Origin of the sequence: Streptomyces sp. NPDC101110 (assembly GCF_044759525.1) — a bacterium.
GTDB lineage: Bacteria > Actinomycetota > Actinomycetes > Streptomycetales > Streptomycetaceae > Streptomyces.
Genome location: NZ_JBIVZM010000010.1, coordinates 1 through 113,016, shown reverse-complemented (window position 1 = coordinate 113,016; position 113,016 = coordinate 1). Strand labels below are relative to the sequence as shown.

106 protein-coding genes, 2 pseudogenes and 1 riboswitch (1 of these 109 only partly in view) are annotated in these 113,016 nt (G+C 71.8%); of the genes and pseudogenes, 51 read left to right on the top strand and 57 right to left on the bottom strand.

The window, feature by feature from the left end; all coding sequences use genetic code 11:
* From ACIQU3_RS23565 to ACIQU3_RS23515, 11 genes and pseudogenes are all read left to right on the top strand, one after another.
* On the top strand, positions 1 to 384 hold the 3' end of the coding sequence (locus ACIQU3_RS23565; RefSeq protein WP_403730194.1) for a carbohydrate ABC transporter permease. It extends 552 nt beyond the left edge of the window; only the last 384 of its 936 coding nucleotides appear in the window; its start codon lies beyond the left edge, outside the window; the stop codon is at positions 382 to 384.
* Positions 381 to 1,277 carry a carbohydrate ABC transporter permease gene (locus ACIQU3_RS23560; protein ID WP_403730197.1) on the top strand — a complete coding sequence of 299 codons (897 nt, stop codon included), beginning with the start codon at positions 381 to 383 and terminating at the stop codon, positions 1,275 to 1,277. The genes ACIQU3_RS23565 and ACIQU3_RS23560 overlap by 4 nt, the downstream gene beginning before the upstream one ends.
* A complete protein-coding gene (locus ACIQU3_RS23555) occupies positions 1,274 to 1,969 on the top strand; it encodes a hypothetical protein (protein ID WP_403730200.1) in 696 nt (231 codons plus the stop codon). The genes ACIQU3_RS23560 and ACIQU3_RS23555 overlap by 4 nt, the downstream gene beginning before the upstream one ends.
* 20 nt (positions 1,970 to 1,989) lie before the next feature.
* Complete coding sequence (locus ACIQU3_RS23550) at positions 1,990 to 3,153, top strand: Gfo/Idh/MocA family protein (RefSeq protein WP_403730504.1); 1,164 nt, start codon at positions 1,990 to 1,992, stop codon at positions 3,151 to 3,153.
* A complete protein-coding gene (locus ACIQU3_RS23545; protein ID WP_403730203.1) occupies positions 3,150 to 3,995 on the top strand; it encodes a PmoA family protein in 846 nt (281 codons plus the stop codon). The genes ACIQU3_RS23550 and ACIQU3_RS23545 overlap by 4 nt, the downstream gene beginning before the upstream one ends.
* Positions 3,992 to 5,509 carry a glycoside hydrolase 43 family protein gene (locus tag ACIQU3_RS23540; RefSeq protein ID WP_403730206.1) on the top strand — a complete coding sequence of 506 codons (1,518 nt, stop codon included), beginning with the start codon at positions 3,992 to 3,994 and terminating at the stop codon, positions 5,507 to 5,509. The genes ACIQU3_RS23545 and ACIQU3_RS23540 overlap by 4 nt, the downstream gene beginning before the upstream one ends.
* 42 nt (positions 5,510 to 5,551) lie before the next feature.
* Positions 5,552 to 7,537: a pectinesterase family protein gene (locus ACIQU3_RS23535; protein ID WP_403927577.1), complete on the top strand. Its 1,986-nt coding sequence runs from the start codon at positions 5,552 to 5,554 to the stop codon at positions 7,535 to 7,537.
* Positions 7,538 to 7,586: 49 nt separating this feature from the next.
* A complete protein-coding gene (locus ACIQU3_RS23530; protein WP_403730213.1) occupies positions 7,587 to 8,948 on the top strand; it encodes an ABC transporter substrate-binding protein in 1,362 nt (453 codons plus the stop codon).
* A 118-nt stretch (positions 8,949 to 9,066) separates the two neighbouring features.
* Positions 9,067 to 9,864: a rhamnogalacturonan acetylesterase gene (locus ACIQU3_RS23525; protein ID WP_403730216.1), complete on the top strand. Its 798-nt coding sequence runs from the start codon at positions 9,067 to 9,069 to the stop codon at positions 9,862 to 9,864.
* Positions 9,865 to 9,896: 32 nt separating this feature from the next.
* Complete coding sequence (locus ACIQU3_RS23520; RefSeq protein ID WP_403730219.1) at positions 9,897 to 11,207, top strand: polysaccharide lyase family 1 protein; 1,311 nt, start codon at positions 9,897 to 9,899, stop codon at positions 11,205 to 11,207.
* A 105-nt stretch (positions 11,208 to 11,312) separates the two neighbouring features.
* Positions 11,313 to 11,669: pseudogene (locus tag ACIQU3_RS23515) on the top strand (twin-arginine translocation signal domain-containing protein); the annotation flags it as partial.
* A 67-nt stretch (positions 11,670 to 11,736) separates the two neighbouring features.
* On the opposite strand, the gene ACIQU3_RS23510 reads toward ACIQU3_RS23515, so the two are convergent.
* The 4 genes from ACIQU3_RS23510 to ACIQU3_RS23495 form a co-directional block, all read right to left on the bottom strand.
* Entirely contained in the window at positions 11,737 to 13,953 is a 2,217-nt protein-coding gene (locus ACIQU3_RS23510) for a family 43 glycosylhydrolase (protein WP_403730222.1), read from the bottom strand.
* A 395-nt stretch (positions 13,954 to 14,348) separates the two neighbouring features.
* On the bottom strand, positions 14,349 to 15,182 hold the full coding sequence (locus ACIQU3_RS23505; protein WP_403730225.1) for a pectate lyase: 834 nt from the start codon (positions 15,180 to 15,182) through the stop codon (positions 14,349 to 14,351).
* An 84-nt stretch (positions 15,183 to 15,266) separates the two neighbouring features.
* Positions 15,267 to 16,121 (bottom strand): hypothetical protein, encoded by an 855-nt coding sequence (locus ACIQU3_RS23500; protein ID WP_403730228.1) that lies wholly within the window; start codon positions 16,119 to 16,121, stop codon positions 15,267 to 15,269.
* The gene (locus ACIQU3_RS23495; RefSeq protein WP_403730231.1) at positions 16,118 to 16,717 is read right to left on the bottom strand and encodes a SigE family RNA polymerase sigma factor; all 600 of its coding nucleotides are present in this window, start codon (positions 16,715 to 16,717) and stop codon (positions 16,118 to 16,120) included. The genes ACIQU3_RS23500 and ACIQU3_RS23495 overlap by 4 nt, the downstream gene beginning before the upstream one ends.
* Before the next feature lie 269 nt (positions 16,718 to 16,986).
* On the opposite strand from ACIQU3_RS23495, the gene ACIQU3_RS23490 reads away from it, so the two are divergent.
* Complete coding sequence (locus ACIQU3_RS23490; RefSeq protein WP_403927574.1) at positions 16,987 to 18,444, top strand: NCS2 family permease; 1,458 nt, start codon at positions 16,987 to 16,989, stop codon at positions 18,442 to 18,444.
* Positions 18,445 to 18,537: 93 nt separating this feature from the next.
* Here the strand turns inward: ACIQU3_RS23490 and ACIQU3_RS23485 are convergent, their stop codons facing one another.
* From ACIQU3_RS23485 to ACIQU3_RS23460, 6 genes are all read right to left on the bottom strand, one after another.
* Positions 18,538 to 19,992: a peptidoglycan D,D-transpeptidase FtsI family protein gene (locus ACIQU3_RS23485; RefSeq protein ID WP_403730507.1), complete on the bottom strand. Its 1,455-nt coding sequence runs from the start codon at positions 19,990 to 19,992 to the stop codon at positions 18,538 to 18,540.
* Between the two features lie 76 nt (positions 19,993 to 20,068).
* Positions 20,069 to 20,731, bottom strand: a complete 663-nt coding sequence (locus ACIQU3_RS23480; protein ID WP_403730237.1) for a response regulator — start codon at positions 20,729 to 20,731, stop codon at positions 20,069 to 20,071.
* 222 nt (positions 20,732 to 20,953) lie between these two features.
* A complete protein-coding gene (locus ACIQU3_RS23475; protein WP_403730240.1) occupies positions 20,954 to 22,207 on the bottom strand; it encodes a sensor histidine kinase in 1,254 nt (417 codons plus the stop codon).
* Entirely contained in the window at positions 22,204 to 23,205 is a 1,002-nt protein-coding gene (locus tag ACIQU3_RS23470) for a hypothetical protein (protein WP_403927571.1), read from the bottom strand. The genes ACIQU3_RS23475 and ACIQU3_RS23470 overlap by 4 nt, the downstream gene beginning before the upstream one ends.
* 88 nt (positions 23,206 to 23,293) lie before the next feature.
* A complete protein-coding gene (locus ACIQU3_RS23465; protein ID WP_403730246.1) occupies positions 23,294 to 23,767 on the bottom strand; it encodes a GNAT family N-acetyltransferase in 474 nt (157 codons plus the stop codon).
* 3 nt (positions 23,768 to 23,770) lie between these two features.
* Positions 23,771 to 24,544 carry an IclR family transcriptional regulator gene (locus ACIQU3_RS23460; RefSeq protein ID WP_031109054.1) on the bottom strand — a complete coding sequence of 258 codons (774 nt, stop codon included), beginning with the start codon at positions 24,542 to 24,544 and terminating at the stop codon, positions 23,771 to 23,773.
* A gap of 132 nt (positions 24,545 to 24,676) precedes the next feature.
* Between ACIQU3_RS23460 and ACIQU3_RS23455 the strand changes: the two genes are divergently transcribed.
* The 5 genes from ACIQU3_RS23455 to ACIQU3_RS23435 all read left to right on the top strand — a co-directional run bounded on the left by ACIQU3_RS23455 (position 24,677) and on the right by ACIQU3_RS23435 (position 29,424).
* Positions 24,677 to 26,206 carry an aldehyde dehydrogenase (NADP(+)) gene (locus ACIQU3_RS23455; RefSeq protein WP_403730258.1) on the top strand — a complete coding sequence of 510 codons (1,530 nt, stop codon included), beginning with the start codon at positions 24,677 to 24,679 and terminating at the stop codon, positions 26,204 to 26,206.
* 130 nt (positions 26,207 to 26,336) lie between these two features.
* Positions 26,337 to 26,945, top strand: a complete 609-nt coding sequence (locus tag ACIQU3_RS23450; RefSeq protein WP_403927568.1) for a DUF1349 domain-containing protein — start codon at positions 26,337 to 26,339, stop codon at positions 26,943 to 26,945.
* A gap of 45 nt (positions 26,946 to 26,990) precedes the next feature.
* Positions 26,991 to 27,485 carry a GNAT family N-acetyltransferase gene (locus ACIQU3_RS23445; RefSeq protein WP_403730264.1) on the top strand — a complete coding sequence of 165 codons (495 nt, stop codon included), beginning with the start codon at positions 26,991 to 26,993 and terminating at the stop codon, positions 27,483 to 27,485.
* Between the two features lie 73 nt (positions 27,486 to 27,558).
* Positions 27,559 to 28,275, top strand: coding sequence for a DsbA family oxidoreductase (locus ACIQU3_RS23440; RefSeq protein WP_403927565.1), 717 nt, complete (start codon positions 27,559 to 27,561; stop codon positions 28,273 to 28,275).
* Positions 28,276 to 28,371: 96 nt separating this feature from the next.
* The gene (locus tag ACIQU3_RS23435; protein WP_403730294.1) at positions 28,372 to 29,424 is read left to right on the top strand and encodes an aminotransferase class V-fold PLP-dependent enzyme; all 1,053 of its coding nucleotides are present in this window, start codon (positions 28,372 to 28,374) and stop codon (positions 29,422 to 29,424) included.
* A 197-nt stretch (positions 29,425 to 29,621) separates the two neighbouring features.
* Here ACIQU3_RS23435 and thpD read toward each other — a convergent pair whose 3' ends face one another.
* From thpD to ACIQU3_RS23405, 6 genes are all read right to left on the bottom strand, one after another.
* Positions 29,622 to 30,536, bottom strand: a complete 915-nt coding sequence (thpD, locus tag ACIQU3_RS23430; RefSeq protein ID WP_385661021.1) for an ectoine hydroxylase — start codon at positions 30,534 to 30,536, stop codon at positions 29,622 to 29,624.
* Positions 30,537 to 30,543: 7 nt separating this feature from the next.
* Positions 30,544 to 30,942 (bottom strand): ectoine synthase, encoded by a 399-nt coding sequence (locus ACIQU3_RS23425; protein ID WP_003989364.1) that lies wholly within the window; start codon positions 30,940 to 30,942, stop codon positions 30,544 to 30,546.
* Positions 30,943 to 30,985: 43 nt separating this feature from the next.
* A complete protein-coding gene (gene ectB, locus ACIQU3_RS23420) occupies positions 30,986 to 32,257 on the bottom strand; it encodes a diaminobutyrate--2-oxoglutarate transaminase (RefSeq protein WP_351641494.1) in 1,272 nt (423 codons plus the stop codon).
* Positions 32,258 to 32,321: 64 nt separating this feature from the next.
* A complete protein-coding gene (ectA, locus tag ACIQU3_RS23415; protein WP_234849538.1) occupies positions 32,322 to 32,828 on the bottom strand; it encodes a diaminobutyrate acetyltransferase in 507 nt (168 codons plus the stop codon).
* A gap of 340 nt (positions 32,829 to 33,168) precedes the next feature.
* Positions 33,169 to 33,708 (bottom strand): DinB family protein, encoded by a 540-nt coding sequence (locus ACIQU3_RS23410; protein WP_403730299.1) that lies wholly within the window; start codon positions 33,706 to 33,708, stop codon positions 33,169 to 33,171.
* 57 nt (positions 33,709 to 33,765) lie between these two features.
* Positions 33,766 to 34,866, bottom strand: a complete 1,101-nt coding sequence (locus tag ACIQU3_RS23405; RefSeq protein WP_403730303.1) for a pyridoxal-phosphate-dependent aminotransferase family protein — start codon at positions 34,864 to 34,866, stop codon at positions 33,766 to 33,768.
* A 134-nt stretch (positions 34,867 to 35,000) separates the two neighbouring features.
* Between ACIQU3_RS23405 and ACIQU3_RS23400 the strand changes: the two genes are divergently transcribed.
* On the top strand, positions 35,001 to 36,092 hold the full coding sequence (locus tag ACIQU3_RS23400) for an amidohydrolase family protein (RefSeq protein ID WP_403730306.1): 1,092 nt from the start codon (positions 35,001 to 35,003) through the stop codon (positions 36,090 to 36,092).
* Between the two features lie 157 nt (positions 36,093 to 36,249).
* Entirely contained in the window at positions 36,250 to 37,209 is a 960-nt protein-coding gene (locus tag ACIQU3_RS23395) for an SCO1860 family LAETG-anchored protein (RefSeq protein ID WP_403927563.1), read from the top strand.
* A 142-nt stretch (positions 37,210 to 37,351) separates the two neighbouring features.
* On the opposite strand, the gene cobC is transcribed toward ACIQU3_RS23395, so the two are convergent.
* The 15 genes from cobC to ACIQU3_RS23320 all read right to left on the bottom strand — a co-directional run bounded on the left by cobC (position 37,352) and on the right by ACIQU3_RS23320 (position 56,500).
* Positions 37,352 to 38,407, bottom strand: coding sequence for an Rv2231c family pyridoxal phosphate-dependent protein CobC (gene cobC / locus ACIQU3_RS23390; RefSeq protein WP_403730312.1), 1,056 nt, complete (start codon positions 38,405 to 38,407; stop codon positions 37,352 to 37,354).
* Complete coding sequence (locus tag ACIQU3_RS23385) at positions 38,397 to 39,320, bottom strand: sirohydrochlorin chelatase (RefSeq protein ID WP_403730317.1); 924 nt, start codon at positions 39,318 to 39,320, stop codon at positions 38,397 to 38,399. The genes cobC and ACIQU3_RS23385 overlap by 11 nt, the downstream gene beginning before the upstream one ends.
* Positions 39,317 to 39,904 carry a precorrin-8X methylmutase gene (locus tag ACIQU3_RS23380; protein ID WP_403730323.1) on the bottom strand — a complete coding sequence of 196 codons (588 nt, stop codon included), beginning with the start codon at positions 39,902 to 39,904 and terminating at the stop codon, positions 39,317 to 39,319. The genes ACIQU3_RS23385 and ACIQU3_RS23380 overlap by 4 nt, the downstream gene beginning before the upstream one ends.
* Positions 39,901 to 41,592 (bottom strand): precorrin-3B C(17)-methyltransferase, encoded by a 1,692-nt coding sequence (gene cobJ, locus ACIQU3_RS23375; protein ID WP_403730326.1) that lies wholly within the window; start codon positions 41,590 to 41,592, stop codon positions 39,901 to 39,903. The genes ACIQU3_RS23380 and cobJ overlap by 4 nt, the downstream gene beginning before the upstream one ends.
* Positions 41,589 to 42,827, bottom strand: coding sequence for a precorrin-6y C5,15-methyltransferase (decarboxylating) subunit CbiE (cbiE, locus tag ACIQU3_RS23370; RefSeq protein ID WP_403730329.1), 1,239 nt, complete (start codon positions 42,825 to 42,827; stop codon positions 41,589 to 41,591). The genes cobJ and cbiE overlap by 4 nt, the downstream gene beginning before the upstream one ends.
* Positions 42,824 to 43,642 carry a precorrin-4 C(11)-methyltransferase gene (cobM, locus tag ACIQU3_RS23365; protein WP_403730332.1) on the bottom strand — a complete coding sequence of 273 codons (819 nt, stop codon included), beginning with the start codon at positions 43,640 to 43,642 and terminating at the stop codon, positions 42,824 to 42,826. The genes cbiE and cobM overlap by 4 nt, the downstream gene beginning before the upstream one ends.
* Positions 43,643 to 43,701: 59 nt before the next feature.
* Positions 43,702 to 44,433, bottom strand: a complete 732-nt coding sequence (cobI, locus tag ACIQU3_RS23360) for a precorrin-2 C(20)-methyltransferase (protein WP_403730335.1) — start codon at positions 44,431 to 44,433, stop codon at positions 43,702 to 43,704.
* A complete protein-coding gene (locus tag ACIQU3_RS23355) occupies positions 44,430 to 45,845 on the bottom strand; it encodes a cobyrinate a,c-diamide synthase (RefSeq protein WP_403730338.1) in 1,416 nt (471 codons plus the stop codon). Before ACIQU3_RS23355 ends, cobI begins: the two co-directional genes overlap by 4 nt.
* Positions 45,842 to 46,441, bottom strand: coding sequence for a cob(I)yrinic acid a,c-diamide adenosyltransferase (gene cobO / locus ACIQU3_RS23350; protein ID WP_079308227.1), 600 nt, complete (start codon positions 46,439 to 46,441; stop codon positions 45,842 to 45,844). Before cobO ends, ACIQU3_RS23355 begins: the two co-directional genes overlap by 4 nt.
* Positions 46,441 to 48,441 carry a putative cobaltochelatase gene (locus ACIQU3_RS23345; protein ID WP_403730342.1) on the bottom strand — a complete coding sequence of 667 codons (2,001 nt, stop codon included), beginning with the start codon at positions 48,439 to 48,441 and terminating at the stop codon, positions 46,441 to 46,443. The genes cobO and ACIQU3_RS23345 overlap by 1 nt, the downstream gene beginning before the upstream one ends.
* Entirely contained in the window at positions 48,438 to 52,103 is a 3,666-nt protein-coding gene (gene cobN, locus ACIQU3_RS23340) for a cobaltochelatase subunit CobN (protein ID WP_403730345.1), read from the bottom strand. The genes ACIQU3_RS23345 and cobN overlap by 4 nt, the downstream gene beginning before the upstream one ends.
* Positions 52,100 to 53,608, bottom strand: a complete 1,509-nt coding sequence (locus ACIQU3_RS23335; protein WP_403927560.1) for a cobyric acid synthase — start codon at positions 53,606 to 53,608, stop codon at positions 52,100 to 52,102. Before ACIQU3_RS23335 ends, cobN begins: the two co-directional genes overlap by 4 nt.
* A 1-nt stretch (position 53,609) precedes the next feature.
* Complete coding sequence (locus ACIQU3_RS23330; RefSeq protein WP_403927557.1) at positions 53,610 to 54,617, bottom strand: cobalamin biosynthesis protein; 1,008 nt, start codon at positions 54,615 to 54,617, stop codon at positions 53,610 to 53,612.
* Between the two features lie 100 nt (positions 54,618 to 54,717).
* Positions 54,718 to 54,851, bottom strand: a riboswitch (cobalamin riboswitch).
* A gap of 139 nt (positions 54,852 to 54,990) precedes the next feature.
* Positions 54,991 to 55,212, bottom strand: a complete 222-nt coding sequence (locus ACIQU3_RS23325) for a hypothetical protein (RefSeq protein ID WP_175431774.1) — start codon at positions 55,210 to 55,212, stop codon at positions 54,991 to 54,993.
* A gap of 28 nt (positions 55,213 to 55,240) precedes the next feature.
* Positions 55,241 to 56,500, bottom strand: coding sequence for an anion permease (locus ACIQU3_RS23320; protein ID WP_403927555.1), 1,260 nt, complete (start codon positions 56,498 to 56,500; stop codon positions 55,241 to 55,243).
* Between the two features lie 297 nt (positions 56,501 to 56,797).
* On the opposite strand from ACIQU3_RS23320, the gene ACIQU3_RS23315 reads away from it, so the two are divergent.
* The 3 genes from ACIQU3_RS23315 to ACIQU3_RS23305 all read left to right on the top strand — a co-directional run bounded on the left by ACIQU3_RS23315 (position 56,798) and on the right by ACIQU3_RS23305 (position 60,393).
* The gene (locus tag ACIQU3_RS23315; RefSeq protein WP_403927553.1) at positions 56,798 to 57,529 is read left to right on the top strand and encodes a class II aldolase/adducin family protein; all 732 of its coding nucleotides are present in this window, start codon (positions 56,798 to 56,800) and stop codon (positions 57,527 to 57,529) included.
* 80 nt (positions 57,530 to 57,609) lie between these two features.
* Positions 57,610 to 58,737, top strand: a complete 1,128-nt coding sequence (locus ACIQU3_RS23310; protein ID WP_403730362.1) for an alpha/beta hydrolase family protein — start codon at positions 57,610 to 57,612, stop codon at positions 58,735 to 58,737.
* 255 nt (positions 58,738 to 58,992) lie between these two features.
* A complete protein-coding gene (locus ACIQU3_RS23305; RefSeq protein WP_403730365.1) occupies positions 58,993 to 60,393 on the top strand; it encodes a hypothetical protein in 1,401 nt (466 codons plus the stop codon).
* Positions 60,394 to 60,434: 41 nt separating this feature from the next.
* On the opposite strand, the gene ACIQU3_RS23300 is transcribed toward ACIQU3_RS23305, so the two are convergent.
* On the bottom strand, positions 60,435 to 60,848 hold the full coding sequence (locus ACIQU3_RS23300; RefSeq protein WP_403730368.1) for a VOC family protein: 414 nt from the start codon (positions 60,846 to 60,848) through the stop codon (positions 60,435 to 60,437).
* 239 nt (positions 60,849 to 61,087) lie between these two features.
* Between ACIQU3_RS23300 and ACIQU3_RS23295 the strand changes: the two genes are divergently transcribed.
* From ACIQU3_RS23295 to ACIQU3_RS23285, 3 genes are all read left to right on the top strand, one after another.
* Positions 61,088 to 62,686 (top strand): ABC-F family ATP-binding cassette domain-containing protein, encoded by a 1,599-nt coding sequence (locus ACIQU3_RS23295; protein WP_403730370.1) that lies wholly within the window; start codon positions 61,088 to 61,090, stop codon positions 62,684 to 62,686.
* A 352-nt stretch (positions 62,687 to 63,038) separates the two neighbouring features.
* Positions 63,039 to 63,257: a helix-turn-helix domain-containing protein gene (locus ACIQU3_RS23290; protein ID WP_010037790.1), complete on the top strand. Its 219-nt coding sequence runs from the start codon at positions 63,039 to 63,041 to the stop codon at positions 63,255 to 63,257.
* A gap of 147 nt (positions 63,258 to 63,404) precedes the next feature.
* Positions 63,405 to 64,208, top strand: a complete 804-nt coding sequence (locus ACIQU3_RS23285) for an enoyl-CoA hydratase/isomerase family protein (protein WP_403730377.1) — start codon at positions 63,405 to 63,407, stop codon at positions 64,206 to 64,208.
* A gap of 29 nt (positions 64,209 to 64,237) precedes the next feature.
* Here ACIQU3_RS23285 and ACIQU3_RS23280 read toward each other — a convergent pair whose 3' ends face one another.
* Positions 64,238 to 64,960, bottom strand: a complete 723-nt coding sequence (locus ACIQU3_RS23280; protein ID WP_403730382.1) for a nucleopolyhedrovirus P10 family protein — start codon at positions 64,958 to 64,960, stop codon at positions 64,238 to 64,240.
* Between the two features lie 87 nt (positions 64,961 to 65,047).
* On the opposite strand from ACIQU3_RS23280, the gene ACIQU3_RS23275 reads away from it, so the two are divergent.
* The 5 genes from ACIQU3_RS23275 to amaP are packed head-to-tail and all read left to right on the top strand — an operon-like array spanning position 65,048 to position 67,410.
* Positions 65,048 to 65,521 (top strand): Asp23/Gls24 family envelope stress response protein, encoded by a 474-nt coding sequence (locus ACIQU3_RS23275; protein WP_234848226.1) that lies wholly within the window; start codon positions 65,048 to 65,050, stop codon positions 65,519 to 65,521.
* A gap of 46 nt (positions 65,522 to 65,567) precedes the next feature.
* Positions 65,568 to 65,750, top strand: coding sequence for a hypothetical protein (locus ACIQU3_RS23270; RefSeq protein WP_033310926.1), 183 nt, complete (start codon positions 65,568 to 65,570; stop codon positions 65,748 to 65,750).
* A complete protein-coding gene (locus ACIQU3_RS23265; RefSeq protein ID WP_403730386.1) occupies positions 65,747 to 66,130 on the top strand; it encodes a hypothetical protein in 384 nt (127 codons plus the stop codon). Before ACIQU3_RS23270 ends, ACIQU3_RS23265 begins: the two co-directional genes overlap by 4 nt.
* Complete coding sequence (locus tag ACIQU3_RS23260; RefSeq protein WP_403730389.1) at positions 66,127 to 66,825, top strand: DUF6286 domain-containing protein; 699 nt, start codon at positions 66,127 to 66,129, stop codon at positions 66,823 to 66,825. The genes ACIQU3_RS23265 and ACIQU3_RS23260 overlap by 4 nt, the downstream gene beginning before the upstream one ends.
* 6 nt (positions 66,826 to 66,831) lie before the next feature.
* Positions 66,832 to 67,410, top strand: coding sequence for an alkaline shock response membrane anchor protein AmaP (amaP, locus tag ACIQU3_RS23255; RefSeq protein ID WP_403730392.1), 579 nt, complete (start codon positions 66,832 to 66,834; stop codon positions 67,408 to 67,410).
* Between the two features lie 104 nt (positions 67,411 to 67,514).
* Here amaP and ACIQU3_RS23250 read toward each other — a convergent pair whose 3' ends face one another.
* The 5 genes from ACIQU3_RS23250 to ACIQU3_RS23230 form a co-directional block, all read right to left on the bottom strand.
* Complete coding sequence (locus ACIQU3_RS23250) at positions 67,515 to 68,270, bottom strand: SDR family oxidoreductase (RefSeq protein ID WP_403730398.1); 756 nt, start codon at positions 68,268 to 68,270, stop codon at positions 67,515 to 67,517.
* A gap of 5 nt (positions 68,271 to 68,275) precedes the next feature.
* Positions 68,276 to 70,060: a glycoside hydrolase family 15 protein gene (locus ACIQU3_RS23245; RefSeq protein ID WP_403730401.1), complete on the bottom strand. Its 1,785-nt coding sequence runs from the start codon at positions 70,058 to 70,060 to the stop codon at positions 68,276 to 68,278.
* Positions 70,061 to 70,223: 163 nt separating this feature from the next.
* Positions 70,224 to 71,021, bottom strand: a complete 798-nt coding sequence (locus ACIQU3_RS23240; RefSeq protein ID WP_403730404.1) for an SURF1 family protein — start codon at positions 71,019 to 71,021, stop codon at positions 70,224 to 70,226.
* Positions 71,022 to 71,070: 49 nt separating this feature from the next.
* On the bottom strand, positions 71,071 to 71,304 hold the full coding sequence (locus tag ACIQU3_RS23235; RefSeq protein ID WP_078615365.1) for a hypothetical protein: 234 nt from the start codon (positions 71,302 to 71,304) through the stop codon (positions 71,071 to 71,073).
* A gap of 258 nt (positions 71,305 to 71,562) precedes the next feature.
* On the bottom strand, positions 71,563 to 72,564 hold the full coding sequence (locus ACIQU3_RS23230; RefSeq protein WP_366709370.1) for a DEDDh family exonuclease: 1,002 nt from the start codon (positions 72,562 to 72,564) through the stop codon (positions 71,563 to 71,565).
* A 277-nt stretch (positions 72,565 to 72,841) separates the two neighbouring features.
* Here ACIQU3_RS23230 and ACIQU3_RS23225 point away from each other — a divergent pair.
* Together ACIQU3_RS23225 and ACIQU3_RS23220 are read left to right on the top strand one after the other, a co-directional pair.
* A pseudogene (locus tag ACIQU3_RS23225) lies at positions 72,842 to 73,723 on the top strand (sterol desaturase family protein); the annotation flags it as partial.
* 269 nt (positions 73,724 to 73,992) lie between these two features.
* Entirely contained in the window at positions 73,993 to 74,673 is a 681-nt protein-coding gene (locus ACIQU3_RS23220) for a lysoplasmalogenase (protein ID WP_403730411.1), read from the top strand.
* Between the two features lie 13 nt (positions 74,674 to 74,686).
* On the opposite strand, the gene ACIQU3_RS23215 is transcribed toward ACIQU3_RS23220, so the two are convergent.
* The 4 genes from ACIQU3_RS23215 to ACIQU3_RS23200 form a co-directional block, all read right to left on the bottom strand.
* Positions 74,687 to 75,751 (bottom strand): CopD family protein, encoded by a 1,065-nt coding sequence (locus ACIQU3_RS23215; protein ID WP_403927550.1) that lies wholly within the window; start codon positions 75,749 to 75,751, stop codon positions 74,687 to 74,689.
* A gap of 70 nt (positions 75,752 to 75,821) precedes the next feature.
* On the bottom strand, positions 75,822 to 76,352 hold the full coding sequence (locus ACIQU3_RS23210) for a hypothetical protein (protein WP_403730417.1): 531 nt from the start codon (positions 76,350 to 76,352) through the stop codon (positions 75,822 to 75,824).
* Positions 76,353 to 76,428: 76 nt separating this feature from the next.
* Positions 76,429 to 77,955, bottom strand: a complete 1,527-nt coding sequence (locus ACIQU3_RS23205) for a S8 family peptidase (protein WP_403730420.1) — start codon at positions 77,953 to 77,955, stop codon at positions 76,429 to 76,431.
* Positions 77,956 to 78,017: 62 nt separating this feature from the next.
* Entirely contained in the window at positions 78,018 to 79,547 is a 1,530-nt protein-coding gene (locus ACIQU3_RS23200) for a S8 family peptidase (protein WP_403730423.1), read from the bottom strand.
* 254 nt (positions 79,548 to 79,801) lie between these two features.
* Between ACIQU3_RS23200 and ACIQU3_RS23195 the strand changes: the two genes are divergently transcribed.
* The 3 genes from ACIQU3_RS23195 to moaA all read left to right on the top strand — a co-directional run bounded on the left by ACIQU3_RS23195 (position 79,802) and on the right by moaA (position 82,941).
* Entirely contained in the window at positions 79,802 to 80,158 is a 357-nt protein-coding gene (locus ACIQU3_RS23195) for a DUF485 domain-containing protein (RefSeq protein WP_031104157.1), read from the top strand.
* Positions 80,155 to 81,780, top strand: a complete 1,626-nt coding sequence (locus ACIQU3_RS23190; protein ID WP_403730429.1) for a cation acetate symporter — start codon at positions 80,155 to 80,157, stop codon at positions 81,778 to 81,780. Before ACIQU3_RS23195 ends, ACIQU3_RS23190 begins: the two co-directional genes overlap by 4 nt.
* 171 nt (positions 81,781 to 81,951) lie before the next feature.
* Positions 81,952 to 82,941, top strand: a complete 990-nt coding sequence (gene moaA / locus ACIQU3_RS23185; RefSeq protein WP_403730435.1) for a GTP 3',8-cyclase MoaA — start codon at positions 81,952 to 81,954, stop codon at positions 82,939 to 82,941.
* A gap of 23 nt (positions 82,942 to 82,964) precedes the next feature.
* On the opposite strand, the gene ACIQU3_RS23180 is transcribed toward moaA, so the two are convergent.
* Complete coding sequence (locus tag ACIQU3_RS23180) at positions 82,965 to 83,180, bottom strand: hypothetical protein (protein WP_403730438.1); 216 nt, start codon at positions 83,178 to 83,180, stop codon at positions 82,965 to 82,967.
* A 238-nt stretch (positions 83,181 to 83,418) separates the two neighbouring features.
* Complete coding sequence (locus ACIQU3_RS23175) at positions 83,419 to 83,814, bottom strand: DUF3099 domain-containing protein (protein WP_403730444.1); 396 nt, start codon at positions 83,812 to 83,814, stop codon at positions 83,419 to 83,421.
* 245 nt (positions 83,815 to 84,059) lie between these two features.
* Between ACIQU3_RS23175 and ACIQU3_RS23170 the strand changes: the two genes are divergently transcribed.
* Positions 84,060 to 84,335 carry a GlsB/YeaQ/YmgE family stress response membrane protein gene (locus ACIQU3_RS23170; RefSeq protein WP_366709359.1) on the top strand — a complete coding sequence of 92 codons (276 nt, stop codon included), beginning with the start codon at positions 84,060 to 84,062 and terminating at the stop codon, positions 84,333 to 84,335.
* A 113-nt stretch (positions 84,336 to 84,448) separates the two neighbouring features.
* Here the strand turns inward: ACIQU3_RS23170 and tyrS are convergent, their stop codons facing one another.
* From tyrS to ACIQU3_RS23155, 3 genes are read right to left on the bottom strand one after another with little or no spacing between them, the layout of a single operon-like run.
* Complete coding sequence (gene tyrS / locus ACIQU3_RS23165; protein ID WP_403730447.1) at positions 84,449 to 85,717, bottom strand: tyrosine--tRNA ligase; 1,269 nt, start codon at positions 85,715 to 85,717, stop codon at positions 84,449 to 84,451.
* Positions 85,718 to 85,774: 57 nt separating this feature from the next.
* On the bottom strand, positions 85,775 to 87,169 hold the full coding sequence (locus ACIQU3_RS23160) for a metallopeptidase TldD-related protein (protein WP_403730450.1): 1,395 nt from the start codon (positions 87,167 to 87,169) through the stop codon (positions 85,775 to 85,777).
* On the bottom strand, positions 87,166 to 88,689 hold the full coding sequence (locus ACIQU3_RS23155) for a TldD/PmbA family protein (protein WP_403730452.1): 1,524 nt from the start codon (positions 88,687 to 88,689) through the stop codon (positions 87,166 to 87,168). The genes ACIQU3_RS23160 and ACIQU3_RS23155 overlap by 4 nt, the downstream gene beginning before the upstream one ends.
* A gap of 270 nt (positions 88,690 to 88,959) precedes the next feature.
* Here ACIQU3_RS23155 and fabG point away from each other — a divergent pair, with 270 nt between their 5' ends.
* The 3 genes from fabG (at position 88,960) to ACIQU3_RS23140 (ending at position 90,988) form a co-directional block, all read left to right on the top strand.
* Complete coding sequence (gene fabG, locus ACIQU3_RS23150; protein ID WP_234848247.1) at positions 88,960 to 89,679, top strand: 3-oxoacyl-[acyl-carrier-protein] reductase; 720 nt, start codon at positions 88,960 to 88,962, stop codon at positions 89,677 to 89,679.
* Between the two features lie 5 nt (positions 89,680 to 89,684).
* Positions 89,685 to 90,452, top strand: coding sequence for an enoyl-ACP reductase FabI (gene fabI, locus ACIQU3_RS23145; protein ID WP_366709355.1), 768 nt, complete (start codon positions 89,685 to 89,687; stop codon positions 90,450 to 90,452).
* Between the two features lie 182 nt (positions 90,453 to 90,634).
* Positions 90,635 to 90,988 (top strand): hypothetical protein, encoded by a 354-nt coding sequence (locus ACIQU3_RS23140; RefSeq protein ID WP_403927547.1) that lies wholly within the window; start codon positions 90,635 to 90,637, stop codon positions 90,986 to 90,988.
* Between the two features lie 99 nt (positions 90,989 to 91,087).
* Here ACIQU3_RS23140 and ACIQU3_RS23135 read toward each other — a convergent pair whose 3' ends face one another.
* Positions 91,088 to 91,780 (bottom strand): FadR/GntR family transcriptional regulator, encoded by a 693-nt coding sequence (locus ACIQU3_RS23135; protein WP_403730462.1) that lies wholly within the window; start codon positions 91,778 to 91,780, stop codon positions 91,088 to 91,090.
* A gap of 73 nt (positions 91,781 to 91,853) precedes the next feature.
* Here ACIQU3_RS23135 and ACIQU3_RS23130 point away from each other — a divergent pair, with 73 nt between their 5' ends.
* The 4 genes from ACIQU3_RS23130 to ACIQU3_RS23115 all read left to right on the top strand — a co-directional run bounded on the left by ACIQU3_RS23130 (position 91,854) and on the right by ACIQU3_RS23115 (position 94,435).
* The gene (locus tag ACIQU3_RS23130) at positions 91,854 to 93,215 is read left to right on the top strand and encodes a CynX/NimT family MFS transporter (RefSeq protein WP_403927545.1); all 1,362 of its coding nucleotides are present in this window, start codon (positions 91,854 to 91,856) and stop codon (positions 93,213 to 93,215) included.
* Positions 93,216 to 93,362: 147 nt separating this feature from the next.
* Complete coding sequence (locus tag ACIQU3_RS23125) at positions 93,363 to 93,479, top strand: SGM_5486 family transporter-associated protein (RefSeq protein WP_097215821.1); 117 nt, start codon at positions 93,363 to 93,365, stop codon at positions 93,477 to 93,479.
* Positions 93,480 to 93,644: 165 nt separating this feature from the next.
* A complete protein-coding gene (locus tag ACIQU3_RS23120) occupies positions 93,645 to 93,851 on the top strand; it encodes a hypothetical protein (protein ID WP_385664311.1) in 207 nt (68 codons plus the stop codon).
* A gap of 65 nt (positions 93,852 to 93,916) precedes the next feature.
* Entirely contained in the window at positions 93,917 to 94,435 is a 519-nt protein-coding gene (locus ACIQU3_RS23115; RefSeq protein ID WP_403744387.1) for a SixA phosphatase family protein, read from the top strand.
* Between the two features lie 68 nt (positions 94,436 to 94,503).
* Here ACIQU3_RS23115 and serB read toward each other — a convergent pair whose 3' ends face one another.
* Both serB and ACIQU3_RS23105 read right to left on the bottom strand, forming a co-directional pair.
* Positions 94,504 to 95,730, bottom strand: a complete 1,227-nt coding sequence (gene serB / locus ACIQU3_RS23110; RefSeq protein ID WP_403927542.1) for a phosphoserine phosphatase SerB — start codon at positions 95,728 to 95,730, stop codon at positions 94,504 to 94,506.
* A 151-nt stretch (positions 95,731 to 95,881) separates the two neighbouring features.
* Positions 95,882 to 97,834 carry a streptophobe family protein gene (locus ACIQU3_RS23105; protein ID WP_403744393.1) on the bottom strand — a complete coding sequence of 651 codons (1,953 nt, stop codon included), beginning with the start codon at positions 97,832 to 97,834 and terminating at the stop codon, positions 95,882 to 95,884.
* Between the two features lie 242 nt (positions 97,835 to 98,076).
* Between ACIQU3_RS23105 and ACIQU3_RS23100 the strand changes: the two genes are divergently transcribed.
* Entirely contained in the window at positions 98,077 to 100,602 is a 2,526-nt protein-coding gene (locus ACIQU3_RS23100) for an FHA domain-containing protein (protein WP_403744395.1), read from the top strand.
* A gap of 93 nt (positions 100,603 to 100,695) precedes the next feature.
* Here the strand turns inward: ACIQU3_RS23100 and ACIQU3_RS23095 are convergent, their stop codons facing one another.
* The 3 genes from ACIQU3_RS23095 to ACIQU3_RS23085 all read right to left on the bottom strand — a co-directional run bounded on the left by ACIQU3_RS23095 (position 100,696) and on the right by ACIQU3_RS23085 (position 103,509).
* Positions 100,696 to 101,427, bottom strand: coding sequence for a transglycosylase SLT domain-containing protein (locus tag ACIQU3_RS23095; protein WP_361115738.1), 732 nt, complete (start codon positions 101,425 to 101,427; stop codon positions 100,696 to 100,698).
* 343 nt (positions 101,428 to 101,770) lie between these two features.
* Positions 101,771 to 102,814 (bottom strand): S-adenosylmethionine:tRNA ribosyltransferase-isomerase, encoded by a 1,044-nt coding sequence (locus tag ACIQU3_RS23090; protein WP_403927540.1) that lies wholly within the window; start codon positions 102,812 to 102,814, stop codon positions 101,771 to 101,773.
* Complete coding sequence (locus tag ACIQU3_RS23085) at positions 102,811 to 103,509, bottom strand: SDR family NAD(P)-dependent oxidoreductase (RefSeq protein WP_403927537.1); 699 nt, start codon at positions 103,507 to 103,509, stop codon at positions 102,811 to 102,813. Before ACIQU3_RS23085 ends, ACIQU3_RS23090 begins: the two co-directional genes overlap by 4 nt.
* Positions 103,510 to 103,840: 331 nt before the next feature.
* Between ACIQU3_RS23085 and ACIQU3_RS23080 the strand changes: the two genes are divergently transcribed.
* The 3 genes from ACIQU3_RS23080 to ACIQU3_RS23070 all read left to right on the top strand — a co-directional run bounded on the left by ACIQU3_RS23080 (position 103,841) and on the right by ACIQU3_RS23070 (position 106,018).
* Complete coding sequence (locus tag ACIQU3_RS23080) at positions 103,841 to 104,986, top strand: GAF domain-containing sensor histidine kinase (RefSeq protein WP_403744402.1); 1,146 nt, start codon at positions 103,841 to 103,843, stop codon at positions 104,984 to 104,986.
* Positions 104,979 to 105,620, top strand: a complete 642-nt coding sequence (locus tag ACIQU3_RS23075; protein ID WP_403744404.1) for a response regulator — start codon at positions 104,979 to 104,981, stop codon at positions 105,618 to 105,620. The genes ACIQU3_RS23080 and ACIQU3_RS23075 overlap by 8 nt, the downstream gene beginning before the upstream one ends.
* Before the next feature lie 155 nt (positions 105,621 to 105,775).
* Positions 105,776 to 106,018, top strand: a complete 243-nt coding sequence (locus tag ACIQU3_RS23070; RefSeq protein ID WP_366709342.1) for a chaplin — start codon at positions 105,776 to 105,778, stop codon at positions 106,016 to 106,018.
* Positions 106,019 to 106,290: 272 nt separating this feature from the next.
* Here ACIQU3_RS23070 and ACIQU3_RS23065 read toward each other — a convergent pair whose 3' ends face one another.
* Positions 106,291 to 107,025 carry a hypothetical protein gene (locus tag ACIQU3_RS23065; protein WP_403927534.1) on the bottom strand — a complete coding sequence of 245 codons (735 nt, stop codon included), beginning with the start codon at positions 107,023 to 107,025 and terminating at the stop codon, positions 106,291 to 106,293.
* Between the two features lie 212 nt (positions 107,026 to 107,237).
* Between ACIQU3_RS23065 and ACIQU3_RS23060 the strand changes: the two genes are divergently transcribed.
* The 3 genes from ACIQU3_RS23060 to ACIQU3_RS23050 all read left to right on the top strand — a co-directional run bounded on the left by ACIQU3_RS23060 (position 107,238) and on the right by ACIQU3_RS23050 (position 109,655).
* Entirely contained in the window at positions 107,238 to 108,035 is a 798-nt protein-coding gene (locus tag ACIQU3_RS23060; protein WP_403744408.1) for an ABC transporter ATP-binding protein, read from the top strand.
* A 95-nt stretch (positions 108,036 to 108,130) separates the two neighbouring features.
* Positions 108,131 to 108,562, top strand: a complete 432-nt coding sequence (locus ACIQU3_RS23055) for an NfeD family protein (protein WP_403927531.1) — start codon at positions 108,131 to 108,133, stop codon at positions 108,560 to 108,562.
* 133 nt (positions 108,563 to 108,695) lie between these two features.
* Entirely contained in the window at positions 108,696 to 109,655 is a 960-nt protein-coding gene (locus ACIQU3_RS23050; RefSeq protein WP_234850251.1) for an SPFH domain-containing protein, read from the top strand.
* A 113-nt stretch (positions 109,656 to 109,768) separates the two neighbouring features.
* Here ACIQU3_RS23050 and ACIQU3_RS23045 read toward each other — a convergent pair whose 3' ends face one another.
* The 3 genes from ACIQU3_RS23045 to ACIQU3_RS23035 form a co-directional block, all read right to left on the bottom strand.
* Positions 109,769 to 110,275, bottom strand: coding sequence for an HNH endonuclease (locus ACIQU3_RS23045; RefSeq protein WP_403744414.1), 507 nt, complete (start codon positions 110,273 to 110,275; stop codon positions 109,769 to 109,771).
* 207 nt (positions 110,276 to 110,482) lie between these two features.
* Entirely contained in the window at positions 110,483 to 111,022 is a 540-nt protein-coding gene (locus tag ACIQU3_RS23040) for a YbhB/YbcL family Raf kinase inhibitor-like protein (RefSeq protein ID WP_403744417.1), read from the bottom strand.
* Positions 111,023 to 111,062: 40 nt separating this feature from the next.
* Entirely contained in the window at positions 111,063 to 111,845 is a 783-nt protein-coding gene (locus ACIQU3_RS23035) for a sporulation protein (protein WP_403744419.1), read from the bottom strand.
* A gap of 144 nt (positions 111,846 to 111,989) precedes the next feature.
* Between ACIQU3_RS23035 and ACIQU3_RS23030 the strand changes: the two genes are divergently transcribed.
* On the top strand, positions 111,990 to 112,631 hold the full coding sequence (locus ACIQU3_RS23030) for a DNA-3-methyladenine glycosylase (protein WP_403744421.1): 642 nt from the start codon (positions 111,990 to 111,992) through the stop codon (positions 112,629 to 112,631).
* The last annotated feature ends 385 nt before the right edge of the window (positions 112,632 to 113,016 follow it).

Below are 113,016 nucleotides of genomic sequence, written 5' to 3'. Positions count from 1 at the left end.
CGCGGGGTGCCGTTCTTCGCGATCCTCATCCTCGCCGACCTCCAGTCCGTCTCGAAGGACCTCTACGAGGCCGCCGAGGTCGACGGCGCCAGCCGCATCAAGCAGTTCTGGCACATCACGCTGCCGCACCTGAAGGACGCCATCATCCTGTCCACGCTGCTGCGCGCGGTGTGGGAGTTCAACAACGTCGACCTGCTCTACACCCTGACCGGCGGCGGACCCGCGGGCGAGACGACCACGCTGCCGCTGTACATCGCCAACACATCCGTCGACGCCCACAACTTCGGCTACGCGTCGGCCCTGACCACGGTGGCGTTCGTGATCCTGCTCTTCTGCTCGATGGTCTACCTGCGGCTGAGCAAGTTCGGAGGCGGGAGCAAGTGAGCGTCAAGGAAGCCACCAAGGCCGCGCCCGCACCCGTGAGCGCCACCCCCGAACCGACCCGGCCCGTGCAGAAGAACCGCGCCTGGGACGAGGCCCCCCGCTGGCAGATCTACCTGCCCCTGGGCATCTACCTCCTCTTCACGCTCATCCCGTTCTACTGGATCCTGCTCTTCTCGCTGCGCCCGGCCGGGTCGACCTCGCTCGTCCCCTGGCCGATCACCTTCGAGCACTTCGAGAAGGTCTGGACGGAGCGCAGCTTCGGCACCTACTTCACCAACAGCGTCCTCGTCGGTGTCGCCACCCTGCTCATGACGACGCTCGTCGCGCTGGCCGGCGGCTACGCCCTCGCCCGGTTCGACTTCAAGGTCAAGCGGGCGTTCATGCTGGCCCTGCTGTGCTCCCAGTTCGTGCCGGGCGCGCTGCTGCTGGTGCCGCTGTTCGAGATCTTCGCCGAACTGCGGATGATCAACTCGCTGGGCAGCGTCATCCTCGCCGAGACGGTCTTCCAGCTGCCGCTGTCGATGATCCTGATCAGCAACTTCATCAAGAACGTGCCCTACTCCCTGGAGGAGGCGGCCTGGGTCGACGGCTGCAACCGCATGACGGCCTTCCGGATCGTGGTGCTGCCGCTGCTGCGCCCCGGTCTGATCGCCGTCGGCTCGTTCGCCTTCGTCCACTCCTGGAACCACTTCCTGTTCGCCCTGATGTTCCTCAACAACCAGGACAAGCAGACGATCCCCGTCGGCCTCAACTCCCTGATGAGCGCCGACAGCGTCGACCTGGGCGCGCTCGCCGCCGGCGGCATCATCGCGGCCGTGCCGGTCGTGATCGTGTTCGCCTTCATCCAGAAGTGGCTGATCACCGGCTTCAGCGCGGGGGCGGTGAAGGGATGAGATCGCTTCAGGTGGCCCTGGCGGGCCTGCTGGGGGCCCTGAGCATCCCCGCCCAGGCCGGGACCCGCGACCTCGGCCGCGACACCCTCCCGGCGGACGACGGCTGGGCCGCGTACGGCTCCGGCACCACCGCAGGCGCCGACGCCGACGCGGAACACGTCTGCACCGTCACCGACCCCGCCGGGCTCGTCCGCGCCCTCGACGGCGGCAGCGACACCCCGAAGATCATCAGGATCGCCGGGACGGTCGACGCCGACACCGACGACGGCGACCGGCTGGACTGCGTCGACTACGCCACCGGCGGCTACGCCCTGAAGCAGTACCTCGCCGCCTACGACCCCCGCACCTGGGGCTCCGCCAAGCCCGGCGGCCCGCAGGAGGCCCCCCAGGCGTCCGCCGCGCGCGAGGCCGAGCGGATCGTGCTGCCCGTCGGCTCGACCACCCTCATCGGCCTCGGCGACTCGGCCGTCCTCGAGGGCGCGAGCCGCCAGGTGAAGAACGCGGACAACCTGATCATCCGCAACCTCGACGTGCGCGACGATTACGACTCCGGCAGCGAGTATGACTCCGGCAGCGAGCGCGACCTGACGGCCGACGTCGGCTGGACGCCCGTGCCGCACGGGCGGATCGATAGTGCCCGGGAGGCCGACCGGGCCGTGGCCCGCGGCGCGGGTGCGGGGAGGCTCCCGTGACCGGCCGCATCATCGACGCCATGAGCACCCCCTCGATCACCCCGCTGCCCCTCGTCCTCGCCGGTGCCCGCGGCCACGGCCGCTGGCACGTCGAGAACATCCGCCGGCTCCAGAGGCAGGGCCTCGTACGGCTCGTCGGCGTCTGCGAACTGACGCCGCTGACCGAGGAGGAACTCGGCGACCTGGGCACGCCCGAGCAGTCCGCCGACTTCGGAGCCCTGCTGGACACCACCGGCGCGCGGATCGCCGTGATCTGCACCCCCATCCCGACCCACACCGACCTCGCGCTCACGGCGGCCCGACGCGGAGTGCACGTCCTCCTGGAGAAGCCGCCCGCCCCCTCCTACGCCGAGTTCCGCCGGATGGCCGACGGGGTGGCCGCCGCTGGAGTCGTCTGCCAGATCGGCTTCCAGTCGCTGGGGTCGCACGCCCTGACAGCCGTCCGCGAGCTGATCGAGAAGGGTGCGATCGGACGGCTCGTCGGCCTCGGCGGGGCCGGTGCCTGGGTGCGCGACGAGGACTACTTCAAGCGGGCCCCCTGGGCGGGCAAGCGGCGGCTGAACGGTGTCGACGTGATCGACGGGGCGCTGACCAACCCCCTCGCCCACGCCGTCGCCACCGCCCTCGCCCTGGGCGGCAGCACCCGCGCCGAGGACGTCACCGGCATCGAGGCCGAACTGCTGCGCGCCAACGCCATCGAGTCCGACGACACCTCCTGCGTCCGGATCACCACCGCGCAGGGCCACCCGGTCACCGTCGCCGCGACCCTGTGCGCCGAGGAAGCCGACGAGCCGTACGTCCTGGTGCACGGCAGCAGCGGCCGGATCACCTTCTGGTACAAGCAGGACCGCGTGCTGCTCCAGCGCGCGGGACACGGCCCGGAGGAGTCCGAGCACGGCCGCACCGACCTGCTGGAGAACCTCGTCGACCACCTCACCACCGGCGCGGACCTGCTCGTCCCGCCGGAGGAGACCGGCGCCTTCATGAAGGTCGTCGAGGCCATCCGCACCGCCCCCGACCCGGCGCCCCTGCCGGACACCGCCTGGCACCGCGTCCCCGGCGAGAACCGCCGGGTCGTCCCCGGCATCGACGGGCTCGTCGCGGCAGCCGCCGACACCCTCTCCCTCTACTCCGAGCTCGGCGCCCCCTGGACGCACCCGTCGAACGAGGTGAGCACCCCATGACCAGCAACGGCACCACGGTCCTGCGCGTCGCGGGCCGGCCGGTCGGACGCTACGTCACCCGGCCCGAGCTGCTGGCCCGGCTCTCCCCGCGCCCCTACCTGCACCCCGTCACCACCCTGGCCGGCACGGCGGTCACCGAACTGAGCCCCGCCGACCACCCACACCACCTCGGCGTCGGTGTCGCCGTTCCCGACGTCGAGGGGTTCAACTTCTGGGGCGGACGCACCTATGTCCGCGACCAGGGCCCGACCGAACTCGGCAACCACGGCGCGCAGCGGCACATCGCCTTCCAGTTGCGCGACCCGGACGGCTTCGTCGAGGAGCTGCGCTGGGTGGCCGCGGGCGGCGAACTGCTGCGTGAACGCCGTACCGTCGCGGCCACCGAACTCACCGACCGGGCCTGGGCCCTGGACCTCACGTTCTCCCTCACCAACGTCACCGGGAGCCCGCTGTCGATCGGCAGCCCCGCGACCAACGGCCGCCCGGGCGCGGCCTATGGCGGGTTCTTTTGGCGGGCCCGCAAGGAGCCCTCCGCGCCGGAGGTCTTCACGGCCGGGGCCGACGGCGAGGAGAGGGTCCACGGCCGCCCCGCCGACTGGCTCGCCCTGCGCGGCGGCACCTGGACGCTGGTCTTCGCCGGAGCCACCGAACAGACCCGGCGCGACCCGTGGTTCGTGCGCACCGGCGAGTACCCGGGCGTCGGCTCCTCCCTGGCCCACGACGAGCGCGTGCCGCTTCCGCCGGGCGACACCGCGGTGCGCCGGGTGGTCACCGTCGTCGCCGACGGCCGTCTCGACCGGGACGCCGCCGCGGCCCTCGTCCGCAAGGCGGTGAACCCGTGATCCCCGAGTCCTCCGGGACCTACCGCAACCCGGTCCTCGACGCGGACTGGTCCGACCCGGACGTCGTCCGCGTCGGCGACGACTTCTACCTGACCGCCTCCAGCTTCGGCCGTGTCCCCGGCCTGCCGCTGCTGCACTCCCGGGACCTGGTCAACTGGACCCTGGTCGGCCACGCCCTCGAACGCCTCGAACCCGCCGAGGAGTTCGCGGCCCCGCGTCACGACTGCGGTGTCTGGGCCCCCTCCCTGCGCCACCACGACGAACGCTTCTGGATCTTCTGGGGCGACCCCGACCAGGGCCTCTTCCAGATCAACGCCCCGCAGATCAGGGGCCCCTGGACCCGCCCGCACCTGCTGAAGGAGGGCAAGGGCCTCATCGACCCCTGCCCCCTGTGGGACGACGAGACCGGCGAGGCCTATCTGGTCCACGCCTGGGCCAGGTCCCGCTCCGGAGTCAAGAACCGCCTCACCGGCCACCGGATGCGGCCCGACGGCACCGGCCTCCTGGACGAGGGCAAGGTCATCGTCGACGGCGACCGCATACCCGGCTGGTTCACCCTCGAGGGCCCCAAGCTCTACCGGCACGACGGCTGGTTCTGGATCCTCGCCCCGGCCGGCGGCGTGGAGTCCGGCTGGCAGGGCGCCTTCCGATCACGCGGCTTCTTCGGGCCGTACGAGGAGCGCATCGTCCTGGAGCAGAAGGACACCGACGTCAATGGCCCCCACCAGGGCGGCTGGGTGCGCACCCCGTCCGGCGAGGACTGGTTCCTGCACTTCCAGCAGCGCGGCGCGTACGGCAGGGTCGTGCATCTCCAGCCGATGCGCTGGGGCGCGGACGGCTGGCCCGTGCTCGGGGATCACGGCGCCCCCGTCGCCGTGCACCAGCGGCCGGATCTGCCGCCGCAGCCGCCGGCGGCACCCGCCACCGACGACGACTTCCCCGGCGGGCGGTTCGGACGCCAGTGGCAGTGGACGGCCAACCCCCGTGACGGCTGGGCCACTCAGCACTCCGGGGACGGACTCCGGCTGACCTGCGTCCGTTCGACGGACACCCATGACCTTCGGAAACTCCCGAACCTCCTGACTCAGCGGCTGCCCGGCACCCCGTCCGCCGCCGAGGTGGAGCTGCGCCTGCACAGTGAGGAGCCGGGAGCGCGCGCCGGACTCGCGGTGCTGGGGGACGCGTTCGGCTGGATCGGCCTCCGGCGCGGGGCCGACGGCACGGTCCACCTCGTGCACCGGTTCGCCCAGGGGGTCGCCGAGCGGGAGCGCGACGCGGCCGACCCGTGCCTCGCTCCCGAGGGGCGCGTCAGGCTCCGCATCGAGATCGGCACCGGAGCCCGCTGCCGCTTCTCCTACGACCTCGGCGACGGCCCGGTCCCTTCGGGACCCGTGTTCGCGGCCACCCCCTGGCGGTGGGTCGGCGCCCTGCTCGGCCTCTTCGCCCTCGCGCCCGTCGGGACGGGACACGCGGGCGCCGCGACGTTCACGCACTTCCGGATCACCGACCTGTAAGCCACCGCATCCGCACGCCCATCACGCCTGTTGGGAGCCGCAATGACGCACTTCCGTAGCAAGCGCTTGCCCAGACCGGGTGCCGCCCTGGCCGCCGTGGTGAGCCTGGTCGCCGCCCTGGGGCCGGGCGCGACCGGTGAGGCGAGGGCCGCCGGACCCGCCCCGGTCGCCACGTCCGCACCGGCGGCCGCCCGCTGGGCCGACCAGGCCCATGGCTTCGCCTCGCTGGCGGGGGGCACCACGGGCGGGGCGGGCGGCAAGGTCGTCACGGTCACCGACCAGGCCGCGCTGGCGAAGTACGCGGCCGCCAAGGAGCCGTACGTCATCCGGGTGGCGGGGTCGGTCGCCGTCGCGCCCTTCGGCTCGGACGTCGTCGTCGCCTCGAACAAGACGATCATCGGCGTCGGCGACACCGCTGAGATCGTCCACGGCGAGCTGCACCTCAACCCCGGCACGCACAACGTCATCATCCGCAACCTGACGATCCGCGACTCCTACGTCGAGGGCGACTGGGACGGCAAGACCACCGACTTCGACGCCATCCAGATGGACGCCGTCCACCACGTCTGGATCGACCACAACCGCTTCACCCGCATGGGCGACGGCCTGCTCGACATCCGCAAGGACAGCCGGTACGTCACCGTCTCCTACAACCGGTTCAGCGACCACAACAAGGCGTTCGGGATCGGCTGGACGTCCGATGTCCGGACGCAGATCACCATCGACCACAACTGGTTCACCGGCACGAAGCAGCGCAATCCCTCGGCGGACAACTGCGCCTACGCGCACCTCTACAACAACTACGTCTCGGCCCAGGTGGCCGACGGCGACCCCGTGTGGACGTACGGGAACTGGTCCCGGGGCCGCACCAGGATGGTCATCGAGAACAGCTACTACGACCGGGTTCAGCACCCCTACCAGGCCGACGCCACCGCGGAGCTGGTGGAGCGGGGGTCGATCCTGAGGAGGACCACCGGGCGGACCGACGAGTGGGGCGCCGCCTTCGACCCGCGCGACTTCTACGACTACCGGCTGGACCCCGCCCGGGCCGTCCCCGCTCTGGTGAAGAAGTTCTCCGGGCCCCAGCGGCGGATCGGTGTGACCCTCGACGTCCCGCGCGCCTACCCGACCGTGCAGGCCGCCGTCGACGCCGTCCCCGACGGCAACGACGTGCCGGTGACGATCGCGGTCGCACCGGGCACCTACCGGGAGAAGGTGTTCATCCCGGCGACCAGGCCGAAGGTCCTGCTCCGGGGGACCGGCCGTGACCGCTCCGACACGGTCATCGTCCACAACACGCCTGCCGAGTACGGGGGTTCGAGCGGCAGCGCCACCGTGCGGATCGCCGCGAGCGACGTCACCGCCCGCAACCTCACCTTCAGCAACGACTTCGACGAGGCCTCGGTGGAGCTGAAGGGCGAGCAGGCCCTCGCGATGAAGACCACCGGCGACCGGATCGTCTTCGAGGACACCGCCTTCCTGGGCAACCAGGACACCCTGATGACCGACAGCCCAAAGCTGGACGTGATCAGCCGGGTGTATGTCCGTGACTCGTACATCGAAGGGGACGTCGACTTCATCTACGGGCGCGCCACGACCGTGATCGAACGGTCCGTGATCAAGGCGCTCAGCCGCGGGTCGACGACCAACAACGGGTACATCACCGCCGCTTCGACCTGGAAGGGCAACCCGTACGGGTTCCTGATCACCCGCTCCAGGATCGTGAGCGACGCGCCGGACGGCAGCTTCCACCTCGGCAGGCCCTGGCACCCGGGCGGCGAGCCGGACGCGGTGGCCCAGGTGCTGATCCGCGACACCCGGCTGCCCGCCGCGATCAAGTCCGCGCCCTGGACGGACATGAGCGGTTTCTCGTGGAAGGACGCCCGCTTCACGGAGTACCAGAACTACGGTCCCGGGGCCGCCGAGAACCCGGACCGCCCCCGGATGAGCGACGAGGACGCGAGGAGGCACACCGTCACCGCCTACCTGGCGGGTGCCGACGGCTGGGCGCCGCACGTCCGTCACTGACCCTTCACGCCCACAAGTTCCGCTGGATCCAGAAGAAGAGAGCCGACCAATGAAGATCAGCAATCGCACCGGCAGCAGAGGCGGACGCCGGACCCCGGCCGCTGTCGCCCTGGGGGCCGTACTCGCGCTGACCGCGACCGCCTGCGGCGACGACGGCAGCGGGGCGGGCGGTGACAAGGGCGCCGACGGCAGCGGCAAGGGGAAGATCGTCTTCTGGGACAACAACGGCGGTGTCCGCACCGAGATCTGGAAGGAGATCATCGCCGACTTCGAGAAGGCCAACCCGGACATCAAGGTCCAGTACGTCGGGATCGCCGCCACCGAGTACCAGTCCAAGGTCGACACCGCCCTCCAGGGCGGCGGGCTGCCGGACGTCGGCGGCGTGGGTGCGGCGATGCTCGCGGGGTTCGCGGCCCAGGGCGCGCTGGAGCCGCTCGACGAGCGGCTCGGCTCGTCCTCGCTGAACGGCAAGCTCAACAAGGACATGGTCGAGTCGCTGAAGGCCGCCGGCGGCGGGGACGACAAGCTGTACTCCATCCCGACCTCCGCGAACAACGGTGTGCTGTACTACCGCACCGACCTGTTCAAGAGGGCGGGTCTGCAGGAGCCGACGACGTGGGACCGGTTCTACGAGGCCGCGAAGAAGCTGACGAACCCGGGCAAGAACGAGTTCGGCTACACCATTCGCGGCGGTGCGGGTTCCATCGCCCAGGCGCTGGACGCCATGTACGGGCAGTCCGGCATCACGTCGTTCTGGGATGCCGGCGGAGAGAAGACCACGGTCAACGATCCGAAGAACGTGGCCGCGCTGGAGAAGTACGCGGCGCTGTACAAGAAGGTCACCCCCGCCGCCGACCTCAACAACGACTTCACGAAGATGGTCGCGCAGTGGGACTCCGGCACGATCGGGATGCTGAACCACAACCTCGGGTCGTACCAGGACCATGTGAAGGCGCTCGGCGTCGAGAAGTTCCGGGGCGTTCCGCAGCCGATCGGCGCCGGCGGCAAGCGGGTGCAGGTGTCCAACCCGGTGGACGGACTCGGCCTGTTCAAGAGCGGCAAGAACAAGGACGCGGCCTGGAAGTTCATCGAGTTCGCCATGTCCAAGGCGGAGAACTCGAAGTTCAACGAGGCGGCGGGGCAGGTGCCGTCGAACACGGACGCGGCGAAGGACGCGTGGATCACGAAGGCCGAGCCGACGAAGCTGGCCGCTGACGCGCTGTCCGACGGGTCGACGACGATCGTGCAGCTGCCGTACTACCTGCCGGACTGGAACACCATCTCCAAGGCGGACAACGAGCCGAATTTCCAGAAGGTGCTGCTCGGGAAGATGAGCGCGAAGGAGTTCCTCGACACGATGGCCGATCAGCTGAACGCGGCCCAGGAGGAGTGGAACCAGCAGCACGGCTAGTTCTGCATGTCGCCGCGGGGCGGCCCGTGGATTGCAGGCCGCGGGCCGTCCGTGGCGGTTCGCGCAGTTCCCCGCGCCCCTGAGGTGGGACAGCCGTCCCCGTTGAAAGGAACTCTGCGTGTCTCTCAGTCGTCGACAGGTCGCCGTTGGGGCGGCCGCCGTGCCGTTGGCCCTCTCCATGTCCGGCACCGCTCATGCCGGCGTCCGTCGTGTCCCCACCCTCCACATCGCCGGTGATTCCACCGCCGCGCAGAAGTACAAGGACGCCGCGCCCGAGACCGGGTGGGGAATGGCCGTCCCCTTCTTTCTGCAGTCCTCCCGGATCGCCGTCTCCAATCACGCCGTGAACGGGCGGAGCTCGAAGAGCTTCGTCGACGAGGGGCGGTTGAAGGCGGTTCTCTCCGCCGTCCGGCCCGGGGATCTCCTCCTCGTCCAGTTCGCACACAACGACGAGAAGGCGGAGGACCCCACCCGGTACACCGAGCCGTGGTCGACGTATCAGCAGTACCTGCGGATGTACCTCGACGGTGCCCGGGCCCGTGGGGCGCGGCCGGTTCTGGCGACCTCCGTGGAGCGGCGGCGGTTCGACGCCGCCGGGAAGGCCCTCCCGACGCACGGGGAGTACCCGGCGGCCATGCGGGCGCTCGCCACCGCGGAACGGGTCCCGCTGCTCGACGTCCAGTCGCTGTCCCTGGCCCTGTGGCAGCGGCTCGGGGCCGAGGAGACCAAGAAGTACTTCAACTGGACGGCGACCGAGCAGGACAACACGCACTTCAACCCGCCGGGAGCCATCGAGGTGGCCCGGCTCGTGGCGCGGGAGCTGCTGCGGACCCGGGTGCTCGGGCCGCGTGACGTGCGGCGGCTGGACGAGCGCGTTCCGGAGTCCTGGATCACCTGGCCGGAGTCCGCCGCGTAACACCCCCTGACAAGAAGGAAGAGAGCGGCACCATGAACGTTCGTAAGTGTCATGATCATGTCATTGCGAGAGTGGCCGTGCTCGTCGGCTGCACCGCGCTCGTGCTGTCCCTGAGCGGCACCGGTGCCCTGGCGCAGCCCCGGGACGCCGCCCGCCAGACCCTGGGCGCCGGCGACGGGTGGGCCTCCGAGGGCACCGGCACCACCGGCGGAGCGGCGGCGGACGCGCAGCACGTCTACACCGTCACCACCTGGGAGCAGTTCCGGGCCGCCCTGAAGGACGGCGGGACGGCGCCCAGGATCATCAAGGTCAAGGGAGTGATCGACGCCGTCTCCGAGGGCTGCGACGCCTTCGCCGCCGCGGGCTACGACTTCGACGCCTACCTCGCCGCCTACGACCCCGCCGTCTGGGGCCACGACAAGCCCGTCAGTGGGAAGCAGGAGGACCTGCGGGCCGCGTCCGCCGCCGCGCAGGACAAGACCATCAAGGCGAGCGTGCCCGCCGACACCACCATCATCGGCGTCGGCAAGGGCTCCGGGATCCGCGGCGGCAGCCTGCAGATCAGGGGCGTCGACAACGTCATCGTCCGCAACCTCGCCTTCGAGGCCCCGCTCGACTGCTTCCCGCAGTGGGACCCGACCGACGACAACAAGACCGGCGCCTGGAACTCCGAGTACGACGGGATCGTCGTCCACGGCTCCACGCACGTGTGGGTCGACCACAACACCCTCACCGACGGCCGTCACCCCGACAGCAGCCTGCCGGCCTACTTCGGCAAGACCTACCAGCAGCACGACGGACTACTCGACGTCGTGCGCGGCTCCAACCACGTCACGGTGTCCTGGAACGCGTTCAAGGACCACGACAAGACCATGCTGATCGGCAACAGCGACAGCGCCACCGCCGACGACGCGGGCAAGCTCAAGGTCACGCTGCACCACAACCGTTTCGAGGGCATCGTCGAGCGGGCGCCGCGCGTGCGGTTCGGGCAGGTCGACTCGTACAACAACCACTTCGTGGTCACCGAGGACCAGAAGTGGGGCTACGTCTACGGCATCGGCAAGGAGTCCCGGCTCGTCGCCGAGCGCAACGCCTTCACGCTGGCGAAGGGCATCAGCCCGGCGAAGATCCTGAAGAAGTGGATGGAGGCACCGGTCACCGCCGCGGACAACTACGTCAACGGCAGGAAGACCGACCTGATCGCCGTGCACAACGCGGAGATCCCCGACGAGACCCTCCAGTCCGGCGCCGGCTGGACGCCGACCCTGCGCGCGGACGTCGACCCGGCGAAGGCCGTCCCGGGCATCGTCGACTCCCGCGCGGGCGCCGGCCGCATCTGCTGACGACCCCTGGCCGGCCGGGCCGGGCGCACGCCACGAGGTGCGCCCGGCCCGGCTGCCGCTCATACCTTCACCCCCGTACCGGCCACACCGCGAAGGGACAGCCGCATGTCCTCGCACCTCCACCCCTCCCTCTCCCGCAGGGGATTCCTCGCAGCGGGCGCCGGGGCGGGTGCCGCACTCGCCCTCGCCCTCGCCCCCGTCCCCGCGCGGGCCACCGGGCCGCAGCGCCCGTTCGGCCGGTACGGTTCCCCGGCCGGCCGCCTCGGCCCCAGGACGCTGTACGTGGATCCGCTCGGCCGCGGCGACCACCGCTCGGTCGGTGCCGCCGTCGCCGCCACCGGCGGCAGCGGCTGGACGCTCGTCCTCGCCCCGGGCGTCTACCGGGAGACGGTGGCCGTCGACCGCGGCACCTCGACATCCCCACGCCGAGGAGCGGATACGGACGAAGACGTGGCCGGAACTCGGCCACGTCTTCACCGACGTGATGCAGGACAAGGTCGCCAGGTGGCTCGACGAGGTCCTGTGAGGCTCACCGCCGTACCGGCTTGATCCCCTCCAGCGTCGGCACCACCGGCTCGATGGTGCCGTCGGCCGCGAACTCCATGCGGTCGGCGGTCGTCTCGCGGTGCATGCCGTCGCCGCCCGGCAGGCCGGGGCCGTTGAGGGCGAAGCGGTGGTAGACCATGTACCAGTCGTCGGTGCCCGGGGTGTTCACCACGGAGTGGTGGCCGGTGGCGAGGATGCCGTACTCGGGCCGCTTCTCGAGGATCGTCCCGCGCTTGGTCCACGGGCCGAGCGGGGACGGTCCCGTCGCGTACGCCACGTGGTAGTTCTCGCTGCGGGTGTCGTCCTCCGACCACATGAAGTAGTACGTGCCCTTCCGCTTGATCACGAAGGAGCCCTCGCGGAAGTTGTCCGGGGTGATGTCCTTCATCTTCGACGCGTCGAAGGACACCATGTCGTCGTTCAGCGGCACCACGTATCCGTGGCCGTTGCCCCAGTACAGGTAGGCCCGGCCGTCGTCGTCCGTGAAGACCGCCGGGTCGATCATCTGGCCCTTCAGCGAACCGCCCTTGGCCACCAGGGGCTTGCCGAGCGCGTCCTTGAAGGGGCCGGCGGGGGAGTCGGCGACCGCCACGCCGATCTGCTGCTCGGCGCAGAAGTAGAAGTAGTACTTGCCGTCGCGCTCGGCGATCGCGGGTGCCCAGGCGTTCTTGTCGGCCCAGCCCACGTCAGGGCCCAGGTCGAGGATGACGCCGTGGTCCTTCCAGTGCACCAGGTCCTTCGACGAGTACGCCTTGAACCTGGTGCCGCTCCAGCCCTGGAAGCCGTCCGTCGTCGGGTAGATCCAGTACCGGCCGTTCAGGTAGTGCACGTCGGGGTCGGCGTTCAGGCCCGGCAGCAGGGGGCTGCGGGTGGGCACCGCCTCGACCGTCCAGGTGCGTTTCGTGCCGTCGGCGGCCGTCACGGTGTACTTCTGCGGCGTGCGGAAGTCGCGCCGGGTGCCGGACTTCGGGCTGAGCTTCGCGCCCTCACCGACCCACAGCTTCGGGGCGAGGTCCCGCAGACCGGCGTCCGGCTTCATCGGCAGGACGACCTTCGACGCGCTGTCCGTGACGATCGCGTAGCCCTTCTGGTGCTTCGCCGTCGCGTCCACGACCGAGGTGGACGTCGACGGATGCGCGGCCAGCAGGCGGTCGTACTCCTTCTGCGTCACCGGTAGGACCGTGCCGTGCCGGGGGCTCGCAGGGAGCTGGTAGTTCGTGGACGGGGTCCACTTGCCGGAGGCGAGGTCGGTGGTCTCGAAGGGCACGTAACCGCGGCCGCCGTATTCGTCGATGAACAGGTACCACTTCTTCTCGGTGTTCGACTTGAACACCGTCGGGCCCTCGCCGCGGTCCATCGCGCCCTTGCCGATGCAGTCGGCCACGAAGTCGTACGTCGTCGAGGTCAGCGAGGTCGACTTCTCGCCGGTGATGAACTTCGAGCAGGGGCTGGAGGAGTTCGGGTCCCGCTCGTCCTTGGTGTAGCGGTAGTACGCGTCCCCGTCCTTCACGACCGTGGAGTCGATCACCGAGTAGCCGGGGTCGTTCCACACCTCGGGCTCGCTGAAGCTCCGGAAGTCCTTCGTGGTCGCGTACATCATCTTGTTGTACGTGTCGCCCTTGTGGTCCGGGTCGTCGTCGGCGTACAGCTTCGACGCCCAGAAGACGACGTACGAGTCGAGCTCGTCGTCCCAATAGGCCTCCGGAGCCCAGGTGTTGCCCGCGTTGTCCGGGGAGACCTTCACCAGGCGCTGGTCGGTCCAGTGGACCAGGTCGGTGGACTCCCAAACCATGATCGACTTGCTGCCGTGCCGCTGCACCCGGTCCCAGCTGCCGCTGGAGTTCTGGTACATCCGCAGGTCGGTGGCGATCAGATAGAACTTGTCGCCCTCGGGGGAGCGGATGACGAACGGGTCGCGCAGACCCTTCTCGCCGATCGTCGACGTCAGCACCGGCTTGCCGGCGTTGAGTTCACGCCAGTGCAGCGGGTCGTTGCCGCGGCTGAGGGCGTAACGGATCTGCTCGCCGTCGGCGGTGCCCTCACCGGTGAAGTAGGCGAAGAGATAGCCGGCGTACGCGCTGTGCTTCACGGGTGGGGCTCCGGGGTCTGCGGTGCTGGGCGGTGCCGTGAGGAAGGCCAGCAGGAGGCCGGCCAGGGCCAGGAACGGGAGCAGGAGCGTGCGGGCGATGCGGGGGCGCATGACACTTCCTGTCGGAGTGTGGGGGATTCTGTTCGATAGTGGCCCTCGGAGTTTCACCGGAGGGACGCGGGGCGTCAACGGGTGTGCGTGAAGCCGGCGTCTCCGAAACTTTCGGAACACCCGGCGGCTCCGGCGCGCGAGGCGGCAACTCTTCCCGGAGCGGCGGCGGCCGGCTTCAGGGCCGTCGCGGATACGGCGACGCCCCCGCCGGTGCGTTGCGGCGGGGGCGCCCTGCCGGCCGGCCGAGGGGGGCTCGGCCGGTACCGTCCGGCCGTCCGGAGGGGGGCTCCGGAAGGCCGAGGTGCCGGGGTGTCCGACTGGGGGGTCGGGCACCCGGCGGTTCCGGTCGGCCCAAGGGGGGACGAGGGCCGACCGGAGTCACTGGGGCCGAGGCCCTACTGGTAGTTGATGTCGGAGGTTTTGAACCTGCAGCTCTTGCCGTCCGGCCCGGGCGGTGTCAGTTCCTTGGGCTCCTTGCCGGTGTTGTTGCCCTCGAAGCGCACACACGTCTTGATCTTCTTCTTGCTGTCGCCGTGGATGCGGATCCTCGACAGCGTCGCCGTGTCGCCGTAGTTGGCGTTCACCCCGACGATGGAGTTCATCGGCGCGGTCACATCGATGTCGCTGAGCACGATCGTGCGCTGGTACTGCGTCTTGCAGTTGCCGCAGGAGCGGATCAGTTTGCCCGCGTTCAGTACCTGGAAGCCCGACACGTTCAGCGTGCCGGCGCCGTTGAACTGCAGCACCTTGTCGTCGGCGTTCTTCGCCCCGCCGCCGATCACCTTGTACACCGCGGACGAGGACTTGCCCTTGAAGCTGGCGGCGTCCTCGCCGACGTCCGTCCACCACACGTTCTGCAGCGTGCAACTGCCCTTGCAGTGCACCCCGTCCGCCGCGGGGGTGCCGATGATGACGTTCTTCAGGACCGCGCCGTCGGCCAGCTCGAAGAGCGGGTCCTGGCCCTCGTCCTGGCTGCCGCCGCCGAGCGCGCCGGTGCCGTAGAACATCTTCATCCCGCCGTCGCGCACGCCGGAGACCGGGATGGTCTTGGAGACGGGGGTCTTCCCCTTGTCCGTGGGCCAGGAGGACGCCGCGCCCGCCGTCGACAGCATCGACGTGGTGACGACCGCCGCACCCGTGATGCCGAGAGCGGACACCGCGGCGATCACTGCCCGCCGCTTGGCGGCACTGCGGCGATGGCGGACGCGCTGTTCTGCTGGTGCAGTCATGTACCGATTCCTCAGATGGGGGTGGCTCTTGCGCACAGGGGTCGCCACCGGTGAGGAAAGGGTTGCCGCCGCTTCGAGAATTTTTCACGAGTCGCCGCCGTCGTCGTCCACGGCGGCGAAGCCACCGCCCACCGACAGCTGCCGGGCACCTGCGGCGGCCGTCACGGCATAGGTGTCCGCGCCCGCGTCACGCCCGCCGCGAGCGTGGTCGTACTGGCCCGCGAACACCCACTCGCCCGCGGGGACCGTGCGGCCCTCCTTGAGGGTCCAGGTGTAGACGAGGAAGCCGCCCCGCTCGGCGACCGTGAGGGTGAAGTCGTTCTCCGGCAGGGAGCGCCAGGCGCCCGCCTGGGAGACCCCGCCGGTCTGGGCGACCTGCAACCGCACGGTCAACGCGGTCAGTTGCTCACGGGTCTTGAGCGTGATGTCGCTCTGCGCCCAGAAGTCGTTGCTGTGCGGGTCGACCGAGCCGTCCGACCACAGCGGGCCGTCCTCGACGGTGGTGCGCGCCCGCTCGCCGGACGGGGCGCTCGGCGTCCTCGACGGCGGGGGCCCGGACGCGCGGTGCTCGGGCGACCGGCTCGGCGTCGGCCGCACCGGCGCCGTCTCGGGGGCCCGCCTCGTCGCCCCGGGGGACGGCGTGGGCGTCGGCGTCGGCGACGTCGCCACGTCACGCTGCCGCGGGGCGGCCTCGTCCTGCACCGCGGACGCCACCGCGTAGCCGCCCACCGCGAGGACACCGGCGACCGCGGCGGTCGCGCCCGCCACCCGCATCCAGCCGAACACCGGTGGGCGCGCGGCCCGATGAGCGGAAACGGCCGGACCGGCCATGCCGCGTTCGATCCGGGCCAGCATGCGCGCCCGGTCGGGGTCGTGCGCCCCGGCCGCCTCGCGCAGCCGGGCGCGCACCTCCTCGTGCACGTCCCGCCGCATGCTCATCGGCCCCGCCCTCCGCCCTCTCCGGTGCGCACGCCCTCCACAGCCGGCGAGCAGCGGGGACCACCCAGCGCCGCGTGCATCCGCTGCGGCACCCCCTGCGTCCCCAGCAACCGGTGGAGTTCGGCCATTCCCTTCGAGGTCTGGCTCTTCACCGTACCCACCGACACGCCGAGCGCCAGCGCGGTGTCCTTCTCCGACAGGTCGAACGCGTGCCGCAGCACCACACAGGCCCGCTTGCGGAACGGCAGCCGGCGCAACGCCTCCTGCACGTCGACCACACCGGCGACGTCCGGGTTCTCGGTGTTCTCCTCGCGCTGGGACCAGAACAGGGCGATGCGCCGCCGCTCGCGCACCGCGCTGCGGATGCGGGTACGGGCCAGGTTGGCGACCACACCGCGCGCGTAGGCCGCCGGATGGTCGGCCGCGCGCACCCGGTCCCAGCGGTGCCACAGCGCCAGCAGCGCGTCTGCGGCCAGGTCGTCCGCGGTGTCCGCCTCGCCGGTCAGCAGGTGGGCCAGGCGGGAGAGTTCGGCGTAGTGGCGCTCGAAGAAGGCATGGAACTCCACGGAGGCGGTGTCGTCGACGACCGTGCCCACGGGCGACCTCTCCTCCAGCGGCTACGGGCGCTCCCGGCCGGCGCACCCTGTGACTGTCATGTAGATGACATGTGCCCATCCGGGGGAGGCCCGGACGAGATCGGGAAGCGTAGCAGCGATCGTCGAACAGTTCGTACAGAGCCTCGAACGACGTATGGCGGGCCGGACTCTGATTCCGTAACACGGAGAAAACCTGAACGGGGTTCAGCACGGGCACAATCCGGCCAGCATCCGCACACCGATCACCCAGGCACCGAGGAGCACGCGCCATGTCAGAACCGCAGCAGGTCACCGACCGGCCCCCCGCGGACGAACCCCGGACGAACAGCGTCGACCGGTTCTTCAAGATCTCCGAGCGAGGCTCCACCTTCGGCCGGGAGATCCGCGGCGGCTTCGCCACGTTCTTCACGATGGCCTACATCCTTGTCCTGAATCCCATCATTCTGGGCAGCGCGAAGGACAAGTTCGGGCACCAGCTGGACGCCGTCCAACTCACCACCGCCACCGCCCTGGTGGCCGCCGTCATGACGATCGTCATGGGCGTCGGCGGCAACCTGCCCCTCGCGCTCGCCGCCGGACTCGGTCTGAACGCCGTGGTCGCCTTCCAGATCGCCCCGCTGATGAGCTGGGACGACGCCATGGGCCTGATCGTCCTCGAAGGCCTGCTGATCTGCGTGCTGGTGGTGACCGGCCTGCGCGAGGCCGTCATGCACGCGATACCCCAGCCGCTCAAGCAGGCGATCAGCGTCGGCATCGGCCTGTTCATCGCCTTCATCGGCTTCGTCGACGCCGGGTTCGTCAGCCGCATCCCGGACGCCGCGAACACCACCGTGCCCGTTCAGCTCGGCGGCACGGGCACCCTCGCCGGCTGGCCGATGCTGGTCTTCTGCCTCGGCGTGCTGCTGACGATCGGGCTGCTCGCCCGCAAGGTCAAGGGCGCCATCCTGATCAGCATCGTCACCATGACCGCGCTGGCGGTGGTCATCGACTCCGCCGCCGACATCAAGTCCTGGGGCCTGACCACGCCCGCCTGGCCGGACCGGCTCGTCGACGCCCCCGACTTCGGGCTCATCGGCGACTTCGACCTGTTCGGTGCCTTCGGCGCCCCCGGCGTCGGCGTCGTCACCGTCGTCCTGCTGATCTTCACGCTGATCCTGTCCGACTTCTTCGACACCATGGGCACGGTCGTCGGCATCAGCGCCGAGGCCGGCCTGCTCGACGAGGACGGCAAGGTCCCGAACCTCGGCCGGGTGCTGCTCATCGACGGTGCGGCCGCGGTCGCCGGCGGTGCGGCCTCCGCCTCCTCGGCGACCTCCTACATCGAGTCCGCCGCCGGTGTCGGAGAGGGCTCGCGCACCGGCTTCTCCAACCTCGTCACCGGCGGCCTGTTCGGCCTCGCGCTGTTCCTCACCCCGCTGCTCACCATCGTCCCGCTCCAGGCGGCCGCCCCGGCCCTGATCGCCGTCGGCTTCCTGATGATGACCCAGGTCAAGCACATCGACTGGGACCGCTACGACGTCGCCATACCGGCGTTCCTCACCATCGCCGTGATGCCGTTCACCTACTCCATCACCAACGGCATCGGCGCCGGCTTCCTCGCCTACGTCGTCATCAAGACCGTGCTCGGCAAGGCCAAGGAGGTGCACTGGCTGCTGTGGGGGACCTCGGCGCTGTTCCTCGTGTACTTCGCGATCGACCCGATCGAGCAGCTCCTGGGCGCGAAGTGACGCCGGACGCGCGCTGACACGAGGACGGGCCGCCCCCGGGGGGAAGGGGGCGGCCCGTCTCGTCCGTACAGACGGCGTATCGGCGGCCGAGGTTCAGTCCTTGAGCGCCGCTTGCATCATCGCCTTGGCGACCGGAGCCGCGAGCCCGTTGCCACTGACCTCCGAGCGGGCCGCGTTCGACTGCTCCACGACCACCGCCACGGCGACCTCCTTGCCCGAGGAGTCGGACTTGCCGTACGAGGTGAACCAGGCGTACGGCACCTGGCTGTTGTTCTCGCCGTGCTGGGCCGTACCCGTCTTGCCGCCCACGGTCGCGCCCGGGACCTGCGCGTTCGTGCCCGTGCCCTTGCTGACGACCGTCTGCATCGCCGACTGCAACTGCTCGGCGGTCGAGGAGCTGACGATCTCCTTCGAACCGGCGTCGTCGTAGTCCTCCAGCACATCGCCACCGCTGTCGGTGATCTGCGAGACCAGGTGCGGCGACACCAGCTTGCCGCCGTTGGCAATGGCCGCCGAGACCATGGCCATCTGCAGCGGTGTGGCCGTGACGTCGAACTGGCCGATGCCCGTCAGGGCCGTCTGCGAGGGGTACATGTCCGACGGGTACACGCTCGTGTAGGCCCGGACCGGCACGTCCAGTTTGTCGTCGTTGAAGCCGAACTTCTCCGCCATCGCCTTCACCTTGTCCTGGCCCAGCTTCACGGCCATCTTGGCGAAGACGTTGTTGCACGAGTACTCCAGCGCCGTACGGATGGTCGCGTTCGTGCAGGGCGCGTTGGGGTTCTCGTTCGTCAGGTCCCGGCTGGTGCCCGGCAGCGTGTACGGGTCGGGGCTGTCCGTCCTGACGTCCACCGACGAGTACAGCCCGTCCTCCAGCGCGGCCGCCGCCACCACCAGCTTGAACGTCGAGCCGGGCGGCAGCGGCTGCCGCAGCGCGCGGTTGACCAGCGGCTTCTCCGGGTCGGTGGTGAGCTTCTGCCAGGCCGATCCCGCGGTGTTGGCGTCGGTCAGCGAGGACGGGTCGTACGACGGCGTCGACACGGCCGCGAGGATCTTGCCGGTCTTCGGGTCGATGGCGACGGCCCCGCCCTTCTTGTCGCCGAGCGCGTCGTAGGCCGCCTTCTGCACGTCCGGGTCGACGGTCGTGACCACGTTGCCCGGTTCGGCCCGCTGGTTGGTGAGCGTGTCCAGCACGGACTTGAGCCGGCTGTCCGTGCCGTTGAGCAGATCGGTGTAGATGCCCTCCAGCTGAGTCGGGGCGTACGCCTGCGACGCGTAACCCGTCACCGCCGCGTAGAGCGGGCCGTCCGTGTACGTCCGCTTGTACTTCAGGTCGCCCGTCTTCGTCGGCGCCGAGCCGGTGACCGACCGGCCGCCCACGATGATGTTTCCGAGCGGCGCCGAGTACGTCTCGATCGCGTTCCGCCGGTTGTCCTTGTCGTCTGCCAGCGCCCGGCCCTCGTAGAACTGCACCCAGGTCGCCCTGACCAGCAGAGCCAACACCAGGAGCAGCGAGAAGACCGAAGCGCGCCTGATCGTCTTGTTCATTCCGAACAGGAGGACGAGCCACGCCGGGCGGATCGTTCCCGTCCGTCCCGGTTTCTCATCCTGAGGGACGGTTTTCTCATCCGCCGTTCAGAAAGCCCGCTTCGTACGCGGCGATCACCGCCTGGGTCCGGTCCCGGGTGGCGGTCTTGGCCAGGACCGCCGCGACGTGGGATTTCACTGTGGCCGGGCCGACCTCCATCCGCCGGGCGATCTCCGCGTTGGTCAGGCCCCGCGCCATGTGCCGCAGCACCTGTCCCTCGCGTCCCGTGAGCTTCGCCACCCACGCCGGCGGTGCCGGGTGCGCCCGGGCGTGCTCGGTGGCGAGGGTGCGCACGGCCGCCGGGAACAGCAGGCTGTCGCTGCGCGCGACCAGCCGGACCGCCTGCACCAGCGCGTCGGCGTCCGCCCGTTTCAGCAGGAACCCGGCGGCTCCGGCGCGCAGCGCGTCGTACACATAGGAGTCGTTCTCGAAGGTCGTCACGACGACGATCCTGGGCGGCTCGTCCATCGTGGCGAGGATCTGCTCGGTGGCGCGGATCCCGTCGGTCTCCGGCATCCGGACGTCCATGAGGACGACGTCCGGCCGCAGCTCCCGCACGACCGCCACCGCCTCGGCACCGGTGGCGGCCTCGCCCGCGACCTCCAGGTCCGGCTCGGCGGAGAGGATGGCGCGCAGCGCGGATCGCACCATGCGCTCGTCGTCGGCGAGGACGACACGGATCGGGTCCGGGCGGGTCATTCGGCGCCTCTCATACGGGTTCGCTCATACGGGTTCGCTCACGCGAGGTCTCTCCCGCGGGACGGGTCGTGCGGGTCCCTCTCGTGCGGTCTCTCTCGTGCGGGACGGGTCGTGCGGGTCCCTGTCGTGCGGTCCTCACCTGCGGATCCTCCCGCGCGATCCCTCTCCCGCGGGACGGGTCGTGCGGGTCCCCCGGGTGCGGTCCTTCTCATGTGGCCCCTCTCATACGGGCCCCCTCATCGGCAGGCGTGCGTGCAGCCGCCAGGTCTGTGCCGCGGTCGCTCCGGCCGTCGCCGTGCCGCCCAGCAGCCTCGCCCGGTCCGCGATGCCCCGCAGGCCGTGGCCCCCGCCGGTGCGGGACGGGGCGGCGCCGGTCACCGGGTTCTCCACGGTGATCTCCAGCTCCCCCTCCGCCACCACGATCCGCACCTGGACGGCGGCCCGCTCACCGGCGTGCTTGAGGGCGTTGCTCAGCCCCTCCTGCACGATGCGGTAGGCCTCACGGGACAGCAGCGGCGGCAGCGCCCGAGGATCGGCGTCCACGGTGGCACTCACCCGCTGTCCCCCCGCCCGGGTGCGACGCAGCAGTCCGTCGAGGTCGGCGGCGAGGGTCGGCCCCGGGGCCGTGCCGGGGGCGTCGCCCTCGCGCAGCACACCGAGCACGGCGTCGAGTTCACCGACCGTTCGCCGGGTCGTGTCCTCGATCGCGGCGAGGGCCTCCCGGACGAAATCCGGGTCGGAGTCGAGGACCCGGCGGGCCGCGCTCGCCTGGAGCGTGACCGCGCTCAGGGCGTGGCCGACGGAGTCGTGCAGCTCCCGCGCCAGCCGGTTGCGCACGGCCAGGTCGGCCGCGCGGGCCTCGGCGGCGGCGAGCCGCTCCCGGGGCGTGGGGCCGAGCAGCACGGGCGCCCAGCGGGCCAGCAGCGCACCGCAACCGGCCGCGCAGCCGGCGAGGGCCACGAGCGAGACCGCCCCCGCGACCGGGGCGAGCGCCAACACCCAGGAATGGCCGAAGACTTCGGGCAGCCCGAGACGGTCGCCGCGCACCCCCACGAGGACCGGCAGCACGATCAGCGTGACGGCGAACGGCGGCAGCGCCAGCGACATCCCCGCGATGATCCCGCCGAACCCCAGATGCAGCGTGAACCACGCGGCCGTACGGCCCTTCTCGCCTCGCGTGCGCGCCGGGCCGGAGGCGAGCCGGTCCGCGTCCACACCGCACAGCCAGCGCACGGCGGCCGACTCCAGCGGCCGGGTCAGCGGGAACAGCGAGGTGACGGCCGCGAGCGGCAGACCCAGGCCGAACGAGGCGAGTTGCAGGGGGAAGGAGCCGAAGACGTCGGTGGATCCGGTGGCCGGGCCGATGACCACGGAGCCGACCAGGACGTACGGCATGGCCAGCGCACCGCCGAGGATCAGATGGATCCAGCGCAGGCGCGCCCGTCGGCCGAACAGCAGCCGGGCGACTCCGCTCACGCCGCCCGCCGCACGGCCCCGGCCGAGCGCTCCGCGAAGTGGTAGGCGCCGATGGCGGCGACCAGGAGGCCGACGAGCATCTGGCCAGAGTAGGCGAGGTTCATCAGCGGTGTGGCGCGGTCGGCGAGGTCCGCCGGACCGCCGAGGGAGGCCAGCGACAGCCAGCCGCCCCAGCAGGCCACGGCTCCCGAACCGACCCAGGCGAGCGAGAGCGGCACCGCCACGGGCAGGGCCCGGCCGCGCCGGAAGGCCAGCAGCACCGCACCGCAGACCGCCGCGAGCAGGAACACGACGAACAGGGCCTCCAGCACGTAGAACTCACCGCCCCGGTCCGCGGCCCGGCCCGTACTGAGCCCGGTGGGGACGCCGCAGGCCCACAGGGAGTGGAGCGTGAGCGGCGGCAGGGCGAGCACGGCCGCGGCCCCGGCGAGAAACCGGTGGGCCGGCCCGGTGAAGCCGACGGGAAGGTCCCACACCCGCCCGCGCCACAACCGCCCCCAGCGGTCGCGCGCGTAGAGCACGAAGAGCCCGCCGAGGGCGAGACCCTGCGCGATGAACCCCGTGTACACGACGGTGAACACCCACTCGTCCAGGAAGGCCTCCCGGCCCGCCGACGAGGCGCCGCCCCGCCCCGACGCCCGCACCACCAGCTGCGCCGGGAACCCGGCCATGACGGGCGCGAGCAGCCCGGTCGCGACCCACATGGGGAACGCGAGCAGCCACGCGGGCACCTTCAGCCCCCATGGCCGGGTCAGTACCAGCGCCAGCACGATGACCGCGCTGTCCAGCAGGATCGAGAGGCCGTTGATCACGGCGATGGTGAGACGGTCGTCGAGCAACGGGCTGCCCTCGGGTATCCCGACGTGACTCCCGGCGACCCACGCGGCTTTGAGGGCGAGGTACGGCACACAGGAGGCGACGGCGACGGCACGGAGGATCCGCCGGGCGCGGCCGGGACCGGCGGTGGGGCGGACGGCGGGAGCGAGCGACTGCGTCATGCGATCAGGCTCCCGCGCGCAGGCCCGCCGCCACCTCCTGCCCGGCGACGATCCGCCTCCGCCGGGCGGGGGAGAGGCCCTCGGCGCCTCAGCCCTCCAGGATGAGCACCGTCTCGTCGATCTCGGCGCCCCGGGCCTGGGCGTACCCGCGGGCCGCCGCCGTCACCCGGAAGCCGCACTTCTCCAGCACGCGCAGCGACCCCGTGTTGTCCGACGCCGCCCGGGCGTACAGCGGGCGTTCGGGCACCTCGGCGAGCAGCGCCCGCAGCGCCTGCGTGGCAATGCCCTTGCCCCAGTACGCGCGATCGACCCAGTACGTCACCTCGCGCTCGCCCGGCACCCCGTACACCCCCGCGCTGCCGACCACGTCCCCGTCGGCCAGCACCGTACGCACGACGACGTCGGGCGAGGAGCGCATCCGGGACCAGCGGGTGTCGAAGGCGGCCCGGTCGGTGGGATCCTCCGGGGTGAAGGCCGCCATGCTCAGGGACTCGGGGTCGTTCATCTGCCGGAAGAAGACCGGCAGATCGCTGTCGTGGACCTGGCGCAGCTCGACATTCATGCCTCAGAGCCTACGGGTGGCCAGTGTCAGCCGGTCCCGTGCGTCGAAGAGCGCGTCCTTCACGAGCTGCTCGTGCGCCGGGGTCAGGCGGGCCACCGGCACCGAGCAGCTGATCGCGTCCCGCGCCGGCGTGCGGTACGGGATCGCCACGCCGAAGCAGCGCAGCCCCAGGGTGTTCTCCTCGCGGTCCACGGCGAAGCCCTGCTCGCGCACCTGGCGCAGCTCCTCGATGAGCTTCTCCCGGTCGGTGATGGTGTGCTCGGTCAGCGCGGGCAGCGTCTCGGGGAGCATCTTGCGGACCTGCTCGTCGGAGTACGTGCTCAGCAGGGCCTTGCCGAGGGACGTCGAGTGCGCGGGCAGCCGGCGGCCGACCCGGGTGAAGGGGCGCAGGTAGTGCTGTGACTGGCGGGTGGCGAGGTAGACGACGTTCGTGCCGTCGAGGCGGGCGAGGTGGATCGTCTCGGTCGTGTCGTCCGAGAGCCGGTCCAGCGTCGGGCGGGCCGCGGCGACGACCTCGTCACCGTCGATGTACGACGTGCCCACGAGCAGCGCCCGCACCCCGATGCCGTAGCGCGTGCCCGTCGCGTCCGTCTCCACCCAGCCCAGTTCGACCAGGGTGCGCAGCAGCATGTAGAGGCTGGACTTGGGATATCCGACGGCCTCCTGGACCGCCGCGAGGCTGTGCATGCCGGGGCGTCCGGCGAAGTATTCGAGCAGTTCAACCGTTCGTACCGCGGACTTGACCTGCGCCCCGCCGCCCGTCTCGCCAGCCGACATCGCCCTTGACCCCTTCGTTGGACGGGAAATAGTCTCCACAGCATATTCATCATCAGAGACAGCGTTCAGTATATCGAACATGCCTGGTGGATGACCCAGTACTGCGGCATTACATGTGTGGAGGGACCCGCGGTGGCAGCAGCACCAGTCTGGAGTGTCGACCCCCGAACCGGGAAGCAGCGTGAACAGGTTGCGGTGGAGGCCACAGCCCAGGAGGTGGACGCCGCCGTCCGTGCCGCACACGAGGCCCGCGGGGCCCTCGCCGACCGCACGGTTCGCTCGGCCTTCCTCCGCGCGGCCGCGGAGGAACTGGAGGCGGCAAAGGACGGGCTGGTCGAGACCGCCGACGCCGAGACCGCGCTCGGCCCGGTCCGGCTGACCGGCGAGCTCGCCCGCACCTGCTACCAGCTGCGCGCCTTCGCCGGCATCGTCGACGAGGGTGCCTTCCTCGACGTCGTCATCAACCACCCCGACGACACCGCGACCCCACCGATCCCGGACCTGCGCCGCTACAAGGTGCCGCTGGGTGTCGTCGCCGTCTACTCCGCGTCGAACTTCCCCTTCGCCTTCTCGGTCGCCGGCGGCGACACCGCGAGCGCCCTCGCGGCCGGCTGCCCCGTCGTCGTCAAGTCCCACCCGGACCACCCGGCCCTGTCCGAGTACGTGGCCAAGGTGCTGCGCCGCGCCGCCGCCCGGCACGGCATCCCCGAGGGCGTCGTGGGCCTGGTCCACGGCTTCGAGGCGGGCGTCGAGCTGATCAAGCACCCGCTGGTCGCCGCGGCCGGCTTCACCGGCTCCGTGCGCGGCGGCCGGGCGCTCTTCGACGCGGCGGCGGCCCGCCCCGTCCCGATCCCCTTCCACGGCGAGCTGGGCTCCCTGAACCCGGTCGTCGTCACCGAGGCCGCGGCGGCCGAGCGGGCCGAGGCGATCGGTGCCGGTCTCGCCGGCTCCATGACCCTGGGCGTCGGCCAGTTCTGCGTGAAGCCGGGCCTGGTCCTGGCGCCGGCCGGAGCAGCGGGCGACGCCCTGCTGAAGTCCCTGACCGACGCCGTCAGCGACACCGACGCCGGGGTCCTGCTCGACCACCGCATGCGCGACAACTTCGTGGCCGGTGTCGCCGAGCGGGCCGGGCTGCCCGACGTCGGCTCCCCGGTCACCCCGGGCGCGGGCGGCGAGCACACCGTCAGCGCGGGCTTCCTCACGGTGCCGGCGAGCAGGCTGGCCGCGGAGGGCGAGCACGACCTGCTCCTGGAGGAGTGCTTCGGGCCGGTCACCGTGGTGGCCCGCTACGAGGACGAGGGCGAGGTCAAGGCCGTGCTGTCGCGGCTGCCGGGCAACCTGACGGCGACGGTGCAGCTGTCCGAGGAGGAAGCCGCCGGGCAGGGCCGCGGCGCCGAGATCCTCGCGGAGCTGACACCGCTGGCCGGGCGCGTGCTGGTCAACGGCTGGCCGACGGGTGTCGCCGTCGCTCCTGCCCAGCACCACGGTGGTCCGTACCCGGCGACGACCTCGACGTCCACGTCGGTGGGCGGTACGGCGATCGAGCGGTGGATGCGGCCTGTTGCGTATCAGAACGCCCCCGAGGCGCTGCTGCCGGAGGAGTTGCGGGACGAGAACCCGCTGGGGCTGCCTCGTAGGTTCAACGGGCGTTTGGAGCGTTAGCGCCGTGGGGGTGGGTGGACTGCGGGCTGCGGGCTGCGGGCCCATCCGGGCTGATCGCGCCCACGCAGCGGTGCCGCAAATTGACACGGTCCCGCGTCCCTGAGGGGGCGGAGCTGAAAGACTTGGCCGAATGGATCTGATACTTCCCGAACTCCCCTTCGGCCTGCGCACCTACGGGCCCGACGGTCATTGGTCCCACGAGGACGGTGTGCTCACCGGGTGGGCCGGGGCGCGGCAGGATCGGTTCGTTCCGCCCACCGGGGAGGGCCTGGACCCCGCTACGGACGCGCCCCGGCTGCTCGGGGCGCCCGAAGGGGACTTCCAGCTGATCGCCAAGGTCACCGTCGGGTTCGGCGCGGCCTTCGACGCCGGGGTGCTCTACGTCCACGTGGGGGAGCGGGCCTGGGCCAAGCTCTGCCTGGAGTACTCCCCGGACGTCCCCACCGTCTGCACGGTGGTCACCCGGGGGCACTCCGACGACGCCAACTCCTTCACCGTGGACGGCAGTTCCGTCTGGCTCCGGGTGAGCCGCACCGGCCGTGCCTTCGCCTTCCACGCCTCCCGCGACGGCGAACGCTGGACCTTCGTGCGCCTGTTCACCCTCTCCGGCGAGAAGGAGAGCGGTGCGGCCCTGGTCGGCTTCATGACCCAGTCCCCGATGGGGGAGGGCTGCGTGGTGACCTACGACCACATCGAGTTCAGGCCGTCCTGGCCGGACGACCTCAGGGACGGCAGCTGAGGCCGCGCCCGGAACCGTCCCGGGCACGGCCACGTCCTCGGTTCCATGATCCAGGACCGAATGCCCCCAGGCCGTGTGATCCGTACCGTCCTGCCCGCCGAGCTGGCGGACGTCGTCGCGCTGCACGCCCGGGCCCGGGCGACGTACTACCCCGACGGGGTGCCCCAGGACGGCACCGACTGGACGGAGGCCTGGCGCGGCGCCCTCACCCGGCCGGACGGGCGGGTGCTGTGCGTCGTGGAGGCCGGGCGCATGGTCGGCCTGGCCTCCTTCCGCCGGCCCGAGGGCGCCCCGGCGGACGAGGTGAAGCTGCTCCAGTTCCACGTCGACCCCGGTCACTGGCGCCGCGGTGTCGGCACCGCGCTGCACGCCGCCTGCATCGAGGAGTGGCGGGGCGACGGCAGGCGGACGGCCGTTCTCGACGTGCACGTCGACAACCGGCGGGCGCAGGGGTTCTACCGGCGGCAGGGCTGGGTCCCGGAACCGGCCGGACCGGGAGACCACCACCTGCGGATGCGGTTCGCCCTGCGCGGGGAATGAAGCCCGCTGCTTGAACGTTCATCCACTCGGCGGAGGGAGTCTCCGTACCGTACGACCTGGAGAGAGCCGAGACATGCGCGTCGAGATCTGGAGCGACATCGCCTGCCCCTGGTGCTACGTGGGCAAGGCCCGCTTCGAGAAGGCGCTGCGGGACTTCCCGCACCGCGACGACGTCGAGGTGGTGCACCGCTCCTTCGAGCTGGACCCGGGCCGCGCCAAGGACGACATCCAGCCCGTGATCACGATGCTCACCAAGAAGTACGGGATGAGCGCCGCACAGGCCGAGGCCGGGGAAGACAACCTCGGGGCCCAGGCCGCCGCCGAGGGACTCGCCTACCGCACCCGCGGCCGCGACCACGGCAGCACCTTCGACATGCACCGCCTGCTGCACTTCGCCAAGGAACAGGGACGCCAGGACCAGCTGCTCGACGGGCTCTACCGGGCCAACTTCGCCGAGGAGCGCTCCGTCTTCGACGACGACGAGCGGCTGGTGGAGCTCGCCACGGCCGCCGGGCTGGACGCCGAGGCCGTGCGCACCGTGCTCGCCGACCCGGACGCGTACGCCGCCGAGGTCCGCGCCGACGAGCGCGAGGCCGCGCAGCTCGGGGCGAACGGCGTGCCGTTCTTCGTGCTCGACCGGAAGTACGGCGTCTCCGGCGCCCAGCCCGCCGAGGTCTTCGCCCAGGCCCTGGCCCAGGCGTACGGCGAGCGCCCGGCCCTGCGGATCGTCGACGGCGGCGCGGACGCGGACGCCTGCGGCCCGGACGGCTGTGCCGTGCCCCAGCACTGAAACGCCCAGGTCGGAGCCCACCCATAAGCGCTCCTTAGCGGCATCACGCAGAAATCGGCAATGGACGGGGAGATCCCGGGGACGCAGAGTGGTCCCATGGAGACCTTCGAGAACCTCGTCCGTGCCGAGTTCACCCCGAAGCACACCTACCTCAACACCGCGAGCAACGGGCTGCTGCCCGCCCGTACCGTCAGTGCCGTACAGCAGGCGGTGCGGATGCGTGCCGAGGGCACGCCCCTGGGTCCCCTGTACGAGGAGGTGGAGGCCGCCCGGGCGTCCTTCGCCCGGCTGGCCGGCGTTCCGGCCGAGCGGGTCGCGACGGGCGCGTCGGTCGCCGAGTACGGCGGGCTGATCGCCGCCTCGCTGCCCGCCGGCGCCGAAGTCCTCACGGCGGAGGCCGACTTCTCGTCGCTGGTGAACCCGTTCCACGCGCGCGGCGACCTCAAGGTGCGCGCCGTGCCCCTGGAGCGGCTCGCCGAGTCCGTCCGTCCCGGCACCGCGCTCGTCGCGGTCAGCGCCGCGCAGTCCGCCGACGGCCGTCTCGCCGACCTGCCCGCCGTACGCGAGGCGGCCCGGACGCACGGCGCCCGCACCTACGTCGACGCCTCCCAGTCGGCCGGCTGGCTGCCGATGGAGGCCGACGCCGACGACTTCCTCGCCGCCGTAGGATTCAAGTGGCTCATGGGCCCGCACGGGGCTGCCTTCTTCGTCGCCCCGCCGGACTTCGGCGGGCTCACGCCGCTGCTCGCGGGCTGGGTCGCCGGCGAACGCCCCTGGGACAGCTGCTACGGCCCCGTCGAGGAACTCGCCCACTCCGCACGGCGGTTCGACATCAGCCCCGCCCTGTTCACCTACGCGGGACTGCGCGCGTCCCTGCAACTGCTGGAGGAGATCGGGGTCGACGTCGTACACGCCCACGACGTCGGTCTCGCGGACCGCTTCCGTACCGGGCTCGCCCGGCTGGGGCACGAGCCGGTGGCGGCGCCGGGCTCGGCGATCGTGTCGGTGCCGGGACTCGGCCACCGGCAGGGCGAACTGAGCCGGTCGGGCATCGAGGTGTCCGACCGGGCCGGGAACCTGCGGGCCGCGTTCCACCTCTACAACACGCCCGCGAACGTGGACCGGCTCCTGGACGCGCTCGCGGCATGACAGAACCGGGTGGGGCCTCCCGTCCCACACGAGGAGGCCCCACCCGGCAGTTCTGTCACACGGTTGTCCCACCGGTGACGACGGTCACCTGAGCGGTCAGGTCACCGCTGACCCCCGTCCCTTCACCGGCGTGAAGTCCCGCGCCCCGATGCGGTGTCTTCCCGGGGGGCGACCCCCGGACCCCCGGCCGAGCGGGCTCACCGGACCGGCGTGAAGTCCCGCGCCCCGATGAACTCCGGACGGCGGATCGGGGCCGCGAAGGGTTCCACCGCCGTGTTCTCCACGCTGTTGAACACGATGAACACGTTGCTGCGCGGGAACGGCGTGATGTTGTCGCCGGAACCGTGCATTGCGTTGCAGTCGAACCAGGTCGCCGACCCGGCCTTGCCGGTGAACAGCCTGATGCCGTGCTGCGTGGCCATCTGCGTCAGCGCCTCGTCCGACGGCGTGCCCGCGTCCTGCATCTGCAGCGACTTCTTGTAGTTGTCCTTCGGCGTCTCACCCGCGCACCCGAGGAACGTCTTGTGCGACCCCGGCATGATCATGAGCCCGCCGTTGGTGTCGTAGTTCTCGGTCAGCGCGATCGAGACCGACACCGTGCGCATCCGCGGCAGACCGTCCTCCGCGTGCCACGTCTCGAAGTCCGAGTGCCAGTAGAAACCACTGGCACCGAACCCCGGCTTGACGTTGATCCGGGACTGGTGGACGTAGACGTCCGAGCCGAGGATCTGCCGAGCCCGGCCGACGACCCGCTCGTCACTGACCAGCTTGGCGAACACCTCACTGATCCTGTGCACCTCGAAGACCGAGCGGATCTCCTTGGACTGCGGCTCGACGATCGACCGTTCGTCTGCCCGAATGTCCGGGTCGTTGACCAGCCGGTTCAACTCGTTGCGGTAGACGGCGACCTCGTCGTCCGTGATCAGCTGATCGATGGCGAGGAAGCCGTCGCGCTCGAAGGACAGCAGGTCGCCGGGCACGATCGGCCCGGGCGCGTCGGGCGCGCCCCAGACGACCGGGTCCTGCCGCGGGGTGGGCACCTCGGTGGCACCGCGGGTGGGGTAGAGGTCGGGGATTCCGGCGGTGGTGGTCGTGTCGGTGGTGGCGGTCATGGAAACGTCACACCTCCTCGGTGAGCAGCGGGTAGACGCCGTTCTCGTCGTGGTCCTCCCGTCCGGTCACAGGCGGGTTGAACACGCAGAGGCAGCGGAAGTCCTGCTTGACCCGCAGCGTGTGCCTCTCGTGCCCGTCCAGGAGGTACATCGTGCCGGGCGTGATCGTGTGGGTCAGCCCGGTCTCGTGGTCGGTCAGCTCGGCCTCGCCCTCCGTGCAGACGACGGCCTCGATGTGGTTCGCGTACCACATCGACGTCTCCGTACCCGCGTAGAGGACCGTCTCGTGCAGGGAGAAGCCGACCTTCTCCTTGGCGAGGACGATGCGCTTGCTCTCCCACGTACCGGACGCCGCCTTCACGTGCCGGTCGGTACCTTCGATCTCCTTGAACGAACGGACAATCACGGTGCTGCGATGCCTCCTAGGTGAATGATGCTCTGGTTCGGTGTCAGGCGGTCTCGCGGACGGCACGGGCCAGGGTGCTCAGACCCTCGTCCAGCTCCTCGGGCGTGATGGTGAGCGCCGGGAGCAGCTTCACGACCTCGCTCTCCGGGCCGGACGTCTCGATGAGCAGCCCGAGCTCGAAGGCGCGCTTGGCGACCTTGCCGGCGCGGGCCTTGTCGTGGAACTCCATGCCCCACACCAGGCCGCGGCCGCGGTACTCCTTCACGTCGGCCAGGTTCTCCTCGGTGATGGAGATCAGCGCCTGCTCGACCTGCTCGCCGCGCTTGCGGGTCTGCTTCTCCATCGCGGAACCGTCGGCCCAGTAGGTCTCCAGGGTCGCGGTGGCGGTGACGAACGCCGGGTTGTTGCCGCGGAACGTGCCGTTGTGCTCGCCCGGCTCCCAGACGTCGAGCTCGGGCTTGAACAGGCACAGAGACATGGGCAGGCCGTAGCCGCTGATCGACTTGGAGACGGTGACGATGTCCGGCGTGATGCCCGCCTCCTCGAAGGAGAAGAACGCGCCGGTACGGCCGCAGCCCATCTGGATGTCGTCGACGATCAGCAGCATGTCCTGCCGCTCGCACAGCTCGGACAGCGCACGCAGCCACTCGGGACGGGCCACGTTGATGCCGCCCTCGCCCTGCACCGTCTCGACGATCACGGCCGCGGGCTTGTTCAGGCCCGAACCCTGGTCCTCCAGCAGCCGCTCGAACCACAGGAAGTCCTCGACGGTGCCGTCGAAGTAGTTGTCGAACGGCATGGGCGTGCCGTGCACCAGCGGGATGCCCGCGCCGGCCCGCTTGAAGGCGTTGCCGGTCACGGCCAGCGAGCCCAGCGACATGCCGTGGAAGGCGTTGGTGAAGGACACGATCGACTCGCGTCCCTTCACCTTGCGCGCCAGCTTCAGCGCGGCCTCCACGGCGTTGGTGCCGGTCGGGCCCGGGAACATGACCTTGTACGGCAGGTCGCGCGGGCGCAGCAGCAGGTTCTGGAAGGCCTCCAGGAACGTGCGCTTGGCCGTGGTCGACATGTCGAGCCCGTGCGTGACGCCGTCCCGCTCCAGGTAGTCGATCAGCGCGCGTTTCAGGACCGGGTTGTTGTGCCCGTAGTTCAGCGACCCGGCTCCGGCGAAGAAGTCGAGGTACTCATGGCCGTCCTCGTCGTACATGCGGCTGCCCACCGCACGGTCGAAGACGGTGGGCCAGCCGCGGCAGTAGCTGCGCACCTCGGACTCGACGGTCTCGAAGACGCTCAGGTCGGGCTGGGTGATGGTCACGACGAATCGCTCCTCGGTACGTGGGGGAAGTCTGTGGGACGGGAGTGGGGTGGGGCGGGAAGTCTCAGTGGGGCAGCGGGCCGATGCGGTAGAGCACCTCGGGGTCGTGCGGCCCGTCGGGGAACACGGCCGTGTCGAACAGCACCTCGCGCTCCAGCCGCGCGCCGTGACGCTCGGCGAACGACGTGAACAGGCGCTCCGAGGCGGTGTTGCCCGGGGTGATGGTGGTCTCCACCGTGGTCACTCCGCGCTCGGCCGCGGTCCGCGCGACCAGGCCGTCGAGCAGCGCGGCGGCCAGTCCGCGCCCGCGGTGGGCCTCGTCCACCGCCACCTGCCAGACCAACAGGGTGTGCGGGCTGTCCGGCCGCACGTACCCGGTGATGAAGCCCATCGGCTCGCCCTGCTCGTCGCGGGCGACGGCCGTGGTGGCGGCGAAGTCCCGGCACCACAGCAGATAGCTGTAGGACGAGTTCAGGTCGAGAACCTTCGAGTCCTTCGCCATCCGCCAGAGTGCGGCTCCGTCAGCCACCGTGGGGCGGTCGATTTGCGGATCTGCTTGTACGGCAGTCATGCGAATTGAACTTACCCAGCGAAATTCAAAATTGCATCGTCGATCGGGGTTACATATGAGCCACGCATGTGTTATCGCGCGAGCGCGAGGCTGGGCACGGCGAAGCGGAGAGTTGCCCGATATTGTCCCGGAAATACCGGGCATAATGGTCAGGATGTGTAACGCGTCACAACCATGTAAGCCCCACAGGACCTGCCGGAATTCCCCCTCCGAGTGTCCTCAAAATCTGCGCGTTTAGGACCGGGAAAAGCGGGCAGAAGAATACGGGAAGCTTTTCTTGAGGGAATTTCTTAATTGTGTGCCAGCTTACATGTGGGATGTCGCGGAAAGCACGTGGAATTCAAGCCCCGGTCACTCCGTCGATGCGTTCCCGCAGGAGATCGGCGTGACCGTTGTGCCGTGCGTACTCCTCGATCATGTGGATCAGCACCCAGCGCAGGCTGACCTCCATGCCGGGCACCGGCCCCTCGGCGACCCGCCCGATGTGGTCCAGCGGCAGCCCGGCGCACAGCTCCCGCCCCCGTGCGATCTCCCGCCGCCAGATCCCGAGCGCCGCGTCCAGACCGCGCCCGGGATCCAGCGCGTAGCCGGTCGCGTCCTCGAACACGGGCGGTACGGCGAGCCCGCCGGCCACCCGCTGGAACCAGTTCCGCTCGACCTCGGCGAGGTGCTGCACCAGCCCGAGCAGGGTCAGCGACGACGGCTCGGCCGCCGCGATCCGCACCTGGGCGTCGTCCAGCCCGGCACACTTCAGCTCCAGCGTGGCCCGGTGGAAGTCCAGCCAGCTCTCGAGCATGGCCCGCTCGTCACCCGTGAGGCGCGGGACGGGGCGGCCGTCGGGCAGGACGGGTGGGGTGTCAGCAGGTGTGTCGGCAGTCATACGGGGAGCATGGCACGGGGCACCGACATCGGTGCCCCGGTACGCTCCAGCCGACGGCTACCGCCACGCCTCCTCGACGGCCCGCAGCGCCGCCTCCACGTCCACCGGCAGCCCCTGCTCGGAGAGCGCCACCCCCAGTGCGGCCAGACTCGCCCGCACCGCACCCGGAGTCGCGTCCGCGCCGTAGTGGTTGACCCGGATCATCTCCTTGCCCAGCGCACCCCCGCCGGCCGCGAGCGGCACCGCCGGATCCGCCTCCAGCGCCCGCCGGACCAGCTCCGACGCCACCACCTGGGAGGGTGCCCGCAGCGTCGTGGCGACCGGCGCCGCGTCCCGCGCCTCGTACACGTACGGCTCCAGTCCGCCGCCGAGCGCCACCGCCCCGGCCCGGGTCGCCGTCGCGGCGGCCGCGTGCCGGGCCATCACGGTGTCGAGCCCGGCCGCCTCGATCCGCTCCACACAGGCCTCCAGCGCCAGCATCTCCAGCTGCGCGGGCGCGTGCAGCAGGGCCTTGCGGCCGCCGTCGATCCACCGCTCCTTCCAGTCGAGGAGCGACAGGTACGACCGGCGCGGCGCCTTCGGGTTGGCCGCCATCCGCGCCCAGGCCCGCTCGCTCACCGACACCGCCGAGACACCCGCCGGACCGCCCATCGCCTTCTGCGCCCCGATCACGCACAGGTCCACACCCCACGCGTCCGGCAGCACCGGCTCGGCCCCGATCGATGCCACGGCGTCCAGGTAGAACAGCGCCCCGTGCGCCCGCACGACCTCGCCGATCTCCGCGACCGGGTTGGTGTTGCCGGTCGCCGCCTCCGCGTGCACCAGGGACACGAAGCCGATCTCTGGGTGCTCGGCGAAGGCCTGCCGGATCTGCTCGGCCGTCACCGCCGTGTGGAAGGGCACCGCCAGGTCGATCACCGTGGCCCCGCAGTCCCGCAGCCAGTCGCCGAAGGTCTGGCCGTACGGCCCCGTGATGACGTTCAGCGCCGTGGTGCCCGGGCCGGCCGCGGCACGGATCGCGCCCTCCAGCGGCAGCAGCGCCTCGCCCTGCATGATCACGACGTCCTGCCGGGTGCCCAGCAGCCGCGCCACGCGGTCCTCGATCGCGGCGAAGCGGTCCGCGCCGAGCGGGGCCAGGTCCAGAAACGGATGCGTCACGGCAATGCTCTCTTCACTCACAGCAGGTTCGGCCGCATCGAGGGTAACCGGCGGCCCCCGGCCCGCCGCGCGGCGAGTCCCGCGCACCCCGGCCCCCGTCGATCGGCCGCACCCGGCTCACTAAGGTGCGGTGCATGAGCGATCAGGTGGTGCTGCATGTGAAGGGGCGGGTGCTCGTCGGACCGGAGGACGTCCGGGACGAGCTGTGGGTGGTCGGCGGCCGCGTCTCCTACGACCGTCCCGCCGACGCCCGTGACATCCGCACGGTCGTCGGCTGGGCCCTGCCCGGACTCGTCGACGCGCACTGCCACGTCGGACTCGACCGGCACGGTCCGGTCCCCGCGGACGTCGCCGAGAAGCAGGCCCTGACGGACCGGGACGCGGGCACCCTGCTCATCCGCGACGCCGGCTCACCCTCCGACACCCGCTGGATCGACGACCGCGAGGACCTGCCCAGGATCATCCGCGCCGGGCGGCACATCGCCCGCACCCGCCGCTACATCCGCAACTACGCCTGGGAGATCGAGCCGGAGGACCTGGTCGCCTACGTCGCCCAGGAGGCACGCCGCGGCGACGGCTGGGTCAAGCTGGTCGGCGACTGGATCGACCGCGACCTCGGCGACCTCTCTGCCTGCTGGCCCCGCGCAGCCGTCGAGGCCGCGATCGCCGAAGCCCACCGGCTGGGTGCGCGCGTGACCGCGCACTGCTTCTCGGAGGACTCCCTCCAGGACCTCGTCGAGGCGGGCATCGACTGCATCGAACACGCGACCGGCCTCACCGAGGACCTCATCCCGCTGTTCGCGCAGCACGGTGTCGCCATCGTCCCGACCCTGGTCAACATCGCGACCTTCCCGCAGCTCGCCGACGGCGGCGAGAGCAAGTTCCCCCGCTGGTCGGCCCATATGCGCCGACTCCACGAACGCCGCTACGACACCGTGCGCAACGCCTATGACGCCGGGATCCCCGTCTTCGTCGGCACCGACGCCGGCGGCAGCCTCGCCCACGGACTGGCCGCCGCGGAGGTCGGCGAACTCGTCACCGCCGGCATCCCGCCCGTCCAGGCCCTCGCCGCGGGCACCTGGACGGCCCGCACCTGGCTGGGCCGCCCCGGCCTGGACGAGGGCGCCCCGGCCGACCTCGTCGTCTACGACGAGGACCCGCGGGCCGACGTACGGGTGCTCACCTCACCGCGCCGGGTCGTGCTGAACGGGCGCGTGGTCGGCTAGCCGCAGGCGGACAAGGGGGCACACCTGCGCCGTGCCGGTGGTCAAGGACCTTCACGGTCTTGCCACCTTGGAGTGAAGAGGCGTCAGGTCGCTAACGGTGCGGGCGCCGCGAGACGAAATGTTTCAAGACCTGCCTGTCTCTCCTGGAGCCTCCACCGTGAACAGCACTTTCCTCCGTGTGCCCGCACGCCGTCTGGCGACCGTCGCGACGGTCATGGCCCTGGCCGCCGGGCCCGTGACACTGACCGGCGTGGGCCCGGCGTACGCCGCGGACCCCGGCCGCGCAGGCGCGGTCACCCTGCGCACCGACCTGGACGTCTCCCTGCTGAACGAGTCGGTGAACGTCCCGCTCGACGTCTCCCTCAACGACGTCCAGGCCCCGGAGAGCGCCGAGGAGACCACGCTGACGGCCCGTCTGGACGCGGTGAACGGTGGCCAACCCTTCACCGTGCTGCGCGCCGAGGTGGCTCACGCGAAGGCCACGACGACCGCCACGACGGCGGAGGCCGAGTCCACCCTGGTCCATGGCAGCCTCCACGTCCCCGGCCTGGCGCAGCCGGCGGTGGTCGAGGTCGAGCAGGTCGCGTCGAAGGCCACCTGTGAGGTCGGGGAGGAGCCGGTCGCCACCACCGAGATGCCCGGCTGGGTGACCGTCCTCGGCGAGCGCGTGAACCTCACCGCCAAGGGTGAGGCGGACGTCACGGTGCGGGACGTCGGCGAGGTGCACCTGGAGCTGTCGAGCACCCGCACCACGGCCCGTTCGGCCGCCGCCACCGCCCTCGAACTCGAGGTGTCGATCAACCCGTTGAAGCTGAACGTCGCCGAGGTCGACGGCACGGTCACCCTGGCCGAGGCGACCTGCATGACGCCCACGCCCGCGACCGTGCCCGCGGCCGCCGCCCAGCCCTCGCCCGAGGCGTCCGCCCCGTCGGCCGCCGTACAGCCCCGGGCCGAAGCACCCGCCCCGCCGGCCGGCGCCGAGCCGCAGGGCGCACCCGCCGAGGAGAGCCTGGCCGAGACCGGCGGTGACTCGACGACGCCGTACCTCGTGGCCGGCGGGATCGCCCTGCTCGTGGCAGGCGGGGGAGCGGTGATGCGGGCCCGCCGCCGGAGCTGATCCGGCAGCGGGGGCGGCGACGGCATCGAGGAGGCGGCAGCCCGGGCTTCGGGGCCTGCTCCGGTGCCCACCGAAGAGCGGGCATCAGCGCCGCGGCGCCCGCTCGAGAGCCCGCAGGAACCCGTCGGTCGTCCTGCGGGCCTCAGTGTCGCAGCGCCCGCTCGAGCGCCCGCAGGAACCCGTCGGTCGTCCTGCGGTCCCGTACCGCGAGCCGCAGCCACTCCTCGTCCAGCCCGGGGAATGTGTCCCCGCGGCGTACGGCCCAGCCGAGGTCGCGCAGGCGCCGGCGGACCGCGGTCGCCCCCGGCAGGCGGATCAGGACGAACGGGCCCTGCGCGGGGCCTGCCACCCGCAGCCCGGCCGGGGTGAAGCGGGCCAGGCCGGTCAGCAGGTGCGCGCGGTCCGCCGCGATGCGGTGCGCCGCGTGGGCCGCCTCCGCCACCGCACGCGGCCCCACGCACGCCTCGGCCGCGGCCAGCGCCGGCGTCGACACCGGCCACAGAGGCTGCGCACGCTCCAGCTCCTCGATCGTGTCCGGCGCCGCCAGCACGTAGCCGATGCGCAGCCCGGCCAGACCCCATGTCTTGGTCAGGCTGCGCAGCACCACCAGGCCGGGCACGTCGACCCGCCCGGCCAGGGCCTCGCGCTCGCCCGGCACCGCGTCCATGAACGCCTCGTCCACCACCAGCACCCGCCCGGGCCGGGCGAGCCGGGCGATCGCGTCCGCCGGGTGCAGCACCGACGTCGGGTTCGTCGGGTTGCCGATCACCACCAGGTCCGCGTCCTCGGGGACCGCCGCCGGGTCGAGCCGGAAGCCGTCCTCCTCCCGCAGCAGCACCCGGCCGACCGTGTGCCCCGCGTCCCGCAGCGCCGCCTCCGGCTCCGTGAACTGGGGGTGCACGACCACCGGCCGCCGCACCTTCAGCGCGCGCGCCAGCAGCACGAACGCCTCCGCCGCGCCCGCCGTCAGCAGCACCCGCTCCGCCGGCAGCCCGTGCCGCGCGGCCACCGCCGCCCGCGCCGCCCGGCCGTCCGGGTAGGCCGCGAGCCCGCCCAGCGACGCGGCGATGTGCTCCCGCAGCCAGACGGGCGGCGTGTCCGCGCGGACGTTCACGGCGAGATCGACGAGCGAACCGCCGTCGTCCCGGACCTCCGCGTCCCCGTGGTGGCGCAGATCGTGCCCGTGGTCAGTGCGCATGCGAGTGAGCACCGTGGTGGTGCCCGTGACCGTGGTGGTGGTCGTCGTCGTCCGGGTGGAAGTGCGGCTGCTGCGGCATGCCCACCTTGTCCTCGAAGCCCGGCAGCGCGATGCGGTACACGCACGAGTCGCAGTTCATCCGCAGATCGCCCTTGACGGCTTCCTCGTACCGCTCCCACACCAGGTCGAGCAGCTCCGGCTCCGGCCCGATGACGTCGGCCGACAGCACCTCGACGTCCGGGTGCGCGGCGGCCCAGCCCTCCGTCTGGTGCCGCACCCGGTCCGGCAGGATGCCGGTGAACAGGAAGTAGGGCAGGACCACGACCCGGCGGGCGCCCAGCCGCACACAGCGGTCGAGCCCGCTCGGCACGTCCGGCGCGGCCAGCGACACGAACGCCGTCTCGACGCCCGCGTAACCGCGCCCCTCCCACAGCAGCCGGGCCGCCTTGTGCACCTCGGCGTTGGCGTCCGGGTCCGTGGAGCCGCGCCCGACCAGCAGCACCGTCACGTCGGACCGGTCACCCGGCGAGCGGTCCGTCGAGCCCAGGGCCTCGTCGAGTCGCCGCTCCAGCACGTTCAGCAGTGCCGGGTGCGGGCCGAGCGGGCGCCCGTAGGAGTACGAGATGCCCGGGTGCCGCTCCTTCTCGCGGGCCAGGGCCGCCGGGATGTCGCCCTTGGCGTGCCCGGCGGACACCAGCATCAGCGGGACGGCGGCGAAGCGCCGCACGCCCTGCTCCACCAGTTCGGTGACGGCTTCGCCCAGCGGCGGCGGGGACAGCTCGATGAAGCCGCCCGCGACGGGCAGTTCGGGGTGCCGGGCTCCCAGCTGCCGTACGAAGTCGCGGAACGCCTCGGCTCCGGCGTCGTCCCGGGTGCCGTGGCCGGCGATGAGCAGGGCGGGCGGGGTGGTCACAGTTTCTCCTCGGCGGAAGTGGGGTGGTACAGCAGGGCGTTGAGCGCGGCGGCGGCGACCGCCGACCCGCCCTTCTCGGACACGTTGCTCACGGCGGGCAGTCCGCTCTCGCGCAGCGCGGCCTTCGATTCGACGGCTCCGACGAACCCGACGGGCAGTCCGATGACGAGCGCGGGCTCTGCGTCGAGGGTCAGCAGCTCCTCCAGCGCGGTCGGCGCGTTGCCGATCACCCAGAGGGCGCCGGGGCCGACCTGTTCGTAGGCGAGCCGGATGGCATGCGCGGACCGGGTCAGGCCGGGACCGGACTCGGCGTCCCGCAGGCGGCAGACCGTCTCGCGCCGGGTGATCCCGGCGCCGACCATCTCGACGTCCACGACCACGGGCGCCCCGGCGTGCAGCGCCGCGTGCGCCTTCTCCAGGACGGCCTCGTCCATGACGAGGTCGCCGGCGTAGTCGAGGTCGGCGGCGGAGTGGACGACCCGCTCCACGACCGCGCGGGTCAGAGGCGGGAAGTGCGAGGTGTCCAGCCGGGCGCGCATGCGCCGGTAGGACTCCACCTCGATGGGATGGACGACGCGGTTCACTCGGTCCCCTCCTGCGCTGTCTGCCAGCGGTAGCCGCGCGGCGTCACCATGCGCCCCGCGATGTCCCGGGTCGCGGTGTTGCCCACGGTCACGACCGTCATCATGTCGACCGTGGCCGGGTCGAGGGAGCCCAGCGTGGTGAGCCGGCTGGACTCGTCCGGCCGGGAGGCGTTGCGCACGACACCGACCGGTGTCTGCGGAGTCCGGTGCTCGGCGAGGATGCCCAGCGCCTTGGGGAGCTGCCAGTCACGGCCGCGCGAACGCGGGTTGTAGAAGGTGACCACGATGTCCGCCTCGGCCGCCGCCCGCACCCGCCGCTCGATGACCTCCCACGGCGTGTGCAGGTCGGACAGGCTGATCGACACGTGGTCGTGGCCCAGCGGCGCGCCCAGGATCGCGCCGGCCGCGAGGGCCGCCGTCACCCCGGGCACACCGACCACGTCGATGTCGTCGGAGGCCTCGGCCAGCGCGGGGGAGGCCATGGCGTAGACGCCCGCGTCCCCGCTGCCGATCAGCGCGACGGCCTGCCCCTTGCGGGCCTCCTCGACCGCCGTGCGCGCCCGCTCCTCCTCGGCCCCGAGCCCCGACTCCAGGATCCGGGTGCCGGGCCGCAGCAGATCACGGATCTGGTCGACGTACTGGTCGAGCCCCACGAGCACGGAAGCGCGCCGCAGTTCGGCCTGTGCGCGCGGCGTCAGCAGGTCCCGGGCGCCCGGCCCGAGCCCGACCACCGCGAGCCGCCCGCGACCCGGCCGCCGTACGACCGCACAGGTCGCCATCGCGGGGTCGGCGGCCGACTTCCGCTTGGGGACGAGGAGTTCGCCGCCGCCGACGAGCGCGGCGGCCTCCGCCACGGACGGGGTCCCGACGGCCGCGAGCGGCGCGTCGGACGGGTTGGGCACGTCGACCCCGGCCAGCTCCTCCGCGGAGTACGTCACCAGCGGCACTCCGAGCCGCCGCGCGGCCTCGACGATGCCGGCCTCCTCGGCCTTCGCGTCCACAGTGGCGAGTTCGGCGACGGACGCCACCGACAGCCCGGCCTCCCGCAGGGCGTCCCCGACCAGCCCGAGGACCTCCTCCGTGGGGGCGCCCTTGGAAGCCCCGACCCCGACGACCAGGGTCGGCGGACGCAGCACGACCTCGTGCTCGGCCGCCGTCACGAGCCGGTCGGTGAGCCGGATCGTGTACGCCCCCTCCGCCGCGACCGGCAGCGGCGGCAGCGGCCAGGCCACCTCGGCCCGCAGCGCCACCGCCTCACCGTCCAGCAGCGCCCGCGACACCCCGGCGACATCGCCCTCCACGGGCAGGCCGAGGGTGTCCAGGCCCGGCAGGTCCACGGCGTCCGTGGCCGTCGTGACCACCGGCTCGGCGCCCAGCACCTCGCCCACCGCGCGGGCCAGTTCGTTGGCGCCGCCCGCGTGCCCGCCCAGCAGGGACACGGCGAACCGCCCGCCCTCGTCGAGGCACACCACGCCCGGGTCCTCTGTCTTGCCGGACAGCAGGGGTGCCACCAGCCGCACCACCGCCCCCGTCGCCAGGAAGCACACGAGCTGCTCGCACTGCGCGAACGCGGTCCGTACGGCGTCCGCGACGGGACCCTCGTACACCCGGGTGCGGTCCGGCCACGCGGCGGCCAGCCGGTCCCGCGCGGCAGCTCCCGCCGCCGTGGCGGAAATGAGGCCGATCACTGAGCGACTCCTTCTTCGACGGCTGCCGGGGGCCTGACGCCCCACAGCAGGAAAACGGGGTTGGTCGCCGCGAGCCGGGTCACGTCCCCGGGCAGCGGCGCGAGCCGCGACGACTGCAGCAGCACGCCGTCGCAGGAGAGACCGGCGCTCGTCAGAGCCTCGCGCGCGGCGGGCACCCGGTCGAGCGCCGCCATGGCGACGACCACCGTGCGCCGGACGCGCCGTGCGCACGCGGCGACGATCGCGGGCAGTCCGCTCCCGCCACCCCCCACGAACACGGCGTCCGGCGTCTCGGTGAGATCCGTCAGCGCGTCCGGCGCCGCGCCGTGCACGACGCGCACGTCCACACCGTGCGCGGCGGCGTTGGCGCGGACCCGGTCAGCGCCGTCCGCGGTCTTCTCCACGGCGGTCACGGCAGCGCCCAGCCGGGCGCACTCCACCGCCACGGACCCCGAGCCCGCCCCCACGTCCCACACCAGGTCACCGGGGCGCGGCCCCAGCCGGGCCAGGGCCAGGGCCCGCACCTCGAACTTGGTGATCATCGAGTCGCGGTGGCCGAACTCCGCTTCCTCCAGGGCCCAGCCGGCGGGCCGCTCCCCGGGCCCCGCGACCGTCCGCACGGGGCCGAGCGCCCGCGCCTCGTCCAGGCACAGCACCACGTTCACCGCCGTGCCCCAGTCCCGGGCGGCGGCCTCGGCGGGCGTCACCCGCTCCACGCGCTCCGCCCGCGAGCCCAGCCCGGAGGCGACGACCAGTACCCGTGGCACGTCCAGCAGCGCGGCACCCAGCTCCGCCGGACCCGCGCCCGGACCGGTCAGCACGGCCGTCTTCGCCTGTGCCCGGCACACGTTGACGGCCGTCCGCAGCTCCCGCCCGTGGGCGCTCACCACCACGGCGTCGTCCCACGGCAGGCCGATCCGCGCGAACGCGGCCGCGACGGACGACACCCCGGGCCGCACGTCCAGCCGCTCCGGCCCGAACCGCTCGGCCAGCACCCGCACGATCCCGAAGAACCCGGGGTCGCCGGAGGCCAGCACCACGACGGGACGGTCCTTCCCGACGTACTCGCCGATGGTGTCGAGAGCCGGCGCGAGAGGCCCGAGCACGACCCGCTCCGCCGTCTCCGGCAGGCGTGCGGCGTCGAGGTGCCGCCGTCCGCCCACGACCAGCCCGGCACCGGCGAGGACGTGGTCGGAAGACGCCGCCCCCGTCCCCGTGCCGACCACGGTGATCACGTACTCGCCCCCCGTTCGCGCAGCGCCCGCCGGGCCTCCGGGTCGGCCTTGCGGTAGCCGTGGAAGTGCCCCGGGTGGTACAGGTGCGAGCGCGTGCCGTGCGCGTCGAGCGCCGGGCCGACCAGGAACAGGGTGTGCTTCCAGAGCTTGTGCTCCTTGACCGTCTCCTCCAGCGTGCCGATCGTGCACTTCACGACCAGCTCCTCCGGCCAGGTGGCCTGGTACGCCACCACGACCGGGGTCGTCGTCGGGTAGCCGCCCTCCAGCAGCTCCCGCACGAGCTGCCCGCTGCGGGCGGCGGAGAGGAACACCGCCATGGTGGTGCCGTGCTTGGCGAACTCCCGGACCTCCTCGCCGGGCGGCATCGGCGTCTTTCCGCCGCCGAGCCGGGTCAGCACCACCGACTGCGCGACCTCGGGGATGGTCAGCTCGCGCTGTGCGAGGGCCGCGACGGCCGAGAAGGAGGACACCCCGGGCACGATCTCGGTGACGATGCCGATCGCGGCGCAGCGGTCGACCTGCTCCTGCGTGCCGCCCCACAGGGCCGGGTCGCCGGAATGGATCCTGGCGACCTTCAGCCCCTCGCCGCGGGCCCGCTCGTACACGGCGACGACGTCCTCCAGGGACATGGTCGCCGAGTCGAGGATCTCCGCGTCCTCACGGGCGTGCTCCAGGACCTCCTCCTGGACCAGGCTGGCCGCCCAGATCACGACGTCGGCCTCGGCGATGGCGCGCGCGGCACGGAACGTCAGCAGGTCGGCGGCGCCGGGGCCGGCACCGACGAAGGTCACTTTGCCGGCAGGGGCGTCGGCCATGGGATGGGTCCTCTCGTACAGGGGGTGGAACGGGGCAGGGGCGGCGGTGGGCGGACGGGTCAGAGCTTTCCGCCCCGGCCGCCGTCGCGCCGGGCCGGTGCGATGAGCGTCGACAGATAGGGCAGGGGCGCGTCGTCGAGCTCGGCGGCCGGCCGGATCGACTCCTCCGTGAGCCCCAGCGCCGAGCCCCAGACCGCGTCCTCGATCCGTCCGGTCTCGCGCAGCGCCTCGGCGACCTCGTGCGCCTGCCGGCCGAACTTGTAGGCGACGACGGTGCCGGGCCCGGCGAGGGCCTCCTTCAGCACCGTCGCCCCGGCGGTGACCGGTACGAGCGTGAGCGGCTCGGTCCCTTCGGTGAGGACGGCGCCCGACCGGGCGGCGAGGTCCTGCATGGCGGTGATCCCGGGCACGGTCTCGACGACGGTGCCGGGCACGAGCGCGTCGATGGTCTGCGCGAGGTAGGTGAACGTCGAGTACACGTTGGGGTCGCCGATGGTCGCGAAGGCCACGGCGCCGTGCGCGCGCAGCAGTTCGGCGACGCGCGCGCCCGCCGCGTCCCAGGCGGCCTCGCGCCGCCCCCGGTCGTTGCGCTCGTTCAGCGCGAACACGACCCGGACGACCTTCTCCTCGGGCACGTAGTGCAACACGGTCGCCTCGGCCCGGCCGCGCTCCATGGTGTCCATCACGGGTACGACGACAACGTCCGCCTCCCGCAGGGCGTTGACACCCTTGACGGTCACCAGCTCCGGATCCCCGGGCCCCACCCCGACTCCGACCAGCCTGCTGCTCATGACGTCCGGCACCTCTCGACGAACCGACGGGCGACACCGGGCTCGGACGCCCAGTGCGTGTGCAGATAGCTCGCGTGCACACCGCGCTGTACAAAACCTTCGACCCGCGGCCGGGGGCTGCGGACCCCCCAGGCGGGCTCCGCACCCGAGCCGGGCTCCACGGCGGTCCGGTGGAACTCGTGTCCCCGCATGCGCGTCCCGGCCGCCGCGAGCACACTGTCGCCCACGGCCACGGCGTCCCGGTAGCCCAGCGTGAGCCGCTCGGTCATCCGCGCCGAGGCGTCCAGTACCCCGCACATCGGCAGCCCGTCCAGCTCCCGGCACAGATACAGCAGCCCGGCACACTCGGCGGCCACGGGAGCACCGCTTCCCGCCAGCTCGGCAACGGCCTTGCGCAGCGGTGCGTTGGCGGACAGCTCCGAGGCGTACACCTCGGGGAACCCGCCCCCGATCACCAACCCGGCGGTCCCCTCGGGCAGTTCCTCGTCCCGCAGGGGGTCGAAGGTGACGACCTCTGCGCCGGCGGCGGTGAGCAGCTCGGTGTGCTCGGCGTAGGAGAAGGTGAAGGCGGACCCACCGGCGACGGCGACGACGGGCGCACGCGTTGCATCCGACCGCGTCGGGCCTGCGGGGGCCTCTCGTCTCTCATCCGACCGCGTCGGGTGGTGGGCGGGCGAGGCGGGCGTCCAAGGAGCGGAGCCCCCTGGTACAGCACCGGCCGCGCGCGCCAGCGCCTCCAACGCCCCCAGGTCACACCCGTCGGCCACCTGCGCAGCCATCGCTGCGACAGCCTCGACCGCCGCACCCTGCCGTTCGGCCACCGGAACCAGACCGAGATGCCGAGAAGGCGTGGAGACCTGCGCAGCCCGCCGCAAGGCGCCCAGCACCGGCACCCCGGCCTGCTCCAACGCCTCCCGCAGCAGTTCCTCGTGCCGGTCCGAGGCGACCTTGTTCAGGATCACGCCCCCGACCCGCACCTCCGGGTCCCAGGAGGCGAACCCGTGCACCAGCGCCGCCACCGACCGGGACTGCGACGACGCGTCCACGACCAGCACCACCGGCGCCCGCAGCAGCTTCGCGACATGCGCCGTGGAAGCCAGCTCGCCCTCGCCCGCGGCCCCGTCGTACAGCCCCATCACGCCCTCGACGACGGCGATGTCACACCCCTCGGCCCCGTGCAGGAACAGCGGCCCGACCAGCTCGGGCCCGCACAGGTACGCGTCGAGGTTCCGTCCCACCCGCCCGGTCGCGAGCGCGTGATACCCGGGGTCGATGTAGTCCGGTCCGACCTTGTGCGGGGACACGGCGAGCCCCCGCGCGGCGAACGCGGCCATCAACCCCGTGGCGACGGTGGTCTTGCCGCTGCCCGACGAGGGCGCGGCGACGACCAGCCGTGGGACGGAAGCACTCACCACTCGATGCCCCTCTGGCCCTTCTGGCCCGCGTCCATCGGGTGCTTGACCTTGGACATGTCGGTCACGAGGTCGGCGAAGTCCACGAGCTTCTCGGGAGCGTTCCGTCCGGTGATGACGACGTGCTGCGTCCCGGGCCGGTCGCGCAGCACGGAGATCACCTCGTCCGTGTCCACCCACCCCCAGTGCATCGGGTACGCGAACTCGTCGAGCACGTACAGCTTGTACGTCTCGGCCGCCAGGTCCCGCTTGACCTGCTCCCAGCCCTCCCGGGCCTTCTCCTCGTTGTCCATCTGGGCATCGCGCTGCACCCAGGACCAGCCCTCGCCCATCTTGTGCCAGTCGACGGACCCGCCCTCGCCGGAGGCACCGAGCACCCGCAGGGCGTTCTCCTCGCCGACCTTCCACTTCGCCGACTTGACGAACTGGAACACCCCGATCGGCCACCCCTGATTCCAGGCCCGCAGTGCGAGCCCGAACGCGGCGGTGGACTTGCCCTTGCCGACGCCCGTGTGGACGACGACCAGCGGCCTGTTCCGCCGCTGCCGGGTCGTCAGTCCGTCGTCCGGCACCACACTTGGCTGTCCCTGCGGCATTACGCGGCCCTCCTCTGCACGTCCTTCACGAGCCCGGCGATGCTGTCCGCCCGCAGCTCGTCCAATGTCACAGCGGTTCCGCCCAGTTCACCGGCGAGCTGCCCGGCGAGCCCGAGCCGTACCGGCCCCGTTTCGCAGTCCACGACGACCGAGGCGACCCCGTCGGCCGCGAACAGCCGGGCCGCGCGCGCGGCCAGGGCGACCGGCTCCGGGCCACCGGTGGCCCGCCCGTCCGTCACCAGCACGACCAGCGGCCGCCGCGCGGGATCGCGCAGCCGCTCCACGCGCAGCACGTCGTGCGCCCGCAGCAGCCCCGCGGCGAGCGGAGTGCGCCCGCCCGTCGGCAGCGTCTCCAGGCGGGCCGCCGCCGCGTCCACCGATGAGGTCGGCGGCAGCGCGACGTCCGCGTCCGTGCCGCGGAAAGTCACCAGGCCCACTTTGTCGCGCCGCTGGTAGGCGTCCAGCAGCAGCGACAGCACGGCGCCCTTCACGGCGCTCATCCGCTGCCGTGCCGCCATCGACCCGGAGGCGTCCACGACGAACAGCACGAGATTGCCCTCGCGCCCCTCCCGGGTGGCCTGCCGCAGATCGTCCCGGCGCACCACCAGGCCCGGCCCGGACCGTCCACGCGCCCGCTGGTGCGGCGCCGCCGCCTGCACGGTCGCCGCCAGGTGCAGCTTGGTCAGCGCGCCCCGGGGCCGCCGGGCCCCGGTCGTCCGCCCGTGCTCGGTCCGCGCCCGCGAGCGCCGCCCGGCGGCACCCTCGCCGATCCCGGGCACGCTCAGCACCTTGGTGCGAAACGGCTCCGACGCCCGTACGGCCGACTGCTCGCCGGCGCCCGAGGGCTGTGGCTGCCCGCCCTCGCCGGCCTCGGGCCGGGCCGCGGTGTCGTCCCCGCCCTGGGGTGCGTCGTCGGGCTCCGGCTGTCCGCCGCCGCCCCCGCCGGGCCCGTCCGGGCCGGGGTCCGGATCCGGGTCGTCGTCGTCCGAGCCACCGAACTCCTCCAGGGTCTCGTCGAGCTTGTCCTCGTCGAGCCCCGGTGCGTCGAAGGGGTTGCGCCGCCGCCGGTGCGGCAGCGCGAGCAGCGCGGCCTGGCGGACGTCCTCCGCCAGTACGTCCGTGCGCCCGGCCCAGGCCGCCAGCGCGGTGGCTGTCCGCGCCATCACGATGTCGGCGCGCATGCCGTCCACCTCGAAGGCCGCACAGGTCGCCGCGATCTGCCGCAGCGCCCCGTCGCCCAGCCGCACGGACGGCAGCAGCTCCCGCGCGGCGACGATCCGCGCCCTTACGGCGGCCTCGTCCTCGGCCCAGCGCGCGGCGAAGGCGGCCGGGTCGTCGTCGTAGGCCAGGCGCCGCTTGACGACCTCCACCCGCTGGTCCGGCTCCCGCGAGGCCGCGACCTCGACGGTCAGCCCGAACCGGTCGAGCAACTGCGGCCGCAGCTCGCCCTCTTCGGGGTTCATGGTGCCGACGAGCAGGAAGCGGGCGGCGTGCCGTACGGAGACCCCCTCGCGCTCGACGTACGAGGCGCCCATCGCGGCGGCGTCCAGCAGCAGGTCGACCAGGTGGTCGTGGAGGAGGTTGACCTCGTCGACGTAGAGGATCCCGCGGTGCGCGTCCGCGAGCAGGCCCGGCTCGAAGGCCTTCACGCCTTCCGCGAGGGCCCGCTCGATGTCCAGCGCGCCCACCAGCCGGTCCTCGGAGGCGCCGACGGGCAGCTCGACCATGCGGGCGGGCCGCTCGGCACCGCCACCGGCCTCGTGGGGCCCGTCCGGGCACCCCGGGTCGGGGGAGGAGGGGTCGCAGGAGAACCGGCAGCCGGGGACGACCGGGACCTGCGGCAGCAGCGCCGACAGCGCCCGCACCGCGGTCGACTTGGCCGTGCCCTTCTCGCCGCGCACCAGCACACCTCCGACCGCCGGGGACACGGCGTTCAGCAGGAGCGCGAGCCGCAGGTCGTCCTGGCCGACGACGGCCGTGAACGGAAAGGGAGTGGTCACTTGTCGTCGCCCTCCAGGTCGCCTTCGAGTTCCAGATACGTGGCGCGCAGCCGTTCCAGGGTGTCCGCGTCAGGCTCGGCCCACAGTCCGCGGTCGGCGGCCTCCAGGAGCCGTTCGGTGATGCCGCGCAGCGCCCACGGGTTGGACTTCTTCATGAAGTCCCGGTTCTCCGGGTCGAAGACGTACTCGGCGCTGAGCTTCTCGTACATCCAGTCGTCGACGACCCCGGCCGTGGCGTCGTACCCGAACAGATAGTCCACGGTCGCCGCCATCTCGAAGGCGCCCTTGTAGCCGTGCCGCCGCATGGCCGCCATCCAGCGCGGGTTCACCACCCGGGCACGGAAGACGCGGTGCGTCTCCTCGCCGAGCGTGCGGGTCTTCACCTGGTCCGGGGTGGCCGAGTCGCCGACGTACGCCTCGGGGCTCGCGCCCGTCAGGTGCCGCACCATGGCGACCATGCCGCCGTGGTACTGGAAGTAGTCGTCGGCGTCGACCAGGTCGTGCTCACGGGTGTCGACGTTCTTCGCGGCGACTGCGATCCGCTTGAACGCCGTCTCCATGTCGCCGCGCGCGGCCCGCCCGTCGAGCCCCCGCCCGTAGGCGTAGCCGCCCCACACCGCGTACACCTCGGCGAGGTCCGCGTCGGAGCGCCAGTTGCGGGCGTCGATCAGCGGCAGCAGACCGGCCCCGTACGCACCCGGCTTGGAGCCGAAGATGCGGGCCGTGGCCCGGCGCCGGTCGCCGTGCTCGGCGGTGTCCTGGTCGGCGTGCGCCCGCACATGGTTGGACTCGGCCGGCTCGTCCAGCTCGGCCACCGTCCGCACGGCGTCGTCGATCAGGCCCACCACGTGCGGGAACGCGTCCCGGAAGAAGCCCGAGATACGGACCGTCACGTCGATGCGCGGCCGGCCGAGCTCCGCGAGCGGGACCACCTCGAACCCGGTCACGCGCCGCGAGGCGTCGTCCCACACCGGCCGGCAGCCCAGCAGCGCCAGGATCTCGGCGATGTCGTCGCCCTGGGTGCGCATCGCCGAGGTGCCCCACACCGTCAGGCCGACCGACGTCGGGTACTCACCGGTGTCCTGGAGGTACCGCTGCACCAGGGAGTCGGCGAGGGACTGCCCGACCTCCCAGCTCAGCCGGGACGGGATGGCCTTGGGGTCGACGGAGTAGAAGTTCCGGCCCGTCGGCAGGACGTTGACGAGCCCCCGGGTCGGCGAACCGGACGGGCCGGCCGGGACGTAACCGCCCCGCAGCGCCCGCAGGATGTGCCCGATCTCGTCGGTCGTCCTCTCCAGCCGGGGCACGACCTCGGTGCAGGCGAACTCCAGCACGGCGACGGCGTCGGGCAGTTCGGTGCCGAGGACCTCACGGACCAGCGGCGCGCTCCCGTCGACCACCCAGCCGCGCTCCTCCATGCCCTCCGCGATCCGCCGGCACAGCTGCTCCAGCAGGTCGATCGCGTCCGCGGCGCTGCGCGCGGGGCCGTCCACCAGGTCCGTCAGCTCCACCGGCACCTTCACCGGGGCGCCCGGCTCGGCCAGCAGCTCCTTCTCCACCAGCCCGAAGTGCTCCGCCAGCGACGCCCTCAGGCCCGGCAGCGCGTTGGCCTGCCCGCCCCACACCTGCGAGGCGCGCAGCACGGCCAGCACGAGGTTCACGCGCGGCTCGCCGACCGGCCCGCCGCCCAGGATGTGCAGACCGTCACGGATCTGCACGTCCTTGATCTCGCACAGATAGCCGTCGATGTGCATGACGAACTCGTCGAACTCCTCGTCGTCCGGCTGCTCGTCGACGTGCAGGTCGTGGTGGAGTTCGGCCGCCTTCACCAGCGTCCAGATCTGGGCGCGCACGGTCGGGGCCTTCGCCGGGTCCAGGTCGGAGACCAGCGCGTACTCGTCGAGGAGCTGCTCCAGCTTGGCCAGGTCGCCGTAGGTGTCGGCGCGCGCCATCGGCGGCACGAGGTGGTCGACGACCGTGGCGTGCCCGCGCCGCTTGGCCTGGGTGCCCTCGCCCGGGTCGTTGACGATGAACGGGTAGATCAGCGGCAGGTCCCCGAGGACGGCGTCCGGGGCGCATCCCCCGCTGAGCCCGAGCCCCTTGCCGGGCAGCCACTCCATGGTGCCGTGCTTGCCCATGTGCACGATGGCGTCGGCGCCGAAGCTGTTCTCCAGCCAGCGGTAGGCCGCCATGTAGTGGTGGGACGGCGGCATGTCCGGGTCGTGGTAGATCGCGATCGGGTTCTCGCCGAAGCCGCGCGGCGGCTGGATCATCACGACGACGTTCCCGAACTGCAGGGACGCCAGCACGATGTCGTCGCCGTCGACGTAGAGGCTGCCCGGCGGCTCGCCCCACGCCTCGGTCATGGCGTCCTTCAGCTCCGGGTCGAGCTTCTCGAACCACGCCCGGTAGTCGGCCAGCGGCACCCGCGCGGGCGCGGCGGCCAGCTGCTCCTCCGTCAGCCACTCCACGTCGTGCCCGCCGGCGTTGATGAGCCGGTGGATCAGCTCGTCGCCCTGGTCCGGATGCCCCTCGACCACGTATCCGGCGTCCCGCAGCGCGTCCAGCACCCGCACCGCCGAGGCCGGCGTGTCCAGCCCGACCGCGTTGCCGACCCGAGAGTGCTTCGTCGGGTACGCGGTGAAGACCAGCGCCAGCTTCTTCTCGGCGTTCTCCTTGTGCCGCAGCCGCGCGTGCCGTACGGCGATACCGGCGACGCGCCCGGCCCGCTCCGGGTCGGCGACGTAGACGGGAACGTCGGCCTTGTCGTCGTCGACCCGCTCCTTGAAGGAGAACGGCACGGTGATCAGGCGCCCGTCGAACTCCGGGATGGCCACCTGCATCGCGGCGTCCATGGGGGAGAGGGCGGCGTCCGAGTCCGCCCAGGCCTGCCGCGAGGACGTCAGGCACAGGCCCTGCAGCACGGGGATGTCCAGCTCGGCGAGGGCGCCGATGTCCCAGGCCTCCTCGTCGCCGCCCGCCGAGGCCTGCGAGGCGTGCGTGCCTCCGGCGGCGAGGACGGTGGCGACGAGGGCGTCGGCCTGACCGAGGATCTCGTACAGCCCGGCGTCCGCGCCGCGCAGCGAACCGCAGTACACGGGCAGCGCGTTGGCGCCCCGCGCCTCGATCGCGTCGCACAGGGTGTCCACGAAGCCGGTGTTGCCGCTCAGCTCGTGGGCCCGGTAGAACAGCACGCCGACGGTCGGACGGCCCTCGACCAGGGCGCGCTCGCCGTGGACGCCGTACTCGGGCATCTTCCGCGGCTCGACGAACCCCTCGCCGGTCAGCAGCACGGTGTCGGAGAGGAACCGGGCGAGTTCCGTGAGGTTGTCCGGGCCGCCCTCCACGAGGTACCGCAGCGCCTCCGCGACGACACCGGCCGGGACGGACGACTCGGCCATCAGCTCCGCGTCCGGCACGGCCTCGCCGCCGAGCAGCACGGTCGGGATGCCGGAGGCCTTCAGCGCGGCGAGCCCGTCCTCCCAGGCCCGCTTGCCGCCGAGCAGCCGGACGACGGCGACGGACGACCCGTCCAGCAGGGCGGGCAGCTCCTCCCGGACGTCCACGCGGGTCGGGTTGCCGATCCGGTAGTCGGCACCGGAGGCGGCGCGGGCCGCCAGCAGGTCCGTGTCGGCGGTCGACAACAACAACACAGTGCTCATGCGGGTGCTCCCGGTGGAATGAAGGGCAGTCCTTGCGGCGCGCCGGACTCGATGAGCCGCCACAGCGCGTCGGTGTCCGCGTGCTGTTCGATCAGGTCGCCGAGCCGGTCGAGCTGCTCCTCGCGCAGCGCGGCGAACGAGGTGTCCGGCGCGGGCACGAAGCGGCGGCCCGCGGCGGCCGCCACCTCGCGCAGAAAGGCCCGCCGGAAGCCGTCCGACTCCAGCGAGCCGTGCCAGTGCGTGCCCCAGGTCTGGCCGACCCGGCAGCCGTCCAGGAAGGGGACTCCTCCGGTGACGTCGGCGACGCCGTGGTGGATCTCGTAACCCTCGACGTGTTCCCCGAGGGCTTCGCCGGCCGGCCGGGTGAGGGTCTTCTCGCGGGCGAACCGCACCCGCACGGGCAGGATCCCGAGCCCGTCGACGTGTCCCTGGCGGCTCTCCACGTCGTCCTCGATGTGCTCGCCGAGGATCTGGAAGCCGCCGCAGATGCCGAGCACGGGCCGCTGTTCGGCGGCCCTGCGGACCAGGGCGTCGGCGAGCCCGCGTTCCCGCAGCCACTCCAGCGCCCGGACCGTCCCGCGGGTGCCGGGCACGATGACGAGGTCGGCGTCGGACAGTTCCTCCGGCCGGTCCACGAACCGCACCACGACACCCGGTTCGGCGGCCAGCGCGTCCACGTCGGTGAAGTTGGACATCAGCGGCACGGCGCAGACCGCGACGCGCAACACGTCCTGCCCGACGGGCGGGGCGACGACGGACTCCCGCACCGCTCCCCGCAGGGAGACGCGCAGTCCGTCCTCCTCGTCGATCCCGAGCCCGTGCCGGAACGGCAGCACGCCGTACGTCTTCCGCCCGGTGAGCCCGTGCAGCATGTCCAGGCCCGGCTCCAGCAGGGAGACGTCCCCGCGGAACTTGTTGACGAGGAACCCGGCGACACACGCCTGGTCCTCGGGCGACAGCAGCGCCACCGTCCCGAAGAACGAGGCGAACACCCCGCCCCGGTCGATGTCGCCGACGACGAGCACGGGCAGCCCGGCGTTCCGGGCGATGCCCATGTTCACGATGTCCGTCCGCCGCAGATTGATCTCGGCGGGAGAACCGGCCCCCTCACAGATCACCGCGTCATACGTGCCCCGCAACTGCTCCAGACAGTCCAGCACCGTCCCGAGCAGCCGCTGCTGCCGGCCGCCGTGGTAGCCGCGCGCGCTCATCTCTCCGACCGGCTTGCCCAGCAGTACGACCTGACTGCTCTGCTCGCTGCCGGGCTTGAGCAGCACCGGGTTCATCAGCGCGGTCGGCTCGACGCGGCAGGCCTGCGCCTGCATGGCCTGTGCCCGCCCGATCTCGGCCCCCTCCGTCGTCACGAAGGAGTTCAGGGACATGTTCTGCGCCTTGAAGGGCGCGACCTTGACGCCTCGGCGCACCAGCCACCGGCAGATCCCGGCGGTCACGACGCTCTTGCCGGCGTCGGAGGTGGTACCGGCGACGAGAAGCCCACCGCTCATGTCATTTCCCCCTCTTCAGCGACCGCGCGCCCTTGAGCGACGGCGCACTCCCGAGCGAGTGCGCGCTCCTGAACAACCGCGCACTCGTCAGCAACCGCGCGCCCGCGCACACCCCGAACGCGAGCCACGTCACGCGCTTCGACAGCCGCACGGCCCGTTCGACGTCCTGCGTGCCGACCGCACGCCCCTGCGTGTTCAGCACGGGCCGGTGCTCCACCCGCCCGCCGTACGAGAGCGTCCCGCCGAGCCGCACCCCGAGCGCCCCCGCGAACGAGGCTTCCACGGGTCCGGCGTTGGGACTCGGATGTTTTGCCGCATCGGCCCGCCAGGCCCGCACGGCGCCCCGCGGATCCGGTCCGGCCAGGGCGGCGAGCACGGCGGTCAGCCGCGCTCCCGGCCACCCCGCGAGGTCGTCCAGCCGCGCGGAGGCCCACCCGTAGCGGCGGTACCGGGCCGACTTGTGCCCGACCATCGCGTCCAGGGTGTTGACGGCCCGGAAGCCCAGCAGCCCCGGCACCCCACCGACGGCGCCCCACACCAGCGCCCCCACCACCGCGTCGGAGGTGTTCTCGGCGACGGACTCGACCACGGCCCGGGCCATGCCGTCGGCGTCGAGAGCCTGCGGATCCCGGCCGCACAGGTGCGGCAGCCGGGCCCGGGCCGCCTCGATGTCCCCGGACTCCAGGGCCTGCCCGATGGCCCGTGCTTCCCGGGCGAGTGATGTCCCCCCGACGACGGCCCAGGTGGCGGCACCGGTCAGCGCTACGGAGGCGACGGAGGAGGTGCGCACGGCACGTGCGGCGACGGACCCGAGGGCGGCGGCCCCTCCGGCACACACTGCGGTGTGCAGCGCGCCCCACCCGCGGTGGTCCCGCCACAGCACCCGTTCCACGGCACCCGCGGCCCGCCCGAACGCGGCGACCGGATGCCCCCGGCGAGGATCACCGAGCAGCAGGTCACCGATCAGACCGGCGGCGGCGCCGTACGCGAAGACGCGACTGGCACCCATGGGCTCAGCCGGCCAGGAGGGCGGGCAGGGGTGGGGTGGTGAACCTCGATCGGCAGCCGCGCATGGCGATATGTGTCCTCACTCAGGGTGTCCACGCCCTGGTTCGACGAGATCGGCGGTGAGAGTTCCTGGCTCCCGGGGATTGCTACCCCGGTGACAGTGGCGGGACCGCGCCGGACTTTCACCGGCTTCCTCTCCTGCCGCCGTACTGGCCCCGGCAGTCCACCACGGCCGGGAACGGCCGTCAACTTGCCGTTGACCTGCGAGGGGAGAGTGTGGAGAACCCCACATCCCCCCTGCCCCACACGACGACCGGGCGGCACGGGACCTCAAGTCCCGTGCCGCCCGGCGGACACGATGTGCGCTGCGGTGCTCAGGCCACGATCAGATAGATCCCGTACCCGACGGCCGCCGCACACGCCGCGAAACACGCGTACGCGCCGGTGACCGCGAGGCTCGCGGACCCGCCCTCCGCCACCGCCCGCTCGCGGCGCGAGAGACCGGTGATGCCGAGGGTGAACAGTCCGACGAGGGCCACGGTGACCACGAGGCTGACGCCGAAGACGGAGCCGAGGGCCGCCCAGTCGATCTTCATATCGGAAACTCTTCCTTGTAACCGGGGGTCAGACCGTGGTGGTCGTGGTCGGCGTGCGCTCGGCGGTGGCCTGCGACGGGAACGCGGGGACCGGGTCCTCGGACGCCGTGGCCGATCCGCTCGCCGGGGGCGGCGTCACCGCGGCGATCGCCGTGGTGATCACGCCCGCGGGCTCCTCGGTCTCGATGCCGGTGTCGTTGACGTTGGTGTGGTCTACCACCTCGCGCCGCGACAGCTTCCAGATCGCCGCACTGGAGGCGACGAGGAAGACGGCCACCACGGCGGTGCCCCAGCTGCCGAAGCCGGTGACGTGCTCGGCGAGAGCGCCCACCAGGGCCGCCGCCGGCAGCGTCAGACCCCACGCGACGAACATCCGCGTCGCGGTGGACCAGCGGACCACGCCGCCCTTGCGGCCGAGACCGGCACCCATCACCGAACCGGACACGGAGTGCGTCGTGGAGAGGGAGAAACCGAGGTGCGAGGAGGCCAGGATGACCGTGGCCGCGGAGGTCTGGGCGGCGAACCCCTGCTGCGGCTGGAGGTCGGTCAGCCCCTTGCCCATGGTGCGGATGATGCGCCAGCCGCCCAGGTAGGTGCCGAGCGCGATGGCGAGACCCGCCGAGAGGATGACCCACATGGGCGGGTCCGAGTCGGGCGCCACGGCGCCACCGGCGACCAGGGCCAGGGTGATGACACCCATGGTCTTCTGCGCGTCGTTGGTGCCGTGGGCCAGGGAGACCAGGCCCGCGGAGGCGATCTGGCCGGCCCGGTAACCCTTCTTGGACGCCTTGCCGTCGGCCTTGCTGCCGAGGGAGTAGGTCAGCCGCGTGGCGAGCATCGCCGCGATGCCCGCGACCAGCGGGGCGGCGATCGCCGGGATCAGCACCTTGGTGACCAGCACGTCCCCGTGCACCGCGCCGACGCCCGCCGAGGCGATCGTGGCACCGATCAGACCGCCCATGAGGGCGTGGGAGGAGCTGGAGGGCAGACCGACGAGCCAGGTCAGCAGGTTCCAGAGGATCGCGCCGACCAGGGCGGCGAAGATGACCTCGGGACGGATGCCGGCCTCGTCGACGAGGCCCTTGGAGATCGTGTTGGCGACTTCGACCGACAGGAAGGCGCCGACCAGGTTGAGGACCGCGGACATGGCCACCGCAACCTTGGGCTTCATGGCGCCCGTGGAAATGGTCGTGGCCATCGCATTCGCGGTGTCGTGGAAACCGTTCGTGAAATCGAACGCGAGTGCGGTTACCACCACAATCGCGAGGATCAGCGAGAAGCTTTCCATTTACCCAGGCAATCGTTCGAGGTTGTTGGCTCGATGAACGTAGGGAACCTGAGTGAACGGAAGATGAACTGGGAGGGGCGCAGGGGTGACCGCAACAGGGGGTCGGCGTTCCGCCCCGACACGGCCGCCCGGCTCCCAGCCCGCCGGGCACCACGGGCGTTCCGTTTCACCCGGACGAGTGGCCCTTCGGGCGGATCCCGGTCACCCGGCAGGGTGCCGCCGCGGTTGTGTACGAAGCACGCCCCCGAAGTCCCCCGCCCCGCAGCGCTCCGGGGCCCCGCCTGGCAGGATCGCGGCATGGCTGAGCGGCGGGGCGACGAGCGGGGCACGGCGGACGTGCCGGGGGACGAGGCGGGTGCGGGGGAGCCGCACCGCAGGACAGCGCGCCCGGAGGAGGCACGCGCCTGGGACGACCTCGTCGCGACGGCCCGCCGGACGGTGTCGGAGGGGCTCGTCGTCGGCACGTCCGGCAACGTCTCGGTCCGCGTCGGGGACACCGTCCTGGTCACCCCGTCGGGCGTTCCCTACGACCTGCTGAGGCCCGAGGACGTGACGGGCGTCGGCCTGGACGGCCGGCAGGTCCTCGGCACGCTCGTCCCGACCAGCGAGCTGCCCATGCATCTCGCCGTCTACCGCACGACCGGCGCCCTGGCCGTCGTCCACACCCACGCCGTGCACGCCACGGCGGTCTCGACGCTCGTGACCGAGCTGCCGCTGATCCACTACATGGCCGCCGCGCTCGGCGGCCCCGTCCGCGTCGCCCCCTACGCCACCTACGGCAGCGACGAGTTGGCCGAGAACATGCTCCACGCCCTCACCGGCCGTTCCGGCTGCCTGCTCCAGAACCACGGCACCCTCACCCACGGCACCACCCTCGCCCAGGCGTACGACCGCACCGCCCAGCTGGAGTGGATGTGCCGTCTGTGGCTCACCGCCTCCTCGGTGCCCGGCCTGACCCCGAGCCTGCTGTCCGGCGAGCAGCTGACGGAGGTGGCGGAGCGCCTGCGCGGCTACGGCCAGCGCGGCTGAGCCGCCCCACGCCGCGCCGGCGCCACCCCGCCGCTCCCTCCCACTGGTCGCCCGGCCGATCCGCCGGGACACTTGAAGGCGTGCGCACTGTCAAAGCGACGGCCGCTGCCGTCACCGCCGTGATCGGGGCCGGTGCCGCCGCGGTGGCCGCCGGCCGGCTCGCCAGCGACGCCGCGCTCAAGGCACCCCCCGGCAGGCCCCTGCCCACCGAGCCCCGGCTCACCGTGCACGGCACCGCCCCCGGGCAGATCAGCCTCACCCGGGACCTCGCCGCCCTGCGCCCCGGCCGCTACGGCCTCTCCGGCGACGGCTCCCACGCCGTCGTCGGCCCCGTCCTGACCGGCGTCCGGCACCCCGCCGACACCGTCGTGCGCCGCCTGGAGAGCGTCACCCACGGCACGCTGGAATCCGGCGACAAGGTCTGGCTCACGCCGAACGTGTACGTCGGCAACCCCGGCACCGCCCTCGGACTCGAACACGCCGACGTCGACGTCCCCGGCGAACTCGGCTCCCTGCCCGCGTGGTTCGTACCGGGCAAGCGGGACACCTGGGTGATCGCCGTGCACGGTCTGGGCACCACCCGGGAACTCGCCATGAACGTCATGGGGTTCCTGCACCGCAGCCACGTCCCGGTGCTCGCCCTCGCCTACCGCGGCGACCTGGGCGCACCGCGCTCGCCCGACGGGCTGAACCACCTCGGCGAGACCGAGTGGCGCGACCTCGACGCGGCGATCCGCTACGCCGTGCGCTACGGCGCACGGCAGGTCGTCCTGCACGGCTGGTCCACCGGCGCCACCATGGCCCTGCGCGCCGCCGCGCACTCGGGGCTGCGCGACCGCGTCGCCGGGCTCGTCCTCGACTCCCCGGTGCTCAGCTGGGAGACCACCCTGCGCGCCCTCGCCTCGGCCCGCCGCACCCCCGGCGCGCTGCTGCCCCTCGCGGTCCGCGCCGCCCAGGGCCGCACCGGACTGACCGGCGAACGGGCCGCGGGCACGGACCCGTCCCACGGACTGCGCGTCCCGGCTCTGCTCTTCCACGGACCGGACGACACCGTCGCCCCCTGGCAGCCCTCGCGCCGGCTCGCCGACGCCCGCCCCGACATGGTCGCCCTGCGCACCGTGGCCGGCGCCCCGCACGGTGCCCTGTGGAACGCCGACCCGGAGGCCTACGAGGAGGCGCTCCGGCGCTTTCTGACGCCGTTGATGTGACTCCGCCGCGGCACGCCCTGCGCGCACCTCCTCGCCGCGGTGTCCCGCACCCTTCGTTCACGCCCCCTTCGCCCGGTCGCAACCCCGTCCCCATCCCGCCCGCGGCGGACCGGTCGCCACCATTCCGTTTAGTGTCGTACCACTGGCTTGTTCCCGGCCCTCGACCACTCCCGCGGGCCGGTGCGTTGGCCATCCCCGTCGCCCCCCGTGACATTCCGTTTGGGTTTTCGGACCGTCAACCGGAAGACTGCACCCGTGACGTCCCGTATCCCGCGCGACTCCAGGCTCCGACTCGTCCGCCCGCGACCCCTGGCCGCCGCCCCACCAGCGATGAACCAGCGGCGCTCGCGCCGCCCCGCGCCGCGCCCCCCGGAGGGCACCCCGGCACCGGCGGAACTGGCCAGAATGGCACGCTCAGGTCTCGCCGCCGCGGCCCGCGTCGCCCGCTGGGCGGACAGGGCGCTCGGCCCCGGCCGGGACAGCGCCACCGATGACGGCAAGGCCACCCTCTCCGACGCGACCGCCGAACGGGCGGCCCGCGACCTGGGCCTGACCCCGGCTCAGGTCAGAGCCGACTGGGACACCGCCCGCCTCGCCGGTCTCGTCGAGGTGCACGGCGACACCGCCCGCCCCGGCTGGCGGCTGCGCGCCTGGGACCGCGACGACAGTGCCGTGCTGCGCGGCTGGGTCGCGCTCTTCGACGCCTGGTCGCTCGCCCATCCGGAGCCCGCGGAACACGAGCCCGCCGCCGTCGCCGAGGTCGTCTCGGCCATGCCGCAGGCGCTCTCCTTCCTCCAGCTGTCCGCCGGGCCCGTCCCGGTCGAGCAGCTCCTCGACCTCCTGGAGCAGCGCGTCACCGAGCTGCGCACCGCCCGCTGCGAGATCCCCTACGGCCCCCAGCCCGAGCCGCAGGCCGAACCGGAGCCCACCGACGCCCCGCTCGCCCCGCTGCTCGACTGGGCCCTGCGCGCCCTGGCCTCCGTCGGCGCCCTCACCTACGGCGACGGCCAGGCCACGCTCACCCCCCTCGGCAACTGGGCCGTCTGGGTCAAGCTGGAGCAGATCTGCGTCGCCGCGCAGAGCCCCGCCGGGAACATCGAGCAGGCCGCCGAGGACATGCTCCGCGGCTGTGCCCAGCTGCGCCCCAACGCGGCCCGTGCCGAGTACCGCGCCTGGCTCGCCGCCCGCCCCGTCGGCAGCGCCGTCACCGAGCTCCTCGACGCCGCCCGCGGCGAGGACGCCCTGCTGCGCGGCCTCGCCTTCGAGGCGCTGCGCGTGGTCGGCGCCCCCGCCGAGCCGGACGTCCGCGGCGTGCTGGACGAGCCCACGCTCAGGCCGTACGCGCTGCTGTGGCTGGCCGAGCACGACGGCGCGGACCCCGAGGACGCCCATGAGGTCCTCACCCGCGCCGAGGCGACCTGGCTGTGGGTGGACACCGCCGCCGCCGTGGCCGACCACGGTGAGGCGCCGCTGCTGGTGCGCCACCTGGAGTCGGCCGTGCAGCCGACCGTCCCGATGCTGCTGGACGAGGTGCGCGCCGTGGGCCACCCGCGCACCGTGCAGGTCCTGGTCGCCCTGGCAGCCGCCCACCCCGACCCGGCCCTGGCGAAGGCGGTCCGCCGCGCCGCCTTCCAGGTGCACACCGGCGGCAGCTGAGGCCTGTTGCCGGGACGGGGCGAACGCCGCCCCGTGCGGCGCTAGACCCCCGTCTCGGGCGCGTAGGTACCGAAGCTCCAGACGTTGCCCTCGACGTCCCGGGCCATGTAGTCCCGGGAGCCGTAGTCCTGGTCCGTCGGGGGCATCAGGATCTCCACGCCGTGGTCCACGGCGTGGCGGTGGTGCGCGTCGACGTCGTCCACCACCACGTACACCCCCGTGGTGCCGGCGTCCTTCATGGCCGTGTCGAACGGACCGCCCCGGCCCTTGGAGCCGACCATCACCGCGCCGTTGCCCTGCGCCAGCTCGGCGTGCAGCACCGAGCCGTCCTCCCCCTCGTACACCGACAGCTCCGTGAAGCCGAGGGCCTCCGTGAGCTGCCGGATCGCCGCCTTGGCGTCCGCGTACAGCAGCGTCGGGTAGATGCTCGGACGCCCGCCGGACGTACCTGCCATGGCGATCACTTCCTCGTGTCTCGCGGGGCTGTCCCGCCCAGTGTTCCACCGGCCACCGACAACGACCCGGCCGCCGGCGAAGGCCCCGTCCGGCCGCTGGTGATCGAACACCCGCACACAGAAAAAGTGGTTGCACGTCCCCGTTAGACTGTCCCCCATGGCCATTCTCCTCGCGCATTAGACGGCGGGAACGTCCTCAGCCGTCCATCCCGCCCCCGTATCCGCCCTGGAGTCTGTCCGTGATCTCCGCCTCCGGTATCGAGCTGCGCGCCGGTGCCCGCGTCCTCATCGAAAACGCCTCGTTCCGCATCGCCAAGGGTGACCGCATCGGCCTCGTCGGCCGCAACGGCGCGGGGAAGACCACCCTCACCAAGTGCCTCGCGGGCGAGGGCATGCCCGCCGGCGGCGCCATCACCCGCTCCGGCGAGGTCGGCTACCTCCCGCAGGACCCCCGCACCGGCGACCTCGACATCCTCGCCCGCGACCGCATCCTGTCCGCGCGCGGCCTGGACGTGCTGATCCGCAAGATGCGCGACAACGAGCAGCGGATCGCCAACGGCACGGGCGCCACCCGCGACAAGGCGCTCAAGCAGTACGAGCGCCAGGAGACGGAGTTCCTCACCAAGGGCGGGTACGCCGCCGAGGCCGAGGCCGCCACCATCGCCGCCGCGCTCAATCTGCCCGACCGGGTGCTCGGCCAGCCCCTGCACACCCTCTCCGGCGGTCAGCGCCGCCGCATCGAGCTGGCCAGGATCCTCTTCTCCGACGCGGACACCCTGCTGCTCGACGAGCCCACGAACCACCTCGACGCCGACTCGATCGTCTGGCTGCGCGACTACCTGAAGACCTACCGCGGCGGCTTCATCGTGATCTCCCACGACGTCGACCTGGTCGAGACGGTCGTCAACAAGGTGTTCTACCTGGACGCCAACCGCGCCCAGATCGACATCTACAACATGGGCTGGAAGCTCTACCAGCAGCAGCGCGAGGCCGACGAGAAGCGCCGCAAGCGCGAGCGGCAGAACGCCGAGAAGAAGGCCTCCGCGCTGCATTCGCAGGCCGACAAGATGCGGGCCAAGGCCACCAAGACCGTCGCCGCGCAGAACATGGCCCGCCGGGCGGACAAGCTGCTGGCCGGCCTCGAGGCCGAGCGGAAGTCCGACAAGGTCGCCAAGCTGCGCTTCCCCGAGCCCTCCCCGTGCGGCAAGACCCCGCTCATGGCCGAGGGACTGTCGAAGTCCTACGGCTCGCTGGAGATCTTCACCGACGTCGACCTGGCCATCGACAAGGGCTCGCGCGTGGTCATCCTCGGCCTCAACGGCGCCGGCAAGACGACCCTGCTCCGCCTGCTCGGCGGCGCGGAGGAGCCCGACACCGGCAAGGTCATCCAGGGCCACGGCCTCAAGCTCGGCTACTACGCCCAGGAGCACGAGACCCTCGACCCGGAGCGCACGGTCCTGGAGAACATGCGCTCGGCCGCCCCCGACCTGGACCTGGTGGACGTCCGCAAGACGCTCGGCTCGTTCCTGTTCTCCGGCGACGACGTCGACAAGCCGGCCGGTGTCCTCTCCGGCGGCGAGAAGACCCGCCTCGCCCTCGCCACCCTCGTGGTGTCGTCGGCGAACGTGCTGCTCCTCGACGAGCCGACCAACAACCTCGACCCGGCCAGCCGCGAGGAGATCCTCGGCGCGCTGCGCACCTACAAGGGGGCGGTCGTCCTCGTCACGCACGACGAGGGCGCGGTCGAGGCGCTCCAGCCGGAGCGGATCATCCTCCTGCCGGACGGCGTCGAGGACCTGTGGGGCGCCGATTACGCGGACCTCGTCGCCCTGGCCTGACCGGCACCCTCGCTTGATCGAACGCGTGATCAACGGCGTATGGATCATTCGGCCCAGCGGTGATCCATCATCTGTGTGAGATCTCCTCGTACCGAGGTGTGTCCTACATCGATTTCGCGGTCGAGTCCCCGATTCTGCGGGGCTCGGCCGCGTCGCCTTTCTGACCAGGCCTTTTCCGGAACGATTCGTTCGGGCGTGCCGATACCGCCCTTCGGAATTTCGCATTCCGCATGTGGGGATGTGCTCCCGTCGTCACAACCTTGTCTCACGGACCTTGCCGAATGGGTGGCCATGAAGGCCCGGAGGGGTGATCATGAGGAGACCAGAGCGCACTTCCCATGAGGAGGCACGGGTGGCCGAGACTCTGAAGAAGGGCAGCCGGGTGACCGGCGCCGCGCGCGACAAGCTCGCGGCAGACCTGAAGAAGAAGTACGACGCCGGTGCGAGCATCCGGGCGTTGGCCGAGGAGACCGGCCGCTCGTATGGCTTTGTGCACCGCATGCTCAGTGAGTCGGGCGTCACGCTGCGAGGGCGTGGCGGGGCGACCCGGGGCAAAAAGGCCACGGCCTGACCCCGGGTGGCCCCACGGCTCCGATGGTGGCCACCCGGTCGGTCGACTGATCGCCCGGGTGGTTACTGTGCAGTCACTTAAGCGTGCCCGGTGCGGCGGTGCAGCCGTCGTACGGGCGCGTAAGACCGCACACATCGGAGGCGTCCCATGGCTTCGCCCGACAAGGACCTCGTTCCCGTACTCGACAAGGACGGCGTACGGCTCACCGTCGACGACACGATCGCCACGGTGACGCTGACCAACCCGGACAAGCGCAACGCGCAGAGCCCCGCTCTGTGGCGGGCGCTGACCGAGGCCGGTCGGCAGTTGCCGGGCTCCGTCCGCGTCGTGGTGCTGCGGGCCGAGGGCAAGTCCTTCTCGGCCGGGCTCGACCGGCAGGCGTTCACGCCCGAGGGCTTCGACGGGGAACCGTCGTTCATCGACCTCGCGCGCGGCTCCGACTCCGAGTTGGACGCGACCATCGCCGAATACCAGGAGGCGTTCACCTGGTGGCGGCGCAGCGACATCGTCTCCGTCGCCGCTGTCCAGGGGCATGCCATCGGGGCGGGCTTCCAGCTCGCCCTCGCCTGCGACCTGCGCGTCGTCGCCGACGACGTGCAGTTCGCCATGCGCGAGACCAGCCTCGGACTCGTTCCCGACCTGACGGGCACGCATCCGCTGGTGGGACTCGTCGGTTACGCCCGCGCGCTGGAGATCTGCGTGACCGGGCGCTTCGTCACGGCCGAGGAGGCCGTGAACACCGGTCTGGCCAGCCTCGCCGTGCCCGCCGGGCAGCTGGACGACACGGTCCGCGACCTCGTCTCGGCCGTGCTCGCCGCGCCCCGCGACGCCGTCATCGAGACCAAGGCGCTGCTGCGCGGCGCCCAGGACCGCACGTACGAGGAGCAGCGCGCGGCGGAGCGCCAGTCCCAGGCCCGCCGACTGCGGGACCTCGCGGGCGTCGAGGACTGACATCCGCCGGGCGGGGGCCGGGAGCGCGGTCAGCCGGTCGCGCTCACCACGACCGCCACCGTCGGGTGATCCGACAGCGTCCGTCTGACCGCCGTCCGGACCTCGCGGGCCACGTCCCTGGCCCGCTGGTCCGAGCTCACCGCCAGCTCCAGCCGGACATGGCGGTGCGGCAGCGCCGCGCCCTCGGGGAACAGGAGCTCGATGTGCACGGGGTGGCCCAGTGTGCCGGTCAGATGGAGCACGCCCGGGACATCGAGCGCGGCGGCCGCCACCCGGGCCTCGTCGTCGCCCTCGGCCCGTGCGGCAGGTGGAGGTTCGGGAAGGGCGACGGCAGCCCCGCGTTGCGCGGGCCCCTCCTCGTCCAGCAGCTCCGTCACCAGCAGGTCCACCTCCGACACGGTCAGCCCGAGCCGCCGGTCCGCCGCGGTCGCCAGTGCCTCCCGCAGCGCGGACGCCGTCGCCGGCAGGGGCCGCGAGGCCGTCGCGGCGAACTGCGCCGTCACCCGCAGCGGTCCGGGAGGCAGCGCACTCGGCGGAGCCGGTACGGCCGGCTCCGCGGTGTCCGCCGCGTCGGCGACCGCGACTCGGAGCGCATCGAGGCGCACGCCCGGCGCGTCCCGCGCCGCGCTCCGCAACGCCGCCTCCGCCGCCCGCTCCGCGATCCACGCGCCGTCCCGCGCGTCACCCAGCGGCAGAAGCCTGCCGATTCCCAGCTGATGTCTCACTGCCTGCGCCCATCGGTCGGCCGTCATTCCTCCAGCCTGCCGTATCAGAGGCGCGCTTCCCCGTAACCGTGCTTACGGTGGTCGAAGGACGACGACCGAAAAGGACGTGCGGCGATGACTGACATGACCGAGAACCGGGGCGGGGAGTCCGAGACGCCGGCGGCGCGCAGGAGCCCGCTGGTCAAGCGCGGGGGAGGGGACCCGGGTTCCCGGGGCCGGACCACCATCGCGGACGGCGTGGTGGAGAAGATCGCCGGGCTCGCCGCACGCGACGTCGACGGCGTGCACGCCATGGGCAGCGGCCTGTCCCGCACCTTCGGCGCCGTGCGCGACCGGGTGCCAGGCGGCGCCAAGTCGGTGACGCGCGGCGTGAAGGCCGAGGTCGGCGAGGTCCAGGCCGCCCTCGACCTGGAGATCGTCGTCGAATACGGCGTGTCGATCGCCGATGTGGCCCGGGGCGTACGGGAGAACGTCATCAACGCCGTGGAGCGGATGACCGGTCTCGAGGTCGTCGAGGTCAACATCGCGGTGAGCGACGTGAAGCTGCCGGACGAGGAGGAAGAGGAACCGGAGCGCCGGATCCAGTGAGGCGTGGGCCATCGGACAACACAGCGGCTAGGGAGCTGAGAAGCGCATGAGCATGGCCGTGGTCGGCATGATCGCCGGCATGGCGCTGGCCTTCGCCGGATACTTCGGCGGATTCGGTGCCTTCGTGCTGGTGGCGGCATTGGGCGCCGTCGGCTTCGTCGTCGGCCGGTTCCTGGACGGGGACATGGACTTCGGTGACTTCTTCCGCGTCCGTGAACGGCGGCGGTGACGCCCGTGAGCACGGGGGCCGGTGAGCTCGACAGACCTCTGCCCGTCGTCCCGCCGCGCGAGCGTGGCGCGACACGGATCGCCGACCGGGTCGTCGCGAAGATCGCCTCGCAGGCGGCCCGCGAGGCCGTCGGCACCCTGCCGCCCGATGCCGGGCGGCCCTCCGCGTCGGTCGTCGTCCACCACGAAGTCGCCCACGTCCGGGTCCACGTCGAACTCGACTACCCCTGCGACATCGGTGCCCGCTGCCGCACCGTGCGGCGCCGGGTCGTCGAGCGCGTGGCGGCTCTGGTGGGCATGCAGGTCCCGGAGGTCGTCGTCCAGGTGGAGCGGTTGCACCTGGTCGCGGCGCCCGGCACGGGACAGGGGAGGACGCGATGAACGAACCCCGGGACCCCGAACAGCCTCCCGAGGGCACCACACAGCGCCTGCCCGTCCTCGACGGGCAGGAGCCGCGCGACGGCGACGAACCCGGCCGGTCCGACGCGTCGGACACCCATGAGCCACCGGCCGAACCCGGTGAGGACGGCGGACCCGAGGGCCGCTTCTGGTCGGCGCGTCGCGTCCCCGCGGCCGTCGTGGCCCTGCTGCTCCTGGGCCTGACCGTGCTGTTCCTCTACGACATCGTCTCCGTGCGCGCGGGCCGGCCCGGTATGTACTGGCGCAAGGAACTGGCCAGGCAGCTGGCCGAACGGCCCCTCGACGACACCTGGGTGCTCGTCGGCGCCGGTGTCGCCGGCGTCCTCGGCCTCTGGCTTCTGGTCCTGGCCGCCACACCCGGCCTGCGGGCCGTGCTCCCCATGCGGCGCAGACACCCCGAGGTCCGTGCCGGACTGTACCGGGACGCCGCCGCCATCGCGCTGCGGGACCGGGCCATGGAAGTGGCGGGTGTGCAGTCGGCACGGGTACGCGTGCGCCGCAGGCGGGCGGACGTGCGCGCGACGGCGCACTTCAGGGAAGTGGACGACGTACGGACCGATCTGGACGCCGTGCTCGCCGACGCGGTCCGCGGACTGGGGCTGTCCCGCGCGCCCTCGCTGTCGGTGCGCGTCCGGCGGCCCGGCCGGAAGGGGTGAGCGACGGTGCTCCCGACCGTCAACCGTGTGTTCCTCGGCCTGGTGGGCCTGATCCTGCTGGTGCTGGGCGGCTCCGTCCTCGCCGTCGGCCTGGGCGCCCCCGTGCCCTCGTGGTGGATCCACGACAGCAAGCACGACGTGCTGCTGAGCAATGCCGAGCGCACCCGCTGGCGTGACGAGGGCTGGTGGTGGCCGGTCGTCATCGCCGTCCTGGCGATCCTGCTGCTGCTCGCCCTGTGGTGGCTCGTCGCGGTCCTGCGCCGGCGCCGCCTCGCCGAGGTCCTCGTCGACACCGGCGACGGCGAGGGGGCCCTGCTGCGCGGCCGGGCCCTGGAGAACGTCCTCACCCAGGAGGCGGCCCACGTCGACGGCGTGGACGGAGCCCACGCCCACCTGAAGGGGCGCCGCAGCACCCCCGAAGCCCACGTACGCCTCGCGCTGGAGCCGCACGTGGACCCGGGGACGGCCTTGACCGACTTCACGACCGGCGCCCTGGCCCACGCGAAGGCATCGGCGGGTCTCGGGTCACTTCCGGCAGAGGTACGACTGCGGGCCGTCAAGCACGGCGCGGAGAGAGTGAGTTGACGGCTCACCCCAGGGGCGCGCCCCGAGGGGCGCGGGGCTGGATCGATACGCGGCTCCGCCGCTTGGGCGCGACCCAGCCTCCCGCGACCCGCGGACGGCAGCGGTCAGAACCCGTGGCGCGCTCCCCCGTCGACGGGCACCATCACACCGGTCAGATAGGAAGCGGCCGGCGACAGCAAGAACGCCGCCACCCGCCCAAACTCCTCGGGCGCCCCGTACCGCCGCAGCGGAATGCGCGACTCCGACGCGGCCCGGGTCGCCTCGGGGTCCGCCGACAGCGCGTCCAGCTGCCGTACCCGGTCGGTGTCGATCCGCCCGGGCAGGACACCCACGACACGGATGCCCCGTGGCCCCAGCTCGTCGGAGAGCGACTTGGCGAAGCCAGCGAGCCCCGGCCGCAGCCCGTTGGAGATGGTCAGCCCCGGGATCGGCTCGTACACGGACCCGGACAGCACGAAGCCGATGACGCTCCCGGCCTCCATCTCGGCGGCCGCGGCGCGAGCCAGCCGCACCGCACCGAGGAACACCGACTCGAACGCAGTCTGCCACTGCTCGTCCGTGTTGTCCGCGACGAACCCGGCCGGCGGGCCGCCCACGCTGACGAGCACGCCGTTGAAGCGGCCGAAGTTCTCCCGCGCGGCCGCGATCAGCCGGGCCGCCGCCTCCGGGTGGGCGTTGTCGACGGCGACCCCGACCGCGTTCGGTCCCAGCGCGGCCGCCGCTTCGGCGACACTCTTCTCGTCCCGCCCCGAGACGACCACCTTCGCCCCGTCCGCGACCAGCTCGCGCGCGGTGGCGTTGCCGAGGCCCCGCGTGGCCCCGGTGACGACGTACACCCGGTCCTTCAGTCCAAGATCCATGGTCCCTATCCTGCCCCGTTCCCGCCGAACAGGGCGAGGGCGGTGTTCACCAGCCCGATGTGGCTGAACGCCTGCGGGAAGTTGCCGAGGTGCCGGCCGGTCACCGGATCGAACTCCTCCGACAGCAGCCCCACGTCGTTGGCGAGTCCCGCCAGCCGCTCGAACATCTCCCGGGCCTCCTTCGTTCGGCCCGTCATGTACAGGGCGTCCGCGAGCCAGAACGAGCACACCAGGAAGGCGCCCTCGCCGCCGGGCAGTCCGTCGACGTCCGCGTCGTCCGTGCTGTAGCGGCGCAGGAAGCCGCCGTGGGCCAGCTCCGCGCGGACCGCGTCGATCGTGCCGATCACCCGCGGATCGTCCGGCGGCAGGAATCCGACGCGGGGGATGAGCAGCAGCGCGGCGTCCAGTTCGCGTGAGCCGTAGGACTGCGTGAAGGTGTTGCGCTCGGCGTCGTAGCCCTTCTCGCACACCTCCTCGTGCACCTCGTCGCGCAGCGCCCGCCAGCCGTCCAGGTCGCCGTCCAGCTCCGGATGGCGCTCCAGGGTGCGTACGGCACGGTCGGCGGCCACCCACACCATCACCTTCGAGTGCACGAACTGGCGCCGGCCGCCACGCACCTCCCACAGCCCCTCGTCCGGCTGCTGCCAGTGACTGCGCAGGAAGTCCATCAGGGCCGTCTGCAGCGCCCACACGTCCGGCTGCGGGGACAGGCCCGACTCGCGGGCCAGCGACAGGGAGTCCATGACCTCGCCGTAGACGTCCAGCTGGAGCTGGTTCACGGCGTCGTTGCCGATGCGTACCGGGGCGGAATCTACGAAGCCGGAGAGCCACGGCAGTTCGAACTCGGGCAGCCGCCGCTCGCCCGCCACGCCGTACATGATCTGCAGGTCGGCCGGGTCGCCCGCGACCGCGCGCAGCAGCCAGTTCCGCCAGGCCTCCGCCTCCTCCTGGTAGCCCGCGGCGAGCAGCGCGTTCAGGGTGAGGGTGGAGTCGCGCAGCCAGCAGTAGCGGTAGTCCCAGTTGCGCACCCCGCCCGGTTCCTCGGGCAGGGAGGTGGTGGGGGCGGCGACGATGCCGCCCGTCGGGGCATAGGTGAGCGCCTTGAGCGTGATCAGGGAGCGGACGACGGCGTCCCGGTGCGGACCGTCGTAGCGGCAGCGCGACACCCAGGCCCGCCAGTCCTCCACGCTGTGGCGCAGCGCGTCGTACGGGTCGACGAGCGGCGGGCGCGGCTCGTGGGAGGGATGCCAGGTCAGGACGAAAGCGACCTTTTCCCCCTTCTTGACGGTGAACTCCGCGTGGGTGCCGAAGTCCTCGCCCCAGCTGGTCACCGCCGGCTCGCTGCGCAGCCAGGTCGAGTCCGGGCCGGCGACCGCCACGCGGTGGCCGTCGGCCTTGCGCACCCAGGGGACGATCGAGCCGTAGTCGAAGCGCAGCTTGAGGACGCTGTGCAGCGTCACCTCGCCGTCGAGGCCCTCGACGACGCGCACCAGGTCGGGGGCGCGGTCGCGTTGGGGCATCAGGTCGGTGACCCGGACGGACCCCCGCTCCGTCTCCCACTCGGTGTCCAGGACGAGGGTGTCGCGGCGGTAGGCACGCCGGGTGCAGCGGTCCGCCCCCACGGGGGAGATGCGCCAGTAGCCGTTGTCCTCGCCGCCGAGCATTCTGGCGAAGCAGGCGGCCGAGTCGAAGCGTGGCAGGCACAGCCAGTCGACGGACCCGTCCATACCGACCAGGGCCGCGGTCTGCTCGTCGCCGATGAGCGCGTAGTCCTCGATACCGGGGTGCACGGAGTGCGGGTTCCCGGCAAGCGGGCGCGGCAATCAGGGCCGGGGCCGGGGGAGTGACGTGCCCTGACCGGCAGCCCGCCTCCGTCGAGTCGGAGGGCCGACGGTGACGAGCCGGTCGGGGCGGGGCGCCGGGTCCCGCCACCCGGCGGCCGGTCGCGGGTGTCTACACCGCCGCCGGCTCGGTCTGCGTCGCGTCGGATTCCCCGGCCGCCTTCCGTGCCCGGTCCCGGGCCTCGCGGCGGGCCAGGACCACCCAGCCGACCGGGACGGCCGCGGAGAACAGCCACCACTGGATGGCGTACGCGTAGTTCAGTGCCGCGTCCTCCTTGCCCGGGTTGCCCATCAGCTCGGGGGTGTCGCCCTTGGGCTCGGGGGACGTCTGGGAGATGTAGCCGCCGAGCACCCTGGCGTCCAGGCGCCGGGCCTGCTGCTCGCTGTTGATCAGCATGATCTGCCGGTCCGGCAGGCCCTGGAGGTTCTTGATGCCGCTCGCGGCGGTCGTCTCGTCGGGCATCAGCCGCCCCTCGACCGTGATCTCACCGCCCGGCGGTGCGGGAACCTTCGGGAACGTGGTCTGGCTCGGGCCGTCGGAGGGGATCCAGCCGCGGTTGACCAGCAGCACCTTGCCGTCGTCGAGGACGAAGGGGGTCAGCACGTGGTAGCCGACCTCGTCGTCGGAGTTGGTGCGGCGCCGGACGACGACCTCGTCCTCCGTGTCGAAGCGGCCCTTCGCCGTCACGGTGCGGTACCGCTCGGCGCTGGTCACGGTGTGCCCGGGCGCGGTCAGCTGCTCGGCGGGTACCGGATCGGCCGCCAGCGCGTCGGTGACCAGCTGGTTCCGGGCGGTGCGCTCCTCGTAGCGATGCATCTGCCAGATGCCCAGCCTGATCATCGTGGGGATGAGGAGCAGGGCGATCAGCGTGAGGATCACCCACTGCCGGGACATCAGGAAGCGGTACACCCCACGACCGTACAACTCGGTCGTGGGGTGCATTCAGTCGGGTACGGGTTCAGACCTTGTCGACAATTCCTGCCTTTCCCTCCGCCCGGGCGCAGTGGGCGCCGCAGTACCAGTGGCCCTCGACCTCGACTCCCTGGCCGATGATCTGCACCCGGCAGTGCTCGCAGATGGGGGCCATGCGGTGGATCGCGCAGGAGAAGCAGTCGAAGACGTGCACCGCGCCCTGCGCGTGCACCTCGAAGGTCATGCCGTACTGATTGCCACATACCTCACAGGTCGCCATGGGCCACAGGGTGAGCCGTCGTCTGCGCGCGGGCGAGCGGGCGCCGGGCGAGTCGCCCGGCAATCACCCGTCCGTACGGTCGCCCCGCGAGGCGGGCCATCCCCGCGGCGCCGACCACCCGGGCCCCTGCGGCGGCGACCCGCGGCGCCGACCACCCGGGCCCTGCGGCGACCTGCGGCGGCGATCACTCAGGCCCCCTGCGGCGCCGACCACCCCGCACCCCTGCGGCGCCGGTCGCCGAGCACCCTGAAGTACGGGTCACCCTTCCGTAGCCGGCTCCACGTCGGCGAGGAGCTGCCCGAAGGCCGCCTCGTCCACGACCGGCGTGCCGAACTGCCGGGCCTTGACGACCTTGGAGGTGCCCGAGTCCGGGTCGTTCGTGACGAGCAGGCTGGTGAGGCGGGACAGGCTCGTGGCCACATGCAGCCCGGCCTCGGTCGCACGGTCCTCCAGCAGGTCCCGCTCGATGGAGGTGTCGCCGGAGAAGGCGACCCGCATGCCCTGCTTGAGCCGCCCGCCCGCCTCGTAGCGCCCGGGGTTGGGGTAGGGGCACGCGGGACGCTTGCGGGAGGGGCGCCAACTGCTCGGCCGGTAGCCGCCGTAGCCTCCGGGGCCCGCCTGCTGCCCGATGCGGGGCGCGGCGGGGCGGTCCGTCCACTCGGTCAGCGGCCGGCACTCGTGCAGCGGCAGCCGTACGTTGTTCGCCGCCGCCGCCCGAAGGCTCGGCCGGAACGCCTCCGCCAGCACGCGCGCGTCGTCCAGGGCGTGGTGGGCCCGCTGCTGGACGACGCCGAAGTGCGCCGCGAGGGACTCCAGCTTGTGGTTGGGCAGCGGCAGCCCGAGTTCCTTGGAGAGCGCGATGGTGCACAGTCGCTGCCGCACCGGTGCCTCGCGCTCGGCGCGCGCGTACTCCCGGGCGATCATCTGCCAGTCGAAGACGGCGTTGTGCGCGACGAGTACCCGTCCCTCCAGCCGGGCCGTGAACTCCTCGGCGATGTCCGGGAAGAGGGGTGCCCCTTCGAGTGCCTCGCTCGTCAGTCCGTGGATCCATACGGGGCCCGGGTCGCGCTCGGGGTTGACCGTCGTGTACCAGTGGTCCTCGACCTCGCCGCGCTCGTCCAGCCGGTAGACCGCCGCGGAGATGATGCGGTCGTCCCGGGCCAGGCCCGTGGTCTCCACGTCAACGACCGCGTATCCCTTGGGGTACGCGGCCGGCCACGGCGTGGCCGAGAACACTGCGGTCGTCAGGTCTTCCAGCATGGTCCCTGAGGATACGGGCCGTGACTGACACCCCCGTCCGCCAGGTGCGCCGACGGCCGCTTCCGATGCCCCCTCAGGCAGGTTGTCCGGCTTGTCCGTTCGAAGGGTGTACGTCTGATCGGTCCTCAGTCGATCAGCCGGGCGCCTCGCCCTCCGACGTCCGACTTCGCCTCGTTCCGGATTGGTGGAGATCACCAAGAAGCAAGCGCGTACCGTCGATAATACTTGTGGGTAACAACGTCTAGTCGGGGCCGGACGCCGGTCCTACGGTGCTTGCATGCCGAACCTGCCCGATGTCGTGCTGTGGTCCATCCCTGCCTTCGTGCTGCTCACCGTGGTCGAAATGGTGAGCTACCGACTCCACCCCGACGAGGACGCGGAGGGTTACGCGGCCAAGGACGCCGCGACGAGCGTCGGCATGGGGCTCGGCAGCCTCGTCTTCGACTTCCTGTGGAAGATCCCGATCCTGGCCGTCTACACGGCCCTCTACGAACTCACGCCGCTGCGCGTGCCCGTGTTGTGGTGGACCGTCCCGCTGATGCTGCTCGGGCAGGATTTCTTCTACTACTGGTCCCACCGCGGCCACCACGTCATCCGCATCCTGTGGGCCTGCCACGTCGTCCACCACTCCAGCCGGAAGTTCAACCTCACGACCGCGCTGCGACAGCCCTGGACGTCCTTGACCGTCTGGCCGTTCTACGTCCCCCTCATCGTCGCCGGCGTGCACCCCGCCGCGCTCGCGTTCTGCTCCTCGGCGAACCTCGTCTACCAGTTCTGGATCCACACCGAGCGCATCGGCAAGATGCCCCGCTGGTTCGAGTTCGTCTTCAACACCCCGTCGCACCACCGCGTCCACCACGCCTCCCAGGGCGGCTATCTGGACCGCAACTTCGGCGGCATCCTCATCGTCTGGGACCGGCTGTTCGGGTCGTTCGTCGAGGAGACCGAGCGGCCCCGGTACGGGCTGACCAAGAACATCGCCACGTACAACCTGCTGAAGGTGGCCACGCACGAGTACGTGTCGATCGCCAAGGACCTGCGGGCGGCGAGCAGTTGGAGCGAGCGCGCAGGACGCGTGTTCCGGGGGCCGGGCTGGGGCCCGCAGGCGCCCGCCACCGCAGCGCCGACTCCGTCGCCGACGGACAGGACCACGCCCGCCGACGGGCCCGAGCCGGCTGCCGAGACCGTGCCCGCCCCGGGGAGCACGCCGGTTTCCGGGTCCGCGCCCGCCGGCGAGCCCGCGCAGGTGTCCACGGGCACGCCTGCCGGAAAGACCGGGCCGGTCCCGGGGAGTGCGCCCGTGTCCGGGAACGCGCCTGCGGGAGAAGCCGTGCCGTCCACCGGGAGCCAGCCGGTTTCCGAAGCCGCGCCCTGCGCCGAGCCCGCTTCGGTTTCCGACCCCGCTCCGGTCGCCGGGAGCACGTCCGCGTGAAGCTCTCGCCTCTCCTTCTGGCCGCGTTCGGTCTCGTCGCCGCCGTCGATCTCGTCTGCCTCGCGGCCGGTGCCGACGTCGGGCACGCCGTCGCCAAGCCCCTGCTGATGCCGCTGCTGGCGCTGTGGGCCGCCGTACGCAAAGCGCCCCGGCCCCTGTTGGCCGCCCTGTTGTTCGGCTGGGGCGGGGACGTCCTGCTGCTGTCGGACGCCGAGCCGGCCTTCCTGGCGGGCATGGCCTCGTTCGCGGCGGGACACGTCTGCTACCTCGTGCTCTTCGCGGCCCACGGCAGCCGCCACACGCTCTCACGCGCGCGTGCGGGCGTCCTGGCCCTCGCCTACGCCGCCGCCCTGGTGACGACCGTCGCGCTGCTGTGGCCGGACCTGCCGGCAGATCTGCGCGTGCCCGTCGCCGGCTACAGCCTCCTGCTCACCGCCATGGCGTACCGGTCCGCCACCCGGCTCGGTCTCTTCGCCGGGCTCGGCGGGGCGCTGTTCCTGCTGTCCGACACACTCATCGCGACCGGCGTCGCCGAATGGCCGCAGCCGCCCGCGCCCGACTTCTGGATCATGCTGACCTACATCGCCGGGCAACTCCTGCTGGCCGGCGGCACCCTCGGGGCCCTCGACGCCCGCAGGGCACCCGCCGCCACCTACGGCGAGATGCGCGCAGCCTGAGCACGCACCGGCGTCACCAGCGGATGGGCACCGGAAGCGCCGTCAGCAGGCCGGACACCGCGACCGCCAGGCCCAGGACCACGACCTCCGCCCGGGCCGGAACGCAGGCGGTCAGCGGGTCGGCCGCCCGGCGCAGCCGGCGCCGGGCCCACGCCGCGAGGGCGGCGACGACCGCCACGAGCAGCACCTTGGCGAACAGCGCACGCCCGTACGCCGTCCCCGTCAGCTGCTCCAGGATCGTCTCCGGCGGCATCCGGCGCAGCGAACTGCACACGCCCGTCGCCGTGATGGCGGCGAGCAGCACGAGGGCCACGCGCGCGTAGAGACCCAGCAGGGCCGCGCCCGCCGCCGTGGCGCGCGGGCCGTGCCACAGCCGCAGGACGCGCAGCGCGTGCAGCAGGCCGCCCGCCCACAGCGCCGCGCACGTCAGATGGACGAGCGTCAGCCCGGAGCCGGTCAGCGGTCCGTACTCGGTGGTGGGGTGGGCGCGCAGGGCCTCGGCGACGACCACGGCGGCCAGCGGCCAGACCTGTGCGACCGGGCGGCGTGACACGGCGCACAGCCCCGCCACCAGGAACGCGTTGACCTCCAGCAGGGCGAGCTTGCCGTCCCGCGAGGCGTAGAGGCCCCCGACGTCGATGTCCGCCACACCGCCCGGCACCAGATTGCCGGTGGCCACGACCGTGGCGAGTCCGAGGGCGGCGACGAAACCGGCGGCTGCCGCGACGGGGGACCAACTCCGGGGCAACGCCGGGTGCTGCGCCGCCTCCACGCCCGCTCGGGTGCCGGGCTCGGGGGTGGGCTCCGTACCGGGCAGCGACCGCGCCAGGCGGTTCACGAACAGCTCGCCGACGGGTATGCACAGCGCCGCGAACAGCACCGTCCGGAGCAGGGCTATGCCGCCGGCACCGGGAGCCCCGGCCTCCCCGGTGCCGTGCAGCGCGGCGGACGGGCCGAGTAGCGGGATCAGCGCGGCCAGCGCCACCAGCACCAGGACGGCGGCGGTCCGGCCCGCGCCGGCCCGCCGCACGGGCCCGTGCGCATCGGCCGCCCCGGGCGTGGGTCTTGTCGGGATCACCCCAGGATCTTCACCAACCTCCACGCGTCCGGGCAAGTCGGTCGCACGTCAGCCGGAAATCAGCCGGAAGTCAGGCGGTCCTGGACGCGGCCGCCCACCACAGCCGCACTTCCTTGTGCTCGTCCGTCGGCCTCAGCTCCCAGCCCTGCGCGAGCGCGACCTCGGCGACGTACCACCCGCCGACCCCTCGGTAGTCCCGCAGGGGTATCGCGCACTCCACGGGCGGCCTCGGCTTCTTCGGCTCGATCGGCGCGGAGGCCCGGGCGGTCCACTTGCCCACGGCCTTCTCCACCCGCGCCTTGTAGTACTCCACGTCGCCCTCATGACGCAGCTCCGGCCAGGACACGCACCAGGAGGCCAGCCCCCCGACGCGGTCCATCGTCCAGCCCATGGCGTCGAGGTAGCGGCGTTCGAGCCTGTTGCTGAAGGCAGTGATCACCTCGGCGAACATCCCGACCACGAGGTACGCGGCCACCACCGCCGCCCACAGCACACACACCACCGGAAACCACACGACACTCCCGGCGAACCGCAGGGCCAACTGCCACTGCGGCCGCGTGGGTCGGGCCGTCCAGGTCACCGGATCCTCGTACACGTCCATGACAAGGAATCCTGCCGCAGGCGTGATCCGGGCCGGACGGACACCCCGCCCGGCCCGGATCACCCGCACACAAGCTCTACTTGGTCACCGCGTCCAGCGCGTCCGCGATGCCCCAGCCGTAGAAACCGTTGCGGTTCTTGGAGCCCTCGCACACCGCGTCGACCTTGCCGTCGCCGTTGATGTCGTACGGGTCCGTGCACGGCGTGGCGTCGGCCTCCGCGTACAGCAGGGCCTTCACCAGGGCCGGAGAGGCGTACGGGTGCGTCGACTTGAGGAGCGCGGCGACGCCCGCGACGTGCGGGGACGCCATCGACGTACCGGCCATGTAACCCCACTTGCCGCCCGGCAGCGTGCCCAGGATGAGTCCGCTCGTGGCCGGTGCGTCCGGCTTCTGGTAGGCGGTCGAGTCGCCGCCCGGGGCCGCTATGTCGATGACGCCCAGCCCGTGGTTGGAGAAGGACGACTTGATGCCCTTCGCGCCCGTCGAGGCGACCGTGACGACACCCGGCAACTGGGTCGGGATGTCGAGGCACTCCGAGGGGTCGACGACCCGGTCGCCCGGCGTGCTGTCGTTCGGGGACGACGGGTCGGTGATCTCGTCGGCGGCGAGGTCGTAGTTCTCGTTGCCGGCGGCGGCGACGTTGACCGCGCCCTTCTTCTCCGCGTAACGCGAGGCCCGGCCGACCGCCTCCACGAGGGCCTTCTGGTCCGGGTCGTTCTTGCAGTTGAAGTACCAGGGGTCCGTGTAATAGCTGTTGTTCGTCACGTCGACCCCGTGCTCGGCCGCCCACACGAAGCCGCAGACCACGGCCTCCGTGTAGAAGAACCCGGCCGTGGTGGACACCTTGATGCCGGAGACCTTCACCCCGGGCGCGACACCGGTCATGCCGACGCCGTTCTTGGCGGCGGCGATCTCACCGGCGACGTGCGTGCCGTGCGGGCTCTCCTCGGCGCTCGGCCGCCACGCCCCGTCGGCCGTGTCCGGCTTGCCCGACACACAGTTGACCGACGCGTTGCGGTCGAAGTTGGGCGCGATGTCGGGGTGGGTGTCGTCCACGCCGGTGTCGATCACGGCGACCGTGACCTTCTTGCTGCCCAGCGTCTTCTGGTGCGCCTTGTCCGCCTTGATGGCGGGCAGGTCCCACTGCTGGGGCTGCAGCGGGTCCTGACCGGCCGGGGCGTCCGCCGCGGCGACCTCCGCCGCGCTCAGCACCTTCGGGGCGCCCAGGTCGCCCGTCGACGCCGACGGGAGCGGCGCGGTGCGGGTGGCGCCCGCCGACTGCACACCGCGCACCGTGCGCATGCTCTTGGCGAAGTCGGGGTTCGAGGAGTGGACGACGATGACGCCGATCTGGTCGTACGACGTCACGATCGCGCCGCCCGCCTTGGCGACGGCCTTCTTCACGTGCGCCGAAGTGCCGTGACCCGGCTTGACGTTGACGACGTAGCTGAGCGGGGTCGCGTCCGCCTCGGCCGCGGCGGGGGCCGGAGCGTCCTCGGCGGCCGTGGCGACGGTGTTCGGCAGGAACGCGAGGGCCGTGGCCATGGCCATCCCGGCCGGGATCGCGACGGCACGACGGTGGCGCGCGTACGGCGCAGTCATGGTGTCTCCAGTTCGTTCACGGTACGAGCTGATCTTGCGGGAGGTCCCGGTGGCGGGCCGGGTCACTTGACGGCGCGCAGCGCGTTGACGATGCCGTGGCCGTAGAAGCCGTTGAGGCGCTTGCCGCCCTCGCAGACCGCGTCCTGCGTGCCGTCGCCGTCCTGGTCGTAGGACGTGGGGCAGGCGGTCCGGTCGGCCTGCGCCTTCAGCATCGCCTGCAGCTGGGCCGGAGAGGCCCAGGGGTGCTTGGACTTCAGCAGCGCGGCGACACCGGACGCGTGCGGCGCGGCCATCGAGGTGCCCTGGAGGAAGCCCCATGTGCCGTTCGGCAGGGTGGACAGGATGCGGCCGTTCTTCGACGGCGTGTCAGGCGTCTGGTAGCGCCCGTCGCCGCCCGGCGCCGCTACGTCGACCACGCCCCTGCCGTAGGACGAGTAGTACGACTTGACGTCGTTCACGCCCGTCGCGCTCACCGTGACGACACCCGGCAGCAGGTTCGGCACGTCGAGGCACTCGTGCGGGTCGATGGTGCGTTCGACCGGGGTGGAGTCGTCCGGGCTGGAGTCGTCGACGATCGCGTCCGCGTCCAGGTCGTGGTTGGAGTTGCCCGCCGCGGCGACGTTCAGCGTGCCCTTCCTCTGGGCGTACAGCTGCGCCCGGTTGACCGCGTCCACGATGGCCCGCTGGTCCGGGTCGTCCATGCAGTTGTACAGCCACGGGTCGACGTAGTAGCTGTTGTTCGTGATCTCGACGCCGTGGTCGGCGGCGAACACGAACGCGCACACGACGCTCTCCGGGTAGAAGAGACCGTTCGTCCGGTCGGTCACGTTGATGCTGGACACCTTCACCCCGGGTGCGACGCCCGCGACGCCGACGCCGTTGCGGGCGGCGGCGATCTCACCCGCGACGTGCGTGCCGTGGTAGTCCTCGGGGGTGTACGGCCGCCAGGCGCCCTCGCTGGTGTCGGCCTTGCCGCCGTCGCAGTTGGCGGACTGGGACGCGGAGAAGTTCGGGGCGATGTCGGGGTGGGTGTCGTCCACGCCGGTGTCGATGACGGCGACCGTCACCTTGCGGCTGCCCGGGTTGATCTTCGCGGCCTGGTCGGCGCCGATCGCGCGCAGGTCCCACTGGTCCGCTTCGAGGGGCTCGCTCTCGGCCGTCCGTGCCGAGGCGGCCTCGGCGCGCTTCGCCTGGGCGGCCGTCAGATACTCGACGGCGCCCTCCTGTTTCGTGCCCGCGGCCGTCAGCGGCACCGTCCGCGTCGCACCCGCCGACTGGACCCCGCGCACCGTGCGGATCGTCTTGGCGAAGTCGGGGTTCGAGGAGTGGACGACGATGACGCCGATCCGCTCGTAGGTCTCCACCACCGATCCGTCGGCCTTCACGATCGCCTTCTTCACCGAGGCGATCGTGTGGCGGGCCGGCGTGGTGTTGACGACGTACGACAGCTTCGGCGCGTCCGCCGCCCGGGTGGCCGACCCCGGGTGCGGGGCCGCCGACGCGGCGGCCGGCAGGAAACCGAGCGAGGCCGTCAGGGACAGCACGACGGGCACGGCGAGAGCGAGCCGGCGTCTGGAACGCAAGTGAGACATGGGGTCTCCACATCCTCCGGAAACGAAACCGGCCCGAGGCACAGGTGGTGCCCGGGCAGGTACATGACGTGGTGGTGCAGGGCGAAGCTATCCCGGCCACCCGCCCGCAGCAACGCTTTGTCGAAACGACTTCGGAAAGAGCCCCGGGCGGTTGAACCGGTTCCCATGCGCCGCCGTGACGTTGAACAAGGAGCGCGAGGACACGCGCCTTTCGCCCCCGCTCACAACCGCTTCCGTCCCTGCGAGGAGACTCCGTGGCCACCGACGCACCGCCCCCCTCGAAAGAGCAACACAAGCTCCCCTCACCCGAGGAGTTCGCCGAGGTGCAGGAGAGCGCGGAGTTCGGTGAACTGCGCCGCTCCTACCGCTCCTTCGCCTTCCCGCTCACCGTCGGCTTCATCGCCTGGTACCTGCTGTACGTCCTGCTCTCGAACTACGCGGGCGGCTTCATGGGCACCAAGCTCTTCGGCAACATCAACGTCGCCTTCGTCCTCGGCGTCGCCCAGTTCGTCACCACGTTCCTCATCGCCTGGTGGTACTCGCGGCACGCCGCCGCGAAGCTCGACCCCAAGGCCGAGGCCATCAAGACCCGGATGGAGAGCGGCGCATGAGCCCCGTACAGCACACCTTCCTCGCCGCGAACGAGGCCAGCGAGCACCGCCCGCTGATCATCACCCTGTTCGCGCTGTTCGTCCTCGCCACCCTCGGCATCACCGTCTGGGCGGGCCGCCAGACCAAGGACGCCGCCGACTTCTACGCCGGCGGCCGCCAGTTCAGCGCCTTCCAGAACGGCCTCGCCGTCTCCGGTGACTACATGTCCGCCGCCTCGTTCCTCGGCATCGCGGGCGCCATCGCTCTCTTCGGCTACGACGGCTTCCTCTACTCCATCGGCTTCCTGGTCGCCTGGCTGGTCGCCCTGCTCCTGGTGGCCGAGCCGCTGCGGAACTCCGGCCGCTACACCATGGGCGACGTCCTCGCCTACCGCATGCGCCAGCGCCCGGTCCGCACCGCCGCCGGCACCTCCACCATCGTGGTGTCGATCTTCTACCTGCTGGCCCAGATGGCCGGTGCGGGCGTCCTCGTCTCGCTGCTGCTCGGCATCACCTCCGACGCCGGCAAGATCCTCATCGTCGCCCTGGTCGGCGTCCTGATGATCGTGTACGTCTCCATCGGCGGCATGAAGGGCACCACCTGGGTCCAGATGGTCAAGGCCGTGCTGCTCATCGGCGGCACCATCCTGATCACCTTCCTGGTGCTGCTGAAGTTCGACTTCAACATCTCCGACCTGCTCGGCACGGCCGCCGAGAACAGCGGCAAGGGTGCCGCCTTCCTGGAGCCCGGCCTCCAGTACGGCGCGACGGGCACCTCCAAACTGGACTTCATCTCCCTCGGCATCGCCCTGGTGCTGGGCACCGCCGGCCTGCCGCACATCCTGATCCGCTTCTACACCGTGCCCGACGCCAAGGCCGCCCGTAAGTCCGTGAACTGGGCCATCGGCATCATCGGCGGCTTCTACCTGATGACCATCGCCCTCGGCTTCGGTGCCGCCGCGCTCATCTCCCAGGACGAGATCATCGCGTCCAACCCGTCCGGCAACACGGCGGCACCGCTGCTCGCCCTGCACCTGGGCGGCGTCGACTCCACCTGGGGCGCGATCCTCCTCGCCACCATCTCGGCGGTCGCCTTCGCGACGATCCTCGCCGTCGTCGCCGGCCTCACCCTCGCCTCGTCGTCGTCCTTCGCGCACGACATCTACGCCAACGTCATCCGCAAGGGGAAGGCCTCCGGCGCGGAGGAGGTCCGCGCGGCCCGCTGGGCGACCGTCGCCATCGGCGTCGTCTCCATCGGCCTGGGCGCCCTGGCCCGCGACCTGAACGTGGCCGGCCTGGTCGCCCTCGCCTTCGCGGTCGCCGCCTCCGCCAACCTCCCGACGATCCTCTACAGCCTCTTCTGGAAGCGCTTCACCACCCAGGGCGCCCTGTGGTCGATCTACGGCGGTCTGATCGTCGCCGTCGGCCTGGTGCTGTTCTCGCCCGTCGTCTCCGGCGACCCCAAGGCGATGTTCCCCGAGGTCGACTTCGCCTGGTTCCCGCTGAAGAACCCGGGCATCATCTCCATCCCGTTCGGCTTCCTCATGGGCTGGCTCGGCACGGTCCTGTCCAAGGAGGAACCCGACGCCAAGAAGTACGCGGAGCTGGAGGTCCGGTCCCTGACCGGCACCGGAGCCCACTGAGCACGACCCCTTCCACGCGGCCGGATCGTAGGAACCTCCAGGTCCCTGCGGCCCGGCCGCGTCCCGCGTCGTGGGATCGGGCCTGTGGCGTTGTCGGTGGGGTCACGTAGGCTCGCAGATGTCGGAGAAGCAGTGCCGCACGCATGATCCGCGACAAGGGAGGGGGCCCACGTGCTCATCGACACCTACGGCCGGGTGGCCACCGACCTGAGGGTCTCGCTGACCGACCGGTGCAACCTGCGCTGTACGTACTGCATGCCCGAGGAGGGCCTGCAGTGGCTGGCCAAGCCCGACCTGCTCACGGACGACGAGATCGTGCGCCTGATCGACATCGCGGTCACCTCCCTCGGGATCGAGGAGGTCCGCTTCACCGGCGGCGAGCCCCTGCTGCGCCCCGGCCTGGTCGGCATCGTGGAGCGCGTCGCGGCGCTCGGCCCCCGCCCCCAGATGTCGTTGACGACCAACGGCATCGGCCTCAAGCGCACGGCGGCGGCCCTGAAGGCGGCGGGCCTGGACCGGGTCAACGTCTCCCTCGACACGCTCCGCCCGGACGTCTTCAAGACCCTCACCCGCCGCGACCGCCACAAGGACGTCATCGAGGGCCTGCACGCCGCCCGCGACGCCGGCCTCACCCCGGTCAAGGTCAACTCGGTCCTGATGCCGGGGCTCAACGACGACGAAGCCCCCGACCTCCTCGCCTGGGCCGTGGAGCACGACTACGAGCTGCGGTTCATCGAGCAGATGCCGCTGGACGCCCAGCACGGCTGGAAGCGCGACGGCATGATCACGGCCGGCGACATCCTGGCCTCCCTGCGCACCCGCTTCGAGTTGACCGCCGAGGGCGAGGAGAAGCGCGGCTCCGCCCCGGCGGAGCGCTGGCTGGTCGACGGCGGCCCGCATGTCGTCGGCGTCATCGCCTCCGTCACGCGCCCGTTCTGCTCGGCCTGCGACCGCACCCGCCTCACGGCCGACGGACAGGTCCGCACCTGCCTGTTCGCCCAGGAGGAGACGGACCTGCGCGCCGCCCTGCGCTCCGGCGCCCCGGACGAGGAGATCGCCCGCATCTGGCGCCTGGCGATGTGGGGCAAGAAGGCGGGAGCGGGCCTGGACGACCCGACGTTCGTACAGCCGACCAGGCCCATGTCCGCGATCGGCGGCTAGGTCGGACCCGACCTAGGGCAGCGTCACACGTCCTGCGCTTCCCAGTCCTTCAGCAGAACCACGTCCTTCAGGAACCCCCGCACCCCGAGGAACTGCGACAGATGCTCGCGATGCTCCTCACAGGCCAGCCAGGTCTTGCGCCGCTCCGGCGTATGGATCTTCGGGTTGTTCCACGCCAGGACCCACACGGCGTCGGCACGGCAGCCCTTCGCGGAGCAGATGGGCGTCTCGTCACTCACAGGTTCGTCTCACCACAGCACACAGAAAAGGCGACGCCGAGCAGCCACGGGGGGAGCTGCCCGGCGTCGGTCCGTCGCTCCGACGGGGGATGCGGAGCGCGTACGAAGTATGTCACGGGTAACCCCGACCCCGGCACTGGAACAACATGATTGATCTGAGCTTTTCTTGAGCTTGGCGGGAAGCTGACTTCCCTTCCCACGCTCCCGTGATCTTGCGCGGAACGGCGCCGGGGCGCGCCTACCGCTCCTGCGATTCGCTCCGCGCACCCGACCCCGGTCCGGGCACGGCGTCTTCCGCAACCGATTCCCCCGACCCGTCGTCCGCGCCCGGCGGGCCGATCATCGGCCGCGCATGCGACACCACGAACGTCGACGGCAGAGACGGCGCATTCTCACGCCCGGCGTTGGCGATCACCACCGCGATGTAGGGCAGCACCAACCCCAGCACCAACGCCACGATGGCGACGTGCCGTTCGACGTTCCACAGGGTGGCCGCGAGGATCACGGAGATCGTGCGGACCGTCATCGAGATCACGTACCGGCGCTGCCGCCCGCGTACGTCCTCCTGCAACCCCGTCCGGGCGCCGGTGATCCGGAAAACCTGGACGTTGCCGCCGCCATGCTGCTTCCGCATCGCATTCCACCATCCGCCCGTATCGGACTCTCCCCGCCCCGTGGCCGTCCCCGGCCGGTCGGGGAACCCGGCCAGGACAGCTCTTACGTTACGCCGCGGCCGCGGTGGCCACGAGGCCGGGTCGTGGCCCGGCCGGGCGGGGTGTCTGCGCCGCACTCCGTAGGGCCCCGTCGGCATGCGGCGTAGGGCACCTGGGCCGACACTGGGCGTAGTGCTCACGTCGAGCCGTGCGAGGAGGCAGTGAGATGGGCTGGTTGTGGGCGATCATCGTGGGACTGGTGCTCGGCCTGCTCGCCAAGGCGATCATCCCGGGCAAGCAGCACATCCCCCTGTGGCTGACCGTCATCCTGGGCATCATCGGCGGCATCGCCGGCAACGCCATCGCCCGGGCGGCCGGCGTCGACGCCACATCGGGCATCGACTGGTGGCGGCACGTCTTCCAGCTGGTGATGGCGATCATCCTGGTCGGCCTGGGCGACAAGGCCTGGACCGCCGCCCGGGGAGAACAACGCAGGGCATGACCCTCAGGGGGAAGGACGGGGCGTCCCTCGTCATGGAGAAGCGCAGGGCGTGACCCCCGTCATGGAGAAGGGGGCGGCCTCCGGCACCGGAGACCACCCCCTCACCGGCGTGCTCAGCCGCCCGTGACCTCGACGGCCGCCAGGTTCTTCTTGCCCCTGCGCAGCACCAGCCACCGGCCGTGCAGCAGGTCCTCCTCGGCGGGCACGGCGTCCTCGGCGGCGACCTTGACGTTGTTCACGTAGGCGCCGCCCTCCTTGACCGTGCGGCGCGCGGCCGACTTGCTGGCCACCAGGCCGACCTCGGCGAACAGGTCCACGATCGGACCGAGCTCGGCGACCCGGATGTGCGGCACCTCCGACAGGGCCGCGGCCAGCGTCCTGGCGTCGAGCTCCGTCAGGTCGCCCTGACCGAAGAGGGCCTTGGACGCGGCGATCACGGCGGCCGTCTGGTCGGCGCCGTGCACCAGGGTCGTCAGCTCCTCGGCCAGCGCGCGCTGCGCGGCCCGGGCCTGCGGACGCTCCTCGGTCTGCCGCTCCAGCTCCTCCAGCTCCGCACGGGAGCGGAAGGACAGGATGCGCATGTACCGGGAGATGTCCCGGTCGTCCACATTCAGCCAGAACTGGTAGAACGCGTACGGCGTCGTCATCTCCGGGTCGAGCCAGACGGCACCGCCCTCGGTCTTGCCGAACTTGGTGCCGTCCGCCTTGGTCATCAGCGGCGTGGCCAGCGCGTGCGCGCTCGCGTCGGGCTCCAGGCGGTGGATCAGGTCCAGGCCCGCCGTGAGGTTGCCCCACTGGTCGCTGCCGCCCTGCTGCAGCGTGCAGCCGTAGCGCCGGTACAGCTGGAGGAAATCCATGCCCTGCAGCAGCTGGTAGCTGAACTCCGTGTAGCTGATGCCCTCGGAGGACTCCAGGCGGCGGGCCACGGAGTCCTTCGTCAGCATCTTGTTGACGCGGAAGTGCTTGCCGATGTCACGGAGGAACTCGATCGCGGAGAGGTTCTCCGTCCAGTCGAGGTTGTTGACCATGACGGCCGCGTTCTCGCCCTCGAAGTCCAGGAACGGCTCGATCTGGGCGCGCAGCTTGGCGACCCAGCCGGTGACCGTCTCCGGGTCGTTCAGCGTGCGCTCCGCGGTCGGGCGGGGGTCGCCGATGAGACCCGTGGCACCGCCGACCAGCGCCAGCGGCCGGTGACCGGCCTGCTGGAGCCGGCGCACGGTGAGCACCTGCACCAGGTGCCCGACGTGCAGAGACGGCGCGGTCGGGTCGAAACCGCAATAGAACGTGACGGGACCGTCCGCGAGCGCCTTGCGCAAAGCGTCCTCGTCAGTGGACAGGGCGAACAGCCCGCGCCACTTCAGCTCGTCGACGATGTCCGTCACGGTTCTCGTATCTCCTCGGATGATCCTCGGGCAGTCGGGTGACAGCCGCCTACGAGGTTATACGCCCTGACTGACAGAGCTCATATTGAAATCGGGGACGCGCAGCGCCGGCATCGCCGCCCTGGTGAACCAGTCGCTCCACTCCCGGGGCAGCGTCTTCTCCGTCCGTCCGGCCTCCGTGGCCCGGCCCAGCACCCCGACCGGCGACTCGTTGAACCGGAAGTTGTTCACCTCGCCCGTCACCTCGCCGTTCTCGACGAGGTAGACGCCGTCCCGGGTCAGACCCGTGAGCAGCAGCGACGCCGGGTCGACCTCGCGGATGTACCACAGGCAGGTCAGCAGCAGCCCGCGCTCGGTGTTCGCGACCATCTCGTCCAGGGAACGGTCCTCGCCCCCGTCCAGGACGATGTTGTCGATGCCCGGCGCCACCGGCAGGCCGGTCAGGCCCGCGCTGTGCCGGCTGGTCGTCAGGTGCCTCAGCTCGCCCTCGCGCATCCACTCGGTGGCCGCCAGCGGCAGCCCGTTGTCGAACACCGACTGATCACCCCCCGAGGAGTGCGCGATCACGAAGGGCGCCGACTCGAGGCCCGGCTCGTTCGGGTCGCTGCGCAGGGTCAGCGGCAGGTCGGTCAGCTTCTCGCCGACCCGCGTGCCTCCGCCCGGCTTGGAGAACACCGTGCGGCCCTCGACCGCGTCCCGGCCCGACGCCGACCACATCTGGTAGATCAGCAGGTCCGCCACCGCCGTCGGCGGCAGCAGCGTCTCGTAGCGGCCGGCGGGCAGCTCCACGCGCCGCTCGGCCCACCCGAGGCGCACCGCCAGCTCCGCGTCCAGCGCCGCCGGGTCGACGTCCTTGAAGTCCCGGGTGGAGTGCCCGGCCCAGGCGGACCGGGTGCGGTCCGGTGACTTCGCGTTGAGCTCCAGCGTCCCGTTCGGCTGGTCGTGCCGCAGCCGCAGTCCGGTGGACGTGCCGACGTACGACGACACCAGCTCGTGGTTGGCGAAGCCGTACAGCTCACGGCCGCCCGCACGCGCGCGGGCGAAGGCCTCGCCGAGGGCGGGCGCGAAGTCGGCGAACACGGCGGAGGAGGTCTCCGCGGGCGCCTCGGTGAACTCCGGTGTCTGCGCCACGCCGGTGACCAGCGGCTGCGCGTCCTCGGCGGGCCCTGCGCCGCGCGCGGCGGCCTCCGCGGCGCGCACCAGGGGCTCCAGCTCGTCGGGGGTGACGGCGGACCGTGAGACGACCCCGGAGGCCGTGCCCTCCTTGCCGTCGACCGTGGCGACGACGGTGAGCGTGCGCCCGCGCGTGACGCCGTTGGTGGTCAGCGCGTTGCCCGCCCAGCGCAGATTGGCCGTGGACTGCTCGTCGGCGATGACGACACAGCCGTCCGCCCGGGACAGTTCGAGGGCGCGCTCCACGACCTCGTGCGGCTTGCTGGAACGCGCGCTCATCGCCCGGCCTCCTGGGTCGTGTTCAGAATGTTGACGCCCTTGAACAGGGCCGACGGGCAGCCGTGGGAGACGGCGGCGACCTGGCCCGGCTGGGCCTTGCCGCAGTTGAAGGCGCCGCCCAGGACGTAGGTCTGCGGCCCGCCCACGGCGGACATGGAGCCCCAGAAGTCGGTCGTCGTCGCCTGGTAGGCCACGTCCCGCAGCTGTCCGGCCAGCCGCCCGTTCTCGATGCGGTAGAAGCGCTGCCCGGTGAACTGGAAGTTGTAGCGCTGCATGTCGATCGACCAGGACCGGTCGCCGACGACGTAGATGCCGCGCTCCACGCCCCCGATCAGGTCCTCGGTCGACATCCCCGCCGGGTCCGGCTGCAGCGACACGTTGGCCATGCGCTGCACCGGCACGTGCCCGGGGGAGTCGGCGTAGGCACAGCCGTTGGAGCGCTCGAAGCCGGTCAGCTTCGCGATCCGCCGGTCCAGCTGGTAGCCGACGAGCGTGCCGTCCTTCACCAGGTCCCAGGACTGGCCCCGGACGCCCTCGTCGTCGTAGCCGACGGTGGCCAGGCCGTGCTCGGCGGTGCGGTCGCCGGTGACGTTCATCAGTTCCGAGCCGTACCGCAACTTGCCCAGCTGGTCGAACGTGGCGAACGAGGTGCCGGCGTAGGCGGCCTCGTAGCCGAGCGCCCGGTCCAGTTCGGTGGCGTGCCCGATGGACTCGTGGATGGTCAGCCACAGGTTGGACGGGTCGACGACCAGGTCGTAGAGGCCCGGCCGCACGCTCGGCGCGCGCATCTTCTCCGCGAGCAGCTCCGGGATCTGCTCGAGCTCGCTCTCCCAGTCCCAGCCAGTGCCCGTCAGATACTCCCAGCCGCGTCCCACCGGGGGTGCGAGGGTGCGCATGGAGTCGAATTCGCCGCTCGACTCGTCCACCGACACCGCGTTGAGCACCGGGTGCAGCCGCACCCGCTGCTGCGTGGTCACGGTCCCGGCCGTGTCGGCGTAGAACTTGTTCTCATGGACCGTGAGCAGCGAGGAATCCACGTGGTCGACCCCGTCGGCCGCCAGCAGCCGCGCGCTCCACTCGGCGATCAGCCCGGCCTTCTCCTCGTCGGGCACGGTGAACGGATCGATCTCGTAGGAGGAGATCCACGTCTTCTCGGCGTGCACCGGCTCGTCGGCCAGTTCCACGCGCTCGTCCGATCCGGCCGCCTTGATCACCTGCGCGGACAGCTTCGCCATCGCCACGGCCTGCCCGGCGACCCGGGCGGCGGCGTCCATGCTGAGGTCGACGCCGGACGCGAAGCCCCACGTCCCGCCGTGCACCACCCGCACCGCGTATCCGAGGTCGGTGGTGTCGGACGACCCGGCGGGTTTGGCGTCCCGGAACCGCCAGGAGGCGCCCCGCACCCGCTCGAAGCGAAAGTCCGCGTGTTCGGCCCCCAGCGCACGCGCGCGTGCGAGGGCCGCGTCGGCGAGGGCGCGTAGGGGGAGGGCCGTGAAGGCCTCGTCGATGGTATGAGGCACCGCCGTCTCTTTCTGTCGAGGTGACCGTGGTTGCCGTGCGTCGTGACTGGTCCGATCATGTCGTCCCGTACGCCCGCGGGCCACGAGTTTGCCGAGCCGGACCCGCGGCTTTCTGTAGGGACCCGACAGTGAGTCCGGTACGCCACTGTGGGTGCCCGATTGTCCGCGGGCGTGCCCGGACCGATAGGTTTTCGAGGAAGCCGCCTGTCATCACCGCCTGTCGTCCAGGCGGCCGGGCGGGCATCAGACCGCTATCGAAAGGGTGATCCGTTGAGCCGCTCGGTTCTCGTCACCGGAGGCAACCGGGGCATCGGCCTCGCCATCGCCCGCGCTTTCGCCGATGCCGGCGACAAGGTCGCCATCACATACCGCTCGGGTGAGCCGCCGGCCGCCCTGACGGAGTTGGGCTGCCTCGCCGTCAGGTGCGACATCACCGACGCAGAGCAGGTGGAGCAGGCCTACAAGGAGATCGAGGAGGCCCACGGCCCCGTCGAGGTCCTCGTCGCCAACGCCGGTGTCACCAAGGACCAGCTCCTGATGCGGATGTCCGAGGACGACTTCACGTCCGTCCTGGACACCAACCTCACCGGCACCTTCCGCGTCGTCAAGCGGGCCAACCGCGGCATGCTGCGCGCCAAGAAGGGCCGCGTCGTGCTGATCTCCTCGGTCGTCGGGCTGCTCGGCTCCGCGGGCCAGGCCAACTACGCCGCCTCCAAGGCCGGCCTCGTCGGCTTCGCGCGCTCCCTCGCCCGTGAGCTGGGCTCGCGCAACATCACCTTCAACGTCGTCGCGCCCGGCTTCGTGGACACCGACATGACCAAGGTGCTCACCGACGAGCAGCGCGAGGGCATCGTGAAGCAGGTGCCGCTCGGCCGGTACGCCCAGCCCGAGGAGATCGCCGCGACGGTGCGGTTCCTCGCCTCGGACGACGCCTCGTACATCACTGGAGCCGTCATCCCCGTTGACGGCGGACTGGGAATGGGTCACTGATCACCATGAGCGGAATTCTCGAGGGCAAGCGTGTCCTGATCACCGGCGTGCTGACGGAGGCGTCCATCGCCTTCCACGCCGCCAAGCTGGCCCAGGAGCAGGGCGCCGAGGTCATCCTCACCGCGTTCCCGCGGCCCACGCTGACCGAGCGCATCGCCAAGAAGCTCCCCAAGCCGGCCAAGGTCATCGAGCTCGACGTCACCAACGACGAGCACCTCGGCCGTCTCGCCGACATCGTCGGCGAGGAGCTCGGCGGTCTCGACGGTGTCGTGCACTCCATCGGCTTCGCCCCGCAGGACGCCCTCGGCGGCAACTTCCTGAACACGCCGTTCGAGTCGGTCGCCACGGCCATGCACGTCTCGGCGTACTCCCTGAAGTCGCTCACCATGGCCTGCCTGCCGCTGATGCAGAACGGCGGATCCGTCGTCGGTCTGACGTTCGACGCGCAGTTCGCCTGGCCGCAGTACGACTGGATGGGCCCGGCGAAGGCCGCCCTGGAGGCCACCAGCCGCTACATGGCCCGCGACCTGGGCAAGCAGAACATCCGCTGCAACCTGGTCTCGGCCGGTCCGCTCGGATCCATGGCCGCCAAGTCCATCCCGGGCTTCAGCGAGCTGGCGTCCGTGTGGGACGACCGCTCCCCGCTGGAGTGGGACCTGAAGGACCCCGAGCCGGCCGGCCGCGGCGTCGTGGCCCTGCTGAGCGACTGGTTCCCGAAGACCACCGGCGAGATCGTCCACGTGGACGGCGGGCTGCACGCCATCGGAGCCTGATCTCCCGTACGTCTGGCGCCCCGTTTCCCGCAGTGTGCGGGGAGCGGGGCGTCACTCGTTCGGCTGAGCAGGCCGGGCGGGGAAGGCCGGTGGCCGGGCATTCTGGAGTACGCGAACCGGGCATCCCGGAGTATGCGTTCACCACGCGAGCCCCTCCCCAGCACGGCCGAGGAGGTCCCCTTGTGCGCTTGTCCCTCCGAACGGCCTCAGTGTCCCTTGCCGCCGTCGCGCTCGTACTGACCCCGGGGTACGAAGCGGTACCCCACGCGCGTGTGCCCGCCGACGAGCGCGCCGGCGCGGACCCCTTCGGCGCGGCCTGCCGGATCCGCGTGACCGACTCCCGGGTGACCGTGTACTGCCACAACCCCTACCCGGAGACCGACCGCGTGAGCCTGCACGTCGAGTGCGCCCGCTGGTGGGACATCGACACCGACAGCGCACCGGTCGAGGCCGCGCCCGCCCAGACGGTGCGGCTGACCGGCCGGTGCTGGAAAGAGGTGGCCGACGTGTGGGTCAGTCACCGGCGGGAGGGCTGAGCCGAGCCCGGCGGCCGGCCTCGGTCCGGCGGGCGGACAACCGGCCCCGCCGGGGCGGTGTCGGACGGCGGTGGGGGACATGACGCCATCCGGGCAGGTTCAGTCAGCGGTGGGGGAGGTGACGCCGCCCAGGCGGCACAGGAACGGGTAGCGGGCCGCCTCCGCCGCGGCCGTGTCCGCCTCGCCCGCGCGGATCGCCTCCAGCAGCCGTCCGTGGTCCATGTGCGTCTCCGGCGTCAGCTCCTCGCCGACGTCCTCGCGCAGCCAGTCCCGCAGCACCTCGCCGAGGTCCGCGTACATCGCCGTCATCACGTCGTTGTGGGAGGCCGACACGACGGCCAGGTGGAAGGTCGCGTCCGCGGTCACGAACGCCTCCTTGTCGCCCGACTCCCACGCCTCCTCGCGCCGCAGCAGCAGCGCGCCGAGCTGCTTGAGGTCCCGCTCCGTACGCCGCTCGGCGGCCAGCCGGGCGGCGGCCGACTCCAGGGTGGAGCGCAGCTCGGCGATGTGCCGCGGGTCGGCCCCGGCGAACCGGCGCTGCATCACCCCCGCCAGCTCGCTCGTCGCCACGACGTACGTGCCGGAACCCTGGCGGATGTCCAGCAGGCCATTGTGCGACAGGGCACGGACGGCCTCACGGACCGTATTGCGGGCGACGCCGAGCTGCTCGACCAGTTCCGGCTCGGTCGGGATCCGGGAGCCGACGGGCCACTCACCCGAGGTGATCTGGGCCCGCAGCGCGGCGATGACCTGCTCGGACAGGGCCGAGCGACGGGGATGGCTCAGGGGCATGGCACACCTTCGCACGGCCGGGGCGCCCGGGGGCAACCGACGAGTGGACAGTCAATCATCCCATGATTCTATGATGGACCTCATGCCCAGCGAGGAAACCCGGACGACGACGCACCCGACCGTACGCAGCGAGGCCGCGCACGACACCGGGAAGGAGGCCGTGCACGACACCGGGAAACCGGACGGCGCGTCCCCGCGCGCGTGGGCGACGCGCCTGCTCGTCCTCGGCATCGTGCTGTCCGCGCTGAACCTCCGCCCGGCCATCACCAGCCTCGGCGCCCTCCTGGAGGAGGTACGCGACGGACTCGGCATGAGCGGCAGCGTCGCCGGGCTCCTCACCTCCGTGCCACCCCTGTGCTTCGCCGTCTTCGGCGTCATGGCCCCGCGGCTCGCCCGCCGCTTCGGGCCCGGCGCCGTCGTGTGCGCCGGCATGGCCGCCATCGCCACGGGCCTGCTGATACGCCCGTACGCGGGCGGCACGGCAGGCTTCCTGGCCGGGAGCGCCCTGGCCCTCATGGGCATCGCGGTCAGCAACGTCCTGATGCCGGTCATCGTCAAGCGCTGGTTCCCCGACCGCGTGGGATCCATGACCGGCCTGTACTCGATGGCCCTGGCCCTCGGCACGGCCCTCGCGGCCGCCGTGACGGTACCCGTGACCGACGCCCTCGGCGGCAGCTGGCGGACGGGCCTGGTCCTGTGGGCGGGGCTCGCCCTGGCGGCTGTCCTGCCGTGGCTGCCCTTCGTCCGGGGACGCGGCTTGCAGCCCAACGAGGGGGAGCGGGCCGCCGGGCAGGCGACACGAAGCCCGGCTCCGGACGCCGCGGAGCACGCGCGCGTGCAGACGCCCCCGCTGCGGATGGCCCGGAGCCGTACCGCCTGGGCCCTGGCCGTCTTCTTCGGGCTCCAGGCCACCGCCGCCTACATCACCATGGGCTGGATGGCGCAGATCTTCCGGGACGCCGGTGTGCCCGCCGGCACCGCGGGACTGCTGCTGGCGGTCACCATGGTGATGGGCGTGCCCCTCGCCTTCGTCATACCCCGCCTCGCCACCCGGCTGCCCCAGCAGGGCCCGATCGTGGTCGTCCTGGGCCTGTGCGGCCTCGCCGGCTACGCGGGGCTCTACCTCGCGCCCGCAGCCGGCGCCTGGGCCTGGGCCCTGCTGCTCGGGGTCGCCAACTGCGCCTTCCCGCTCGCGCTGACCATGGTCGGCATGCGGGCCAGGACCGGCCCGGGCGTGGTCCGGCTGTCGGCGTTCGCGCAGAGCACCGGCTACCTGATCTCCATCCCCGGACCGCTCCTGGTGGGCGTCCTCTACCAGCACAGCGGCGGCTGGGGTCTGCCCATCGCGCTGATGAGCGCCCTGATGGTCCCGCAGATGGTCGTCGGCGTCCTGGCCGGCCGCGACCGCACGGTGGAGGACGAGGCGTCCCGCTGAGCCACGCCCCGGGGAGACCGGGGAACCGCTGAGTCACGCCCCGGGGAAACCGGGGAACCGCTGAGCCACGCGCCGGGGAGTCCGGGGGAGGGGAGGGGACGTCACCCCGGGGCGTCCGGCGCGGAGCGGGGGTGGGAGACTGGCCCCATGCCAGTGCTCGACCCGAATCCCCAGCACGGTCAGAAGAAGATGCTGCTCGTCTTCGGCGCCTTCTTCGCGATCTTCATCGTCATCGCCGTCATCGCGACCATCGCCTCGCCCTGACCCCCGCGCACCCGGCCGGGGGTGGGGCTGGCCCCCGTATCCCCTAGGGGGTGAGGGTCAGGGTCAAGTGGGTGGATCACCGGATGGGTTGGCAGCCGAGGAGCCCGTAGCTTCAAGTGTGTGGCCGCCAGACGGTCACCGGCCACTCGAAGAGCGGAGGCACCCATGTCGGCCCCTACGCACACCCGGCCCCACCCGGCGACCCGGGCCGGTGCCGCCGGCCGGCTGCCCTGGTGGGCTCTCGCCCTGCCCGTGCTCGCCTTCGCCGCGCTGCTCACCCTGATCCTCAACCCGTCCGACGCGCACGCGGCCACCGGTGAGCCGGTGATCACCCATCTCTTCGAGCGCATCCAGCAGCTCACGGCCCGCTGACCACGGCCGAAGCCGGTGGTCAACTCCCTGCGCCAGGTGGCGTGTTTCATGCGAAGCTGGATCTCATGAGCGTCGCAGAATCCCGCAGGATTGTCCTCTTCCGCCATGCGAAAGCCGACTGGCCACAGGTCACCGATCACGAGCGACCGCTCGCCGACCGGGGCCGAATGGACGCGGCGGAGGCCGGGCGCAGGCTGACCGACACCGGTATCGCCTTCGATCTGGCCCTGTGCTCCACCGCGGTCCGGACCCGGGAGACCTGGAAGCTCGCCGTCCAGGAGTTCCCGCACCGGCCGAAAACCGTCTACGAGGAGCGGATCTACGAGGCCTCGCCGGGCGAGCTGATCGCCCTGCTCAACGAGACCCCCGACGACGTGCAGAACATCCTCGTGATCGGGCACAACCCCGGCATCCAGGGCCTCGCCGACGTCCTGGCGGGCTCGGGCGAGGAGACCGCACGGGAGCGGATGACCCGACGCGGGTTCCCGGCCGCCGCCTTCGCCGTGCTGTCGTTCGGCGGCACGTGGAAGAGCCTGGAGCCGGCAGTGGCCACGCTGCAGGACTACTGGGCACCCGCCGAGTGACGATCCCCGCGTGGCACGCGTGAGGCAGGGGCCCGGCGCCGGTGCGGCGCCGGGCCCCTCCCGTCGACTCAGACGATGTCGAGGATGTCGGCCGCCTCGACCTCTTCACGCGTGATGCCCAGCAGGTACAGGACCGTGTCCAGGAAGGGGAAGTTCACTGCGGCGTGCGCCGCCTCGCGCACCACCGGCTTGGCGTTGAAGGCCACTCCGAGCCCCGCGGCGTTCAGCATGTCCAGATCGTTGGCGCCGTCACCGATCGCCACCGTCTGCGACAGCGGCACACCGGCCTCCGCCGCGAACCGGCGCAGCAGCCGGGCCTTGCCCGCACGGTCGACGATCTCGCCGGTGACCTTGCCCGTCAGCCTGCCGTCGACGATCTCGAGGGTGTTGGCATGGGCGAAGTCCAGCCCGAGCCGCTCCTTCAGGTCGTCCGTGACCTGAGTGAACCCGCCCGACACGACGCCGACTTGGTACCCGAGCCGCTTCAGCGTACGGATCAGGGTGCGGGCACCCGGCGTCAGCCGTACCTCGCTGCGCACCTTGTCCACGACCGAGGCGTCCAGTCCCTCCAGCAGCGCCACGCGCGCGTGCAGGGACTGCTCGAAGTCCAGCTCCCCGCGCATCGCGGCCGCCGTCACCTCGGCGACCTTGTCCTCGCAGCCGGCGTGCGCGGCGAACAGCTCGATGACCTCGTCCTGGATGAGCGTCGAGTCGACGTCCATGACGACGAGGCGCTGGGCGCGCCGGTACAGGCCCGCGGCGACGACCGCCACGTCGATGCCGAGCCGCGCGGCGTCGGTCACCAGGGCGGTGCGCAGCGGTTCGGTCTCCACGCCGGAGACGGCGAACTCGACCGCGGTCACCGGGTACTTGGCGAGCCGGAAGATGCGGTCGATGTTGCCGCCGGTCTTCGTGATCCGTGCGGCGATCGCGGCCGTGGCCTCGGCGGTGAGCGGATGCCCGAGCACGGTGACCAGGGAGCGGCCCAGGCCGCGCGGCCGGTTGTCGCCGAGCCCGGAGATGATCTCCGCCTGCATCTTCATCGACTCGGCCCAGCTGTGGACGGTCGCCCGCAGGTCGCCCTCGAGACCCGGGGGCGGCTCGGTCACGAGCGCGCACAGCACCATCCGGCCACGGGTGACGACCTGCTCGATGTCGACGACGTCGACGGAGTAGGCGGCGAGGGTGTCGAAGAGACCGGCGGTGATGCCCGGCCTGTCCTTGCCGAAGATCTTCACAAGGAGGGTGGGGACGTCGGCAGGGACGTCGGAAGACGAGGTCTGCGAAGCGCTCATGGTGGTTCCACCGTATCCGGCGCGCGGTGACTGTCGCCCCCGCGGTCCGTCTGGCGGACAGCGAACACTGCATGTCGCGCCGATGGCGTGAATCTTACGCAACGGTACGTGCGGTTCGCCGTGCCGGTACGGCACCCCGCGCCCTCGCCGGTCACCTTCCGCCCGGCGGTTTCCACGGCGGCGGGGGAGGCGGTGGCGGCGGCCCGTCGTCCGGCCGCGCCGGCGGCCCGTTCCCGTTCCGCGGCCCGGGCGACTGCCGTGGGCCACGTGGCGGCGGCCCGACCGGCCGTACGACGGTGGGTGCGCCGTGCACGTCGCCAGGAGCGGGGGGCTCGTCGTCCGGCCCCGTGCCGGACTCCGGCCCGGGCGCGGCATCGGAGGCCCGTTCCGCCGCGGGAGACCGTGCGTCCTCCGGCCCCAGCAGCTCGTCGGGGACTCGGAGGTACGGGTTGGTACCCGGGTTGGGCGGCCGGTACGGCGTACACGGCGCATAGGGCCCGGCCTCCGCGGAGCCTGCCCCTGCCCCGCCCTCTGCCGGGCCTGCCCCGCCCCCTGCCCCCGCCCCGGCCTGCGCGGGGCCTGCCCCGCCCCCTGCCCCGGCCCCGGCCCGGAGGCCGGTCTCACGGGCCCTGTGCCCGGCCGCCCGGGCGACGCCCCCGGCCTCGTGGTCCGCCCACCCCGTGCCCGACGGGCCTTCGGCCTGACCGGCTCCGGCCCGCCCGGCCGCCCGGGCCGACGCCGTAGCGCGGCGCCCGGCCGCCCCGCAGCCCCACGCGAGGAGTGCCCCGGCCGCCCCGGCCGCCGCGCCCCAGGCCGCGCCCAGCAACAGGGCCATGGCGAGACGGCCGTGCAGTTCGATGCCCGCGCCGAACGCGTCGAAGCCGAGTACGGACAGGGACGCGCTCGCGGAGACGTCCGTGAGCCGGGTCAGCAGCGGCAGGGCCGACGCGGTGACGACACCCAGCCGCAGCGCGCCCCGCCCCGCGAAACCAAGGGCGCCCTCGCCCGTCCCGACCGGCGTCCGCACCCCCGCCAGCACGCCCGCGAGCAGCATCATCAGCGCGGCGGCCACCCCCAGCAGCCACACCCGCCCGTCCAGCCCGGCCAGTCGGCCCAGTGTCACCGGCCCGCCCGAGCCGGCACCGAGCAGGTCGTCCAGGGGGTCGGGCAGAAACCGGGTCAGTTCCCCGGTCGCGCGTCCGTCCCACGGCACGAACAGGCCGAGGGGCACACCCAGCCACACCCCGTTCGGCGCCCCGAGCAAGGCCGCACCGGCGATGCGCCGGGGATGGTCGTCGCCGACCGCCGCGTACACCGCCGCCGCGCACCCCGCCGCAACCGCCACCAGCAGCACCGTCACCACGGCGGACACGGCCGGCCGCACGACCCGGTGCACGGCCTCCCAGCCCCGCGGCAGCGGCGTACGGCGCGAGGCCAGCAGGGCGATGAGGAGGATCCCGGCCGACCAGCCGAGCCCGCCGAGCAGGGTCGGGACGGTGTCGACCGTGAAGCCGACCGCGGCCTGCGCGTCGACCAGGTCGCCCAGCCGGTCCGGCAGCAGCCCCCCGACGTCCCCCAGTCCCGGAATCTCGACGCCCCCGCTCCCGCCGGTCACGTCGTCCAGCCCGAGCGATCCACCGTCGATCGTGACGACGTCGTGCCCCGCCCACGCCAGGCCACCCAGCATCGCCACGAACAGCGCCACCACCGACCCCGCCCGCGCGAGCAGTTCGGTCGGTGCGATCACAACTCCCGCGCCCCGCAAGGACCGCAGGAAGAACCACGACAGCAGCACCGCCCCGACCAGGCTCACGCCCAGTGGCGTGATCTCGATGGCCGTGTCCGCCTCCGCGCCCGACAGGCCGAACACCGACACATCACCGGACGGCGTGACCGAACCCCCCGACCCGAGCGCCACCACCGCCGCGGTCATCGGCCCCAACGAGCCCGCCGCGTCCGCCTCCAGCAGCCGCAGACCCAGCGCCGCCGTCCCCGCCATCCCGATCAACGCCCAGCTCACGGCGGCCACGGCGGACATCAGCACATCCCCCCACGGCACGCGCGCGTGCCCCTTCGCCCTCCCGGCCTCTACGGCAGCGCCCATGGCAGACCCCCCGATCCGCTACGCGGCGGGAACACCAGGCATGTCCCCCTCGCGACGAAATACCACTCTCCGGCCCGTTTTCAACCCCGTCAACGGAATCGGCCGACGCGTCCGAGCGCGGTCTTCACGAGGCCCGACTTTCGGTCAGGGGGCCGCTCCTGAAATAGTTCCCCCCGATGTTCGACATCCCTAGACTCCCCATGTCGGGGGATAACTCGGGGGACAACTCAGTGGGGCATGGAGTGCCGGAACTCGTACTGGAATCAAACGGACGTACCTGGACGCTCGATCCGTCCAGGGCATACACCCTCGGACGTGATCCGCAGGGGGACGTCGTCTTCGACGACGCCAGGGTCTCCTGGCGTCACGCCACGGTCAGCTTCAACGGCCGCAGTTGGGTCATTGAGGACCACGGCAGCACCAACGGCACGTTCGTGCAGGGGCAGCGCATCCACCATCTGGAGCTCGGCCCGGGCTCGGCCGTCAACCTGGGCAACGCTACCGACGGTCCGCGCCTGAACCTGTCCGGCGCCGCGGCCTCCGTCGCCACGCCGCAGGCCCCGCCGCAGCAGCAGCCGTACACCGCGCAGAGCGCGAACCCCGGCTGGGGCCAGCAGGCCCCGGCCCAGCAGCCGCCGCAGCAGCAGGCCCCCCAGGCGGGCTGGCAGCAGCCGCAGCAGGCCGCGGCGCACATTCCGCAGCAGCAGGGTTCCGGCGGTGTCGCGGGGGCGTCGCCGGTCCACGGGGACCGCAGCCCGACCACGTTCCACCAGTTCTCGCTCGGCCGAGTGATGCGCATCGGCCGTGCCCTGGAGAACGAACTGGTCGTCTCCGACCTGCAGGTCTCCCGGCACCACGCCGAGTTCCACGCGACGCCCGACGGGCGCATGGAGATCCGCGACCTCGGTTCCCACAACGGCACGTACGTCAACGGCCAGCCGATCGCCAAGGGCGGCTCGCAGCTGCTCGGCCCGGCGGACGTCGTCGGCGTCGGCCACTCGACGTTCCGCATCGTCGGCGACCGGCTCGAGGAGTTCGTCGACACCGGCGAGGTGTCCTTCTCCGCCCGCCATCTGACCGTCACGGTCGACGGCGGCAAGCAGATCCTCAAGGACGTCTCCTTCGGCGTCCCGGAGAAGTCCCTGATCGCGGTCATCGGCCCGTCCGGCTCCGGCAAGTCGACCCTGCTCAAGGCGCTCACCGGTTACCGGCCCGCAAACCAGGGCGAGGTGCTGTACGACAACAGGAACCTCTACAAGCAGTTCGCCGAGCTCCGCCAGCGCATCGGTCTGGTCCCGCAGGACGACATCCTGCACAAGGAGCTGACGGTCAAGAAGGCCCTCAAGTACGCGGCCAAGCTGCGCTTCCCGGCCGACACCACGGCCGCCGAGCGCGAGGCCCGTATCGACGAGGTGCTGCGCGAGCTCAAGCTCGACATCCACAAGGACAAGAAGGTCACGTCCCTGTCCGGCGGCCAGCGCAAGCGCGTCTCGGTCGCCCTGGAGCTGCTCACCAAGCCGTCGCTGATATTCCTGGACGAGCCGACCTCCGGCCTCGACCCGGGCATGGACCGCGACGTCATGCAGCTGCTGCGCGGCCTGGCCGACGACGGCCGTACGGTCCTCGTCGTCACGCACTCGGTGGCCGAGCTGGCGATCTGCGACAAGCTGCTGGTGATGGCGCCGGGCGGCTCGGTCGCCTACTTCGGCCCTCCCGAGGAGGCACTGAACTTCTTCGGCTACGACACCTGGGCCGATGTCTTCTCCGCCTTCGAGAACTACCGCGACTACGACTGGGCGGGCCGCTGGAAGGGTTCGCAGCACTACCAGATGTACGCAGCGGACATCGACGCCGTCGCGCCGCAGTCCGTACAGGTTCCGCCCATGCAGGCGATGAAGCCGCCGAAGCCGCAGGGCTGGATGTCCCAGTTCGTCACGCTGGTCCGGCGCTATGTGTCGGTGATCGCCTCCGACAAGGGCTTCCTGGCGCTGATGGTGATCCTGCCGGCCGTGCTCGGCGCGGTCAGTCTGCTCATCGACGCGGACAAGGGTCTGCTGCCGAACCCGGCCAATCCGCAGACCGGCCGGATCATCCCGAACGGCACGGCGACCACGGTCCTGCTGATCCTCGCGGTCGGCGCCTGCTTCGCGGGCGCGGCGAACTCGGTCCGAGAGCTGATCAAGGAACGCGTCATCTACGAGCGGGAGCGCGCGACCGGCCTCTCGCGTTCCGCGTACCTGATGTCCAAGGTGTTCGTGCTCGGCATGATCACCGTGCTCCAGGGCCTGCTCGTCGGCGTCATCGGCTTCTCCAGCCGGGAGATCCCCGAGGAGGGTCTGATCTTCGGCAGCGCCACGCTGCTGGAGCTGTCCGTGCCGATCATGGCGCTGGGCTTCACCTCGATGATGTTCGGCCTGATCATCTCGTCGCTGGTGAAGACCGCCGAGAAGACCATGCCGCTGCTGGTGATGTTCGCCATCATCCAGGTGGTGTTCACCGGCTGCCTGTTCACGCTGCACGGCTCGATCGGCGTCAACCAGTTCTCGTTCCTGATGCCGTCGCGCTGGGCGGTCGCCGCCTCCGGCGCCACGCTGGACTTCAACAAGATCAGCCCGCCCGAGACGGTCGGCGACAACGACCCGCTGTGGGAGCACACGGCCGGGGCCTGGGCCATGGACATGGGCGCGCTCCTCGTCCTCGGCGTGATCTGCGGCTTCTTCGTGGCCCGCTTCCTGCGCCGCCACGAGCCGGAGGTCATGCGCAAGTAGTCCCCGCTCCGCGAGCCCGAAGGGCGGCACCCCGTCAGGTGGGTGCCGCCCTTCGGCGTTCCGTTCAGCGAAGCAGAGAGGTCCGCGCCGACCTCAGTACGCGCTGTTGACGTTGTCCATCGAGCCGTACTTGTCGGCCGCGTAGTTGCAGGCGGCGGTGATGTTGGCGACCGGGTCGTAGATGTCCCAGGAGGTGCCGGGGACGTGCCAGGTCTTGAAGGTCGGCGGGATGACCTGCAGCAGACCCTTCGACGGGATGCCGTTGATGGCGTTGATGTCCCAGTTGTTGATCGCCTTCGGGTTACCCGAGGACTCCCGCATGATGTTGCGGTGGATGCCGTCGTAGGACGCCGGGATGTCGTGCTTCTTCAGGATGTCGAGCGACTCGCGGATCCAGCCGTCGAGGTTGTTCGGGTAGCTCTTGACGGCGGCCTTCTTCTTGGCCTCGGCGCGCTTGGCGGCGCGGCTCGCGGCCTCCTTGGCCTGGCGCTCGGCCTCGGCCTTCTTCTTCGCCGCCTCGGCGGCGGCCTTCTTCTTGGCGGCGGCCGCGGCGTCGGCCTTCTTCTTCGCCGCGATCTGCTCGGCCTTCAGGCTGGCGCCGGCCATCTGGTCCGTGACGCTCGCCTTGACGTCCTTGATCTGCTGGGTGCTGTACGCCACCGCAGCCGGCTGAGCGGCCTCGGTCGTGGTCTTGGTCGAGGCACCGCTCGGCACCGCGGAGAACCCGATGGCGGCGGCACCGAGGGTGGCGACACCGGCCATGGCGATCTTGTGGTGACGGGTCAGGCTACGACTCTGAACACGGCTGAAGATGTTCTTGGGCATGCTGCGTTGGACCTCTTCGAATAGCGCGGGAGTCGCTCGGCGTCCGGCGTTGGACTCGGTGTGTTTCCGACACGAACGCCGCGGAGGTGAACCCACGGCGCTGAGCGACGTCAGCAATTCTTAGCGGCCGCAAAATCGCGTGGCAAAGGTGTGACGTACGAAGGGAGATAGTGGATCAGGGATGGGTAAATCGGGACAGATTGGACCGTATGCGCCGCTCAATAGGGGCGACTTTGTCTCCTACGTCCTTTCGTACGTGACGTGGGTCCTATGCGAGGGCTCACATCGCCCCTAGATCAGTCTCACGTCCCGTTGCACAAGCGATGCTCTGTGTGAGGCCCTTTCAGGGCAGCACGAGGTGCAGGTCCCCGAACTCGTGCCACAGATAGCGCCCTTGCAGCGCGGCCTCGTACCCCCGCTCGAGAGCCGTCCGCCCCGCGACCGCCTCCAGCATCAGCAGATGCGAGGCCTCCGGCTCGTGCAGCCCGGTCAGCAGCCCGTCCACCACCCGCACCCCGCGCTCGGGCGTGACGACGAGGTCCGTCCAGCCCGCACGCGCGCGTACGGCCCCGTCGGAGCCCACCGCCGACTCCACCGCCCGCACCGCGGTCGTCCCCACCGCCACGACCCGGCCCCCACCGGCCCGCGCCGCGTCGATCAGCCGCGCGGACGCCTCCGGCACCGCGAACCGCTCCGGGTAGGGCGGCTCGTGCGCCTCCGTCGAGGCCACCCCCGTGTGCAGCGTGACCGGCGCGAACTGCACCCCCCGGCTCACCAGCTCCGCCACCAGCCGCGCCGTGAAGGGCCGAGCCGCGCTCGGCATCTCCGCACTGCCCGTCCCGTCCGCCGACGGCAGCGCGAAAACCGTCTGGTGGACGGACAGCGGCTGGTCCCGCTCCGTATAGGCGTAGCGGATGGGCCGCCCGTGCTCCCGCAGCAGCCCCGGCACCCCCGGCCCGGACACCCGCGCCCACCACAGCCGATCGCCCCGCCCGCTCAGGGGCTCCTCCAGAACCAGCCCCGTCCCTCCCGGCAGGCGCACCTCCGTCCCCGCCGGCCCGCCCGCACGCACGCGTGTGGTGCCCCGCCCGTCGGGCTCCCGCAGCTCCACCGCCCAGCGGCCGTCGTCCCCGCGGGTGGAGAAGTGCACCACCACACGCGCGTGCCCGGACCGTCCGTCCACGGCCGCCGCCAGCGTGGCCGAGGTGTTGACCACCAGCAGGTCCCCGGCCCGCAGCAGCCGCGGCAGCTCCGCGAACGTGTGATGCGCCACCTCGGCACCCCGCGACACCAGCAGCCGTACCGCGTCCCGGTCCAGCCCCGGGCCCCGCTGCTCGACCGGCACCCGCGCCGACAGCTCCTCCGGTACCCGCACCGCCAGTGTCATCGCGCTCCGTCCAGCAGCGCCGCAGCCCCGTACCGCCCGCTCGCCGGACGCTCGTCCAGCAGCCGCAGGAACCCCGGCACCACGGCCGCCGGCTCCGGCCTCGGCTCCGGGTCGTCCGGCACGGCCGCCGCGTACAGCTCCGTGGCCATGTCCCCGGGATCCACCGCCCAGACCCGCAGCGCCGGCTCCTCCACGGCGAGCACGGCCGCCAGATGATCCAGGGCCGCCTTGGACGCCCCGTAACCGCCCCAGGTCTCGTACGCCTCGGCCGCCGCGTCCGAGCTGACCGCGACGACAGCGCCCGCGCGCGCGGCCCGCAGCAACGGCAGCGCCTCCTGGACCAGGCCCAGCCCCGCCACCAGGTTCACCTCCAGCGCCCGGCGCAGCCCCTCCAGAGGCAGCTCCTCCAGCCTGACCAGCGGCTCCGCGCCCAGCGCGCTCGCGTTGTGCACCAGCAGGTCGACCCCGCCCAGCCGCCAGGCCGCTGCCACCAGCTCCGCCCGGTGACCGGCATCCGTGACGTCCCCCGGCAGGGCGGCCACCCGCGTACCGTGCCCGGAGACGGACCGGGCCGTCTCCGCCAACGCCTCGGCACCCCTGGCGTCGAGCACCAGGTCCCAGCCCCGCCCGGCCAGAGCCTCGGCCAGGGCACGGCCCAGCCCCCTGGACGCCCCCGTGATGATCGCAACCGGCATGATCAGCTCCCTCTCGGTGATCGAAGTGCCCTCACCGTAGGAACGGGGCCGCCCGCACCGCTTCGGACGCGGGCCCCGATCCACCGGGTCCCTTCGCCCTACGCCAGAGGGCCGGGGGCCCAGGGCCTAAGGGCGGGGCGTCAGGGACCCAGACCTCGGTGTCCCGCCGTCTCGGCCCCGGGACCTACACCTCGGTGTCCCGCCGCCTCGGCCCCGGGACCTACACCTCGGTGTCCCACCGCCTCGGCCCCGGGACCTAGGCCGAGCGACCGGGCGCCCCGCCGCCACCGGTCCGATCCGCACCGTCACCGCCCGCCGGTACCGTGAGGTCATGAGTCACGGCCCCCGGTCCGGCCTCGCCGCGGTGAGCTCCGCGCTGCTGGCCATGAGCAGGCACCTCGAGGTGCGCGACGTCCTCAAGACGATCGTCGCCTCGGCCCGCGAGCTGCTCGACGCGCAGTACGCCGCCCTCGGCGTCCCGGACGACCACGGCGGCTTCGCCCAGTTCGTGGTGGACGGCGTCAGCGAGGAACAGTGGAAGGCCATCGGCCCCCTCCCACGCCAGCACGGCATCCTCGCCGCGATGCTGCGCGAGGCCAGGTCCGAGCGCCTGGCGGACGTCCGCAAGGACCCCCGCTTCGAGGGCTGGCCGAAGGCCCACCCGGACCTCGTCGACTTCCTCGGTCTGCCGATTCGCGACGGCGACGAGGTCATCGGCGCGCTCTTCCTGGCCAACAAGAACTGCGAGCGCCCCCAGGGCGGCTGCGGCTTCACCGAGGACGACGAGGAACTCCTCGGCATCCTCGCCCAGCACGCCGCGATCGCCCTCACCAACGCCCGCCTCTACGAACGCAGCCGCGAGCTCACCATCGCCGAGGAGCGCTCCCGCCTCGCCCACGAGCTGCACGACGCCGTCAGCCAGAAGCTGTTCTCCCTGCGCCTGACCGCCCAGGCCGCGGCCCGCCTGGTCGACCGCGACCCTTCCCGCGCCAAGGGCGAACTCCAGCAGGTCGCCGCCCTGGCCGCCGAGGCCGCCGACGAACTTCGCGCGGCCGTCGTCGAGTTGCGCCCCGCGGGCCTCGACGAGGACGGCCTCGTGGCGACCCTCCGCACCCAGATCCAGGTGCTCGACCGCGCCCACAGCGCCCGCGTCACCTTCACCGGCCACGGAGTGAAGGCCCTGCCCGCCTCCCAGGAGGAAGCCCTTCTGCGCGTGGCTCAGGAAGCCCTGCACAACGCCCTTCGCCACTCCGGCGCCGACCACGTCGACGTGACCCTGGACCGCCGGGGCAACGGCACCGTCCTGCGGATCACGGACGACGGCGGCGGCTTCGACCCGAGCGCGGTCCGCCGCGCGGGGCGCCACCTCGGCCTGGTCTCGATGCGGGACCGGGCCGGCGGCGCCGGCGGCACGCTGACCGTGGAATCGGCGCCCGGGAAGGGCACCGTGATCGAGATGGAGGTCCCCGGTGGCTGACGCAATCAGGGTGCTGCTCGTCGACGACCACCAGGTCGTCCGCCGGGGCCTGCGCACCTTCCTGGAAGTTCAGGACGACATCGAGGTCGTCGGCGAGGCGGCGGACGGTGCCGAAGGAGTCGACCGCGCCGAGGAGCTGAAGCCCGACATCATCCTCATGGACGTCAAGATGCCGGGCATGGACGGCGTCGACGCCCTGCGCAGGCTCCGCGAGCTGGACAACCCCGCCCGCGTGCTGGTCGTCACCAGCTTCACCGAGCAGCGCACGGTGGTTCCGGCCCTGCGCGCCGGCGCCGCGGGCTACGTGTACAAGGACGTCGACCCCGACGCCCTCGCCGGAGCCATCCGCTCGGTCCACGCCGGGCACATCCTCCTCCAGCCGGAGGTCGCCGGCGCCCTGTTGGCACAGGAGGAGACCAACGCGGGCACCACGAGGGCCGGTTCACTCACCGAGCGGGAGCGCGAGGTCCTCGGACTCATAGCGGACGGCCGTTCCAACCGGGAGATCGCCCGCGCCCTCGTCCTCTCCGAGAAGACCGTCAAGACCCACGTCTCCAACATCCTCATGAAGCTGGACCTCTCCGACCGGACGCAGGCCGCGCTGTGGGCCGTCCGCCATGGCGTGAGCGGCTGACACGCTCACTCCGCTGCCACGCAGAAGGTTGCGTTCCGGACTGAGATTCATACTGTCGTGGGAACGTCCCTCAGATGGCGCAACCTCTGCGGATCTCCACCGTTCTCAGTGCGTGCTGCGGCGCCTGCCGCGGCAATCGCAAGGAGGGCTCAGAAGTGAAGAACCTGAAGAAGGTCGCGGCCGTGACGATGGTGACGGGTGGCCTGCTGGCCGCCGGCGCGGGCATGGCCTCCGCCACCAGCGCGCACGCCGACGGCAAGGCCGTGGGCTCCCCGGGCGTCGGCTCGGGCAACGTCGTTCAGGCTCCGGTGCACATCCCGGTCAACGTCTCCGGCAACAGCGTGAACGTCGGAGGCGTCCTGAACCCGGCGTTCGGCAACCTCGCCGTCAACCACTGACGCCCCACCTCCGACTCCGAGCCGGAGAAACCACCGGCCTCCCGGCCCCCACCCGGGAGGCCGCTTGGCGTACGCGCTGTCCCCTGGCCGCGGGCATGCGTGCCGCCCTGGCGGCACGGGTGGACGTGGGGGTCCCCTCTGCTCGAGCGAAGCCGAAAGCCCGGGGGAGGCGTCCCGCTACGCCGGGCTGCGGACCCACCCGCCCCCGGACCCGACGCCGAGCACCAAGCTGCACAGAGCTGCGAAACCCCCAGCCCCCACGCCGGGCACCGTCACCGCACCCCCCGCTCCCGCTCCTCCACAACGGAGTTGTACGCCGCGACCTGCGCCCGCCGAGCCGTCCGCTCCACCGGCCGCAAGGCCTCCCGCCGTGCGAAGATCTCGGAGGAACTCACCGCACCCCCGTGCCCACTCTCGGTCGCGACGGCGATGAGCGTCCCCACCCGCTGCGCCAGCTCCAGCACCCGCACCGCCCTCGGCGGATACCCCGGCGCCAGCACCTCCCGGCCCCGCTCGGCCCGTGCCCGGTACGCGTCGACCGCCGCCTCCGCCACCGGCCCCGACCCGGCCACGTCCAGCCGGGTCAGCACCTCGGTCGCCTCCCGCAGGGCCTCCGCCAGCTCCCGCTCCGCCTCGCCCAGCGACGGCACGTCCGCGGGCGGTGCCTCCCGCACGGGCAGCACATGCCACACCACTTCGTCCCGCACATGCTCGGGCCCGGCCTCGTACACGTCCGGCACCAAGCCGTAGGCGGCTCCGTGACAGACCGCCGCCTCCTCGGCCTCCAGCGCCCGCGCGTTGAACTCCGGCGGCCCGCTCAGCCCCAGCGGATGCCCCGGCGCGGGCAGCGCCACCCGCAGCCCGGTCACCCCGAGCGTCCGCAGCCGTCCGAGCGCGAGGGTCAGCCCGACCTGCCCCGTCTCACCCGGCAGCCCCTCCACCCGGTGCACCGCGTCCGCGCCGACGATGGCCAGGACGGCGTCATCCGGCGAGACAAAACCGGCCAAAAGGGCATTTCCCTAAGCTGCGAGACGTCCAGCACGTGGTTCCGAGAGCATGCCTCCACCCTAGGACCCTCCAAGGACCGGACCGAGGGAATGCCCCGGCCGACCGGTGGCGTAGATTTCATGGAGGGCTGCGCCCACCGGCGCGGCGGACCGAGCCACAGGCTTACGCGACAGCCGAGACCGGCCACACTGCAAGGGGAGACAACGCGCTCATGAGCGATGTTCTGGAGCTTCAGGACGTATCCGTGGTCCGTGAGGGCCGGGCTCTGGTGGACCAGGTCTCCTGGTCGGTCAAGGAGGGCGAGCGCTGGGTCATCCTGGGCCCGAACGGCGCCGGCAAGACCACCCTCCTCAACCTCGCTTCCACCTACCTCTTCCCCAGCTCGGGCACCGCCGCCATCCTCGGCGAGACCCTCGGCAGGCCCGGCTCCGACGTCTTCGAACTGCGCCCCCGCATCGGCATGGCCGGAATCGCCATGGCCGAGAAGCTCCCCAAGCGGCAAACGGTCCTGGAGACCGTCCTGACCGCCGCGTACGGCATGACCGCCACGTGGCACGAGGACTACGAGGAGATCGACGAGCAGCGCGCCCGTGCCTTCCTCGACCGCCTCGGCATGAGCGAGTACCTGGACCGCAGGTTCGGCACGCTCTCCGAGGGCGAGCGCAAGCGCACCCTGATCGCCCGCGCCCTGATGACCGACCCCGAGCTGCTCCTCCTCGACGAGCCCGCCGCCGGTCTCGACCTCGGCGGCCGCGAGGACCTCGTCCGCCGCCTCGGCCGCCTCGCCCTGGACCCGATCGCTCCCTCGATGCTCATGGTCACCCACCACGTCGAGGAGATCCCCCCGGGCTTCACCCACGTCCTCATGATCCGCCAGGGCAAGGTCCTCGCCGCCGGCCCGCTGGAGCTCGAACTCACCTCCCGCAACCTCTCCCTCTGCTTCGGCCTGCCGCTCGTCGTCGAACAGGCGGGCGAGCGCTGGACCGCGCAGGGCCTCCCGCTCTCCTGAGCCGGACCCACACCCCACAAATCCCGGAGGGAGAACGGGATTTCACACCACGGGCGCCCTGTCGTCGACAGGGCCCGCGGACCTACCATGACCAGGTGGACATCGACGCATGGCTGTGGTGGCTCATCGGCGCGACAGCGCTCGGCATCGCGCTCGTGGTGACCGCCATGCCCGAACTGGGCATGCTGGCGGTGGGCGCCGTCGCCGCGGCGGTCGTCACCGGCGTCTTCGGCGGCGGCGCCGTGGCCCAGGTCGTGGTCTTCGCCGTCATCTCGACCGCGGGCATCGCCGTCGTACGGCCCATCGCGAACCGGCACCGCGCACAGCGACCCCAATTCGCCACCGGCGTCGATGCGTTGAAGGGCAGACAAGCCGTCGTCCTGGAACGCGTCGACGGCTCCGGCGGCCGGATCAAACTCGCCGGCGAGGTCTGGTCGGCCCGGGCCCTCGACACCGGCCACGCTTTCGAAGTGGGCCAGGAAGTGGACGTCGTGGACATCGAAGGAGCCACCGCGATCGTCATGTGACCTCGCAGGACGTAACCGGAGCGGAACTCCTCGCCAGCAACGCGACGGTCTGTCAGACTCGACCAGCAAGATCTTCGACAACCATAAGATCTGCCGAAGGCGCCGCAGCGGAGAAGGGACACGGGGAACGACGATGGAACCGGTCATCATCGTCCTGATCATTCTGGTGGTGTTGGTCTTCATCGCCCTGATCAAGACGATCCAAGTCATCCCACAGGCCAGTGCGGCCATCGTCGAGCGCTTCGGGCGCTACACGCGGACACTCAATGCGGGCCTCAACATCGTCGTCCCGTTCATCGACACCATCCGCAACCGCATCGACCTGCGTGAACAGGTCGTCCCGTTCCCGCCGCAGCCGGTGATCACCCAGGACAACCTGGTCGTCAACATCGACACCGTCATCTACTACCAGGTCACCGACGCCCGGGCCGCGACGTACGAAGTCGCCAGCTACATCCAGGCGATCGAGCAGCTCACCGTCACCACCCTGCGCAACATCATCGGCGGCATGGACCTGGAGCGGACCCTGACCTCCCGCGAGGAGATCAACGCGGCTCTGCGCGGCGTCCTCGACGAGGCCACCGGCAAGTGGGGCATCCGCGTCAACCGCGTCGAGCTGAAGGCGATCGAACCGCCCACCTCCATCCAGGACTCGATGGAGAAGCAGATGCGCGCAGACCGCGACAAGCGCGCCGCGATCCTCCAGGCCGAAGGTGTCCGCCAGTCCGAGATCCTGCGCGCCGAGGGCGAGAAGCAGTCCCAGATCCTGCGCGCCGAGGGTGAGGCCAAGGCCGCGGCCCTGCGGGCCGAGGGCGAGGCCCAGGCCGTCCGCACGGTCTTCGAGGCCATCCACGCGGGCGACCCGGACCAGAAGCTCCTCTCCTACCAGTACCTCCAGATGCTCCCCAAGATCGCCGAGGGTGACGCCAACAAACTCTGGATCGTCCCCAGCGAGATCGGCGACGCCCTCAAGGGCCTCTCCGGCGCCATGGGCAACTTCGGCGGCATCGGCGGTGGTTCCGGTGGCAACGGCGGCGCCACCGGAGCAAGCGTCCCCGCCCAGGAGCGCCGCGAGAAGCCGCACATCGACTGACAGCACTCACCGAGCAACGTTCCCCGCACCCACCCAAGGGGTGCGGGGAACTGCGCGATCAGCCGAGACGAACCCGCGGCGGAAGAACCACCCGAGGCCCGACGGCGCCCGCTTCACGCCGCATCCAGCACCAGCCAATCCGGCAGCGCCGCAAAGTCCTCCTGCGCCAGCGTCAGCAACATCGCATCAGCCGGAGTCGGTTCGAACGGCCGCCGCAGCAGCGGCATCCCCGCCTCCTCCGGAGTCCGATTCGCCTTCCGGTGGTTGTCCTGCGCACACGAGGCCACCGTGTTCAGCCACGTGTCCTGACCACCCTGCGACCGCGGCACCACGTGGTCCACGGTCGTCGCCCGCCTCCCGCAGTACGCGCACCGGTGCCGGTCCCTCACGAGCACACCCCGCCTCGACCACGGAGCTCGTCTTCGGAACGGCACCCGTACGTACTGGCAGAGCCTGATCACCCGCGGAGCCGGTATGTCGACCGCGGCTCCCCGCATCCGCAGTTCGGGGTGGGCCTGCTCGACGACGGCCTTGTCCTGAAGCACCAGAACGACGGCTCGGTTCAACGTCACCGTCGACAGCGGCTCGAAGCTCGCGTTCAGTACCAGCGTGTCCCGCATACCAGCCCACCTCCCGTGCACCGGCCCACCCCCTGGCGGGCTGGGATCAACTCTGGCCGGGCACGCCGAGATGGACAACGCAATATCTGCTGCTCTCACGAGGGGTGACCCCCGCGGCCCCCGGCAACAAAAATGCCCGCTCCTGATCAATTCCAAGACCAGGAGCGGGCAAACGTTCCATGAACGCCGGGATCGTGGGCGGCTTGCTCAGCCCTCGGCGGGCACCTCGTACTCACCGATCAGCTGGGCCCGCCCGATCGTGTGGAACCGCAGGTTGAAACCGACCACCGCGGGCGACGCGTCCGCGTCCGGCCCGAGCTTCTCCTCGTCCACGGCGTACACCGTGAACACATAGCGGTGCGGCCCGTCCCCGGGCGGCGGCGCGGCTCCGCCGAACTCCCTGTCGCCGTAGTCGTTGCGCGCGTGGATCGCACCCTCCGGCAGACCGTCGAACTTGCCACTGCCGGCACCCACCGGCAGCTCGGTCACCGACGCAGGGATGTCGAACAGCACCCAGTGCCAGAAACCGCTGCCCGTCGGGGCATCGGGGTCGTAGCAGGTCACGGCGAAGCTCTTGGTCTCGGGCGGGAAACCCTCCCACCGCAGCTGCGGCGAAGTGTTGCCCGCCGCCTGGACCTGAGCGTCCTTGAGCGTCGCGCCTTCCTCGATGTCCTCGCTCGTCACCGTGAACGACGCGACTGGCGGATGGAAGTCGTGGGGGAGCGGCCGCCGCTTGAGCTCGGTCACCTCGGTACCTCCTGATCGTTTCTTGCAGTCGCCCCCGAGCCTAGAACCAGTTGCGCTTGCTGCCGACCTCGGACAGCCACTGGTTGAGATACGCCGTCCAGTCCGTCCCCTGGTAGTCGTTGAGGCCCACCTGGAAGGACCGGAAGGTGTCGCTGCCCTCGCTGAAGAGCCCCGGCTTCTTGTCCATCTCCAGCACCACGTCCATGGCGCTCTGGTCGGCCACGAAGCTCAGCTCGACCTGGTTCAGCCCGCGGTACTGCTGCGGCGGGTAGAACTCGATCTCCTGGTAGAACGGCAGCCGCTGCCGCGTACCCCGGATCACGCCGCGCTCCATGTCCGCGTTCTTGAACCGGAAGCCCAGCTGGATGAACGCGTCGAGGATCGCCTTCTGCGCCGGCAGCGGGTGCACGTTGACCGGGTCCAGGTCACCCGAGTCCACCGCACGCGCGATCTCCAGCTCGGTCGACACCCCGATGTTCATGCCGCGCAGCGCCTGACCGTCGATCATCGTGATCGGCGTCTCCCACGGGATCTCGAGACCGAACTGCACCGCGTGCACCGCGCCCGCCTGCAGCTCGAACGCACCGCCCAGCCGCGACTTCGTGAACTCGATGTCCTGCTTGTACTCCTGGTCGCCGCTCTCCACCTCGACCTTGGCCTGCAGACCGACCGAGAGCCCCTCGATCTGCTGGTTGACGGAGCCGCCCTGGATCCGCACCTCGCCCTGGACGACACCGCCCGGGACGACGTTGACCTCGTGCAGCACCGTCTCGACCGAAGCCCCGCCGGCCCCCAGGCTCGCGAGCAGCTTCTTGAACGCCATGTCTCTCCCTCTCGCCCACAACGGGTGGATCCTTGATCCGTACAAACGCGATCCGGCCGTGGCCGGTTCCAAGCCCCACCCTGGCAAGGGCGGTGCCCGGCGGCCACCCCGCGGTACCACTCATCTCCAGTACCCTCGGACGGCATGATCGCGACCCCTGACCGTACGCCCCTGTCCAGGGAGTTCTTCGACCGGCCCGTCCTGGATGTCGCGCCCGATCTGCTCGGCCGCATCCTGGTACGCAGCACCCCGGACGGTCCGATCGCCCTCCGGCTCACCGAGGTCGAGGCCTACGACGGTGAGAGCGACCCGGGCTCCCACGCCTACCGCGGCCGCACCGCCCGCAACAGCGTGATGTTCGGCCCGCCCGGACACGTGTACGTCTACTTCACCTATGGCATGTGGTTCTGCATGAACCTGGTCTGCGGACCCGAGGGAAAGGCGAGTGCGGTCCTGCTGCGCGCCGGCGAGATCATCGAGGGTGCCGAGCTGGCCCGCACCCGTCGACTCTCGGCCCGCAACGACAAGGAACTGGCCAAAGGGCCGGCCCGTCTGGCCACGGCCCTGAACGTGGACCGCTCCCTGGACGGCACGGACGCGTGCACCTTCGAGGACACCCCGCTCCGCATGCTGACCGGCACGTCTGTGCCCTCCGACCAGGTACTCAGCGGACCCAGGACGGGCGTCGGCGGCGAGGGTGCCGTACACCCCTGGCGTTTCTGGGTCGCCAACGACCCGACCGTGAGCCCGTATCGGGCCCATGTCCCGAGGCGCCGTCGAAGTTGACGCGCTCTGCCGAGGTGCGTAATGTAGCCCGAGCCGCTGAACCGGGTATGGCGATCGCCAGCAGCCGGAAGCGGCCAAACCAACTACCTAGCGACTCCCCTCAGCAGGGGCGAATTCGGCGTGCCCGCATGCCCGAATTCGACGCCGACAGACTCGATTATGAGTTGGACGGGGAATCCGCTAACGTAGTGAATGTCGAAAGGCCGACGAGCGAAAGCCCGGGGCCGAACGGCAAATCCCATCGACTGGGAATCGGATCGAAAAGGATCTGATAGAGTCGGAAACGCAAGACCGAAGGGAAGCGCCCGGAGGAAAGCCCGAGAGGGTGAGTACAAAGGAAGCGACCGTTCCTTGAGAACTCAACAGCGTGCCAAAAGTCAACGCC

Bases quoted from the DNA above. Each gene is read 5' to 3' on its own strand.
- ACIQU3_RS23555 (WP_403730200.1), top strand. From the start codon at position 1,274: ATGAGATCGCTTCAGGTGGCCCTGGCGGGCCTGCTGGGGGCCCTGAGC.
- ACIQU3_RS23410 (WP_403730299.1), bottom strand. From the start codon at position 33,708: ATGACTGCCGACACACCTGCTGACACCCCACCCGTCCTGCCCGACGGC.
- ACIQU3_RS23115 (WP_403744387.1), top strand. From the start codon at position 93,917: ATGAGCGTCGCAGAATCCCGCAGGATTGTCCTCTTCCGCCATGCGAAA.
- ACIQU3_RS23535 (WP_403927577.1), top strand. From the start codon at position 5,552: ATGACGCACTTCCGTAGCAAGCGCTTGCCCAGACCGGGTGCCGCCCTG.
- ACIQU3_RS23275 (WP_234848226.1), top strand. From the start codon at position 65,048: ATGACTGACATGACCGAGAACCGGGGCGGGGAGTCCGAGACGCCGGCG.
- ACIQU3_RS23190 (WP_403730429.1), top strand. From the start codon at position 80,155: ATGAGCCCCGTACAGCACACCTTCCTCGCCGCGAACGAGGCCAGCGAG.
- cobC (WP_403730312.1), bottom strand. From the start codon at position 38,407: ATGCGCACTGACCACGGGCACGATCTGCGCCACCACGGGGACGCGGAG.
- ACIQU3_RS23120 (WP_385664311.1), top strand. From the start codon at position 93,645: ATGTCGGCCCCTACGCACACCCGGCCCCACCCGGCGACCCGGGCCGGT.
- ACIQU3_RS23520 (WP_403730219.1), top strand. From the start codon at position 9,897: ATGAACGTTCGTAAGTGTCATGATCATGTCATTGCGAGAGTGGCCGTG.
- ACIQU3_RS23160 (WP_403730450.1), bottom strand. From the start codon at position 87,169: ATGAGCGCGCGTTCCAGCAAGCCGCACGAGGTCGTGGAGCGCGCCCTC.
- ACIQU3_RS23200 (WP_403730423.1), bottom strand. From the start codon at position 79,547: ATGTCTCACTTGCGTTCCAGACGCCGGCTCGCTCTCGCCGTGCCCGTC.
- ACIQU3_RS23170 (WP_366709359.1), top strand. From the start codon at position 84,060: ATGGGCTGGTTGTGGGCGATCATCGTGGGACTGGTGCTCGGCCTGCTC.
- ACIQU3_RS23090 (WP_403927540.1), bottom strand. From the start codon at position 102,814: ATGACACTGGCGGTGCGGGTACCGGAGGAGCTGTCGGCGCGGGTGCCG.
- ACIQU3_RS23480 (WP_403730237.1), bottom strand. From the start codon at position 20,731: ATGACCCGCCCGGACCCGATCCGTGTCGTCCTCGCCGACGACGAGCGC.
- ACIQU3_RS23030 (WP_403744421.1), top strand. From the start codon at position 111,990: ATGATCGCGACCCCTGACCGTACGCCCCTGTCCAGGGAGTTCTTCGAC.
- ACIQU3_RS23440 (WP_403927565.1), top strand. From the start codon at position 27,559: ATGCGCGTCGAGATCTGGAGCGACATCGCCTGCCCCTGGTGCTACGTG.
- ACIQU3_RS23270 (WP_033310926.1), top strand. From the start codon at position 65,568: ATGAGCATGGCCGTGGTCGGCATGATCGCCGGCATGGCGCTGGCCTTC.
- ACIQU3_RS23460 (WP_031109054.1), bottom strand. From the start codon at position 24,544: ATGTCGGCTGGCGAGACGGGCGGCGGGGCGCAGGTCAAGTCCGCGGTA.
- ACIQU3_RS23250 (WP_403730398.1), bottom strand. From the start codon at position 68,270: ATGGATCTTGGACTGAAGGACCGGGTGTACGTCGTCACCGGGGCCACG.
- ACIQU3_RS23085 (WP_403927537.1), bottom strand. From the start codon at position 103,509: ATGCCGGTTGCGATCATCACGGGGGCGTCCAGGGGGCTGGGCCGTGCC.
- ACIQU3_RS23445 (WP_403730264.1), top strand. From the start codon at position 26,991: ATGATCCAGGACCGAATGCCCCCAGGCCGTGTGATCCGTACCGTCCTG.
- ectA (WP_234849538.1), bottom strand. From the start codon at position 32,828: ATGACTGCCGTACAAGCAGATCCGCAAATCGACCGCCCCACGGTGGCT.
- cobO (WP_079308227.1), bottom strand. From the start codon at position 46,441: ATGCCGCAGGGACAGCCAAGTGTGGTGCCGGACGACGGACTGACGACC.
- ACIQU3_RS23335 (WP_403927560.1), bottom strand. From the start codon at position 53,608: ATGAGCGGTGGGCTTCTCGTCGCCGGTACCACCTCCGACGCCGGCAAG.
- ACIQU3_RS23500 (WP_403730228.1), bottom strand. From the start codon at position 16,121: ATGAGCATGCGGCGGGACGTGCACGAGGAGGTGCGCGCCCGGCTGCGC.
- ACIQU3_RS23045 (WP_403744414.1), bottom strand. From the start codon at position 110,275: ATGCGGGACACGCTGGTACTGAACGCGAGCTTCGAGCCGCTGTCGACG.
- ACIQU3_RS23470 (WP_403927571.1), bottom strand. From the start codon at position 23,205: ATGACGCAGTCGCTCGCTCCCGCCGTCCGCCCCACCGCCGGTCCCGGC.
- ACIQU3_RS23485 (WP_403730507.1), bottom strand. From the start codon at position 19,992: ATGAACAAGACGATCAGGCGCGCTTCGGTCTTCTCGCTGCTCCTGGTG.
- ACIQU3_RS23125 (WP_097215821.1), top strand. From the start codon at position 93,363: ATGCCAGTGCTCGACCCGAATCCCCAGCACGGTCAGAAGAAGATGCTG.
- fabI (WP_366709355.1), top strand. From the start codon at position 89,685: ATGAGCGGAATTCTCGAGGGCAAGCGTGTCCTGATCACCGGCGTGCTG.
- ACIQU3_RS23530 (WP_403730213.1), top strand. From the start codon at position 7,587: ATGAAGATCAGCAATCGCACCGGCAGCAGAGGCGGACGCCGGACCCCG.
- ACIQU3_RS23545 (WP_403730203.1), top strand. From the start codon at position 3,150: ATGACCAGCAACGGCACCACGGTCCTGCGCGTCGCGGGCCGGCCGGTC.
- ACIQU3_RS23550 (WP_403730504.1), top strand. From the start codon at position 1,990: ATGAGCACCCCCTCGATCACCCCGCTGCCCCTCGTCCTCGCCGGTGCC.
- ACIQU3_RS23510 (WP_403730222.1), bottom strand. From the start codon at position 13,953: ATGCGCCCCCGCATCGCCCGCACGCTCCTGCTCCCGTTCCTGGCCCTG.
- ACIQU3_RS23505 (WP_403730225.1), bottom strand. From the start codon at position 15,182: ATGACTGCACCAGCAGAACAGCGCGTCCGCCATCGCCGCAGTGCCGCC.
- cobI (WP_403730335.1), bottom strand. From the start codon at position 44,433: ATGAGCAGCAGGCTGGTCGGAGTCGGGGTGGGGCCCGGGGATCCGGAG.
- ACIQU3_RS23095 (WP_361115738.1), bottom strand. From the start codon at position 101,427: ATGCCCAAGAACATCTTCAGCCGTGTTCAGAGTCGTAGCCTGACCCGT.
- ACIQU3_RS23105 (WP_403744393.1), bottom strand. From the start codon at position 97,834: ATGGGCGCTGCCGTAGAGGCCGGGAGGGCGAAGGGGCACGCGCGCGTG.
- ACIQU3_RS23320 (WP_403927555.1), bottom strand. From the start codon at position 56,500: ATGGAAAGCTTCTCGCTGATCCTCGCGATTGTGGTGGTAACCGCACTC.
- ACIQU3_RS23035 (WP_403744419.1), bottom strand. From the start codon at position 111,845: ATGGCGTTCAAGAAGCTGCTCGCGAGCCTGGGGGCCGGCGGGGCTTCG.
- ACIQU3_RS23260 (WP_403730389.1), top strand. From the start codon at position 66,127: ATGAACGAACCCCGGGACCCCGAACAGCCTCCCGAGGGCACCACACAG.
- serB (WP_403927542.1), bottom strand. From the start codon at position 95,730: ATGAGCGCTTCGCAGACCTCGTCTTCCGACGTCCCTGCCGACGTCCCC.
- ACIQU3_RS23315 (WP_403927553.1), top strand. From the start codon at position 56,798: ATGGCTGAGCGGCGGGGCGACGAGCGGGGCACGGCGGACGTGCCGGGG.
- ACIQU3_RS23300 (WP_403730368.1), bottom strand. From the start codon at position 60,848: ATGGCAGGTACGTCCGGCGGGCGTCCGAGCATCTACCCGACGCTGCTG.
- ACIQU3_RS23235 (WP_078615365.1), bottom strand. From the start codon at position 71,304: ATGGCGACCTGTGAGGTATGTGGCAATCAGTACGGCATGACCTTCGAG.
- ACIQU3_RS23325 (WP_175431774.1), bottom strand. From the start codon at position 55,212: ATGAAGATCGACTGGGCGGCCCTCGGCTCCGTCTTCGGCGTCAGCCTC.
- ACIQU3_RS23060 (WP_403744408.1), top strand. From the start codon at position 107,238: ATGAGCGATGTTCTGGAGCTTCAGGACGTATCCGTGGTCCGTGAGGGC.
- ACIQU3_RS23130 (WP_403927545.1), top strand. From the start codon at position 91,854: ATGGACCTCATGCCCAGCGAGGAAACCCGGACGACGACGCACCCGACC.
- ACIQU3_RS23285 (WP_403730377.1), top strand. From the start codon at position 63,405: ATGGCTTCGCCCGACAAGGACCTCGTTCCCGTACTCGACAAGGACGGC.
- ACIQU3_RS23205 (WP_403730420.1), bottom strand. From the start codon at position 77,955: ATGACTGCGCCGTACGCGCGCCACCGTCGTGCCGTCGCGATCCCGGCC.
- ACIQU3_RS23465 (WP_403730246.1), bottom strand. From the start codon at position 23,767: ATGAATGTCGAGCTGCGCCAGGTCCACGACAGCGATCTGCCGGTCTTC.
- cobM (WP_403730332.1), bottom strand. From the start codon at position 43,642: ATGGCCGACGCCCCTGCCGGCAAAGTGACCTTCGTCGGTGCCGGCCCC.
- ACIQU3_RS23050 (WP_234850251.1), top strand. From the start codon at position 108,696: ATGGAACCGGTCATCATCGTCCTGATCATTCTGGTGGTGTTGGTCTTC.
- ACIQU3_RS23490 (WP_403927574.1), top strand. From the start codon at position 16,987: ATGTCAGAACCGCAGCAGGTCACCGACCGGCCCCCCGCGGACGAACCC.
- ACIQU3_RS23330 (WP_403927557.1), bottom strand. From the start codon at position 54,617: ATGGGTGCCAGTCGCGTCTTCGCGTACGGCGCCGCCGCCGGTCTGATC.
- ACIQU3_RS23210 (WP_403730417.1), bottom strand. From the start codon at position 76,352: ATGGACGTGTACGAGGATCCGGTGACCTGGACGGCCCGACCCACGCGG.
- ACIQU3_RS23175 (WP_403730444.1), bottom strand. From the start codon at position 83,814: ATGCGGAAGCAGCATGGCGGCGGCAACGTCCAGGTTTTCCGGATCACC.
- ACIQU3_RS23450 (WP_403927568.1), top strand. From the start codon at position 26,337: ATGGATCTGATACTTCCCGAACTCCCCTTCGGCCTGCGCACCTACGGG.
- ACIQU3_RS23230 (WP_366709370.1), bottom strand. From the start codon at position 72,564: ATGCTGGAAGACCTGACGACCGCAGTGTTCTCGGCCACGCCGTGGCCG.
- thpD (WP_385661021.1), bottom strand. From the start codon at position 30,536: ATGACCGCCACCACCGACACGACCACCACCGCCGGAATCCCCGACCTC.
- ACIQU3_RS23435 (WP_403730294.1), top strand. From the start codon at position 28,372: ATGGAGACCTTCGAGAACCTCGTCCGTGCCGAGTTCACCCCGAAGCAC.
- ACIQU3_RS23080 (WP_403744402.1), top strand. From the start codon at position 103,841: ATGAGTCACGGCCCCCGGTCCGGCCTCGCCGCGGTGAGCTCCGCGCTG.
- cobN (WP_403730345.1), bottom strand. From the start codon at position 52,103: ATGAGCACTGTGTTGTTGTTGTCGACCGCCGACACGGACCTGCTGGCG.
- ACIQU3_RS23280 (WP_403730382.1), bottom strand. From the start codon at position 64,960: ATGACGGCCGACCGATGGGCGCAGGCAGTGAGACATCAGCTGGGAATC.
- ACIQU3_RS23400 (WP_403730306.1), top strand. From the start codon at position 35,001: ATGAGCGATCAGGTGGTGCTGCATGTGAAGGGGCGGGTGCTCGTCGGA.
- ACIQU3_RS23135 (WP_403730462.1), bottom strand. From the start codon at position 91,780: ATGCCCCTGAGCCATCCCCGTCGCTCGGCCCTGTCCGAGCAGGTCATC.